The sequence below is a fragment of the Pseudomonas syringae group sp. J309-1 genome, from assembly GCF_032582135.1.
Taxonomy (GTDB): Bacteria; Pseudomonadota; Gammaproteobacteria; order Pseudomonadales; family Pseudomonadaceae; genus Aquipseudomonas; species Aquipseudomonas quasicaspiana.
In genome coordinates this window covers 1-115,343 of sequence record NZ_JAWHNU010000010.1, presented here as the reverse complement: position 1 = coordinate 115,343, position 115,343 = coordinate 1, and the positions used below count along the sequence as shown (strand labels likewise).

The window sequence follows — 115,343 nt, the reverse complement described above, 5'->3', positions numbered from 1 at the left end:
GTAGTCTGCACTTCACGACCTTACTGGAGGACGAAATGGTGGCAATTTTTGCCCCTGACCAGACTGGCCTGAAGCCGTCGATCAATGCCGACGCCCTGAGCAGTTTGCCGCTGGTGGTATTCGAAGCAGGCAGCAGCACGCGCCTGCTGATCAATCAATGGTTCCAGCAATCAGGTGTTCGACCCAGTCCGGTAATGGAACTGGGGAGCATCGAAGCCATCAAGGAAATGGTCTCTGCCGGGCTGGGTTACAGCATCGTCCCACGTATTGCGGTGGCCACTGCTCACCATCGGCGTAACCTGCAAATCCGCAGCCTGACGCCACCTTTGAGCCGCGACCTGAGCCTGGTGCTGCGCCAGGATAAGCCGGTCCATCGCGCGCTGCGTGAGGTGATTGGCGCGTTGCGGCGGCTAGAGATGTAAAGGTACGGCGCCCGGAAACCGAAAAGAACGGTTTGAAATCCGGCGCGGCGGGAAATGCTAAGTTCGCCAGCAATCTTATGTGGGAGCCGGGCTTGCCCGCGATGAAACGATAACGCGTTGAACCTGCTGAAGCGTGGTGGCCCTATCGCGGGCAAGCCTCGCTCCCACAGGATCTATGCAATCACGTAGAACCGGCTTCTGCCGGGAGGACGGTATTTCAGACGAAGAATGTTTGGTGGATGTCCAGACACCCTCCCGGCTGAAGCCGGTCCCACAGAAGAGCGCAATCTTATGTGGGAGCCGGGCTTGCCCGCGATGAACGATGACGCGTTGAACCTGCTGAATCGTGGTGGCCCTATCGCGGGCAAGCCTCGCTGCCACAGGATCTATGCAATCTTCCGGCTAAAGCCGGGTTAATGGCCAGCGGGGAAGATTGCAGGCCAGCATGGAATCTCCAAGGTTGCGCAGTCATACCCATAGTTGTACGATGACTGTTAACATGTTGAGCCGTGCAGTTGCTGGTAAGCTCACATTACCGTCATCGAACGGTTGGCAGATCTCTAAGACAGGCAGCAGCCTGATTAAACCCGCAAATAAAAACAGGAGACAAAGATGCCTAATGTTCTCGGCCACAACTTCATCGCAGGCGCACGCAGCGCCCTTGGCGAGCCGCAACACAAAAGTCTCGATGCTACTACCGGTGAAGCACTGCCCTACAGCTTCTATCAGGCTACTGATGCGGAAATCGACGCCGCAGCACTGGCAGCCAAAGGCGCCTTTCTTGAATATCGCCAGCTGAACCCGGCTCGCCGTGCAGAATTCCTTGATGCCATCGCCGACGAGCTGGATCAGCTCGGTGATGATTTCGTCGCTATCGTTTGTCAGGAAACCGCTCTGCCAGCCGCCCGTATTCAAGGTGAGCGCGGTCGTACCAGCGGCCAGATGCGTCTGTTCGCCAAAGTCCTGCGTCGCGGTGATTTCCTCGGTGCGCGCATCGATCTGGCACTGCCGGATCGCAAGCCATTGCCACGCGTCGACCTGCGCCAATACCGCATCGGGGTAGGCCCGGTTGCCGTGTTTGGTGCCAGCAACTTCCCGTTGGCCTTCTCTACCGCTGGCGGCGACACCGCTGCAGCACTGGCTGCAGGTTGCCCGGTGGTATTCAAGGCGCACAGCGGCCACATGGCGACGGCCGATCTGGTCGGTTCTGCGATCATCCGCGCAGCAGAAAAAACCAAAATGCCGAAAGGCGTGTTCAACATGATCTTCGGCAGCGGTGTTGGCGAAGGTCTGGTCAAGCATCCGGCTATTAAGGCCGTTGGCTTTACCGGCTCCCTGAGCGGTGGCGACGCACTGTGCAAAATGGCTGCCGAACGTCCTGAGCCAATCCCGGTGTTCGCAGAAATGTCGAGCATCAACCCGGTCGTCTTGCTGCCTGAAGCGCTGGCTTCTCGCGGCGATACCGTGGCCAAGGATCTCGCAGCATCCGTCGTCATGGGCGCAGGTCAGTTCTGCACCAACCCCGGCGTAGTGATCGGCATCAGCTCGCCAACCTTCACCCGCTTCCTTGAGCAACTTCAGGAACACATGGGCGGCCAGGCTCCTCAAACTATGCTGAACGCTGGCGGCCTGCGCAGCTACAGCAAAGGCGTAGAGCATCTGCTGTCGCATCCCGGTGTGACTCATCTGGCAGGCAAACCGCAGGAAGGCAAACAGGCTCAGGCGCAGCTGTTCAAAGCTGACGTCAGTCTGCTGCTCAACGGCGATCCACTGCTGCAGGAAGAAGTGTTCGGTCCAACGACTCTAGTGATCGAAGTCGCTGACGACGCGCAACTGAAAAGCGCGCTGCAAGCCCTTCGCGGTCAACTGACCGCTACCCTGATCGGCGAACAGAGCGATCTGCAGAAGTACCAATGGCTGGTGCCGGTACTGGAAGAGAAAGTCGGCCGCATTCTGGTCAACGGCTACCCAACCGGTGTTGAGGTCTGCGAAGCCATGGTTCACGGTGGTCCATACCCGGCGACTTCCGATGCTCGCGGCACCTCAGTGGGTACGCTGGCGATTGACCGCTTCCTGCGTCCGGTCTGCTACCAGAACTACCCTGACAGCCTGCTCCCGGAAGCGTTGCAGAACGCCAACCCGCTGGGTCTCAAGCGTCTTGTAAACAGCGAGTGGAGCGATCAGCCAATCGCCTGAGACTGACCTGTTCAGTGCTCCGTAAAAGAAACGGCGCGACCTGACAGTCGCGCCGTTTCTTTATGTGAAAGCTGTGAAGAGCTGACAGCGCGTCAATGGGCGCTGCTGGAAAGCGCATTTTTTCATCAGGTGGAACACCATGAATCCCACCCCGATTTTCGAACCGGCAGAGGGCGATTCGTCCATAAGACGTCCGCGCAATCTGACACTGGCGCTGGTCAATATCCTGACCGGCATGATTGAAGACGGCCAACTCAAGGTCGGTGACAAGCTACCCCCGGAAAAACACATTACCCAAGAGCACCGCGTGAGTCGCACGGTGGTGCGCGAAGCCATTTCGCACCTGCAATCCCACGGTCTGGTAGAAACGCGGCACGGTATCGGAACATTTGTGGTTCGGCAGCGAGTCGATCAAATCGATCCTCAGGCAGACCGCACGCTTGGCGACGTGATGGCGGTCATCGAGTTACGTATCGGTATCGAAGTCGATTCTGCCGGCCTCGCGGCCCTGCGCAGAACCGAGGATCAACTGGCGCGCATGCAACAGGCGCTGAGCATCATAGAAGACCCGACTGCCAGCCGGGCCGAAGCTGCAGCCGCTGATTTTGAGTTTCATCAGCAAATTGCTCTGGCCACCGACAATCGCTATTTCGCGGATATCACCGAACATCTCGGCCTGACGCTGATTCCGCGTAACCGTCTCAACTCGGCAGCGCTGGCCAATACGGCCATCGAGGATTACAGCACCAGGTTGCGCCAGGAACATCACGACATCTACGCCACTATCGCCAACCGGGACTCAGACGGCGCGAAGGCTGCCATGCGCCGGCATTTGAGTAACATCCGTGAACGCTTGCGTGTGGCCTATGAAAGACAGGGGTCATAAACGCGGATCAAAAAACTGTAGCGACTGTCACGTCGCTACAGTTTTACGAGCCTGAAATTTACAGGGCGAATCGTCCCACCAGCCTGTTCATGTCAGCCGCCAGACGCGACAACTCGGAACTGGCCGCTGCGGTCTGATGGGCTCCTGTTGCACTCTGAATTGACAGATCACGAATACTCATCAGGTTGCCGTCCACCGAACGAGCCACTTGGGCTTGCTGCTCGGAAGCGGTGGCGATCATCAGGTTCATTTCGTTGATTTCATTGATGGCCTTGGCAATCAAGGTCAACGCCGCGCCCGCTTCATGGGCCACACCCAACGTGCCTTGCGCCTGCTCGCAGCTCTCGCTCATGGCTTTGGTGGCCTGTTCGGTGCCCTTGAGGATGTCACCGATCATTTGCTCGATTTCCTGAGTGGAAGTCTGAGTACGATGCGCCAGCGCCCTCACCTCATCGGCGACAACGGCAAACCCTCTGCCCTGCTCCCCGGCTCGTGCCGCTTCAATGGCTGCGTTCAAGGCCAGCAGGTTCGTCTGCTCGGCAATGGTACGGATCACGTCCAGCACCTTGCTGATGTCCTTGGACTGTACAGCCAGACGCTGAACATCACCGCTGGTGTTCTGCACGGTCTGACTGAGTCGCTCGATGGCAGTGACGGTGCTGGTGACGCGCGAAGCGCCAGTGCGGGTTGCCTGATCAGAAGCCTTGGCAGCGTCAGACGCCGAAGCGGCATTACGGGCGACTTCATCAACAGCCGCAGTCATTTCATTGACCGCCGTCGCCGCCTGGTCGATTTCGGTGTTTTGACGCATCAACCCTTTGCTGGATTCTTCAGTCACAGCGTTCATCTCCTCGGATGCCGAGGCCAGTTGAGTGGCTGAATCACCAATCAGCTTGATGGTGTCGCGCAGGTTGTTCTGCATCTGCTGGGTGGAGCGAAGAAGGTCGGCAAACTCGTCCTTGCCATTGATCGTAATAACGGTACGCAGATCACCTTTGGCGATCATGTCATTGACCCGCAACATGTCCCGCAAAGGCACAACAATGCTTTTAGTAAATAAAACCGCCAACACAATAGTCGCCAGCGCAGCGGCAACAATAATAAAAATGACAAACATCAAGCCACTTTGATAAGACGCCTCGGACGCTTTACCCGCATTGCCCGCCTCGTCAATATTCATCTGGACAAGCCCGGCCACTGCTTCTTCCAGAGGTCGCGTAACCGGCGTCACATTACTGGATATATAAGCCAATGCCTCGGCAGCTGCACCTCGACTTGCAAGGGCTGAAACGCCATCAAAAGCGGTCAACATTTTTTCAGAGTTTTCAGAAACGGCTTTGAATAACTGGCCTTCCCTGTCGCTCGCAACAAAAGGGGCGTAAGTCTGAATCTGCTTTCTCAACTCATCACGCACGCTGTTGATCGTCTTGACAGTTGCGGCGATAGCCTCGGGATCGGTCTGGGAGACCAGTCGACGGTTCTCAAGGCGCAAGCGCAGCATGGCTGCGTTGATCCGGTCAGCGACCACGATACTGGCCAGCGCGTCATTCTCCAGATCCTCAGCCGACGCGCGGATTTCTCCCATTTTCCATACGGACAACCCGCCCAGCGCAACCAACAGAAAAGCGATAAACATGAAGCTGAGTGTCGCGCGCACCGATACCTTGAGGTTTCTCATTAACAGGCTTCCGTTTCAGATTTATTAGCATTCAATATGAAACTATCGGCCATTGAAAATTAAGCTTGAGGGCATCTTAAAAATTGCAGTAGCACACTGTTTACTGGCATTAATTAAAACACCTTACCCTATTAAATTATTCGGCACACTGAAAGCTGGTTGAAAGAAACAAGTCATTTGAACGGAAAAAGTCTTTGAAACGGCGTGTACGTAAACCGTTAAAAAATAACAGTAATAAACACTTTAACTGATCATGCAGTCAGCTTTTTGATCTTTCAGCCCCTGTCATGCTATCAACTGACGACCACTAATCGGCAAGGTCGAACTTGACTCGCGCCCCTGTCTCAAAGGTAAGCAGGCAGGCAATCGTCCGCCGATGTCCAAGAGGTAGTGTCATGGAACTGAGCAAATTGGCTGATCAGGTGAAGAAAGGCGAAATTGAAGCGGTGCATCTGGTCACGATGGAGGGAGGGTCCTACGTGATGCACGCGATGAAGGGCGGCAAATCCCAGCCCATCATCGATGCAAAGGGTGGCACGCTGCATATCGCGTCATTGGAAGAAGCACGCAAGAATCTGAAGGGCGTGCCTGAGGTGCCGCTGTTCCTCGTTCAGCCCGCTGTCTACGACGAGATGGTCGGTCTAGGTGATACCGACCGACAACCTCATCGTGAGCCGATTCCCTGGCACTCAAGCTTGTGAAGAGGGGGCAACATCAAGCGGGTTCATGCCAATGCTGTTCAGCTCATCGCGTAACTCGCTGATAAGCGACAACACGTCGTGCTGGGTTTTAACCTGATCCAGCGCAATGCCGATGACCATCAGGTCGACGCGCCCTGACTCTCGATCATAGATACGAACGCTGAGGGATGCGTCTGCGCTGATGACGCATTCGCACGCCAGCGGCTCAAAGCTGCCTTCGATTTCCTGGCGGACCTGCGACAGCCAGCTCAACGCCGATCACCTTGTACTTGCGAGCTCTTAAAAGTCTGCAACTGCTGCCCCTGACGAGGTCCGGAAATGGACCGTCAGGGTAAAGAAAACAGCGCTGGGATAAACAGACGAATTTGTACTGGTAGCACTAGTGCATTCGCACCATCAGCTTAGTGCAGTGGCTTGCGGCCATCACTGGTAAACAGTGCCCGCTCCCTTGCCCAGACAATGGCTTCGGCCCGGCTGTGAACGCCAAGTTTGGAATACATGGTCGCTACGTGATTGCGCACCGTGTTGGGCGCAAGCTTGAGGCGTGCTGCGATTTCCTTGTCGGCCAGTCCCTCGCAAATCAAGCCCAGTACATCCTTTTCCCGAGCCGTCAGGTCTGTCAGCGAACTGCCTGGTAATTGCGGCGCCTTGCCTTTCTTCACGTTGGCGAGTTTTTCAATCAACGAACGGGCAAACCAGGAGGCGTCCTGCATGACCTCTTCGATGGCCGCAATCAGTTCCAGATCGGATCGCTTGCGCTCGGAAATGTCCATCAGCACCAGTAAATAGCAGGGCGTATCCTGAATAACGACCGTATCGGCGGACAACATACAGTCGATGATCTCGTCGCCACGCTTGCGTACTTTGACCTCCATTCCCTCGATACTGCCGGTTTTCTTCAAGACCTCGAAAATCTGCTGGCGACTGCTTTGATCGTCGATGAAGCCAAGTTCATCAACGGATCGTCCGGTCAGCTCCTGAGCTGTAAAGCCGGTGGTGCTGATAAACGCATCATTGACCTCAACCACAAACTGCGACTCGGCGTTACACACCAGAGTCGGGACAGGGGTCAGACGAAACGCTTTGGCAAAGCGCTCTTCGCTTTGTCGCAGCGCGGTCTCAACCTTGCGGCGGGGTTCCATGTCCATGAAGGAAAACAGCATGCAGTCGTCTTCGCTGATGTCCAGCGGCTGTCCGGCAACGATCACCATCTTGCTGCCGCCGTCGGGCAGCTTCAACTCGGCCTGCATTTGCGGGATGGTGCCGCCGTCGTTGAGCCGCTCGATGGCGAGGTCTTTGCGCTCTGCATTCTCGAGCACATCAAGTTCATAGACTGAACGGCCAATGACTTGCTCGCGGCTGTAGCCGGTCATCTCCAGAAAGCCCTGATTGACTTTGATGTAGCGCAAGTCGCTGAGCCTGCAGATAACAGCGGGTGCAGGGTTGGCCGCGAAGGTACGCTCGAAACGCTGCTCGGCGCTGGCCAGTTCGGTGGCGTCGGTGATGATCAGGGCCATCAGTTCCGGCTCGCCGGAACGCCCCTCCAGCACCATGCTGCGCACCCGGTGCACCCAGCATTTTTCGTCGTTGCCCGCTGGCCTGACTTCCACCACAACGTCGCTGAAGGATTCCCCCTGAGCGATCCGGCTGATCGGGTAGTGATCCAGCGCAAGCGGATGATTATTGCGGTAGCGCAGGTGAAACCGCGATGCATATTCCCGGACATTACGACCCAGTTCCTTGACGTGCTTGACGCCGTGCATCTCCAACGCGGACTCATTGGCCCACAGAATGCTCTGATCCAGCTCGATCAAAAGCACGCCGTCCGACAGGCCTCCAATGATGCTCTGCAGTTGTCGACGATCGGTTTCTCTCTCAAGGACTGCCTGACTCATGGTTCCTCCGTTCCATGCCAACGAGCGCCCGGCACGCCGCTGAAGCTTGCTGTTCAGCCGCGGCGGATCATTGCCCAACGTCGGTATGACAGTGGACCTTTGTCGGGAATTCCAAAGAATTCAAGGCGGTCCGGCTGGAATGCAATCTTTTGTGGGAGCCGGGCTTGCCCGAGATAAACGATAACGCGACATGCCTTCTGGCTGCGTCTCATGTATCGCGTGCAAGCAACGCTCCCACATAGACCGCGCAATTCCGTAGGACCGGCTTTAGCCGGGAGGACGTCGGGACATTCGCTAAATATCCTTCGGCAGTAATACCGCCCTCCCGGCTAAAGCCGGTCCTACGGGATTGCAGATGAACATAGAATCTCCCACAGGCGATCGCCAAATCCGTAGGAGCGCGCTTGCCCGCGATTCGGGCACTGCGGTGTATCAGGCATACCGCGTTCGTTCTTCGCGGGCAAGCCACGCTCCCACAGGTGATCGCGCTATCCGTAGGGCCGGCTTTAGCCGGGAGGGCGTCGGGACATTCACTACATACTCTTCGTCAGAAATACCGCTCTCCCGGCTAAAGCCGGTCCTACGGGATTGCAAGCAAACATAGAATCTCCCACAGGTTCTGCGTACTCCCAATTAGTCGCATCCAGATGAAAATTTCCGCCGCCGCAAACCTTTTCCATAACGGCAGCTCAAAGCTCCATCATCGACTGACCGAGACATCCCGTGGACGCCCATACCCAACGCCGCAACAACCGCTCACTGGATGCCCTGAATTTCTTTCTTGCTGATGTTCGCGACGGGCTCGGGCCGTATCTGGCTATTTATCTTTTGGCAGTCCACCACTGGGATCCGGCAAGCATTGGCATTGTCATGACGGTGGCGGCGATCGCGGGTCTGGTGACCCAGGGACCGGCAGGCGCATTGATCGACAGCACTCATTACAAACGAGCCGTGGTCGCAATCGCTGCGCTGCTGGTAACGGCCAGCTGTCTGGTGCTGCCCTTCACCTCCTCAGTCAGCCTGATTGCGATAACCCAAGCGGTCAGCGGGATCGCCGCGTCAGTATTTGTTCCGGCAGTTGCTGCCATCTCCCTGGGTATCACCGGCCCCAAAGCGTTTACCCGGCGTACCGGACGCAACGAGACCTTCAACCATGCAGGTAACGCCTGCGCAGCGATGCTGGCTGGCGGCTTTGCTTACCTGTTTGGTCCTATCGCGGTGTTTTATCTGATGGCGGCGATGGCCGTCGCCAGCGTCATTGCAATCAGTTGCGTGTCGGCCAAGGCGATCGATCATGATGTAGCCCGCGAACTGAGTCATGGAGATGCACAGCACGGCGCTCAGCCTTCCGGCTTCAAAGCATTGGCAAGTAATAAAACACTGCTGTTGTTTGCCGCCTGCTGCGCCCTCTTCCACCTGGCAAACGCGGCGATGCTGCCGTTAGTGAGCCAGAAGCTGGCACAGGTGAACCTGCATTTGGCCACACCGTTGACCTCGGCCTGCATCGTCGCTGCCCAGTGGGTCATGGTGCCTGTCGCGCTGCTGGTGGGTGCAAAGGCTGACGTGTGGGGACGCAAGCCACTGCTGCTGGCAGGCTTTCTGATCCTGCCCATTCGCGGCGTTCTTTATGTGCTGTCCGATAACCCTTTCTGGCTGGTCGCCGTGCAACTGCTCGACGGTATTGGCGCGGGATTGTTCGGCGCGTTGTTCCCTCTGGTGGTCAAGGACCTGACGCAAGGGACCGGGCGGTTCAGCGTCAGCCTCGGGATCATCTCGACAATATTCGGGCTGGGCGCGGCGTTGAGCAACGGACTGGCCGGGATCATCGTCCAGAACGCGGGCTATAACGCCGCTTTTCTGACCCTGGCGGCCATTGCTACAGCCGCACTGCTGTTGCTGCTGGCGATGCCGGAAACGCTGACCGCCAAGGAGCATCCGGGAGAAGCGACAGACTCCGCCCTCCCGGCTGCCTGAGGCTGCATCGCATCAGGTCCTGGCTGGGCGCTCGCTGCGTGCCCAGTCAGTCACCAGGCTGTAACCCACAGCCAACAGCGTCGGTCCGATAAACAGGCCTATGAAGCCGAAAGCCAACAAGCCACCAAATACACCCAGCAACACGATCACCAGCGGCAGGTTACCGCCGCGACTGATCAGGTAAGGCTTGAGCACGTTGTCGACGCCACTGATGATGAACGTACCCCAGATGGCGAGGAAAACGGCCATGCCGTAGTTGCCATTCCACGCCAGCCACGCGGTCGCAGGAATCCATACCAGCGGCGGGCCCATCGGAATCAGACTGAACATGAAGGTCATGATGCCAAGCACCAAGGCACCCGGCACCCCGGCAATCAGAAAACCGATCAACGCCAGCACAGCTTGTGCGGCGGCGGTGCCGATCACGCCGTTGACCACTCGCTGGACGGTGCCTGCCACCAGATCCAGATAATATTGCGCCCGGTCACCGATCAAGCGCTCCAGCAAGCGCAGCACAAAAGCCGCCAGTCGCGGGCCATCCCGGTAGAAGAAGAACACGAACACCAGGCTCAGGGTCAGCTCAAGAATCCCGCCGCCGATCTGCGCACTGCGCGCCAACAGCCAGTTACCCACCTGGCCGAAATACGGCTTGAGGGTGGTCATCATCGCCGCGCCCTGCTCGTCGATGCTATTCCAGAACGCGACCAGTCGCTCGCCAACCAATGGAACGCTGCCCAGCCAGCCGGGAGGATCGGGCAAACCGTCGACCTGGATATCCTTGACCAGTGCTGTCGCGTCACGCACATGATCAGCCAGATTGAAGCCGAGCCAGACCAGCGGCGCAGCGACCAGAACCATCCAGCCCAGACTCAGGATCAAGGCCGCGAGGGACTCGCGGCCGTTGAGCCAGCGTGTCAGCAGGCGCATCAGTGGCCAGCTGGCAAATGCCAGCACCGCGCCCCAGAACAGCGCCGACCAGAATGGCGCCATCACCCAGACACAGGCACCGAGCAGCGCAAGGAGCAGAATCTGCACCAACAGGCGATCGTTATTGAACATGAGCGTTTTCCAAAAGAAGGGTCAGGACATCAGAAGTGAAGCATAACGGCGAACAATGACGACGTCAGTGTTCACCGTGGACCAGCCTATGAGCTGCGTTCAGCGAATGAGTTCGATAAGCAGGCCAGGTGTATCGCCGCTCCCCGCTTCCAGACGGGCCGCTCGCACGCCCTTGCTGACCAGCGCCTCACGCCAGGCTTCGGCTTGCGGGCCGGATACCGTGGCACGCAGGCTGCTGTCGAGATTAAGGCCGCGGGACAGTAGCGTCAGCCATGCGTCCTGAGGGGCACCCACCAGTTTGGGTAGCGCCAGTTTGCCGGTACTTTTCAGTTGCCGAAGCAGCGTACCTGAAGTGGGCATCAGCTCGCCCAGTGGCGCGGCGGAGTCGAATTGTTCCACATGCAGATAGGCTCGGCGATTACCCCGGGTGATGCTGTAGAGGGCCACCAACGTGTCGGCTTTTGGCTCGGCCAGACGCAGCAAAAGATAAGCCTGTTGCTCGTCAGCGCCATACAATTTGGAGTTGCCGAATACCTCGTTGGCCCACAGGCTGCTTTCACCGCAGTCCCGGGCCTGACACCAGAACAACAACTCCGCATTTTGCGCCTGCAAGGCTTCACGTGCAGCCGTGAAGGCCTCATAAGAGGTACGTTCAGCAGGCAACTGATAAGTCACGCCAGTGACGTTGCCCCTCGCGCTGACCTGACCGTCAAAACGCAACTGGCCGCTGATCTTGCGGATCGAGCCCATGGGATAGATGCGTTCCAGCTCGGAAGCCGGACGATAATCGACAATTTCGGCGTCGGTGAGCCTTGGCACTACCTGCAAATCACTGCTGCCGGGGACGTCCGCCGCCCATAACGACGTGCTGAGTACAGATGCACACAACGTCACTCCGAGCGTACGGGTAAAACCAATACGCGCGCTCATCGCGGCACGTTCGGGAAAATAGCGTTAACGGGCAGTTCAAAAAGTGCAGCGATACATAGATCCATCATGATTGATTCCTGTTTCAACTCGCCCAGCCTCGGCAGTTGCCCCTCGCAAGTCAAGGCGTAGCGAAGAAGCGATTGAAACAGTCTGCAACAGCGCCTGCCCCGGCTTCGTCGTTCAAATGCAGATGATGGCCTCCTGACAGGCTCGCCACCTCAAAAGGCAGCCTTGAAAGCAGCGATTCGTTCTGTGCCAGCAACCCTTGAGAAGCTACTACCAAATGTGTCGGACAGCGGATTGCCTCGACGAATGCCGTGGCTTGCTCACGGGTTATGCGAATCGCAGACGGCAGAGTCAGCCGTCCGTCACTGCGCCAGGTGTAACCGCCCGGAACCGGCATCAGGCCGCGCTGGGCCAGCAATTCGGCGGCTTCACGGCTAACGGCGACTGCACCTTTCATTCGCGCGCAAATAGCTTGCTCCTGATCGGGGTAAACCGGTTTGCGCTTGTTGACCAGACGCAGTTGCGCCTGCAATGACTTGCCCAGTTGCCCGGGCGCATTATCAGCATCGCCCGTCGGGGGAATCAGCCCGTCAATCAAGGCCAGTCGCGAAACACGCTCTGGCACCGCTGCGGCGAGGAACACGGATATGATTGCACCCAGAGAATGACCGAGTAGCGAAAACTGCTGCCAGCCCAGTTGCTCGGCGACTTGCAGCACATCGTGAACGTAGTCCGCCAGCGCATAACCTGCACCCGGCGGCCGGTGACTGGAATGACCATGCCCCGCCAGGTCCAGCGCAACGATGCGCAAGCCGTCAAGCCGTGGCGCCAGACGCGCAAAGCTATTGGCATTGTCGAGCCAGCCATGCAGCGCAATCACCGGCTGGCCGTCTTCGGGACCATACAAGTGGGCAGCCAGTTCGATATGCGGCAAGCTCAGGCGGACTTCCTCCACAGAATGGCTCATACCCCAGCGCCTGCGGTCCAGCGGCTGAACAGCGATTTGAGCAACTGTGCCGTCGCCTCCGGTTGCTCGAGTGGAAACATATGGCCACCGGGCATCGACAGATATTCCCCCAGCGGCATGCGCCTGACAGAACGTGCATGATGGCGCATCACAACGCGACTGTGCTCACCACGGACCATTGCCAGCGGGAGTTTGAGCTGGCGGGAAAGACCGGGGCTGGTGTGCGGCACACTGCGGTAAATACTGATTTCCGTGGCAGCGTCGAAACGTAGCCGTAGCTGTTCGCCGTCGCTCTGCAAACCATGCTGCAGATAGGCGTCGAAACACTCGGGATCGAAGCGGCGGAACAGGGTTTTGCCGGAGAAGTAACGACGCGCCGACTCAAGATCTGCAAACGCCTCGCGACGTCCCAGCGTGCGTCCGGCCGGGGTAATGCGGTCAATGAAACCAAATCGTTTGGCGGCGCGGATCATCCATTGATCAGCCAGAGTCAGCACTGGCGAATCGAGCATGACGACGCCGCGATAAAGCTCAGGACAGCGCATCGCGGCGTGCAAGTGCAATACGCCACCCAGAGAATGACCCACTCCCCATACGGGTTCGGGCTGCTCGCGCAAATGGTGAATCAGCTCGTCCACCAGATTCAGCCAGTTATCATCCACCGGAAAACGCGGGTCGTGGGCATGTTGCTCCAGGTGGCTCACGATGTAGTCCGGCGCCAGCGCGGAAAACAGTTTGCCGTAGGTGCCTGACGGAAAACCGTTGGCGTGAGCGAAGAACACCTGTTGCGACATGCCGGAGCACTCATTGAACCAGATCAGTGGTGATTGTGCGCAATGAGCCGATCACTCGGCAATGATCGTAACGGCCATCGAACATGACGATCCGGCCACCGCCCGGCACAACAGGCATCTAGCGTGCGGGAGGTTCCTGCCCCAGCGGTACAACCGCAACAGTCAGCCGGGAGATGCAACTGGCCTTGCCCTCCTCGCTGGTCAAACGGATATCCCAGACATGGGTGGTGCGACCGATGTGTACCGGGTGCGCCACGGCCGTCACCCGACCACTGCGCACGCCACGCAGGTGATTGGCGTTGACCTCGATGCCGACACAGAAATACTTGCTGGTATCGATGCACAGATAGCTGGCCGAAGAACCCAGCGATTCTGCGAGCACCACCGACGCACCGCCATGCAGCAGGCCGTAAGGCTGATGAGTCCGCTGGTCGACCACCATGCTGGCGGTCAGGGAGTTCTCGGTGAATGATTCGAAACGAATATCGAGCAGTTCAAGAATGGTGTTTTTACTCTTGGCATTGAGTTGCTCAAGGTCCGGAGTTTCGTGCCACAGGCTCATAGTCAATCCTTGTCATGAAGCGCTCGAACGCTGAGCGCCGGGAGTTCATCTGCCTTGCTGTTATCACACAAAATGCAATCGAATGTTTTGTGTAGGAGATTGCTCTGTGCCCTGACACAGCGCTGTCGCGAAGCAAACACGGCCCCTGTAGGAGTGAGCTTGCTCGCGATTCGATTTCAGGGTTAACGAATTTATCGCATTAACTGAAGCTATCGCGAGCAAGCTCACTCCTACATAGCCCTGAGTTTGCAGATAGACAGCGCGGTGTCAGGGCAAAGGGCAATCTCTTATCAAGATAGCAATAATCAAACGTGCCGAACGCTCAACAACTCCATCGTTCCGGCCAGTGCAAAGTCACCTTTCAATTCCGCCAGACTGGCCGTACTCATTGGCTGAGATTGTTGATGACTGCCGTGCACCGCAAGACCGATAAGGGCCCCCACCAACGGTTGATGGCTGACCAGCAACACATCCTCGGCGGCATAAGCGTCCAGTTGAGCAAGCACCTTGCCTGGATCACTTTCCGGAACAAGCCACGGCACTGTGACCACGGGCTCACTGAAACCCAATGCCTTATGTACCAACTCGGCGGTCTGCTGCGCCCGCACATAGGGACTGGCGAAGATTCGCGTCAGAGGCTTACCCAACAGGTGAGCTGCACTTTGCAGCACCTCCTCACGACCATGGCCTGTCAGCTCGCGTTGCGCGTCACTGCGCGCATGCGCCTGCGCTTCACCGTGACGCAGCACCCATACCTTCACAGCTTGGGCTCCTCATCACGCACCGGGTGCGCGGCAGGAGGAACACTGTGTGGCGTTTCGCCTTCCGGCGCACGAGGGGTCGGCCAGTCAGCAAACGGCCAGGGTTTCTGATCACTGTGGAACGTGCCGAAACGGCCGATCTGCGCAAGAAACTGGCTCAGGCTGTCACCGAAATTCATCAGGCTGCCACTCGGTGCCCCGTAGATCAGGCGATAACCCAGCTGGACCAGCACCACGCCTGCCAGCAGCAGTTCAGCCAATTGCCAGATCACCACGAACAGCACCATCCAGAGGATGCGCAATAAAATGGACTCATCTTGCTTGATTTTGGACTCGTTCAAGATCTTCTCCCTGTATGAGTGTTTCAGTTGAAACCGGTGATGGAGATGAAGTCCACATCCGTTTTCGGCTCGGCACGCATCAACTGCTCTATGACCTGACTCAGCGTACGGCCCTCGAAAAGAATTGCATGCAGGCCCGCGACCAGTGGCATATATACCTGCAGCTCATCAGCCTTGACCTTGAGTACTTTGAGGGTATTGACCCCTTCGGCGACTTCACCGAGCCGATTGACCGCCTCTTCAAGACTCAGGCCCTGCCCCAGCGCAAAACCCACCTGATAATTGCGACTCTTCGGAGAAGAGCAGGTCACGATCAGGTCACCGACGCCCGCCAGCCCAAGAAAGGTCATGGGGTTGGCACCCTGGCTGACCGCAAAACGGGTCATTTCCGCCAGCGCGCGGGTGATCAGCATGCTCTTGGTGTTTTCGCCCATGTCCAGCGCTACTGCCATACCGGCGATGATCGCGTAGACGTTTTTCAGCGCCCCGCCCAGCTCTACACCAAAGCGGTCGTTGCTGGCGTAAACCCTGAACGTCCTGCCGTGCAGCACCTCCTGAACCTGCATACAGAGGTCTTCGTCTTCGCTGGCGACCACAGTTGCAGTCAGTGCATGCTCGGCAATTTCTCGCGCAAGATTGGGGCCGGACAGCACGCCAATACGGGCTTGAGGCGCAATGTCTTCGATGATCTGGCTCATCAGTTTGAAGCTCTGCGCTTCGATGCCTTTGGTCAGGCTGACCAGCATCTTGCCGGTCAGACGCTCTACATGCGGCGCAAGTACGCTGCGCAGCGCGCTCGATGGCAGGGCGACAAAAACCAGTTCGCATTCATCCAGCGTCGCCGCCAGGTCTGTGACTGGTTCAACCAGAGGCAGGATTTTAATGCCTTTGAGGTAGCGAGGGTTCTCGCGATTGACACGAATGGCCTCGGCCTGCTCGGGGTCGCGCATCCATTGACGGACGGGACGGCCATTCTCCGCCAGCAAGTTGGCCACTGCGGTACCGAAGCTGCCGCCACCTAGAACCGCAACAGGTTGCTGTGTGGTCATAAATACATCCATTTAGAGCCATCTCATCTGGCGATGGCGGCATTATACGGAGCATGGCGATGGCGGCCAGTGACAACGTTCATTGCCAGGTGGTTCTTGGTTGTTGAGGCCAACATTTTTGATGCTGTTTACATATCCGTTATCGTGTTGATGGCTGATATTGGTTGCGCTTTTACAGCGCCTCACTTTTGATAGAGCGCAAAAGTAAGCAAAACGCTCTTGCCCCACCACTCGGCACCTCGCTGGTGCTCGGTGTACCCGCCCGCAGATCCTGAACCGTGGGCCGCCGCAACGGGCCATCCATGGCCCAATGCGGCTAACCCGGCGTCCTGCCGGGTTACCCACGGTTCAGAATCTGCGTTCGGCCAGCGTGGTTTAACGGGGCGCCTCAGATCAACATCAAAAGCGCGGCGGCCTGACAGCCGACCTGATTGTGTGGGTTTGCCGGGCATCTGTAGGAGCTGCCGAAGGCTGCGATGCGGTGTGTCAGACGATGTATTCATTGGCTGTGGTGACGTCTCGCGAACAAGTTCGCTCCTACCGGCCAGGGGTGCTATCGCTGTATTCGCTTTGCTTTTGATCTGCTTTTGATCTTAAGCGCCCCGTTAAACCACGCCGGCCGGAATTCGACATTGCTGCGTGGGGCAAACCGGCAGGGATGCCGGTTTAGCCGCCTCAGGCCATGGATGGCCGGTGGCGGCGGCCCCACGCAGCAATGTCGGATTACGGGCATGCCGAGCGACAGCGAGGCACCCAGTGGTGGGCAAGAGCGCTTTGGTTACTTTCGCGCTCTTCGAAAGTGACGCGCTGTAAAAGCGCAACCAATATCAGCCGTTACCGCAATAACGGATATACACACAAAAACTACTACACCAAAAACCACCCAACCACACCCCGCGTGGCAATAAGCCGTGTCTCGGTTAACATGCCGGGCATGAATAGAGCGGTAACCGGACGAACACGTATGGACACGCCTGTGGCTTTCTCGAGCAGACTTCTGCGCTGCACTGCAATCGCGGCACTCATGTGGGTGAACTGCGCCACGGCGTCCGCTGCCGATATTTTGCTGACCGCCGCCAGAACCAGCCCGGGCATCCAGAACTTTTTGACCGAGCTGAGCCAGCGCCGCCCGAACGACCAGATACGTTTTATCGAAACCGACAAAATGCCGTCCCCCGGCAAAGTCAGCGAACACACCCGACTGGTGCTGCTGGACACCGCAAGCCTGGACTGGCGACTAAGCGACAGCGAAGGCCCGAGGACGCTGGTACTGCGCGTCAGTCGAATCCAGGCCCATGAACGACTGGGTGAAAAGCGCCCTCCTACGTTAAGCCTGCTGTGGAGCGATCCGCCGGTGACACGCCAACTGCTGCTGATCCGGCACCTGCTGCCCGAAGCCAGACAGATCGGCGTACTGTTCAATAATCGAAGCCAGTTCCTGCTAAAAGAATTGCGTCATGCGGCACTGGCCATGGGATTACGGGTGATATCCCAGCCGTGGACACCCAGTGCAGAAAACCAGTCACTGCAGAACCTGCTGATCCGCAGCGACGTATTGCTGGGACTTGATGACCCGGACCTGTACAACGCCAAAACCGCCAAGAACCTGTTGCTCAGCAGCTATGCTCATCAACAGGCACTGCTTGGCCCCAATGCATCATTTGTCAAAGCGGGCAGCCTGGCGAGTACTTACAGCGATGAAATAGATTGGCTGGACACCCTTGACGCTCTGCTCGACAAAACGCCCGAGCAATGGCCCCGGGCGCAGTATCCGCGACACTTCAAAGTCATGAGTAATCCACGCGTGGCCCAGTCCCTTGGCATTATCGCCATCGACGATGCAGCAGTGACCATCAGCCTGAGTCAGGCGGAGCAGCGCCCATGAAGGTTCGTCGTCACTGGGACATCAACACCCGCACACAGATGATCAGTCTCGGTCCCGCGCTACTGCTGACGCTGTTGCTGATCTGCTTCTTTACCTTCGTGCGCATTCAGGATCTGCGCCAGGAACTCAATCACACGGGGCAGTTGATCGCCAACCAGTTGGCACCCGCATCGGAATATGGCGTGATTGTCGGTAACGATGAAGTCCTCAAAAGCCTGATGCGCGCGACGCTATCGACGCCTCACGTGCGCTTTATCGAAGTTCAGGACAGCCTTAACAAGGTATTGGTGTATGTCGAGCAACCCGGTGGCCCTGGAACGCACCCCAAGCAGGTAGAGATATTTCAGGCGCCGATTCGCTCGCAGCAGATCAGGCTGGGCAAGGATTTCCTCGGCAACCATGATGACACCGTCAGCGCGGCTCAGGATTATCTGGGTCGGGTGCTGGTCGGTATGTCCAACGAAGCTTTCAGCGAGCGTCAGCAGGAAATCCTGCTCAAGGCCGGCATTCTTGCGCTGTTCGCATTGCTGTTCACGTTCATTCTCGCAAGACGCCTCGCCTCAAGCCTTTCGCAACCCATCAGTGCAATGGGCGAGGCGGTAAAAGCGATCCAGCAAGGCGATTACCGGACACCGTTGCCCGTACCTGACGACGCGGAGCTGGGTGATCTGGCGCGCCACATCAACAATCTTGCGGCGAACCTGGACAAGGCCAGCCGTGAACAGCAGCGCTTCATTGATCAATTGATTCAGGCCCGCGAAGAAGCGGAACGCGCCAACGGCGCAAAGTCGGACTTTCTGGCGATGATGAGCCACGAACTGCGCACGCCCATGAACGGTGTACTGGGCATGTTGCAGTTGATGGAAACAACGCAGATGACTGAAGAGCAGACCGAATACGCGGCGCTCGCCACCGAATCCACAGAGCATCTGTTACGAGTGATCAACGACATCCTGGACTTTTCCCGTTTCGAGCGGCAATCGCTGGAAATGGAAAACATCGCTTTCAATGTCGCGGATCTGGTCAGCACCTCGAGTCAGGCCTTCAGTCACGACGCGCAGCAACGCAATCTGTTACTGCAATTGCATATCCAGCCCGGGCTTGATCAGTTGCGGGTGCAAGGCGACCCGACCCGTATCCGGCAGATTCTGGTCAATCTGATCGGCAACGCGCTTAAATTTACCGAGCGTGGCAGCGTTGATATTGAGGCTGAATACGAATCGCTGGATGAGGGGCGCATTTTGTTCGCATGCCACGTGCGTGACAGCGGGATCGGTATTCATCACGACCGTCTGGAATCGATGTTCGACGCTTTTCAGCAAGCTGACAGCTCGATCTCCAGACGTTACGGAGGCACGGGACTGGGCCTGCCCATCGCTCGCACATTGGCCGAACGTATGGGCGGAACGCTGCGCGCGCAAAGCACAGAGGGGTCAGGTTCGCTGTTCAGCCTGGAAATCCCGATGGCCCTCGTGCGCGAAACCGTCGACGCGCCAGACAGCACTGAATCCGCAGTGGACACCGATGGTGAGCAACGTAACGTGTTGCTGGTCGAAGACAACGAGGTCAACTGCGCGGTGATTCGCGCCATGCTGCACAACCTCGGTTATCAGGTGGCCGTCGCCAGAGACGGCGCACAAGCAGTCAGCATGGCTGGCAGCGGACAATATGCAGCGATTTTCATGGATTGCCGACTGCCGGTCATGGACGGCTACGAGGCCACGCGCCACATTCGACAATTACCCGGTCTGAGTCAGGTACCGATCATCGCTCTCACCGCCAATGCGTTGCAGGGTGACCGCGACGCCTGTTTACAGGCGGGGATGAGCGACTACCTGGCGAAACCCTTCAAACGTACTGATTTACAGCAGGTTTTGCATAAATGGATTTCCTTTCGGGCAACTGTGACTGGCGATAATTGTTAAATTGCGGCAGTCTTGTCCGCTAAATCGACCTTCGTGGTCGGCTGGATGGCAAATTTCAGTGCACAAGTGTACTTTCATTTCCCTTGTGCTGTGACTTTCACTACAACGCAATAGTCTATGAGTAGGCTGCCGGCAGACCCCTGGCGAGTCAGCCGGCCAGGACTGGCTTCCGGGTCACACGATACCCCGCCCTGCCGCACGAGATTATTGAGGAGCTCGCATGACCAAACAAAACGCCTTTACCCGGGAAGACTTGCTGCGCTGCAGTCGCGGTGAGCTATTCGGCCCAGGTAACGCGCAACTGCCCGCCCCTAACATGCTGATGGTCGATCGGATCACTCATATCAGCGAAGAGGGTGGCAAGTACGGCAAAGGTGAATTGGTCGCTGAGCTGGATATCAATCCGGACCTGTGGTTCTTCGCCTGTCACTTCGAAGGTGACCCGGTAATGCCGGGCTGCCTTGGCCTTGATGCCATGTGGCAGCTGGTTGGCTTTTTCCTCGGCTGGCAGGGTCTGCCAGGCCGTGGTCGCGCACTGGGTTCGGGGGAAGTAAAGTTCTTCGGCCAGGTTTTGCCGACCGCCAAAAAAGTCACCTATAACATCCAGATCAAACGCGTCCTCAAGGGCAAGCTGAACCTGGCCATCGCTGATGGTTCGGTCACTGTCGACGGGCGCGAAATCTACACCGCCGAAGGCCTTCGCGTCGGCGTATTCACCTCCACTGACAACTTCTAAGGGTTATCCGCATGCGCCGCGTCGTTATCACTGGTCTGGGCATCGTTTCGTGCCTGGGCAATGACAAAGAGACCGTCTCCGCCAACCTGCGTGCAAGCCGCCCTGGCATCCGTTTCAATCCGGAATATGCCGAAATGGGTCTGCGTAGCCAGGTTTCCGGCTCCATTGACCTCAACCTTGAAGAGCTGATCGATCGCAAGATCTTTCGCTTCGTGGGTCACGCGGCAGCTTATGCCTACCTGGCCATGAAAGACGCCATCACTGATTCGGGCCTCACCGAGGAGCAAGTCTCCAATCCGCGTACCGGCCTGATCGCTGGCAGCGGTGGTGCATCGACCCTGAACCAGATGGAAGCGCTGGATATCCTGCGCGAAAAAGGCGTCAAGCGCGTTGGCCCGTATCGCGTTACTCGGACCATGAGCAGCACGGTTTCCGCTTGTCTGGCTACGCCATTCAAGATCAAGGGCCTGAACTACTCCATCGCCTCTGCCTGCGCCACCAGTGCTCACTGCATTGGCACCGCCATGGAACAGATTCAGATGGGCAAGCAGGACATCGTGTTTGCCGGTGGTGGTGAAGAGGAGCACTGGAGCCAGTCGTTCCTGTTCGACGCCATGGGCGCACTGTCCAGCAAGCGCAATGACACCCCGGAACAGGCTTCCCGCGCTTACGACGCAGACCGTGATGGCTTCGTCATCGCTGGCGGTGGCGGCATGGTCGTTGTAGAAGAGCTGGAACATGCTCTGGCTCGCGGTGCCAAGATCTACGCTGAAATCGTGGGCTACGGCGCTACTTCCGACGGCTACGACATGGTCGCGCCGAGCGGCGAAGGTGCAATCCGCTGCATGCAGATGGCCCTGTCCACCGTTGAAGGCCCGATCGACTACCTGAACACTCACGGCACTTCGACTCCGGTCGGCGACGCCAAAGAGATGGAAGGCGTTCGTGAAGTGTTCGCTGGCAAGGCTCCGGCCATCAGCTCCACCAAGAGCTTGTCGGGTCACTCCCTGGGCGCCGCAGGCGTTCACGAAGCGATCTACTGCATGCTGATGATGGAAGGCAACTTCATCGCGGGTTCGGCCAACATCGACGAACTGGACCCGGTTGTCGCTGACATGCCGATCCTGCTCAAGACCCAGGAAGATGCAAAGATCGACCAGGTCATGAGCAACAGCTTCGGCTTCGGTGGCACCAACGCTACCCTGGTCATGAAGCGCTGGCAGGGCAAGTAACTCCGCCCATGCTGTAGATGCAGTGTCAGTTGTGTAAAAAGGCGCCTTTGGAGGCGCCTTTTTTTATGAGCACCGATTTTATAGGCCGAGTAAACACTATGCGGGTAGGATATTTTCCTTTACCTACAGCCGAGGCCGCCATGTCTATCATCGTCAGCACTGTTAGCCCTGCCGGGTTTCGCCACAAGATCGACATCAACCAGCAGCACGAAGTGTTCACTGACCTGCCTGTCGAGCTGGGTGGCGAAAACTCCGCGCCCTCCCCCCATGATTACTTCGATGCAGCCCTGGCCTCGTGCAAGACACTGACCGTAAAGTTGTACGCGAAGCAGCATGACATCCCGTTGACAGGCGTCACCGTCAAGGTCACTCACGACGACAGTGAGGAAAGACAGGCAAAGTACCGCCTGAACGTAGAACTCTCCCTGGAAGGGGCTCTCAGCGAACAACAGCGCACGGTATTGCACCGCATCGCGGATCGCTGCCCCGTCCATAAGCTGATGACCACCGCCGAGATCACTATCAACACCCAACTGGTCTGACTGCCGAGAACCGCCTGATGCTTACCATCAAACCCCGCACCGAAGACGTGGAAGGCCAGCCCATCCTGCGCCCCCTGCCCTCAGCCAGGTGCCGCAGTGTCGGCCCGTTTGTATTTTTCGATCACATGCTGGAAACGGAATATGCGCCGGGCAAAGGCATTGATATTCGCCAACACCCGCATATTGGCCTGTCGACGCTGACGTATCTGTTCGAGGGCCGGCTCCTGCACAAGGACAGCCTCGGCAGCGATCAGCAAGTGACGCCAGGCGACGTCAGCTGGATGACCTCCGGCGCAGCCATCGCACACATCGAGCGCACGCCTGCCGACCTCATGGCCAGCGGCTCGCGCATGCACGGTCTACAGGTGTGGCTGGCTTCGCCCAAGCCACATGAGCAGGGCGAAGGTCATTACAGCCTTCACCCGGCCATCAGTCTGCCGGTGACTGACAACCCTGGTATTCAGATAAGGATGATTGCGGGGACCGGTTTCTGCCTGACCTCCCCGGTGCCGGTGCTGTCGCCGACGCTCTATGCCGAGCTGCACATGCAAAACGCGACGACTTTGCTCATCCTTGATGAACATGAAGAACGTGCGCTGTATGTGCTCAGCGGTGAAGCGTCAGTGGACGGCGAAGCAGTGGAAGCCAGAACATTGGTGGTTCTGGAGCCAGGCAAAGAAGTGAATCTGTGTGCGGAGAGTGAGTGTCACGCGGTGCTGATTGGCGGCGCACCACTGGATGGGCCACGGCGCATGAACTGGAATTTCGTCGCCAGTGATCAGGAACTGATCGAACAGGCAAGAACCCGCTGGGCAGCCGGAGACTGGCCGACAGTGCCTGGGGAGATTGGCAGGATTGAGTTGCCGTAGAAAACCTGTGGGAGCTGAGCTTGCTCGCGATAAAGCTGGACGCGATTCACTTTAGATCGCGGAGTCCTTATCGCGAGCAAGCTCCGCTCCCACAGGGATCAATCAAGTCCGCAAGACCGTGTCAGCCTTTGAACACTTCATCCAGCAGGTTATGCATCGACACGAAGGCGCGCTTGGCGGTCTTTTCGTCGTACTGCATCATGCCCGGCGTTTGTGCGTGAGGGTCGGTGAACGAATGCACGGCCCCGCCGTAGCTCAGCAACTGCCAGTCCACACCCGCAGCATTCATTTCGGCTTCGAAAGCTGGCAATTGCTCTTTCGGCACCAATGGATCCGACGCACCGTGCAGTACCAGCACCGCACCCTTGATGTTTTTCGCATCAGCCGGGTTCGGCGTATCCAGCGTGCCGTGGAACGACACAGCTGCTTTCAGGTTAGCGCCGGTACGCGCCAGCTCAAGGGAGCAGCAACCGCCGAAACAGAAACCGAAAGTAGCGACTTTATCAGCGTCAACCGGTGCGTCCGTCTGGGCCAGCAATTGATCCAGTGCAGCCTGCATACGCTTGCGCAGCAGCGCACGGTCATCCTTGAGCGGCATCATCGCAGCGCCAGCCTCATCGTTGTTCTGCGGGCACGTACCTTGACCGTAAAGGTCGGCCAGGAACACTACATAACCCTGCTCTGCTACCGCCTGTGCAATTTTCTCGGCGCCTTCGGTGACACCCATCCAGTTTGGGGCCATCAACAGACCGGGACGTGACGAAGCGTCACCCGAGTCGAATACCAAACGGCTCTCGAAAGGTTGACCGTCGATCTGGTACACCACTGAACTCACGGAAACGTTGCTGCTCATCGTTGACTCCTCAAGTAATGAAAGACAAATGGGTGGAGCACAATCAGAAAACCCGCCGAAGCGGGTTTTCTTTGACTCGGAATATTAAACCGACAACTCGACCAATAACTTGTTCAGACGGCGCACGTAAGCCGCCGGGTCCTTCAAGCTATCACCGGCCGCAAGCGCAGCCTGATCGAACAGGATGTGCGACAGGTCACCAAAGCGCTCTTCACTCTGCTCGGCATCCAGCTTGCCGATCAGCGGATGCGCCGGGTTGAATTCGAAGATTGGCTTGGAGTCCGGAACCTTCTGCCCGCTGGCTTCGAGAATCTGACGCATCTGCAAGCCAAGGTCGGCCTCGCCAATGGCCAGGATCGCTGGAGAGTCAGTCAGACGATGAGAAACCCGGACTTCGCTGACAGATTCGCCCAGCGCCGCTTTCAAACGCTCGATCAGGCCTTCTTTATCCTTGGCGATTTCTTCCTGAGCTTTCTTGTCCTCTTCGGAATCAAGCTTGCCCAGATCCAGATCACCACGTGCCACATCAACAAAACCTTTGCCATCGAAATCGCTGAGGTAGCTCATCAGCCACTCATCGATACGGTCGGTGAGCAGCAACACTTCGATGCCTTTCTTGCGGAAGACTTCAAGGTGCGGGCTGTTCTTGACCTGTGCGTAGGTTTCACCGGTGAGGTAGTAAATCTTGTCCTGACCTTCCTTGGCGCGAGCCAGATATTCGGCCAGAGAAACGACTTGCTCGCCGCCCTCTTCGTGAGTCGAAGCGAAACGCAGCAGACCTGCAATTTTCTCTTTGTTGGCGAAGTCTTCTGCCGGGCCTTCTTTCATGACCTGACCGAAGTTTTTCCAGAAGCCTTTGTATTGCTCAGGCTCGTTTTTCGCCAGTTTTTCCAGCATGTCCAGGACACGCTTGGTCAACGCCGATTTCATTGAATCGATGATCGGGTCTTTCTGCAGAATTTCACGGGAAACGTTCAGGGACAGGTCATTGGAATCGACCACGCCTTTGACGAAGCGCATGTAAAGCGGCAGGAACGACTCAGCCTGATCCATGACGAACACGCGCTGAACGTACAGCTTCAGGCCACGCGGCGCTTCACGCTGATACAGGTCGAACGGCGCACGAGCAGGCACGTACAACAGCGAGGTGTATTCCAGCTTGCCTTCAACCTTGTTATGGCTCCAGCTCAGCGGGTTCTCGAAGTCGTGCGCGACGTGCTTGTAGAACTCCTGATACTCCTCGTCCTTCACCTCGGTGCGAGGACGGGTCCAGAGCGCGCTGGCGCGGTTGACGGTTTCCCACTCGAGAGCCGGAGCTTCTTCGCCTTCGGCAGCAGCGGATTCTTTCGGCAGCTCGATTGGCAACGCGATGTGGTCGGAGTATTTCTTGATGATGTTGCGCAGACGGTAGCCGTCCGCAAACTCGTCTTCACCGCTCTTCAGGTGCAGAACGATACGAGTACCGCGCTCGGCCTTCTCGACGTTGGCAACTTCAAACTCGCCTTCGCCTTTGGAAGACCAGTGCACGCCTTCGCTGGCAGGTGTGCCAGCGCGACGGCTGAATACTTCAACCTGATCGGCAACGATGAAGGCCGAATAGAAGCCCACACCGAACTGACCGATCAAGTGCGAATCTTTTTTCTGATCGCCAGACAGGTTTTTCATGAAATCGGCGGTGCCGGACTTGGCGATGGTCCCCAGGTGGGTGATCACATCGTCACGGTTCATACCGATACCGTTGTCTTCCAGCGTGACGGTTTTCGCTTCCTTGTCGAAGCTCACGCGAATTTTCAGCTCAGCGCCGCCTTCGAGCAGGTCCGGTTTGGACAGTGCTTCGAAGCGCAGTTTATCGACGGCGTCAGAGGCGTTAGAGATCAACTCGCGAAGGAAGATTTCCTTGTTGGAATACAGCGAGTGGATCATGAGGTGCAGCAGTTGCTTCACCTCGGTCTGGAAGCCCAGGGTTTCCTTTTGAGTTTCCACACTCATGGTCATCAAACTCCAATCAGATGGCATAAGCCGCCAGACACAAGCCGGAACCGGTGTCTGGCGGCGGGTTGTCATCAAAGTGGGGGCTGGGTCTCGGATTTCAAGGGCTTACCTGATTCGATCGACAAGTCGTCAATTTTCAAATGCACTCGCACCGTGGCAACCAGCTCTACAGCGAGGGCGCGCAGCGACCGCGACATTCATCATCCGGATCAATGGCGAGCGCGCTCACAGGGAAGACAATTGCACTTGAGACAGGCGCGCATAACCCCAGCATCGGCCCACCTATGATTTTCTCGGAATAAGCCAGCGCCCGCGTGATGCCATTTGTGTACACACCGATTAACAGCAATACAGACGCCTGACAGTGGCCAATCCAGAAAGAAAAAACGCTGACACGCTCAAACACGGGGCTTTCACCCGTCAGGCTCACAACCTCTTTCATATTTTCATCAAAGTTAATGTGATATCCCGCAGCCCGCGTGATTGTGCGCCTGGCATACACATCCAACTCGCGAAAAAAGAGTTGGAACTTAACTTAATCCGCAAGGCTCTTAGGCTCGTAGATATTCAATAAGGAGAAACACCCCATGCGCAATACTTTAGCTTATGCCTTGATGCTCTCTGCCACCTTGGGCCTTGCCGCTTGCGACAAGAAATCCGAGAACACTCAACAAGATGCGAACAAAGCCGCTCAAGAATCTCAGGAGTCGATGCAAAAGGCTCAGGACAAAGTGAACGACGCGGCTAAAGAAAGTCAGGAAGCCGCTCAGAAGAATGCCGAGGCGGACGCACAGCGCGCCCAGGAAGCTGGCAAGACGACTCAAGATCCAGCGACTACCAAGTAAGCCGAAAAGTTTCCCCGACTTTTCATATAATAAAGCCCGCCATGAGCGGGCTTTATTAGTTACGAGTTTAATACACTCGCCGGTCGATATTTTTCTGAACGTTTATCACACGCCATTAAACATCAGGCCAACGCCTCGTTGCGCTTGCCGATAATCCGGTCGCAGACAAATGCTACGCACAGAACAATGACGGCCGGGATCAGCCAGGCCAACCCCTGATCGCTAAGGGGCAAGTTGCTCAAGGCATGAGGCAGGTAATCTTTGAAACCGGCGCCTTTGATCGCATCAATCAGACCGAACACAAACGCCACCAACATCACCGGCGCAACGATACGAGCCTGGGAATACCAGAAGTTTTTGCAGAAACTCAGCGCGACCAGAACGATGCAGGGCGGATAGATCGCCGTCAGTACCGGAATCGAGAACAGAATCAGTTTGGTCAGACCCAGATTGGAAACCAGCAACGAGAACGCTGCCAGAATTATCACCAGGGTTTTGTACGACAATGGCAGTACCTTGGCGAAATACTCGGCACAGGCGCACGTCAGGCCCACGGCGGTGACCAGACAGGCCAGCGAGATAAGCACCGCAAGGAAACCGCTCCCCAGCGAACCGAAGGTATGCTGCACGTAGGCATGCAACACCGCCGCGCCGTTACTCGCTCCTGCTGCAACGGCATGGCTGCCAGAACCCAGACGGAACAGACTGATGTAAACCAGTGCCAGCCCTACCCCGGCAATCAAACCGGCAATGATCGCGTAACGGGTAATCAGACGTGGCGACTCGACGCCTCTTGAGCGAATGGCGTTGACGATGACAATGCCGAACACCAGTGCACCCAGGGTATCCATGGTCAGGTAGCCATTGATAAAGCCTTGGGAAAACGGTGCTGCGACATAGGCGGGCTCAGCGACACCGATGTCTCCTGCGGGCAGTGCGAAAGCTGCAATCCCAAGCACCGCCAACGCGATTATTTTGAGCGGTGCAAGGAAGCGCCCTACTGTGTCCAGCAATCGACCTGGGTAAAACGACACCCACAGCACAATCAGGAAATACACGAGGCTGTAGAGAAACAACGCTGTGGCACTGTCTCCAGTCAGCGACGCAAGCCCGACTTCGAACGATACAGTCGCCGTGCGCGGTGTGGCGAACAGTGGCCCTACAGACAGATAGCAAACTGCGGCGAGGATACTGCCAGCGACCTTGCCGATGGGGCTACTGAGCGCATCCATTGCGCCACCGACCTTGGCCAGCGCGATGACGGTGACGACGGGCAGACCGACTGCCGTGACCAGAAAGCCTAACGCGGCCATCCACACATTCGGCCCGGCCTGCAGGCCTACGATGGGTGGGAAGATGATGTTGCCAGCCCCTACGAACAGGGCAAACGTCATGAAACCCAGTGCCAGGATGTCCTGACCTTTCAACACTTTCATTGAGAAAACCACACTTCAGAATCGGAATTGGAGGGCGACTTCCCGTTGAGTGGGGGAAATTCATGCCGGTCCTTTTAGGACGAGCCGCTGTGCGGCGGCTCCTTGTGAGACCCGCGATGCACAAAATGGCGGCTAGCCTAACCAATTTGCGTGTTTATTGCACTAATAGAGGGCGAAGCGGCCGATGAACGCACGGTTGGGGGTCGAAGTGTCGACATCAATTTCCATGTCGGGATTTTGTGTACATATCCGTTGCAGCGTTATGGCTGATATTGGTTGCGCCCTTACGGCGCCTCACTTTTGATAGAGCGCAAAAGTAAGCAAAACGCTCTTGCCCCACCACTGGGTCCCTCGCTGGCGCTCGGCATACCCGTAATCCGACATTGCTGCGTGGGGCCGCCGCCACCGGCCATCCATGGCCTGAGGCGGCTAAACCGGCATCCCTGCCGGTTTACCCCACACAGCAATGTCGAATTCCGGCCGGCGTGGTTTAACGGGGCGCTTAAGATCAAAATCAAAAGCAGAGCAGATCAAAAGCAGAGCGAAACGAAAACAGAGGGATCGCCTCGGACCGGTAGGAGCGAGTTCGCGAGACGTCACCACAACCAACGCATTCGACGTCTGGCAAACCGCTTCGCAGCCTTCGGCAGCTCCTACAGAAAATCGGTAAGTTCACAAATCAGGTCGGCTGTCAGGCCGCCGCGCTTTTGATTTTGATCTTGGGCGCCCCGTTAAACCACGCTGGCCGAACGCAGATTCTGAACCGTGGGCAACCCGGCAGGACGCCGGGTTAGCCGCATTGGGCCATGGATGGCCCGTTGCGGCGGCCCACGGTTCAGGATCTGCGGGCGGGTACACCGAGCACCAGCGAGGTGCCAAGTGGTGGGGCAAGAGCCTTTTGCTTACTTTTGGGCTCCTTTCAAAAGTGAGGCGCTGTAAAAGCGCAACCAATACAAGCAGTTACCGAATACCAGATATGCCCACAATCCAAATACGAGAAGATATATCACCCACTCCACAACGCACAAAGGCCACCCGAAGGTGGCCTTTGTGTAGTCGGTCAATCAAATAAGCAGATGCTTATTTTTTGACTTCCCAACCAGTCAGCTCAGCCAAAGCCTTGCCGATATCTGCCAGCGAACGCACGGTTTTAACACCTGCGTCTTGCAGCGCAGCGAATTTCTCGTCTGCAGTGCCTTTGCCGCCAGAAATGATTGCGCCAGCATGGCCCATGCGCTTGCCCGGAGGAGCAGTCACACCAGCGATGTAGGAAACAACCGGCTTGGTCACGTGTGCCTTGATGTAGGCAGCCGCTTCTTCTTCAGCCGAACCGCCGATCTCACCGATCATCACGATCGCTTCGGTCTTCGGGTCTTCCTGGAACAGCTTCAGGATGTCGATGAAGTTGGAGCCAGGGATCGGGTCACCACCGATACCAACACAGGTCGACTGACCGAAACCGGCGTCAGTGGTCTGCTTAACAGCTTCGTAAGTCAGGGTGCCGGAACGCGACACGATGCCTACTTTGCCTGGCAAGTGAATGTGACCTGGCATGATGCCGATCTTACACTCGCCCGGAGTGATAACGCCTGGGCAGTTTGGACCGATCAGGACCACACCCAGCTCGTCACACTTGACCTTGGCTTCCAGCATGTCGATGGTCGGAATGCCTTCGGTGATGCAGACGATCAGCTTGATGCCGCCGAACGCTGCTTCAAGGATGGAGTCCTTGCAGAACGGTGCTGGAACGTAGATAACCGAAGCAGTTGCGCCGGTTTTGTCTACTGCTTCTTGCACAGTGTTGAACACTGGCAGGTTCAGGTGAGTAGTGCCACCTTTGCCTGGAGTCACGCCGCCAACCATTTTGGTGCCGTAGGCAATGGCTTGCTCGGAGTGGAAAGTACCCTGCGAACCAGTGAAGCCCTGGCAGATTACTTTGGTGTCTTTATTGATCAGGACGCTCATTACTTGCCCTCCGCAGCTTTGACAACTTGTTGAGCAGCGTCGGTCAGGCTGGTAGCCGCGATGATGTTCAAACCGCTTTCTGCCAGTACTTTAGCGCCCAGTTCAGCGTTGTTACCTTCAAGGCGAACAACAACCGGGATTTTCACGCCGACTTCTTTCACTGCACCGATGATGCCTTCGGCAATCATGTCGCAACGAACGATGCCGCCGAAGATGTTGACCAGAACTGCAGCGACGTTGGTGTCGGACAGAATGATCTTGAACGCTTCGGTAACGCGTTCCTTGGTTGCACCACCGCCTACGTCGAGGAAGTTGGCTGGCTTGCCGCCATGCAGGTTGACGATGTCCATGGTACCCATGGCCAGGCCAGCACCGTTGACCATGCAGCCGATGTTACCTTCCAGTGCCACGTAGTTCAGTTCGAACTTGGCAGCGTGGGCTTCGCGCGGATCATCTTGCGATGGATCGTGGAAAGCCTTCAGCTTTGGCTGACGGTACATGGCGTTGGCGTCGATGTTGATCTTGGCGTCGAGGCAGTGCAGATCGCCGTCAGCCTTGATGACCAGCGGGTTCACTTCCAGCAGGGCCAGATCGTGGTCCTGGAACAGCTTGGCCAGACCGGTGAAGATCTTGGCGAACTGGGAAACCTGCTTGCCTTCCAGACCCAGCTGGAATGCCAGATCGCGACCCTGGAATGGCTGAGCGCCAACCAGTGGATCGATCGTGGCCTTGAGGATTTTCTCAGGAGTGTCGTGAGCGATCTTCTCGATGTCCACGCCACCTTCGGTGGAAGCCATGAACACGATACGACGGCTGGAACGATCCACTACAGCGCCGAGATACAGCTCTTTAGCGATGTCGGTGCAGGATTCAACCAGGATCTTGGTCACTGGCTGACCGTTGGCGTCAGTCTGGTAAGTTACCAGACGCTTGCCCAACCATTGCTGGGCGAACGCTGCAGCGTCTTCTTTGCTGCGAACCAGCTTTACGCCGCCCGCTTTACCGCGACCACCCGCGTGAACCTGGGCTTTGACAACCCACTCGGTCCCGCCAATTTTATCGCAAGCTTCTGCTGCTGCTTCCGGGGTGTCTACTGCGTAGCCTTTGGATACTGGCAGACCGTACTCAGCGAACAGCTGCTTACCCTGATACTCGTGAAGATTCATGCTTATTACCGTCTTCGTTAGGTACTGCGCATTCGGTGCTGCACGTCTGGCGTGCCGCACCACCTGTGACCGATACCCCGGGCAATCCCTTCAGGGAGAGTCCGGAGGTCGAGTCCGGCGGACATTCCGCGGTGAGTCTTGCTCGCAAGGCTCACGACGGGCAGTCCGTCGTGGTTTCTCTTGTTGTCTTAACGCTTCTTGCGGTTCTGGATGTGGATGGCACCGCCATTCACGGCCAGAGCAGCTTCATGCAATGCTTCGGAAAGCGTCGGATGGGAGAAGACCATCATGCCGATGTCTTCGGCACTGCTGCCGAATTCCATCGCGATCGCGCCCTGCTGTACCAGCTCGGCAGCGCTAGGACCAATAACGTGAACGCCCAGAACACGGTCAGTCTTGGCGTCGGCAATGATCTTGACGAAGCCGCCCGTGTCGTTGGCTGCCATGGCACGGCCGCTGGCTGCGAACGGGAAGGTGCCGACGTTAACTTCAACGCCTTCGCTCTTCAAGGTCTGTTCGGTTTTACCCACCCATGCGATTTCCGGGTGCGTATAGATGACCGAAGGAATCAGATTGTAGTTCATCTGAGCCTTATGGCCCTTGATGCGCTCGACAACCATGATGCCCTCTTCAGAAGCCTTGTGGGCCAGCATCAGACCACGAACCACGTCGCCGATGGCGTAAACGCCAGGAACGCTGGTGGTGCAGTAGTCATCAACGTAGATGAAACCACGCTCATCCAGGTCCACGCCGCTGTCGGAAGCGAGCAGATCAGTCGTCACAGGACGACGACCAACGGCCACGATCAGGCGGTCGAAAGTGATCGACTGCTCGCCCGCTGCGTCGGTGTAGCTGACCACAACTTCTTCGCCTTCGACTTTCGAACCGGTGACGCGAGCGCCCAGCTTGATGTCCAGGCCTTGCTTGGTGAAGGTCTTCAGGGCTTCTTTGGAAACAGCTTCGTCAGCGGCAGGGATGAATTTCTCCAGCGCTTCCAGAACAGTAACCTGAGCCCCCAGACGAGCCCATACGGAACCCAGTTCCAGGCCGATAACGCCAGCGCCGATCACGCCCAGACGTTGTGGAACCTGTTGGAATTCCAGAGCGCCAGTCGAATCAACGATGACTTTCTGATCGACCGGAGCCGGTGGAATGTCAATCGGACGCGAACCGGAAGCCAGGATCACGTGATCCGCTTCGATGATTTCAACAGTGCCATCAGCAGCGGTCAGCTCGACTTTCTTGCCGGCCAGCAGTTTGCCGTGGCCTTGCAGAGTGGTCACGCCATTGGCTTTGAACAGGCTGGCAACGCCGCCGGTCAGGCCTTTGACGATGTTGGCTTTGCGGCCAACCATGGCCGGCACGTCCATGCTGACTTCGGAAGTCGAAATACCATGGATCGAGAAGCCATTTTTGGCTTCATAGAACTTCCAGGAGCTGTCCAGCAGCGCCTTGGACGGAATGCAACCCACGTTCAGGCAAGTACCGCCAAGGGCCAGCTTGCCCTCCTTGTCCTGATACTTCTCGATGCAGGCAGTCTTGAGACCAAGTTGCGCAGCCTTGATGGCGGCAACATAACCGCCAGGGCCTGCGCCAATCACTACCACGTCGAATTTCTGGGACATAACAAAGAGTTCCTCTTTAGCTGCGAGCTTTAAGCTACAGGCTGCAAGCTGGCCTGTGATGTATTACAGACGAGCGTTGCAACCTGTTCATTAGGATGTAGCGACGGCCAAAGCTTCAGCGCCAAACTGCTTTTACTTGCAGCTTGACGCTTGCGGCTTGCAGCTGTCGTGAATCAGATATCCAGCAGCAGACGAGCTGGATCTTCCAGCAGGTTCTTGATGGTCACCAGGAACGTCACAGCTTCTTTACCATCGATCAAACGGTGATCGTAGGACAGAGCCAGGTACATCATTGGACGAATCACAACCTGACCATTGACCGCCATCGGGCGCTGAATGATGTTGTGCATGCCCAGAATGGCCGCTTGTGGCGGGTTGACGATCGGCGTCGACATCATCGAACCAAAAGTACCACCGTTAGTGATGGTGAAGGTACCACCGGTCATTTCGTCGATGGACAGCTTACCGTCACGGGCTTTCTTGCCGAAGGTAGCGATGCCGCCTTCGATTTCAGCCAGGCTCATCTGCTCTGCGTTACGCAGAACCGGAACCACCAGACCACGGTCGCTGGAAACCGCAACACCGACGTCGGCATAGCCGTGATAAACGATGTCGGAACCGTCGATCGATGCGTTGACTGCCGGGAAGCGTTTCAGCGCTTCGGTAGTAGCCTTGACGAAGAACGACATGAAGCCCAGGCGTACGCCATTGTTGGACTTCTCGAACAGGTCCTTGTACTTCGAGCGCAGCGCCATGACTTCAGTCATGTCGACTTCGTTGAAAGTGGTCAGCATCGCCATGTTCGATTGAGCTTCAACCAGACGCTTGGCAACGGTGGCACGTACGCGAGTCATCGGTACGCGCTTCTCGGTGCGGTCGCCAGCAGCGACGACTGGAGCAGCGGCAGCGGCTGGCTTGGCGGCAGGTGCAGCAGCAGGCGCGGACTTCTTGGCTTCAACAGCAGCAACCACGTCTTCCTTGGTCACACGGCCGTCTTTACCAGTGCCTTTGACGCTGGCGAGGTTGATGCCGTTTTCTTCAGCCAGTTTGCGAGCAGCAGGAGCAGCAACCGAATCTTCGTCGCCAGCAGCTGGAGCAGCGGCCGGGGCAGCTGCTTGAGCCGGAGCAGCAGCAGGTGCAGCAGCGGCAGCCGGAGCAGCAGATGCAGTAGCGCCACCGTCCAGAGTTGCGATCAGCTCGTTGGAGAGGACGATTTCGCCCTCGCCTTTCACGATCGATGCCAGCACGCCGTCAGCTTCAGCCAGTACTTCGAGGACAACTTTGTCAGTCTCGATGTCAACCAGCAGCTCGTCACGTTTTACCGCTTCGCCCGGCTGTTTGTGCCACTTGGAAATGGTGCCGTCGGCAACTGATTCCGGGAAAGAGGGGGCTTTGATCTCGATAGCCATTATCTGTAATTCCTTAATTCGGTTTCTAATGCGCGAAGGCGTTAAACAGTGAAGGCATCTTGCAGCAGTTTTTCCTGCTGCTCGGCGTGCATCGAAGCGTAACCACATGCAGGCGCTGCAGAGGCGTCACGACCGGCATACTCGAGGACGAGGTTGCGGTTGTGATTGCCAACGCTGCGACGCAAGTGGTGCTGGCTGCTATACCACGCACCCTGGTTCATCGGTTCTTCCTGGCACCACACTACATTCTGCAGGTTGGTGTAAGGCGCAATCGCCTCCATCAGGTCGTCTTCCGGGAACGGGTACAGCTGCTCGATACGCACGATGGCGATATCTTCGCGGCCTTCGGCACGGCGTTTTTCCAGCAGGTCGTAGTAAACCTTACCGCCGCACAGCACCAGACGGGTCACCTTGGCGGCATCGAGGGTGTCGATTTCCGGGATCACGGTCTGGAACGAACCTTCGGCGAGATCTTCCAGGGTAGAAACGGCCAGCTTGTGACGCAGCAACGACTTTGGCGTCAGGACGATCAGCGGCTTACGCAGCGGACGGATGACCTGACGGCGCAGCAAGTGGTAGATCTGCGCCGGTGTAGTCGGTACGCACACCTGAATGTTGTGCTCGGCACAACCCTGCAGGTAACGCTCAAGACGTGCCGACGAGTGCTCTGGCCCCTGCCCTTCATAACCGTGAGGCAGCAACATGGTCAGACCGCACAGACGGCCCCACTTGTGCTCGCCGCTGGTGATGAACTGGTCGATAACCACTTGCGCACCGTTGGCGAAATCGCCGAACTGGGCTTCCCAGATAACCAGCGCATCTGGCTGAGTCGTCGAGTAGCCGTATTCGAATGCCAGCACGGCTTCTTCCGAGAGGAAGGAGTCATACAGATCGAAACGTGGCTGACCGGCATACAGATTCTGCAGCGGGATGTAAGTCCCGGCGTCTTTCTGATTGTGCAACACAGCGTGACGGTGCGAGAACGTACCGCGGCCGATGTCCTGACCCGTCATGCGGATCGGGTGACCTTCGAACGCCAGGGTTGCGTACGCCATGGTTTCGGCGTAACCCCAGTTGATCGGCAGGCCGCCAGCTTGCATCTTCTGACGGTCTTCGTAGATTTTCTGAACCTGACGCTGAACCACAAAACCTTCTGGCAGCTCCATCAGCTTGGCTGACAGTTCCTGCAGGGTCTTGAGGTCAAAGCGGGTGTCGTGACGTGCAGTCCAGGCGTGACCCAGATACGGACGCCAGTCCACGAACAGCTCTTTGTTTGGCTCTTTGACCAGACTTTTCACAACATGCAGACCGTTGTCCAGCGCGTTGCGGTAGTCGTCGATCTTGGCCTGTACGCGAGCCTCGTCCAGAACGCCGGCCTTGATCAGGCTTTCGGCATACAGCTCACGCGTGGTGCGCTGCTTGGTGATTTGCTGGTACATCAGAGGCTGAGTGCCGCTCGGCTCATCCGCTTCGTTGTGACCGCGACGACGGTAGCAGACCAGATCGATAACCACGTCACGCTTGAACTGCATGCGGTAGTCGATAGCCAGTTGGGTCACGAAAACGACGGCTTCAGGGTCATCACCATTCACATGGAGAATCGGCGCCTGAATCATCTTGGCAACGTCGGTGGCGTACTCGGTGGAACGCGAGTCCAGCGGGTTGCTGATGGTGAAACCCACCTGGTTGTTGATGACAATGTGGATCGTGCCGCCCGTCTTGAAGCCGCGAGTCTGCGACATCTGGAAGGTTTCCATGACCACGCCCTGCCCTGCAAAAGCAGCATCACCGTGGAGGGAAATTGGCAGAACCTTGTCACCGTTCGGATCGTTACGACGATCCTGACGGGCGCGAACCGAACCTTCAACCACCGGAGAGACGATCTCCAGGTGAGACGGGTTGAACGCCATGGCGAGGTGAACTTCGCCGCCAGTGGTCATTACGTTTGAGGAGAAGCCCTGGTGGTATTTAACGTCACCGGAACCCAGCTCGACTTTCTTCTTGCCTTCGAACTCGTCGAACAACTCGCGCGGGTTTTTGCCGAAGGTATTGACCAGCACGTTCAGACGGCCACGGTGGGCCATACCGATAACGATTTCCTTGGTGCCATAAGAACCAGAACGCTGGATCAACTCGTCCAGCATCGGGATCAGGCTCTCGCCACCTTCCAGACCGAAGCGCTTGGTGCCCGGATACTTGGTGCCCAGATACTTCTCAAGACCCTCTGCCGCGGTAACGCGCTCGAGCAGATGGCTCTGAATTTCGGCAGAGAAAGCAGGACGGCCACGGACACTCTCAAGACGCTGCATGAACCAGTTGCGCTGCTCGGAATCCACGATGTGAGTGAATTCGGCGCCGATGGTGCGGCAATATGTCTTATGTAGGGCGTCCTGGATTTCACGTAGGCTCGCTTCCTCTTTGCCAATGAACAAGTCACCGGCACGGAAAGTGGTATCCAGGTCAGCGTTGGTCAATCCATAGTGATTGATCGACAGGTCAGCTGGCGCCGTACGCTGCCACAGCCCCAGCGGGTCGAGCTGGGCAGCCTGATGGCCACGCATACGGTAAGCCTGGATGAGCCGCAATACTTCGACCTGCTTCTTTTCATGCTCGCTGCTCACGCTACCGGCGGATACCGGTTGGGCGCGGCGCTGGTTTTTCGCCAGCAACACGAAATGATCGCGAATCGTCGAGTGCGATACATCGGTGGCAGAGTTGCCGTCAGCGGGCAACTTCTGAAAGTAGGTGCGCCATTCCTCTGGCACAGCGTTAGGGTCGTGCAGGTAGAGCTCATAGAGCTCTTCCACATAGGCAGCGTTACCACCGGAAAGGTGGGCACTGTTCCACATGCGCTGCATCACGCTTTCTTGCATGCTTGGTCACCCTCGGTAAGGGGACACCACCGGCGAAGACACCACAGCAAACCTGAGATAGTCATGTGCAGCGACTGTATCAAGCCACTTAGGATCACGCAGATAGTCCGGGTACCAGCCCGGATGCCCCTGCTGGTCTTATTTCTTCAAAATAAGAGCCGCAGCGTTACTCGCTGCTGCTCAGGTTAAAACTACGGCGCCGGTTGAAGCCTGCGCCGCAGCGGTTACGGGTATTACGGCATTACGATGTAACAGTCAAATCAGACGCCGTTTTGCAGAAGCATGTTGCGCACGTGACCGATAGCCTTGGTTGGGTTAAGACCCTTCGGACAAACGTTGACGCAATTCATGATCCCGCGGCAGCGGAATACGCTGAACGGGTCATCCAGCGAAGCCAGACGCTCGGCGGTCTTGTTGTCACGGCTGTCAGCCAGGAAACGATAGGCTTGCAGCAGTGCAGCTGGACCGAGGAACTTGTCCGGGTTCCACCAGAAGGACGGGCAGGAAGTCGAGCAGCAAGCGCACAGAATGCACTCGTACAGACCATCCAGCTTCTCACGCTCTTCAGGAGTCTGAAGACGTTCGATGGCCGGAGCCGGGGTATCGTTCAACAGATATGGCTTAACCTTCTCGTACTGCTTGTAGAAGATGCTCATATCAACAACCAGGTCACGTATCACAGGCAAACCAGGCAGTGGACGCACCACCAGCTTGTTGCCCTTGACCACGGCGGACAGCGGCGTGATGCACGCCAGGCCGTTCTTGCCGTTGATATTCATACCGTCGGAGCCGCAAACACCTTCACGGCACGAACGACGGTAAGAGAACCCTTCGTCCTGTTCCTTGATCAGGGCCAATACATCCAGCACCATCAAGTCTTTACCACCGGTATCAACGTCGAACACCTGGGTTTTAGGCGCAGAGTCGCTGTCGGGGTTATAGCGATAAACTTCGACTTTCAACATAGCGGCCACCTTTAGTAAGTCCGAATTTTCGGTTCAAACGCCGGTACTGTCTTCGGCGCAAAGTTGACTGCACGTTTGGCAACCCGCTTCTCGCCAGGGAAGTACAGGGTGTGGCACAGCCAGTTTTCATCGTCACGATCTTCATAGTCTTCGCGAGCATGAGCACCGCGGGACTCTTTACGCACTTCTGCAGCAACTGCAGTAGCTTCAGCAACTTCCAGCAGGTTCTGCAACTCGAGCGCTTCGATACGCGCCGTGTTGAAGCCCTGGGACTTGTCGTTGATCTTGACATTGCCAATACGAACGCGCAGATCCGCCAGCTGAGCGATACCTTTCTGCATGTATTCGCCGGTACGGAACACGCCGAAGTAGTTCTGCATGCAGCTTTGCAGCTCGCGACGCAGAGTAGCGACGTCTTCGCCTTCGGTACGCTCGTTGAGGCCATTGAGACGGCTCAGCGCGGCATCGATATCGGTTTCGCTAGCGTCAGCATATTCAATGCCTTCGGTCAGCACTTTCTCAAGGTGCAGGCCGGCAGCACGACCAAATACCACGAGGTCGAGCAGCGAGTTACCACCCAGACGGTTGGCACCGTGCACAGATACGCACGCCACTTCACCTACAGCGAACAGCCCGGGAAGAATCTGATCGTTGCCGTCAGCATCCTGGGTCATGGCCTGACCATGAATGTTGGTGGCAACACCACCCATCATGTAGTGGCAGGTAGGCACAACAGGTACAGGAGCAACGACCGGATCCACGTGCGCAAATGTCTTCGACAGCTCACAGATACCTGGCAGACGGCTGTGCAGCACTTCTTCGCCCAGGTGATCAAGCTTCAACATCACGTGATCGCCATCAGGACCACAGCCATTACCCGCGATGATTTCCTTGACCATTGAGCGCGCAACAACGTCACGACCAGCAAGGTCTTTCGCGTTCGGCGCATAGCGCTCCATGAAACGCTCACCGTGCTTGTTGATCAGGTATCCGCCTTCACCGCGGCAACCTTCTGTGACCAGTACACCTGCGCCAGCAATGCCGGTTGGGTGGAACTGCCACATTTCGATGTCCTGAACAGGAACACCGGCACGCAGTGCCATGCCGACGCCGTCACCGGTATTGATGAGGGCATTGGTGGTAGAGGAATAGATACGGCCAGCGCCGCCGGTGGCCAATACAGTCGCCTTGGCGCGGATGTACATGGTTTCGCCGGTTTCGATGCAGATCGCAATCACACCCACGAACGCGCCGTCCTGATTCTTCACCAGATCAACTGCGTAATACTCGTTCAGAAAGGTGGTGCCTGCTTTCAGGTTGCCCTGATAGAGGGTGTGCAGCAGGGCGTGACCCGTACGGTCGGACGCCGCGCACGTACGCGCAGCCTGACCGCCCTTGCCGAAATCCTTCGACTGACCACCAAACGGACGCTGGTAGATACGGCCCTGCTCGGTGCGCGAGAACGGCATGCCCATGTGGTCCAGCTCATAAACTGCAGCCGGGCCTTCCTGACACATGTATTCGATAGCGTCCTGGTCACCGATGTAGTCGGAACCCTTGACGGTATCGTACATGTGCCAGCGCCAGTCATCGTTTGGATCGGCAGAGGCGATTGCGCAGGTGATACCACCCTGAGCAGAAACAGTATGCGAACGAGTCGGGAAAACCTTGGTGACTACGGCGGTCTTGTGGCCGCCCTGAGCCAGCTGCAAGGCAGCGCGCATGCCTGCACCGCCGCCACCAATAATGATGGCGTCGAATGAAAGTGTATTTATGTTAGCCATGGATCAGATACCCCAAAGAATCTGCACACCCCAGACGAAGTAAGCGAACATCGCAACGCCGCAGACTGCCTGGAAAAGGAAACGCACAACCGTCGCCGACTTGCCCAGCGCCATCGGCGTCAGGTAGTCAGTTGCGATGGTCCACATGCCGACCCAGGCGTGAGCGCCCAGAGCAACGAGGGCCAACAGGCTGAAGATGCGCATTGCAGTGTGGGAGAACAGACCGTGCCACTGGGCATAATCGATGCCCGGATGCGCGACCAGATATCCGATCAGGAATATGAAATAAGCCGCGAGCACGACCGCAGATACGCGCTGCGCCATCCAGTCATAGAGGCCCGAACGCGACAGGTTAGTGACGTTGGTTACCATATCCATACTCCCGCCAGAACGATTACCACCACGGATACGGCGATAACGATTTTGGAGCCCAGCTTGCCGCCTTCCAGCGTCTCGCCAATGCCCGCATCCATGATCAGGTGGCGGATGCCCGCTACCAGGTGATAAAGCAGGGCGGACAGCAGAGCCCAGATCACAAGCTTGGCCAGCGGACTGGTCAGATACGCTTTAACTTCACCGAAACCTTCTTCGGAACTCAGCGACTTGTCCAATGCATACAGCATGATGACGAGGCCGACAAAGAGAATGACTCCGGAGACACGGTGAAGAATGGACGTGTAAGCAGTGACTGGGAGTTTGATGGTCCTTAGGTCTAGGTTTACAGGTCGTTGGCTTTTCACGGCTTTATTTCACACTTGAAGAGCCCCTAACTATCAGGGCAAATTATTGGGAAGTGCACTGGTCAGGTACCCACCACCCAGGGAGTGACGACCTCCGGTATACAGGCCCTAAAGCCCCTGGCGGTCGGACGCCGAGTATAGACAGTTAGGTTACTAATGACAACGCAGAGAGGGCCCTCAAATAGGTGATTGCGCTGGCCGGATAAAAAGCGTAAGTGACAGAATGTCGCAGGGTAAATCAAGCCTGAAAGCCTTCTGGAACACGACTTTAGGCAAATTGACTTTAGATTTTATCTAACTATAGTGGTGCGGGCCCTGCGTGGGGGGCCGTCTGATGATTTGAAGCATAAACAGGAGGCCACATGGCTGATAATAAAGCGCAGTTGATCATCGAGGGCGCAGCCCCCGTCGAGCTGCCCATTCTCACCGGCACCGTAGGCCCCGACGTTATCGACGTACGTGGTCTCACAGCCACCGGCCGCTTCACATTCGACCCAGGCTTCATGTCGACCGCCTCTTGCGAGTCGAAGATCACCTACATTGATGGTGACAACGGGATCCTGCTGCACCGCGGCTATCCGATCGAACAACTGGCCGAGCAATCGGACTACCTGGAAACGTGCTATCTGCTACTGAACGGCGAGCTGCCAACCGCCGAGCAGAAAGCCCAGTTCGTTGTTGTCGTGAAAAACCACACCATGGTTCACGAACAGCTCAAGACCTTTTTCAACGGCTTCCGCCGCGACGCTCACCCGATGGCGGTGATGTGTGGTGTGGTGGGTGCCCTCTCGGCGTTCTATCACGACTCTCTGGACATCAATAATCCACAGCACCGTGAAATCTCGGCCATCCGTCTGGTCGCCAAGATGCCGACGCTGGCAGCAATGGTTTACAAGTACTCCATGGGCCAACCCATGATGTACCCACGCAACGACCTGAGCTACGCCGAGAACTTCCTGCACATGATGTTCAACACACCGTGCGAGATCAAACCGATCAGCCCGGTGCTGGCCAAGGCCATGGACAAGATTTTCATCCTGCACGCCGACCACGAACAGAACGCCTCGACGTCCACAGTACGTATGGCGGGCTCTTCGGGCGCCAACCCGTTCGCTTGCATAGCAGCCGGCATTGCCGCGCTCTGGGGCCCGGCACATGGCGGCGCAAACGAAGCCGTGTTGTCCATGCTCGATGAAATTGGTGATGTGTCGAACATCGACAAGTTCATCGCCAAGGCCAAGGACAAGAACGATCCGTTCAAGCTGATGGGCTTCGGTCACCGGGTTTACAAGAACCGTGACCCGCGCGCGACCGTGATGAAGCAGACCTGCGACGAAGTTCTCAAGGAGCTGGGCATTACCAATGATCCGCAACTTGAGCTCGCCATGCGCCTGGAAGAGATCGCCCTGACCGATCCTTACTTCATCGAGCGCTCGCTATACCCGAACGTCGACTTCTATTCGGGCATCATCCTCAAGGCAATTGGCATTCCGACCAGTATGTTCACCGTAATCTTCGCTCTGGCGCGGACTGTCGGCTGGATCTCCCACTGGAAGGAAATGCTCTCCAGCCCGTACAAGATTGGCCGTCCACGCCAGCTGTACACCGGCTACGTGTCTCGCGATATCGTGCCACTGGAAGATCGCAAGTAAGCTTCATGCTGCAACTGAAAAGGGCTGCCAATGGCAGCCCTTTTTTGTTCCGCCGTCCCAGCAGGAGTTGACCCGGTGTCCTTGACACCACGCTGTCGCGTAGAAAACGGAGACCTGTAGGAGCGCGCTTGCCCGCGATTCAGTCTGTCTGTCGATGCATATATTGCCTGTACTAACGCGATCGCGGGCAAGCGCGCTCCTACAGGGAAAAAGCATTTCAATTCAGTAAGTTATGTTTTTTGATGAGAGCGCACGAGCACCGCGAGGCCGCTTTAGCGTTAGCCCCGCGATGCTCGTGCGCTCCTACAAAAAAGGGAGGGAAGCCTACTTCTCAGCCCTTTCCCGCAACGCCTTCAACGTATTGAACGGCGCCTCCACCACGAACTTGTTGGCCAGCCATGAAGGCACGCTGCCGCCCGGCTCGGTGTGCACCTGATAGGTCACCTGCGTCTTGTTCGGTCCTTGCGGCACGAACTTCCAGAAGCCGTCGACTTGCGACACCCGTACAAAGCCTTTTTCTTCGGGAATGTAGGTGGGTACTTCCTGAAGTTTACGGGTCAGACTGCCGTCAGCGCCCCCTTCCGTCGTCACCAGCAATACAGAATCACGAGGCGTCACCGGCCAGGGTGTATTGATCTGAGTGTATGTCCAGGCCTGATTACCCTCATGCTTGAGTACCTTCTGCGACTTGCATTCGTGAATCCAGGCGCAGGCACCTGCAACATCTTCCTGCAGACTGCGCAACTTCGCGACGCTCGCGTTGATGACCGTCTCACCGCGATAAGCCTTGTACTGAGAACCAGGCACTTCGCTCAGCGAAACCTTGATACCGGCCTCGTCCTTCGCAACTTTCCAGTCATCAGCCTGAGCACCAGCGGCCACGAGAACAGTCAACCCACAGACAACAGCCATTCGATGCAGCGAACTCATTGTTGTATTCCTTATTGTTGAAGTTCCAGCGAATCAATTCTGTTTTACGGCACAGATCAATCAACTCAAGCAACTGCTGTGGCTTCCTCCCACCAGGTAATCAGACGGATCGCATCAGCCTGGTCAACGCCACAGACATCCTGAGCCGCCTTGAACTGGCTACACACCGCAGGGCGGTCCGGCTGACCAAAGATAGCGCACAGCATGTCGAGCGAGAGATGCAGGCAGCGTTCGCCTGCAGGCTTGCCGTCCGGCATGCCTGGAATGGGAGATGTGATAGAAGGCGCGATGCAGCAAGCACCACAGCCTGAGCGGCAGTCCATGACCAGCACCCTGACAGAAAAAATTGAAGTGAGGATAGTAACCGCTGAAACGCGCGTTTGAAATGCCCGGTACTACTGCAAGGTGCTACTGCCTGAATTTGAAATCCAGAGCAGCACCCTCCACATCCCGGCGACTGTCGTTACGCATTTGCAAATCCATTTCATTGCTCAAGATGCGCCCATTGAGCTCGAAAGGATCATTACCAGACGCACGCTTATCACCGAACATCGGCGGCAATATGGGCTTGCGTGGCTTGGCTTTGGCCGTTCCGACAGGTTGCAGCTCTTCAGCCAGCTCAGGAGGCAGACTCAAATCAAGCTTTGCGTTATTCAGACTGGTGTCCTTAAGTGTTTTCTTACTTTCTGCCACCGACTTGCGTTTCGCCGCATCGCTCTTTTTTTCCTTCGCAGTTTTTGCAGCAGGCGCTTTGGCTACTTCAGTCTTGTTCTGCTTACTGGCAGGCGCAGCATCACCGCTGGTCGCAACCGGAACCACCGGCACATTCGGCGCCAACTCATGCAATTGTGATTTGGCGGGCTCGGAGGCTGACTTTGGGGCCTCAACCACTGGCGGGCTGACAGCGGGTTTCGCTGGCGCCTGAACCTCGGCGGTCACCTTGGGCTTGGGTGCAGCGTCCTTCTGAGCATCACAGGCACTCAGAAGAACGACAACCGACAATGCAACGCAACGAAAAACATTCATAGGGCAGAAATGGCAAAGGCAGAAAACAACATGCTGGCCTGTTGCACGTCCAATAACAAGACGGAGATTCAACCCACAGACGACAACACTATGTCTGCAGGACCTATATAGCTGACCTCAGTAGAGCTCAACCGTTTCCTGGCATAACTGTTTGGCCAGCATTCCGAGCGTCATGAGCGCTCTTTCTGCTTCACGATTCCACGGAATGCCACAGTTCAATCGAATGCAATGGTTGAACTGTTCTGTATTGCTGAAGATAAGGCCCGGCGCAATGCTGATCCCTTGCTCAAGCGCCCGGATGTGCAATTCCTGAGTGTTGACTCGCCCTGGCAAGCTGACCCACAGGATAAATCCGCCCAGCGGTCGGCTCATCTGCGTGCCCTCGGGAAAGTACTGCTGCACCGCGAGCTGAAAAGCGCTTAGGTTCTTCCGGTATTCCACGCGAATGAAACGCAAATGCCGGTCATAGCCGCCATTTTCCAGATAGGCGGCAACGCCCATTTGCGTGACGCTACACGCCGAATGAGTACTGAATATCTGCAAGCGCTGAATTTCAGCCTGATATTTGCCCGCAATCATCCAGCCGATACGCACGCCGGGGGATAGGGTTTTGGAGAAGCTGGAACAATAGATAACGCGCCCCAGACGATCAAAAGCCTTCAACGCCTTGGCTCGCCCCTGCTCAAACATCAACTCGCCATAAATATCGTCTTCAACTACTTGAATATCGAAGTCCGAGGCCAGCCGCAGCAAGTGCTTCTGACGCTCTTCGGGCATAGTACTGCCCAAAGGATTACTCAGGCGCGAAGTCAGTACCAATGCCTTGATCGACCACTGATTGGCGGCCAGTTGCAGCGCTTCAAGACTAATGCCCGTTTGGGGGTCACTGGGAATCTCAATAACCTTGAGCCCCAGAAGATCAGCCAGTTGCAGAAGCCCGTAATAACTTGGCGATTCCGCTGCGATGAGATCACCAGGCCGAGTTACCACCCTTAAGGCCATCTGCAAGGCATCCACACAGCCATGGGTGATCACCACATCAGCCGGATCAACCACTACGCCTGCATCACGCATACGAATGGCAACCTGACGACGCAGGGGTTCGAAACCCGGGCTGAACATGTAGCTGAAGGCTCGCGGACTTTGAAAACGAGTCACTTTTGCTATCTGCTGATGCAGGGCCCGCACCGGCAGATAATCGACGTGAGGCACCGCAGCGCCCAGAGGAAATACCCCTTCCCGGCGCGACTCCATCAAAACCTGCTGAATGATGCTGCTGCGCGTCACCAATCCCGGCCTTTCAACACGGGCGATATCGGGTGTCGGCGCGGTCAATGCCGGAGTCTGGTGCACGTAATAGCCAGACTGTGGCCGGGCGCGAATCAACCCCTGATCCTCCAGATTCGCATAGGCCTGCAAGACGGTCGCGTGACTCACATTCAATTGCGAACTCATCTTGCGCACTGATGGCACACGCTCGCCGGGCTGATAAACGCCACGACGAATGTCTTCAGCCAGTTGCTGAGCGATTTTCTGGTAGAGCAGAAGGTTGGTCATGACGCAGCCTCGGTACCGCTGGCGACTTGCTTTTGTAGGAAGATAGTCGATTTGTCACCAGAACAGTTGTGAAGTGTACTGGGACAGTTTCCCGCAGGGCTAGCCCCGGTGCGCGCTGATTAAAAAACTTATCAGGCAAAAACGCCAAATCATCAGGTTTTCAGGCCAAAAAAAATCGACACCCGAAAACAGGCGTCGATTTTTTTCAAATTTTCTCAGCGATTAGGGCCGAGCAGCCCTTTCGAATCAGAAAAAACGATCTCGACCCGGCGGTTTTTCGCGCGCCCACGTTCAGACGCGTTGGCTTCCACAGGATATTCATCACCGTAGCCCTGAACATGGATGCGTTTCTCATCAATGCCCAGATCCGTTAGCACGTCGGCCACTGCCTGCGCACGCTCCTGAGACAAACGCAGGTTTTCCTGCTTGTCGCCGACGTTGTCGGTGTAGCCTTCAATCCGAACCACGCGCTTGGGGTTGAGCTGCAAAAATTGCACGACCTTGAGCACCGTCCGGTTAGCCGAGCTTTTGAGTTCAGCATGACCGGTATCGAACAATACGTCGCCCAATGTCATGACCAGACCACGCTCGGTCTGTGTGGTAGCAAGGCTGACAATCTGGTCTTCCAGCCACTGACCGTGTTGCTGGGCACTGGCCAGCTTGGCTTCACGCAGCGCCAATTGAAGACGCTGGCGCTCCATCTCCTGCTTTTCCAGACGCTCGGTGTTGAGCAGCAAATTGGCGTGCTCCCGGGCGATTTCACTGTATCGGCTGCTGAGATAAGCGTAATGGGCCACATCACTGCCGCTGCCCAGATAACTCGACAGGCGCTCTGCCTTGCCCAGCAATTCACCCGCCCGCACTACGTCCTTCGGGGCACTGCGCAGAACATCGCTGTCTTCCTTGACCTTCTGAAAGTCAGCATTGGCCTGTTGCAAAGCCTGTTCGCTGCCCTGATGACCTGCGCAGCCGTAGAGTCCGGCCGAGCCCAGCAGCAGGCAAACGCTCAATGCACGGGGAACAAGGTTCATTGGCCCTCCCCCAACTGCTTGCGCAGACGATTGAGGCGGGTATTAAGTTGGGTGACCTGCGCCTCGCTCTTTTCAGTCAGAACCCGTGCTTCCGCCAGACGCGCATCCAGCTCAGCCTGCTCGGCCTGCATGCGTGCAGCCTTGTACGACTCGTTGGTCATGTCGGATCTAGCCTGAGCCAGTTTCGATTCCGCCATTTGCATCTCTGGCTCATCGTCGACAGCACCGACGGCCTTGGCCTGGGCCACGGCCTTTTCGGTCAGTTTCATCTGCTCGATGGGGGCTGGATCATTGGCGCAGCCAGCCAGGGTAACGAGTGCCATGGCGGCCAATAAGGGGCGTCTTTTTACAAAAGAAGTCGCTAGACAGGTCAAAAAAGAAATCACAAAAAAACATTCCTACTTGTTTGGGGCGCTGGCCGGCTGCAGTAGTTGAGCCTTCCAGGTTTCCAGATTGCGTTTGATTGCTTCGCCCGACAGGCCTGAGGCGGCCGATTCTGTCATCTTTTTCGCCAGTTGTCCGCGAAGCCAGGGATCGTTGCAGGCCGAGTTGAATGACAAGGCGAGATACAGACCCGGCTGGTCAACCGGTTGTGGATGCGCCACCAGATCCTTGGTCAGGCCCAACGTCTGCACCATCGCCATCCCCGGATAGCGACTGGCGAGAACGTAGTCCACCTGCCCCAGCATCAATTTTTGAAAGGCTTCAGTCAGATTAGGGAGGCGCTCAAGGGTCAGTTGCGCCTTGACGGCTGCATCGAACGCCTGGGTCATCCGGATTCGTTCGGATGCCGCACCTGTGTGCCCATGCAGATCAGCCAGCGTATCCAGTGGCAGCGTTTGATCATGACGCGTCCAGACCATGATCTCATTCTGGATCAGCGGCGGATGGATGTAGTCCAGCGCTTCCAGTTCGGCCTGACTCAGTGGCGCGTCCACCAACATGTCCATGCGTCCGCTACGCACTTCTTCAAGCGCCTGACTGCGTTTCCCGGCGTACAGCACTTCGACCTTGATCCCAAGCTCATGCGCCGCCTGCTTGAACAGATCAGCACTGGCGCCCATCAAGTGTTTGGGGTCTTGAGGATCACGCCACAGGTAAGGCGGCGCATCCGGGCTGCCGGTCACGATCAGGCGTTCACACTTACCCGCCGCCATTGCGACGCCGGGCCCTGCAAGCAAACCGATGACAAGCGCAGCAAGCAGCCTGTTTGACTGAACCATGGGAAAACCTTTTTTGCTTCAGGACTTTTTCAAGGCTTTAAAACAGCCAATAAAAAACCCGTTCGCCCGGCCCTATGAACTCGCACTGACTGCGATGCTCACCGGCCGAAACGAACGGGGCTTTATAGAAGCACTTATAAGCGAAGCATCTGGATTAGACCAGCTTCTCCAGCTCAGGAATGGCTTCGAACAAGTCAGCTACGAGGCCGTAATCAGCGACCTGGAAAATAGGCGCCTCTTCGTCCTTGTTGATCGCCACGATGACTTTCGAGTCTTTCATGCCCGCCAGATGCTGGATCGCGCCGGAGATACCCACCGCGATGTAAAGCTGAGGCGCTACGATCTTGCCGGTCTGACCGACCTGCATATCGTTCGGCACAAAGCCTGCGTCCACTGCAGCACGGGAAGCACCAACAGCGGCGCCCAGCTTGTCAGCCAGCGTGTACAAGTGCTTGAAGTTGTCGCCATTCTGCATGCCACGACCGCCAGAAACGACGATCTTGGCAGCGGTCAGTTCCGGACGATCAGACTGGGCCAGCTCTTCGCCGACAAAGCTCGATTTACCCGCGTCGTGAGCTGCAGAAACCGCTTCAACCGCAGCCGAGCCGCCTTCAGCAGCAACAGGATCGAAACCGGTAGCGCGTACGGTGATCACTTTGATCGAAGCCGAAGACTGCACGGTAGCGATGGCGTTACCGGCGTAGATTGGACGCTTGAAGGTGTCCGCCGACTCAACCGAAATGATCTCGGAGATCTGGTCGACGTCCAGCAAGGCAGCAACGCGCGGCAGGATGTTTTTACCATTGGAAGTAGCAGCGGCCAGAATGTGGCTGTAGCTACCGGCCAGCTCAACGACCAGCGGAGCGATGTTTTCCGGCAACTGATGGGCGTAGGCGGCGTTATCAGCGACCAGGACCTTGGATACGCCCGATACCTTGCCAGCGGCGTCGGCAACACCCGAAGCGCCAGCACCGGCAACGAGTACGTGAATGTCGCCGCCAATTTTGACAGCAGCCGCCACAGTATTAAGCGTGGCTGGAGCCAGTGTCGCGTTGTCGTGTTCAGCGATTACCAGGATAGTCATGGTCAGATCACCTTCGCTTCGTTTTTCAGTTTCTCGACCAGTTCAGCCACCGACTTGACCTTGATACCTGCGCTACGTGCAGCAGGCGCTTCGACTTTGATGGTCTTGGTGGTCGATGCAGTGGAAACACCCAGAGCATCCGGGGTCAGCACTTCAAGTGGCTTCTTCTTGGCTTTCATGATGTTTGGCAGCGACGCGTAGCGTGGCTCATTCAGACGCAGGTCAGTGGTCACCACGGCTGGAAGGCTCAACGAAACGGTCTGCAGGCCACCGTCGATTTCGCGGGTCACGGCAACCTTGTCGCCGCTGACTTCAACTTTCGACGCGAAAGTGCCCTGAGCAAAACCGCTCAAAGCGGCCAGCATCTGACCAGTCTGATTGTTGTCGCTGTCGATCGCCTGCTTGCCGAGGATGACCAACTGTGGCTGCTCCTTGGCAACGACCGCGTTGAGCAGCTTGGCAACGGCCAGAGAATTCAGCTCATCGGCGCACTCAACGAGGATGGCACGGTCGGCACCCAGAGCCAGCGCGGTACGCAATTGCTCCTGAGCGTTGGTCGGACCAATGGAAACAACGACGATTTCAGTCGCAACGCCTTTCTCTTTAAGGCGTACGGCTTCTTCCACAGCGATTTCGCAGAAGGGATTCATCGACATCTTGACGTTAGCGAGATCGACGCCGGAGTTGTCCGCTTTGACGCGAACCTTGACGTTATAGTCGACCACTCGTTTGACAGCTACTAGAACCTTCATGGATTCCTCGTTTCTCTCCGGTGAAAAGAAAGTCGCCCGGTGCAGCACCCGGCGATGCATATGTACCCGTGAAGCAACCTCTGGAAACAGCCGTATTCGTACAGAACGAACGGTGACCTTAATAAACAAGCCACCTAAACAGGGATAAACGCCAGATGCCGCACATCTGGGTAATGCAGGCGTGTAAACTTTGCACCCGCAATAATCGTGACCTGGATTGTCTGCAACGCGCTCGTGACGCCTCAGAGGTGCAGTTCAGGCGATGTTCAGCCTACGGCGAGCGCAAAACCGTCCGTATCTTGACCGCAAGCCGTTATGCGGTCAATACGACAAAACCGCCAGTCATGAGCCGCGCGTCTACGTTTTATCTGGCCTGCGGCCATTTCAAACAAACGTTTGTATTGGCCCTGCCGGGTGGTGTAGATATACTGCGCAGCATTAAAAGATGTGGGTTACTGATGCCCCGCACCGCTGCATATAAAAAATACTGTGAGCCTTGAGTAGGAGATAGCCTGTGGAACGCGAATTTATGGAATTCGACGTCGTCATCGTCGGTGCCGGCCCCGCCGGGCTTTCTGCCGCGTGCCGTCTAAAACAAAAGGCTGCTGAAGCCGGTCAGGAAATCAGCGTCTGCGTGGTGGAAAAAGGCTCAGAAGTTGGCGCACACATCCTCTCTGGCGCAGTGTTCGAACCCCGCGCGCTAAACGAATTGTTCCCGGACTGGAAAGACCTCGGCGCGCCGCTGAACACTCCAGTCAAGCGTGACGACATCTACGTCCTGCGCAGTGCCGAAAAATCAGTGAAAGTCCCGGACCTCTTTGTGCCCAAGACCATGCACAACGAGGGCAACTATATTATCTCTCTGGGCAATCTGTGCCGCTGGCTGGCCCAGCAGGCCGAGAACCTGGGCGTTGAAATCTACCCGGGCTTTGCTGCCCAGGAAGCGCTGATCGATGAAAGCGGCGTAGTACGCGGCATCATCACCGGTGATCTGGGTGTCGACCGCGAAGGTCAGCCAAAAGACGGCCTGTACACCCCTGGCATGGAATTGCGCGGCAAGTACACGCTGTTCGCCGAAGGCTGCCGTGGTCACATCGGCAAGCAACTGATCAAACGCTTCAACCTTGATACCGACGCTGACGCCCAGCACTACGGCATCGGCCTGAAAGAAATCTGGGAAGTCGACCCGGCCAAACATGAACAAGGTCTGGTGGTGCATACCGCTGGCTGGCCGCTGGACGACGAAAACATGGGCGGTTCTTTCCTTTATCACCTGGAAAACAATCAGGTGGTCGTGGGCCTGATCGTCGACCTGTCGTACAGCAACCCTTACCTGTCTCCGTTCGACGAATTCCAGCGCTACAAGCACCACCCGGTAGTTTCGCAGTATCTCGAAGGTGGCAAGCGCATCAGCTACGGCGCACGAGCCATCTGCAAAGGCGGTCTCAATTCGCTGCCGAAGATGGTCTTCCCGGGCGGCGCACTGATCGGTTGCGATCTGGGCACACTGAACTTTGCCAAGATCAAAGGCAGCCACACAGCCATGAAGTCCGGCATGCTGGCCGCTGAATCGGTAGCAGAAGCCTTGTTGGCGGGCAAGGAAGGCGGTGATGAGCTGAACACTTATGTCTCAGCCTTCAAAAACAGCTGGCTGCACGAAGAGCTGTTCGCCAGTCGCAACTTCGGCCCGGCCCTGCATAAGTACGGCTCAATCATGGGCGGCGCGTTCAACTTCGTTGATCAGAACATCTTCGGTGGCAAGCTGCCGTTCACGCTGCACGACACCAAGCCGGATTATGCCTGCATGAAGCTTGCAGCAGACTCGGCGAAGATCGACTACCCGAAACCCGACGGCAAACTCAGCTTTGACAAGCTCAGCTCGGTATTCATCTCCGGTACCAACCACGAAGAAGAACAGCCGTGCCACCTGAAGCTGACCGACCCAAGCATCCCGATTGGCAAAAACCTGCCGCTGTATGACGAGCCCGCTCAACGTTACTGCCCGGCTGGCGTCTATGAAGTGGTGACACAGGAAGACGGCGAGAAGCGCTTCCAGATCAATGCCCAGAACTGCGTGCACTGCAAGACCTGTGACATCAAGGACCCTTCGCAGAACATCACGTGGGTGACACCGGAAGGCAGCGGCGGCCCGACGTATCCTAATATGTAACAGAGCAGCTGCAGGTTTTTAGCTGCAAGCTAAAAGAGAAAAGCCCCCTTACGGGGCTTTTTTGTATCGCAAATCAAGCCGGAATTCGCAGCTGCAGCCCCTCTTCGCCCGGGTTCCGGTCAAAGTAGCGTTTGTACTCACGACTGAACTGCGACGTGCTTTGATACCCGACGCAATGCGCAACCTGCGCCACTCCCATCCCTTCGGCAATCAGCATTTGCTGGGCCTTGAGCAGACGCAGACGTTTCAGATACTGCACCGGCGACAGCAAGGTGCTGCGCTTGAAATGCTCATGGAAGGTTGAGGCACTCATGTTGGCCTGCCGTGCCAGGGTTTCCACATTCAACGGCTCGGCGTAATGGCTATGCAGATACGCCAGCGATGCTGCAACACGCGAGAAATGGCTCTGCTGGGCGACCAGCGCACGTAACACCCCGGCTTGAGGACCGCGCAACGCGGCATACAGCACCTCGCGCAACCGCGACGGACCCAGTACCTGACAATCCAGCGGATCGTGCAGGCAGCGCAACAATCGCTCGACACTTTCCCGCATCGGCGCATCCAGCAACACCGACGTCATGGACTCCGGAGTCTGCGCTTCCACAATCTGATCCGGCATTGGCCCCATGGCCTGCACCAGCTCACCCAGCATCACCCGGTCAATCGCCACAGAAACGCCAAACAATGGCGCCTCAGGCGTGGCAAAGGTTTCGCACATGAACGGCACCGAAAGCGCCTGAACCAGATAATGCCCGGCACCATAATCGAAGGTTCGTGTACCCAGGCTCGCCAGCTTGCCGCCCTGGGCGATGATCATAAGGCTCGGCTCGTAGATCTGCGGGCTGCTTGCAACATAGGTAGAGAGCGACACTACGTTGACTTCGGGCAGCAACGTCGGCACGAAACCTGGACGCGTCGCCAGTGGCTTGATAAGAGAAACAAGGGTGGCATTGGCATCGGTTTGATGAGGCAACGACATGGGGCACCGGGCGGAGGATTAGACAGCTGCATGATCGCAGAAATGCCACATGTAGCAACATCAAACCCAAAACCTCCGGAGGATCAGGCATGAGTCGCGGAGGAATGGTCATGGCCCTGAACCCTGCCTTCCCGCAAACTGGTCAGCCTCAATTATTCATTGCCTTGCGAGGTTCACCATGTACACAGCTATCGGTTATGCCGCTCAATCATCGACCGCGCCCCTCGCCCCCATGTCCTTCGAACGCCGCAGCCCGCGCCCGGATGATGTGGCCATCGAAATCATGTTCTGCGGCGTCTGCCACTCCGACATCCACCAGGCCCGCGACGAGTGGGGCTTCGCTGCTTACCCACTGATGCCCGGCCACGAGATTGTCGGCAAGGTGACGGCAGTCGGTGCAGATGTCAGCAAGTACAAAGTCGGCGATCTCGTGGGTGTTGGCTGCATGGTTGACTCCTGCCGTACCTGCGACGCCTGTAAAGCGGATCTGGAAAACTACTGCCAGAACGGCATGACCCCAACCTATGCCGGGCAGGACCGCATTGACGGCAGCCTGACCATGGGCGGCTACTCCGACAGCATCGTGGTCAGCGAGCGTTTCGTGGTGAGCATCCCTGAAAAACTGAACCTCGCCAGTGCAGCACCGATTCTGTGCGCAGGTATTACCACCTACTCGCCGCTCAAGCACTACGGTGTGAAAGCTGGTGACAAGGTTGGCGTATTGGGCATGGGTGGTCTGGGCCACATGGGCATCAAATTCGCCAAGGCGATGGGCGCTGAAGTCACCCTGTTTACTCGCTCCGCCAGCAAGGCAGAAGAAGGTCGTCGCCAGGGTGCTGATCACGTGGTTATCTCAACCGACGAAGCCCAGATGCAAGCGGTTGCAGGGACATTCAACTTCCTGCTGGACACCATCCCGGTGCAGCACGATCTCAATCCCTACCTGCAGACACTACGCTTCGATGGCGTGCACATTCTGGTCGGGCTGATCGAGCCTGTAGATCCGCCGGTGAACGCAGTGAACCTGGTCATGTCCCGCAAGGTACTGGCTGGCTCGATGATTGGTGGCATGGCCGAAACCCAGGAAGTGCTGGATTTCTGTGCCGAACACGACATCACCTGCGACATCGAAATGCTCGACATCCGCAACATCAACGAAGCGTTCGAGCGTGTCGTAAAAGGCGATGTGAAGTATCGCTTTGTGATTGATATGGCGACGTTGAAAGCCTGATCGATTGATCGCTCTTCCTGTAGGAGCTGCCGAAGGCTGCGAAGACGCTATGTCTGACGCACCGTCATTCGCAGCCTTCGGCAGCTCCTACAGGGGCCCGGCTCATCCGCCCAACTCCGCCGACAACCTGGCCGCGGTCTCCTTGATCAACGGCACCAGCTCGGCCATTTTCTCCAGCGGCATGTAAGGCACGGTACTGGCGATGCTGATACCGGCAACAATGTGCTTGCCCGCATCACGAATCGGCGCCGCCACGCAGCGGATCGACGGTTCGTTATCCTCAAGATCAAACGCGTAACCGCCTTCCACGTACTCATGCATACGCTGACGCACCTGCTCCCAGGACTGCTCCTCGTGAGCGGGCCACAACGGGTTGCGCGCGACGTCTGGCAAACTGACCTGGTACAGCCGCAGCCACTCGCTTTCCACGCTGTCCAGCAGCAGCGCCTTGCCGATCCCGGTACGCGCCAGCGGCATACGATGGCCAACTCGTGAACGCATTTCCGGACCGTTACGCCCAGGATTCTTGTGCAGATAAAGCACCTCGTCGCCGTCACGAATCGCGAGGTGGACAGTGTCGCCGGTCAACTGTGAAAGCTCATCCAGATAAGGCCGGGCCAATATCGCCAATGGCACCTCTTCCCGCGCCTGAAAACCCAGCTCGATCAACTTGGGCCCCAGCAGGTAGCCGACCTGAGGCAATACCCGCAGATAACGCTCCTCCACCAGGCAACTGACCAACCGGTGCGTAGTGCTGCGCGTGGTGCCAATGCGCCGGGCAATTTCCTTGAGGTCCCGTGCACCGTCGGCGACGGCCTGAACCACGCCCAGCCCGCGCAACAGGGTCTGCGTACCCGTCGGCGCCGAATCTTTGGAAGTGCTGCTTGCTGTGTCGTCGAGCGCTTGCGACATATCAGGCTTATCCCCTCAAAAAACTGGCGGCATTATCGCCGCCAGCTCATCTCCATGCTACTTCCGATATCCGCGGTTAAAGCTCGATACGCTCGACCTTGCCCACCAGCAGGATGTAGGACAGCGCGCCCAGCAGCGCCAGCACTGAGATGTAGGTAATAGCAGGCGCAAAGGAATCGCCGGACACCAAGAAGCCAATCACGATAGGCGTGGCAATGGCCGACAGGTTGCCGATGAAGTTGAAGGTCCCGCCCGTCAGGCCCAGCAGACGCGCCGGGGCCAGGGTCGATACCAGCGACCAGGTGATGGACGCCAGACCATTGCCGAAGAACGCCAGCGCCAGAAATGCGATGACCAACGGCGTCGAATCAACGAAGTTGGCGCCAATGATCGAGGTGGAAATCAGTAGACCGGCAATGATCGGCAATTTGCGCGCAAAACCTACGGTATGACCGCGACGGATCAGCCAGTCAGAGAAAAATCCCGAACACAGCACACCGATGAATGCCGCGAGAAATGGCAGCGACGCCAACAGGCCAGACTTGATGAAATCCATGCCGCGATATTTCACGAGATAGGTCGGGAACCAGGTCAGGAAGAACCACAGCGTCGAGTTCAGGCAGAACTGACCGAGGTAGATCCCCCAAAGCTTGCGTTTGGTGAGCACGATGCCCAGATCCGCCCAACTGAACGGACGTTTTTCCTTTGCCGTGTCAGCCTGGATATCCACCAGCCCGCCGCCCTCGCGAATCAACTCGATTTCTGCCTCGTTGACGCCTTTGAAATCACGAGGCTCGCGATACACCATGTACCAGATAACCGCCCAGAGCACGCCCACCGCACCAGTGCTGACGAACACCATGTGCCAGCCGTAGTGCGCTTGCAGCCAGGCCAGCACCGGTGTCAGAAATGCCAGACCGACAAACTGCCCTGAGGTATAGAAGCCAATGGCCGTGGCCCGCTCACGCTCGGGAAACCAGGTGGTGACCACACGACTGTTGATGGGATACGCCGGTGCTTCCAGGGCGCCCACTGCCATGCGCAAAACGAACAGCGCGATGAAGCTGGCAGCGAAGCCGAGCATGATGGTCGCGATGGACCACAGCGCCAATGCGACGGTGTACAGGATTCGTGGCGGTACACGGTCGACGAGCCAGCCACCAGGTAATTGCATGGCCGCGTAAGTCCAGCCGAATGCCGAGAAAATCAATCCGACATGCACCGGATCGATACCCAGTTCGCTGGTCAGCGCAGGCGCGGCGATGGACAGGTTGCTGCGGTCCAGATAGTTGATCACGACGGTGATGAACAACAGGACCATGATGAAATAACGCTTGCGGGTAGGCGTGACTAAAGACGCCGCCCCTTCGAGAGTGCGGGTTTGCATGTGAGGTGCCTCTTTTTGTCTTTATTGAGGTCGCTATGAACTGGTGACCCCCTGTAGGAGCTGCCAAAGGCTGCGAATCGCGGTGATTCAGGCAGATCGCTTTCGCAGCCTTCGGCAGCTCCTACAAGGGTCAGGCGTCAGCCTGAGAAATCACCACTCCGCAAAGCTGCCATCGGCATGGCGCCAGATCGGGTTGCGCCAGCGATGGCCGATAGCCGCGCGCTCCTTGACGTACTCTTCGTTGATCTCGATGCCCAGGCCGGGTCCGTTGGGAATTTTCACCATGCCTTTGTCGTAATCGAACACCTCGGGATTCTTGATGTAATCCAGCAGGTCATTACTCTCGTTGTAGTGAATACCCAGGCTCTGCTCTTGAATGAAGGCGTTGTAGCAGACCGCATCCAGTTGCAGGCACGCAGCCAGGGCTATCGGACCGAGCGGGCAATGTAACGCAAGGGCGACGTCGTAGGCTTCAGCCATGTTGGCGATCTTGCGAGTCTCAGTGATACCACCGGCATGGGACGCATCAGGCTGGATAATGTCGACGTAGCCTTCGCTCAACACGCGCTTGAAATCCCAGCGCGAGAACAGCCTTTCGCCCAGGGCAATCGGCGTACTGGTCAAGGGCGCCAGCTCTTTCAACGCCTCGTAGTTCTCGCTGAGCACTGGCTCTTCGATGAACATCAGTTTGTACGGGTCCAGTTCTTTCATCAGTACCTTGGCCATGGGTTTGTGCACCCGGCCATGGAAATCGACGCCGATGCCCACGTTTGGCCCGACTGCGTCACGCACTGCGGCAACGTTGGCCAGCGCGAGGTCGACCTTGTCGAAGGTATCGAGGAACTGCAACTCTTCGGTGCCGTTCATCTTCACCGCAGTGAAGCCCCGCTCCACCGCTTCTTTGGCCGCACGGGCGGTATCAGCCGGGCGGTCGCCGCCGATCCACGAGTAAACACGGATCTTGTCGCGCACCTGGCCGCCGAGCAAATCGCTGACCGATACCCCCAGATGCTTGCCCTTGATATCCCACAACGCCTGATCGATACCGGCCAGTGCGCTCATGTGCACCGCGCCGCCGCGATAAAAACCGCCACGATAGAGCACGGTCCAGATGTCTTCGATATTGCGCGGGTCTTTGCCGATCAGGTAGTCAGACAACTCTTCGACAGCCGCTGCAACCGTGTGAGCACGGCCTTCAACCACCGGTTCGCCCCAACCCGTAATGCCTTGGTCGGTTTCGACCTTGAGGAAGCACCAGCGTGGCGGAACGATAAAAGTCGTAAGTTTGGTAATTTTCATGTGTGCGATTCTCTTATTTGAAGTGGCGCCTGAAGCGCTCTGGTTGACTCAAAAACGTTCGGTCAATTGCTTCCAGGCCGCGACATAGGCATGAGCGCGCTCGCCCACTTCGGCTGCGCTCATGCCCGGTTTGAACAAACCCGAGCCGAGACCGAAACCTTTGACGCCTGCCTCCAGAAAGACCTTCATGTTGTCCGGCGTAATACCCCCCACCGGAACCAGTGCTGTCCCTATCGGCAACACCGCAAGCCAGGCTTTCACCACGGCAGGGCTCATTTGCTCAGCCGGAAAAAGCTTCAGCACATCAGCACCTTCGGCCAACGCAGCGAAGGCTTCTGTCGGTGTCGCCACTCCAGGTGACAGAAACAACCCCGCCTCTTTGGCGGCGCGCAACACCTTGGCATCACTGTGCGGCATGACGATGACCTGCCCGCCCGCCTCCTTGACCAGGTTGACCTGTTCAGGAGTCATCACGGTGCCTGCACCGATCAGGCAATCGGCAGGCAGACTCTGGCGCAACAGACGAATGCTGTCATAGGGCTGCGGCGAATTAAGGGGCACTTCAATGACCCGGAAGCCCGCCTCATACAACACATCACCAATGGCAGGCGCTTCTGCCGGACGCAGACCACGCAGAATGGCGATCAAACCGTTTTCGAGCAGTGCTTGCTTGAGCATGTCAGACCTCTAATGGAATGTTGGCGAGCAAGCCGGCTTTGAGTGCCACTTGCCAAAGACCGCGCTCAGTGGCCTGTTCTGCCACCGTCACGTGAAGAAAACCGCAGGCGTGCAAGGCTCGCCCGTAACGCAGACACAGCTGCTCGCCACCCAGAAGAATGACGGGAGGCAATTCGGAATGATGGGCACGCTGCAGAGTGGCGAGGGTTGCCAGCTCATGCCCGATCAACAGACCGGACAAGTAATCAGGTTGGGCATCAGCACTGAGTTGGCCGGTCAGGCCCAAGGTGCGGCAACTGAAAATCGTTGATAGCGGCCCTGCTGCGCCGTCAGCCGACAACGCCACCGCGACCCCCAGATCAAACGCCGCCTGATCGAAGACATCGCTGCGCTGCATGGTGCGGCCGAGAATCGTGTGGTTGCTCAGCGCAGCAAAGACTTCGCCGGTCATGAAGGTATCGAAATGCAGGATGCAGCCGTCGGCGGCCTGAACCCATTTGGAATGGCTGCCGGGTAGACCGATCAATAAGGGTTTAAGCACTTCGGTTGCAGAAAGTCCTGCCAAAACACCCAGCACCTGGGTTTCTTCGCCACGCATGACGTTGGGCAGGACCGAACGCTGGAGTACACCGGGGATGATGTGGACATCGACGCCACGCAGGCTGCGCACGGTTTGCAAGGCAGAGCTGAGGCCGGACACGCTGGCCGGGGTTTCCCGATAGACCGCTTCACGCCAGCCTTGGGCGCTGCCGACCATGCCACAGGCAATGACCGGCAGGGTGGGTTCGGCATCGAGCCAGTCGCCACACGCCTCGTCAAACGCCAGTTCGAAGCCGTCGCTGCAGAGTTCACCGGCAATGAGTCGCGGCGTACTCGGCAATTGCATGATGCCTGCGCTCAGAGAACGCTGTTCCAGAACCCGGCCATGATCGCCGAGTCGATAAGCACGAAGAGAGGTTGTCCCCCAATCGAGCGCGATCAAATGCGCTTGCATCGCTTCACCTATTATTTTTTGAGCAGTGAGTGCGAGGAGGACTATAAACCTGAAACGGGAAATATCTCAATATGTAAATTTGAATCCCATATTATGGGATTTTTTTGACTCCTGCGAAATCCTGTGGGAGCGGAGCTTGCTCGCGATAAGCCTGGACGAGCTCGAACTGCAATGCGCGGTGTCCTTATCGCGAGCAAGCTCAGCTCCCACAAGGGAATGCATTCCAACCAAAAATCTTCATCCATAAAAAAACCGCCCCGAAAGGCGGTTTTTCATGTCAGCTACAACCGGACGATCAACGCTCCAGCAGGATCCGCAGCATGCGACGCAGCGGTTCGGCCGCGCCCCACAGCAACTGATCGCCAACAGTGAACGCGCCCAGATACTGCGAGCCCATGTTCAGCTTGCGCAGGCGGCCCACCGGAATGCTCATGGTGCCAGTCACGGAAGTCGGGCTCAGCTCCTGAATGCTCGCTTCGCGATGGTTTGGCACCAGCTTCACCCAAGGGTTGTGCTGGCTGATCAAACCTTCGATGTCGGCGATTGGCACGTCCTTATTGAGCTTGATGGTCAATGCCTGGCTGTGGCAACGCATCGAGCCGATCCGCACGCAGATACCATCGACAGGAATCGGGCTCTTGAAGCGACCGAGAATCTTGTTGGTCTCGGCCTGCCCTTTCCACTCTTCACGGCTCTGACCGTTCGGCAGTTCCTTGTCGATCCAAGGGATCAGGCTGCCGGCCAACGGCACACCGAAGTTTTCGGTCGGGTAGGCATCGCTGCGCATGGCTTCAGCGACCTTGCGGTCGATGTCCAGAATCGCGCTGGCAGGATTGGCCAGGTCGTCAGCAACAGCCGCGTGAGTCGCGCCCATCTGCTTGATCAGCTCACGCATGTTCTGCGCGCCCGCACCAGAAGCTGCCTGATAGGTCATGGCATTCATCCACTCTACCAAGCCGGCTTCGAACAGACCACCCAGGCCCATCAGCATCAAGCTGACCGTGCAGTTACCGCCAATGTAGTTTTTGGTACCGGCATCGAGCTGCTGGTCGATGACCTTGCGGTTAACCGGATCCAGAACGATGACCGCATCATCCTGCATACGCAGGCTGGAAGCGGCGTCGATCCAGTAACCCTGCCAACCGGCTTCGCGCAGCTTCGGAAACACCTCATTGGTGTAGTCGCCGCCCTGGCAGGTCAGAATCACGTCGAGGGTTTTCAGCTCGTCAATGCTGTAAGCATCTTTGAGCGGAGCCACGTCCTTGCCGACGGAGGGGCCTTGGCCGCCTACGTTGGAGGTGGTGAAAAACACCGGCTCGATCAGATCAAAATCCTGCTCTTCCAGCATCCGCTGCATGAGCACGGAACCGACCATTCCACGCCAACCGATCAGACCTACACGTTTCATCGCAACTACACCCTTTACAAAAAGTGGGCCGCCACACTCGCCGGCCAAAGTAAAAACTACTGCGCTCGACAATACTGCGTTAAAAACAGGCTCGGACTGCTCATTTAAGAAGCACTAAACTCCGCGTCCTCGCCTGTTTTTGCCTTGTCTTGCCTTCGCTCGCTACGTTTTTACTATGGCCGATAATGAAGCGGGCCGAAGATATTACAGATTGCGCAGCGCGGCGACTACAGCGTCGCCCATTTCCTGCGTGCCGACCTTCGCATTGCCCGCCGACCAGATGTCGCCAGTGCGCAAGCCTTGATCCAGAACCAGGCTTACGGCCTTTTCAATGGCGTCGGCAGCGTCGGTCAGATTGAAGCTGTAACGCAGCATCATCGACACGGAAAGGATGGTCGCCAGCGGGTTGGCAATGCCTTTGCCCGCGATGTCAGGTGCCGAGCCATGGCAAGGCTCATACATGCCCTTGTTATTGGCGTCCAGCGAGGCCGACGGCAGCATGCCGATGGAGCCGGTGAGCATCGACGCTTCGTCGGACAGAATGTCGCCGAACATATTATCGGTGACGATCACATCAAACTGCTTCGGCGCACGCACCAGTTGCATGGCGGCGTTGTCGACGTACATGTGACTTAGCTCGACATCCGGATAGTCCTTGGCGACTTCCTCGACCACTTCACGCCACAGCTGGCTGGATGCCAAAACGTTGGCCTTGTCCACCGAGCACAGCTTCTTGCCACGTACACGTGCCATGTCGAAACCGACGCGAGCAATGCGGCGAATCTCACTCTCGCTATACGGCAGCGTGTCGTAGGCCTGACGCTCGCCGTTTTCCAGGGTCTGGCTGCCACGCGGCGCGCCAAAATAAATACCGCCCGTCAGTTCGCGGACGATGAGAATGTCCAGACCGGCAACGATTTCAGGCTTGAGGCTGGAGGCATCAGCCAGTTGCGGATACAGGATGGCTGGACGCAGGTTGCCGAACAGGCCCAGTTGCGCACGGATTTTCAGCAGGCCGCGCTCTGGGCGGATATCACGCTCGATGGCGTCCCATTTCGGGCCGCCCACAGCCCCCAGCAATACTGCGTCAGCAGCGCGGGCACGCTCGAGCGTTTCGTCGGCAAGTGGCACGCCATGCTTGTCGATGGCCGCGCCGCCGATCACATCGTGGCTGAGTTCGAAGCCCAGTTGATACTTTTCGTTGGCCAGCTCAAGAACCTTTACCGCTTCGGTCATGATTTCCGGACCAATACCGTCGCCTGGGAGAATCAGAATCTGCTTGCTCATAACATCCTCAAATTTTTGTAACGGCACTGTTGATCAGCGCCTCTTCGTCTACTGAACGGAAAAAAGTTAGCGTTCGGCCCATAACACCAGCACATCGGTGCTGAACGAGCCGTCAGCGGTAATCTCGAAATATTCGCGCACTTCTGCGCCCATAGCCTGCTGCAACTCCCGGATCGCGACCCGAAAGGCTTGCGGAGTGCGCATGCGTTCTACCCAGGAGTTGTACTCGAGGTGCAGACGCTGACGGCTGTGACTGCGGGTGAACAGGCCCGCCTCGCTGACCTGCCGCAGCCACTCGGCGGCGGAGTAGTCGCGCACGTGGCTGGTGTCACGCAGCACTTCCACACTTTGCAGGTAGGTATCCAGTAACGGGCTGCCTGGAGACATAACGTCGATAAAAGCGGCAACGCCTCCCGGTTTCAGTACTCTGCGCACTTCACGCAGGGCTGGCGCCAGATCACTCCAGTGGTGAGCCGAATAGCGACTGAACACGAAATCGAACTCGCCATCCTCAAAAGGCAGACTTTCCGCAGCGCCGCACACAGTACTGACATTCGTCAGCCCACGTTCCTGCGCTGCAGCGGCCACGACATCGAGCATTTGCTGCGAAAGGTCATACGCCACCACTTCGCTGACTGCCGACGCGACATTGAAGCTCACATGCCCCGCGCCACACCCCAGATCCAGTACCCGCGCACTGCTGCGCCCCGCCACCTCGGCCTGTAGCAGCGCAAATTCGGTGCCTTGGGCGTGCACGGCACTGCTCAGATAGGCGGAGGCCTGCTCACCGAATTGACGTTTTACGACTTGAGTGTGGGCTGTGGTCATGGAGGTTGTCCTTTTGGGTAATCGCAAATAATCCTGGTAGCGCTGAACCTGTGGGAGCTGGGCTTGCCCGCGATACGGCTGGACGCGTTTCAGGATAGACCGCGGTGTTCTTATCGCGGGCAAGCCCAGCTCCCACATGGGAATGCATTCCAAGCCTTCAATCTCAACCGCGGAACAACCACGGCTGGCTGGCGCGGTGCTTCGCTTCGAAACTGGCAATCGCTTCGCCATCTACCAGGGTCAGACCGATGTCATCCAGGCCTTCAAGCAGGCAGTGCTTGCGAAACGCATCGACTTCAAAGCTGTATACCTTGCCATCTGGACGAGTGACCGTCTGGGCCGCCAGGTCGACGGTCAACTGGTAACCTTCGTTGGCTTCAACCTGCTTGAACAGTTCATCAACTTCAGCCTCGTCGAGAATGATCGGCAGCAAGCCGTTCTTGAAGCTGTTGTTGAAGAAGATATCGGCATAACTGGGGGCGATGATCGCGCAGAAACCGTACTCGTCCAGTGCCCACGGCGCGTGCTCACGGCTTGAGCCGCAGCCGAAGTTTTCCCGGGCCAGCAACACGCTGGCACCCTGATAGCGAGCATCGTTGAGCACGAAATCAGGGTTCAAAGGCCGCTTGGAGTTGTCCTGATACGGTTGCCCGACATCCAGGTAACGCCATTCGTCGAACAGGTTTGGACCGAAGCCGGTGCGCTTGATCGACTTGAGAAACTGCTTGGGAATGATCTGGTCGGTATCGACGTTGGCACGATCCAGAGGAGCGACAAGGCCGGTGTGCTGAGTAAAGGCTTTCATGCTGGGCTCCTTAGTGCTGAATCAGTTCGCGAACATCAATGAAACGACCGTTGACCGCTGCGGCTGCAGCCATCGCCGGGCTGACCAGGTGAGTACGACCACCGGCACCCTGACGACCTTCGAAGTTGCGGTTGGAGGTGGACGCGCAATGCTCGCCACTTTCCAGCCGGTCCGGGTTCATCGCCAGACACATCGAGCAACCTGGCTCACGCCATTCGAAACCGGCCTCGAGAAAGATCTTGTCCAGACCTTCGCTTTCCGCCTGCGCCTTGACCAGCCCGGAGCCCGGCACAACGATCGCCTGCTTGATAGTCGAAGCCACCTTGCGACCTTTGGCGATTTCAGCCGCAGCACGCAAATCCTCGATACGCGAGTTGGTGCAGGAACCAATAAATACGCGATCCAGCTGAATGTCAGTGATGGCCTGATTGGCTTTGAGGCCCATATACTTCAATGCACGCTCAATGGAACCACGCTTGACCAGATCAGTTTCGTGAGCCGGATCCGGAACGTTCTGATCAACGGCCAGCACCATCTCAGGAGAAGTACCCCAGCTGACTTGCGGTTTGATCTGCGCGGCGTCGAGTTTGACCACGGTATCAAAGTGCGCGTCGGCATCGGAAACCAGGTCTTTCCAGGCTTCTACTGCCAACTCCCACTGCTCGCCTTTAGGTGCGAAAGGACGCCCCTTCACGTAGGCAATGGTCTTTTCATCGGTAGCCACCAGACCGACGCGAGCGCCCGCCTCGATGGACATGTTGCAGATGGTCATACGGCCTTCAACCGACAGATCGCGGATCGCGCTGCCCGCAAACTCCATCGCATGGCCGTTGCCGCCTGCGGTGCCGATCTTGCCGATCACCGCCAGCACAATGTCTTTAGCTGTCACGCCGACGGGCAATTTGCCCTCGACGGAAACCAGCATGTTTTTCATTTTCTTGGCCACCAGGCACTGAGTGGCGAGCACATGCTCAACCTCTGAAGTGCCGATACCGTGAGCCAGCGCCCCAAATGCGCCGTGAGTAGAAGTGTGGGAGTCACCACACACCACCGTCATGCCCGGCAAGGTCGCGCCCTGCTCCGGGCTGATCACGTGAACGATGCCCTGACGCACGTCGTTCATTTTGAATTCGGTAATGCCGTACTCGTCGCAGTTGTCGTCGAGGGTCTGCACCTGAAGACGCGACACCTGGTCGGCAATGGCTTCGATACCGCCTTTACGTTCCGGAGTGGTCGGTACGTTGTGGTCCGGGGTCGCAATGTTGGCGTCGATGCGCCATGGCTTGCGGCCCGCCAGACGCAGACCTTCAAAGGCCTGTGGCGAAGTCACTTCATGGATGATGTGACGATCGATGTAAATGAGCGACGAGCCATCGTCACGTTTTTTTACTTCGTGCGAATCCCAGAGCTTGTCGTACAACGTTTTGCCGGCCATCAGGCGAATCCTCATCAGCTTGTTATTTCTATGCCTTCCAGGTCGTCGTGAAATCAGTTTTCACGCTCGCCTGCCGGGCGATCTTAAACAACCGGATGACCCTTTGGCTTGTACGGACATGCTACGAAATATGCTTAAATAACTCAAATTCATAATTTTTATACTTTGGATAACCAACTGGAATCTGAGATGGATCTGGCTAACCTCAATGCTTTTATCGCCATCGCCGAAACCGGCAGCTTTTCTGGAGCAGGTGAACACCTGCACTTGACCCAGCCCGCTATCAGCAAGCGTATAGCGGGGCTGGAACAGCAGTTGAACGTGCGGCTGTTTGACCGGCTGGGCCGGGAAGTCAGCCTGACCGAGGCTGGTAGAGCCTTGCTGCCCAGGGCTTATCAGATTCTGAATGTGCTGGACGATACCCGGCGTGCACTGACCAATCTGACGGGTGAAGTGACCGGCCGTCTGACATTGGCAACCAGTCATCACATCGGCCTGCACCGTCTGCCCCCGCTGCTCCGGGAGTTCACCCGACGTTATCCTGAAGTCGCGCTGGACATTCAGTTCCTGGATTCAGAGGTCGCCTATGAGGAAATCCTTCATGGCCGCGCCGAGCTGGCAGTCATCACTCTGGCCCCGGATCCTCACACGCTGATCAAGGCCGTGTCAGTCTGGGACGACCCGCTGGACTTCGTTGCCGCTCCTGAACACCCACTGGCCAACAGCGGCCCGGTGAGTTTGCAGGACGTCGTCGGCTATCCGGCGGTATTTCCCGGCAACAACACGTTTACCCATCACATCGTCAGCGGACTGTGCGAAGCACAAGGGCTGAAGCCGGATATCGCCATGAGCACCAACTATCTGGAAACCATCAAAATGATGGTGTCCATCGGCCTCGCATGGAGCGTGCTGCCACGGACTATGCTCGATGAACAGGTGGCGCGTATTCCATTACCGGGCATACAGCTCAGTCGTCAGCTAGGCTACATACTTCACACGGAGCGTACGTTGTCCAATGCGGCCCGGGCATTCATGGCGCTGCTAGATGCCCAGGCTGGCCAATGCTGAAAGCTCCTGATGCTAAAGATCGTATTACTGCCTTTATTACTTACAGGCGCGTGATCCCATGCCAGAACTTGCAGATAGCAACACCTTTCAGCCCTCCGGCCATGCCGCGGCGCTGAGCGAATCCGAAAAGCGTTTTGCAACGCTCTACAATCTCAGCCCCAACGTGGTGATCCTGTCCGCCATCGACAGCGGAGTAATCTGCGAGGTCAATCGCCAGTTCGAAACAATGCTCGGCTGGCCCGCAGCCGAAAGCATTGGTCGGACAGGTGTAGACCTGGGATTATGGGACGATTCCGAACACCGCAACAGCCTGGTCAGACGAGTCATGGCCCAGGACGAGCCCGTGAGGCTGGATGTGCGATTGCGCGCACGCGACGGCCGACTGATTGAAGGCACCTTCAGCGCATTGAAAGTCGAACTGGAGCGTCAGCTTTATTTGCTCAGCACCTTCATGGACAACAGCGCGCACCTGCGCGCCGAACGCGCCTTGAAGGCCAGCGAAGAGAAGTTCGCCAAAGCATTCCACTCCAGTCCTGACGCAATCACCATCACCGAGCGCATCAGTGGCCGTTACCTGGAGGTCAACGGAGGCTTTTGCCGATTGATGGGGTTTACCCCTGACGAAGTGCTCGGCCGTACTGTCGCCGAGCTGGGCATCTGGGCTCACATTGAACAACGTGAGCAGTTGATTCGCGATCTGCAAGAAAATGGCCGGGTTCATCACCGGGAAATGACCGGCTGTCACAAGAACGGCTCCCACGTCACCGCTGAAGTGTCGGTCGAAACCATTACCCTCAACGATGTCGAATGCCTGCTGATGAATGCGCGGGATATCAGCGAGCTGAAGAGCGCCCAGGAGCAGGTTCAGCACCTGGCCTATCATGACTCCCTGACCAACCTGCCCAACCGGGCATTGCTCATGGATCGTCTCAGCCAGCAAATAATCCTGCTGCAACGCCACAATCTGCGTGGCGCTCTTCTTTTCATGGACCTGGATCACTTCAAGCACATCAATGACTCGCTGGGCCATCCAGTGGGTGACAGCGTGCTGAAGATTGTAACCGCCCGGCTTGAAGCGAGCGTGCGCATGGAAGACACCGTGGCGCGACTGGGCGGCGATGAGTTCGTGGTACTGATCAGCGGACTGGAAGGTAGTCGCGACGATGTGACCGACCAGGTACTGGAACTGGCCGACATGCTTCGCGCCCTGCTCGCCCAGCCGATGTTTCTGGACAATCAACGCCTGCAAATCACGCCAAGTATCGGTATCGCACTGATCCCCGACCATGGCCTGACCAGCGCCGACCTGCTCAAACGCGCCGATATCGCGCTGTACCGGGCGAAGGATTCGGGCCGCAATGCCACACAGCTGTTTCATGATTCGATGCAAAAAGCGGCCAGTGAACGCCTGCGCATGGAGAATGATCTGCGCATGGCGTTGCCACGCGGGGAGTTCAGCCTGTGTTATCAACCGCAAGTGGACACTCGCCTCAACCGCATCATTGGCGCGGAGGCCCTGTTGCGCTGGGAGCACCCCGAAACCGGGAACCTGCCTCCTAACCAGTTCATCCAGATACTGGAAGAGAGCGGAATGATTCTGGAGGTAGGCGCCTGGATTCTTGAGGAAGCCTGCCGGACGGCAAGCAAACTGCTGCGTGACAAACTGGTCGACATCCGGCACTTCAGTCTGTGCGTCAACATCAGCCCCCGCCAGTTCCGGCAGACCGACTTCGTTGATCGCGTCAAACGCTGTCTTCGCATCAACAGCCTGCCGAGCAACTTGCTCAAGCTGGAGATCACTGAAGGCATCGTCATTCAGAATCTGGACGAAACCATTGCCAAGATGCATGAGCTGAAAAAGCTCGGTGTCAGCTTTGCCATGGATGATTTCGGCACCGGCTACTCATCCCTTACCTACCTCAAACGCTTGCCCGTGGATGCGCTGAAAATTGACCAGTCGTTCATCCGCGACGCGACCACTGACCCCAATGACGCGGAAATCATCCGAGCAATCGTGGCAATGGCCCAGAGCCTGAACCTGACGGTGATTGCCGAAGGTGTTGAGCAATCCCTGCAACTGGAGTTTCTTGAGCAGTTGGGATGTCGTTTATATCAGGGCTATCTGTTCAGCGAACCGCTGACCTTGAGCGCATTCGAAAAACGCTTGAAGCAGCCCGAGATGTTATTTAAAGAAAGTCAGTTGAATCCTTAGAAACGAAAGAAGGCGCCATAAAGGCGCCTTCTTTTGCTGGCAACTGAACAATCAGCTGTTCAGGACTTTCTGCGCGTTGATCGGAATGCGTTTGGCTTTGGCCTCTTCAGGCACCAGACGCAGCAAATCAATGTTCAGCAAGCCGTTGGACAAACCAGCGTTCTGCACTTCGATGTGATCAGCCAGCCGGAACGACAATTTGAAAGCCCGCTGAGCAATACCCTGATGCAGGTAAGTCACGCCCTCAGCAGTATTTTCACGCTTGCCGCCCGAAACAGTCAGCACGCCCTTCTCGACCTGAAGCTCAAGGTCTTCTTCAACGAAACCTGCGGCCGCGATCACGATGCGATATTGGTCATTCGCATGCTTCTCGACGTTGTAAGGAGGATAGCCGCCAGCGGACTCATTGCGGGCAGCAGCCTCGAACAGGTCATTGAAACGATCAAAGCCCACAGAGCTACGGAACAGAGGGGCCAGAGAAAATGCAGTAGTCATGATAAATCTCCTGTAAACAGCGAGTGGTTTAATCCGCGACCCGAATTCGGCATCGCGTAATCCCCAAACTAGGGTCGCCCAAAAGCTTTTCAAGAGTATATTTTCAAATTTTTTATGACCGTTCGTCGGCACTGACACCGAGCAAAACACTGATCCGCTGACAGTCGGTTTCACGGCGTAATGCATCAAACATCTGCGTCGCTTCAGGGTAGCTTTTGGTCAATAGCACCAGCCACTGCTTGAGTCGGCCAGGCGCTTGAATCAGGGTCATCTTGTCCAGACACTGCAACCAGAAGGTCCGCAGCATGGGCTGCAACTCAGCCCAGGTCATCGGCACAACCTCTTCACCTTTCTGCGCGGCGGCAATCTGTCGGGCCAGATCAGGCCGCGCTACCAGCCCGCGACCGATCATGATGTCCCGAGCGCCGCAGATTTCCCGGCAGCGACGCCAGTCATCCACGGTCCAGATTTCCCCGTTGGCGACCACCGGCACCTTGACCACCTCCTGAATCCGGGCAATCCATTCCCAGTGGGCCGGCGGCTTGTAGCCGTCGACCTTGGTACGGGCATGCACGACAATCTGCTCCGCTCCGCCGTCAGCCAGCGCCCGGGCGCAATCCAGCGCACCATCAGTGTTTTCGTAGCCCAGGCGCATTTTCGCAGTGACCGGAATGTGCTTCGGCACAGCGCTGCGCACCTGACTCAGTATGGAATGCAGCAGCTCAGGCTCTTTGAGCAGAATCGCGCCGCCACGGGAACGGTTGACGGTCTTGGCCGGGCAACCGAAGTTCAGGTCCAGTACCGGCGCGCCCAACTCACAGGCAAACGCGGCGTTTTCCGCCAGACAAACCGGATCAGAGCCCAGCAGTTGCAAGCGCAGCGGCGTACCCGCGTCGGTCTTGGCGCCTTTGTGAAACTCGGAAGCGTACTTGTAGAAGTAATGAGCCGGCATCAAGCGCTCGGACACCCGGATGAATTCGGTCACGCACCAGTCGATCCCGCCGACTTTTGTCAGCGCATCGCGCAGGATGTCGTCAACCAGTCCCTCCATGGGCGCCAGAGCAATTTGCATGGGTCACACTCGAAAAAAAGTCCGGCAGTTTACGGCGCGCTGGCGGGATTGGAAACCAGGGGATCTGCAATGGCGACGCCATACCCCTCGATAAACTCTAAAGGCATGCGTTTAGGCTTGCCGCTGGACAGTTCGATGCAGACAAAAGTGGTCTGAGCGCGCAACAACGTCATGCCATCACGGGGGCGGCGTAGCTGAAAACGTCGAGTCATTTTCAAGCGTTTGTCCCAATCGACAATCCAGGTTGCCAACTCCAGTTCATCGTCCTGATAGGCGCTGGCCAAGTAATCGATCTCATGCCGAACCACCGCCATGGCCCGATCCAGACGACGATACTCACTCAGGTCCAGCCCTAACTGCTGCGAATGACGCCAGGCGCAGCGCTCCAGCCAGGTGACGTACACCGCGTTATTGGCGTGCCCCAGCCCGTCTATATCGTCTGCTGCCACATTGAGGTCGATCACAAAAGGCGTTGTCAAATCCCAGACCATGCTTGCTCCTGCGTTGCTGGTTGTAGGTGCGAGTGAGTGTAACCAAAGCGACGAAGAGAAGTGGTCGAATGCTAGTGATATGAACTGCACAACACTGAATTGAAATGCATTTTCTGTAGGAGGTAGCGCTGCGCCCCTGACACCGCGCTGTCGAGCAGCAAACATGGGACCCGTAGGAGTGAGCTTGCTCGCGATTCGGTCTGTCAGTCGGTGCATATAATGCCTGTGCTGACGTAATCGCGAGCAAGCTCACTCCTACAGAAAAAGCATTTAAATTCAGCTAGTTATTTTATGTTTGATGAAGGCCAACTTGTTGGCTAGGCGCAATTGCTGACCATGCAGGACCGACGTCTCGCCAACAAGTTGGCTCCTACAGGTGCGCGGCTTGCGCGAGAGCGCCGTATCAGGGACGCCGGAGCCCTTCCTGCGGGGGAACGGGGATATTGGGAAGAGTCGTTTTATCAAACGCCAGAAAAACAAAAGGGCCATTCAATAATCGAATGACCCTTGGTCTCGCAGAGCGAGAAATCGTGGCGTCCCCTAGGGGACTCGAACCCCTGTTACCGCCGTGAAAGGGCGGTGTCCTAGGCCACTAGACGAAGGGGACGCAAAACCTTCGAGCAGATTCGCTTGTTAGCAAACCCTGGCAAAATTGGTGGAGCTTAGCGGGATCGAACCGCTGACCTCCTGCATGCCATGCAGGCGCTCTCCCAGCTGAGCTAAAGCCCCGGATTTATCGCCTCGCGGCTCACATCACTTTCAAATGATGCACTTTAAAATGGCGTCCCCTAGGGGACTCGAACCCCTGTTACCGCCGTGAAAGGGCGGTGTCCTAGGCCACTAGACGAAGGGGACTAAACCTTCTGGATGCTGATGATCGGCGCTGGATCCGGTCATTTTTGCATCGTTTCAAAGCAGTGTAGCCGAGCTTTGAAACTCTAAATTTGGTGGAGCTTAGCGGGATCGAACCGCTGACCTCCTGCATGCCATGCAGGCGCTCTCCCAGCTGAGCTAAAGCCCCACATCAGTGGACGGGGCGCATGTTAAGCGTGAGTCGCAGAGCTGTCAAATTTATTTTTTACAATTTCGAAAGTTTTTTGTCGGTAATACAACCACTTACCATTCAGCCCCCGGAAAACCGGGGGACTGACAGGCACGGGCATTGCTTCAGGCAATAGCGCCCAGAAGCTTTTCCCATTCCTTGTTTTCTTTCTTCGAGACGCCACCCAGCAGATCAAGCGCCTGACGCAAGCGGAAGCGGGTCAGATCCGGGCCCAGGATTTCCATCGCGTCAGTCACCGAGACGGAATTGGCCTGCCCGGTGATCGCGGCAAACATCAACGGCATGGCATCACGCAGCTTGAGCTCCAGATGCTCGACGACAGCCTGGATGCAGCCCATGATCCGGTCTTTTTCCCACTGACGCAGGGACTCCAGTTTCCACAGAATCAACTGCATGACCTGACGCACCTGATCTGCAGACAGTTTCTTGTGCTCGAACAGTTTGGCGTCCGGCGTCACGCCACCGGCGAAGAAGAAACTGGCAAGTGGTGCGACCTGACTGAAGGTCTCCACCCTGCCCTGCACGTGCGGTGCGATCTTCATCATGTATTCAGGGTTCAGCGCCCAGTGCTGCAGGCGCGACGCGAACTCTTCCACCGGAAGTTCACGCAGCCACTGGCCGTTGAGCCATGACAGCTTCTCGATGTCGAAAATCGGACCGCCCAGAGAAACCCGCGACAGATCAAAGTGCTCAACCATTTCTTCCAGAGAGAACTTCTCGCGCTCGTCAGGCATCGACCAGCCCATGCGCCCCAGGTAGTTGAGCATCGCCTCAGGCATGAAACCCATGCGCTCGTAGAACGTGACCGAGGTCGGGTTCTTGCGCTTGGACAGTTTGCTCTTGTCCGGGTTACGGAGCAGCGGCATGTAGCACAGCTGGGGCTTGTCCCAGCCGAAGTATTCGTAAAGCAGGATCAGCTTGGGCGCCGATGGCAGCCACTCTTCGCCGCGCAGTACGTGGGTGATGCCCATCAGGTGATCGTCGACGACGTTGGCCAGAAAGTAAGTCGGCAGGCCGTCGGTCTTCATCAGGACTTGCATGTCCATGCGGTCCCACGGGATTTCGACTTCACCGCGCAGCATGTCCGGCACGACGCAAACGCCCTCGGTCGGCACTTTCATGCGGATCACATGAGGCTCGCCCGCCGCCAGACGACGCGCGACTTCTTCTTTGGAGAGCAACAAGGCACGGCCGTCATAGCGCGGCGTTTCGCCACGAGCGGTTTGCTCGGCACGCATCTGATCCAGCTCTTCAGCGGTGCAGAAACACGGGAAAGCATGACCCAGTTCAACCAGTTGCTGAGCGTACTTCTGATAAATATCGCCCCGCTCGCTCTGCCGATACGGACCGTGCGGACCGCCGACATCCGGACCTTCGCTCCACTCGATACCCAACCAGCGCAACGCGTCGAAAATCTGCTGCTCCGACTCGCGGGTCGAACGCAGTTGATCGGTATCTTCGATGCGCAGGATGAACTCACCGCCGTGCTGCCTGGCGAAGCAGTAGTTGAAAAGCGCTATGTAGGCCGTGCCAACGTGAGGGTCGCCGGTAGGCGAAGGCGCGATGCGGGTACGAACGGTGGTCATGAAAAATCCCGAAATAGGTCAAACAAGCCGTGAATATTAACAGGGGCCAGTGATCATGTGGGAGCTGAGCTTGCTCTGGGCGGCATTCCGACGATAAACGATAACGCGGAATGTCTTCTAGCACCGTCTCATGTATCGCGGGCAAGCCCGGCTCCCACAGGATAGGCTCCAGCCCCCAAACCGCTATACGGTCAACAACCGCTCACGCAGCTTGCCGATTTCGTCGCGCATCTGCGCCGCAGCTTCGAACTCCAGGTCGCGGGCCAACTGGTACATCTTTTCTTCCAGTTGACGAATACGCTTGGTGATCTCGCTGGGTGAGCGCAATTCGTTTTCGTACTTGGCGCTTTCTTCCGCTGCCTTGGCCATGCCTTTGCGCTTCTTGCTGCGCGAGCCCGGCACGGTGGCGCCTTCCATGATGTCGGCAACATCCTTGAACACGCCTTTTGGCGTAATGCCATTGGCCAGGTTGAAGGCGATCTGCTTGTCACGACGGCGCTCGGTTTCGCCAATCGCACGCTCCATGGAGCCGGTGATGCGGTCCGCATAGAGAATCGCCCGCCCATTGAGGTTACGGGCCGCACGACCAATGGTCTGGATCAGCGAGCGCTCGGAGCGCAGAAAACCTTCCTTATCAGCGTCAAGAATTGCCACCAGCGACACTTCCGGCATATCCAGACCTTCGCGCAACAGGTTGATCCCCACCAGCACGTCGAAAGTCCCTAGCCGCAGGTCGCGAATAATCTCCACGCGCTCCACCGTATCGATGTCCGAGTGCAGATAGCGAACCCGCACGCCGTGGTCGGCCAGGTAATCGGTCAGGTCCTCGGACATGCGCTTGGTCAGCGTGGTGACCAGCACACGCTCTTCCAGCGCCACACGCTTGGTGATTTCCGAGAGCAAGTCATCCACCTGAGTCAACGCCGGACGAATCTCGATTTGTGGGTCTACCAGACCGGTTGGCCGTACAACCTGCTCGACGATACGACCCGCGTGTTCAGCCTCGTAGTTACCCGGTGTCGCCGAAACAAAGATGGTCTGCGGGCTGACCGCTTCCCACTCGTCAAACCGCATCGGCCGGTTATCCAGTGCCGACGGCAGACGGAAGCCATACTCCACCAGGGTTTCCTTACGGGAGCGGTCGCCTTTGTACATGGCACCGACCTGCGGCACGCTGACGTGGGATTCATCAATGACCAGCAGCGCATCCGCTGGCAGGTAGTCGTATAACGTCGGCGGCGGCGCGCCCGAAGGGCGTCCTGACAGGTAGCGCGAGTAGTTTTCAATGCCGTTGCAGTAACCCAGTTCCAGGATCATTTCCAGGTCGAAACGGGTCCGCTGCTCAAGGCGCTGAGCTTCAACCAGCTTGTTGTTGGTCCGCAGGTACTCAAGACGCTCCTGCAACTCAACCTTGATGCCCTCCATCGCTTCGACCAGGGTTTCCCGAGGTGTGACGTAGTGGCTCTTGGGGTAGAAGGTAAAGCGTGGCAGCTTGCGGATCACCTCGCCAGTCAGCGGATCGAACGAGGAAATGCTTTCTACCTCGTCGTCGAACAGCTCGATGCGAATCGCCTCCAGATCCGACTCGGCCGGGTAGATATCGATCACATCACCGCGCACCCGGAACGTGGCCCGGGCGAAATCCATGTCATTGCGGGTGTATTGCAGGTCAGCCAGACGACGCAACAAGGCGCGCTGATCGAGTTTGTCGCCCCGATCGACGTGCAAGACCATGCGCAGATAGGTTTCCGGGCTGCCCAGACCATAAATGCACGACACCGTGGTGACGATGATGGCGTCCTTGCGCTCCAGCAGCGCCTTGGTTGCAGACAGACGCATCTGTTCAATGTGGTCGTTGATCGACGCATCCTTCTCGATGAAGGTGTCCGACGACGGCACATAGGCCTCAGGCTGGTAGTAATCGTAATAAGAGACGAAATACTCAACGGCGTTGTTCGGGAAAAATGCCTTGAACTCACCGTACAACTGCGCGGCCAGGGTCTTGTTCGGCGCGAGCACCAACGTGGGGCGCTGCACCTGCGAGATGACATTGGCGATGCTGAATGTCTTGCCTGAGCCGGTCACCCCCAGCAGGGTCTGGTGCGCCAGGCCGGCATCGATCCCTTCGACCAGTTGGCGAATAGCCTCTGGCTGATCACCAGCAGGCTCAAAACGGGTTACGAGCTGAAACTCGGACATGACGTACCTCTTTGGTGGTTTACGCGCATACAGGCTCACGCAAGCCACAGCGCGAAAACCAAAGAACGGCGTGCGTCTGACCCGCTAGCGGATCAGTCGTACAGAATATGAAGTGATGAGACTACAGATGGAGTCGCCATCACCAGCTTTCAACCCACGACTTTAAACCTGCTGAATCGACATCTATTGCTGCGCCCCGTTACAGGATGCCGGTTGCCATATGACCAGAGGCCGACAAACAACTGCAAAAAACCCGGAAAAACCCGTCACCGACTGTCGCCCCGGTCGGCGATGGTCTCTATACTGACTCCCCGATTGTGCACCGCTCTGGCGCATTCGGTTCAGAGCGGGTTTCCCCTCACCCCTCACACAGAGCCGCCACAACAATGAGCCTGTTCTCCGCTGTCGAAATGGCACCACGCGATCCAATCCTGGGCCTCAACGAAGCATTCAACGCCGATACCCGCACCACCAAGGTCAACCTTGGCGTGGGCGTCTATTGCAACGAAGAAGGCCGCATTCCCCTTCTGCGCGCCGTTGCCGAAGCAGAGAATATTCGCGTGGCTCAACACGCTCCTCGTGGCTACCTGCCGATCGACGGCATCGCGGCGTACGACCTGGCCGTACAAAAACTGCTGCTGGGTGCCGATTCGCCGCTGATCGCTTCGGGCCGCGTCCTGACCACTCAGGCCGTGGGTGGTACCGGTGCACTGAAAATCGGTGCTGACTTCCTCAAGCAACTGCGTCCTGATGCCGTCGTGGCCATTAGCGATCCAAGCTGGGAAAACCACCGCGCCCTGTTTGAAACTGCCGGTTTCCCGGTGCAGAACTATCGCTACTATGATGCGACCAGCCATGACGTGAACCGTTCCGGCATGCTTGAAGACCTGCAGAATCTGCCCTCCGGCTCGATCGTCGTGCTGCACGCTTGCTGCCACAACCCGACCGGCGTAGACCTGACGCTGGACGACTGGAAAAAAGTCCTGGAAGTGGTCAAGAGCAAAGGCCACGTGCCGTTCCTGGACATGGCGTATCAGGGCTTCGGTACCGGCATTGACGAAGATGCGGTTGCAGTTCGCCTGTTCGCGGAATCCGGCCTGACCTTCTTCGCTTCCAGCTCGTTCTCCAAATCCTTCTCGCTGTACGGCGAACGTGTCGGCGCGCTGTCGATCATCACCGACTCCAAAGAAGAGACCGCTCGCGTCCTGTCCCAGGTCAAGCGCGTGATCCGTACCAACTACTCCAACCCGCCAACGCATGGTGCGACCATCGTTGCTGCGGTGCTCAACAGTCCGGAACTGCGGGCCAAGTGGGAAGAAGAACTGGGTGAGATGCGCGTGCGCATCAAAGGCATGCGCCAGGCCATGGTGGAGCGTCTGGCCAACAACCCTGCGGGCCAGGATTTCAGCTTCGTGGGTCGTCAGAGCGGCATGTTCTCCTACTCGGGCCTGACCACTGAACAGGTGCATCGCCTGCGTAACGAGTTCGGCATCTACGCCCTAGACACCGGTCGCATCTGCGTCGCAGCGCTGAACCAGAGCAACATCGACACCGTCTGCAAGGCGATTATCCAGGTGATCTAAAGCTTCACCGTGGTGAAAAAAGGGAAGCAGACGAGGGTCTGGCTTCCCTTTTTATTTGTATCGCGTTTTATTTGTATCCCTTAGGACCGCCTTGAGCCGGGAGGGCTGAGGCATATCCTGTGTGCGAATTCATTCGCGAAGGGGCCGGGATATTCACAGCATCTTTATCGCCAGGAACACCGCCTTCCCGGATGAATCCGGTCCCACTGGATCGCGATACACTCAAGGCTGGCGTAAAACCCATGGGAGCGAATTCATTCGCGAAGGGGCCGGGACATTCACAGCATCTTTATCCCCAGGAACACCGCCTTCCCGGATGAATCCGGTCCCACTGGATCGCGATACACTCAAGACTGGCGTAAAACCCGTGGGAGCGAATTCATTCGCGAAGGGGCCGGGATATTCACAGCATCTTTATCCCCAGGAACACCGCCTTCCCGGATGAATCCGGTCCCACTGGATCGCGATACACTCAAGACTGGCGTAAAACCCGTGGGAGCGAATTCATTCGCGAAGGGGCCGGGATATTCACAGCATCTTTATCCCCAGGAACACCGCCTTCCCGGATGAATCCGGTCCCACTGGATCGCGATACACTCGAGGCTGGCGTAAAACCCGTGGGAGCGAATTCATTCGCGAAGGGGCCGGGATATTCACAGCATCTTTATCCCCAGGAATACCGCCTTCCCGGATGAATCCGGTCCCACTGGATCGCGGCAGACTTGAGGCTGGCGTAAACCCGTGGGAGCGAATTCATTCGCGAAGGGGCCGGGACATTCACAGCCTCTTTATCGCCAGGAACACCGCTTTCCCGGATGAATCCGGTCCCACAGGCTTTACAATTCGCGAGCAGACCTTGAGTCCTCCTTTGAGAAAAGACATCCAGCAAGGTTAACTGGCAACCTTTGTATCACCCCCGATACATTCCAGACACGCCCCCGACACCACCTCACGCCACCCTTTCGCCGCGCCCGTCGGCGAAGTAGCATGGCGGGCAGCGTTGATCTTCAATAGCGGCCAGTGATGGCGGCATCACCAGGCAGTGGTCGCATCATGCAATCAACCGAAACTTCAGCTGAAACCCCACAAAGCAGCGATCCGCGCTGGAACACCCGCGCCCTGATCGTCGATGACGACGTACCGATTCGCGAACTGCTTTGCGACTACCTTGCGCGCTTCAACATCCAGTGCCGGGGCGTGACCGACGGCACTGAAATGCGTAAGGCGCTGGAAGAAGAGAACTTCGACGTCATCGTCCTCGACCTCATGCTGCCCGGCGAAGACGGCCTTTCTCTGTGCCGCTGGCTGCGCAGCACCTCGGACATCCCGATTCTGATGCTCACCGCCCGCTGCGAACCCACTGACCGGATCATTGGTCTGGAACTGGGTGCCGACGATTACATGGCCAAACCTTTCGAACCTCGCGAACTGGTCGCCCGCATCCAGACCGTGTTGCGCCGCGTACGCGACGACCGCAACGATGAGCGCTCCACGGTACGTTTCGATGCCTGGCGCCTCAACAGCGTGCTGCGCCAGTTGATCGCCGCCGATGGTCTGGTGGTGCCACTGTCCAACGCGGAATTCCGCCTGTTGCGGGTGTTCCTCGAACGCCCGCGTCGAGTGTTGAGCCGCGAGCAACTGCTTGATGCCGCTCGCGGACGCTCCATAGAGGCCTTTGATCGCAGCATTGACCTGCTGGTCTCGCGTCTGCGGCAGAAGCTCGGGGATGACCCGAAAAACCCACAGTTGATCAAGACCGTTCGCGGTGAGGGTTACCTGTTTGACGCAAGGGATATTGGTTGATCCGCTCCGCTGACACCCTCTTCGCCCGCCTGTTCGGGGGGGCGTTGATTGCTATTTTGCTCGCGCATCTGCTGGCGTTCATGTGGTTCAGGTTTTACGGGTTTCCACCACCACCGCCTCCACCCATGTCCGAGTCAGGGCAGCAGATCGAGGGGCGTGCTTTTCAGCGTCCGGAGGACGGTCCGCCGCCTGGCCACAGACCACCGTTTTTCCGTGGCCCTGTCGTGCCGCTGATCTTCCAGCTGATGACCCTGGTGATCGCTGCCTGGTACGGCGCCAAGGCGTTGAGCAGACCGATCCAGCACTTGAGCAACGCCGCCGAACGGCTCAGCGAAAACCTCGACAGCCCGCCCATGGAAGTCAAAGGTCCGCTGGAAGCGCGGCAGGCCGCGCAGACATTCAATCTGATGCAGCAACGCATCCGCGAGCAGGTGCAACAGCGCGGGCGCATGCTTGCGGCAGTCTCCCATGACCTGCGCACGCCGCTCTCGCGCCTGAAATTGCGGGTCGAGCAAATCGACGAACCCAGACTGCACGGGCAGATGACTCAGGATCTGAACGACATGATTGGCATGCTCGATGCCACGCTGACCTATCTGAATGAGCAACGCACCAGTGAAATCGTGCAGTTGTTCGATCTGCAGGCCTTGATCGAATCCCTCGCTGAAAACGCTCAGGACAATGGCGATGATGTGCAATCCAGCGGGCAATGCCTGCCGTTGAAGACTCAGCCCATGGCGCTGCGTTCGTGCATCAATAACCTGATCGACAACGCTCTGCGCTATGCCGGTCAGGCGCGGGTCGAGATTATTGATGACCCGCAACACGTACGCGTCAGGGTGATTGATCACGGCCCCGGGATCAGCGCCGACCACCATGAAGCCGTGTTTGAACCCTTCTATCGTCTGGAGGGTTCGCGCAATCGCAACTCCGGTGGCGTCGGCATGGGCATGACCATCGCCCGCGACGCCGCCCGGCGCATGGGCGGCGATCTGTCACTGGCCGAAACGCCCGGTGGCGGTCTGACAGCAGTGCTGTTCTTGCCGCGCTTCTGAACGGACACGTAACGACGCCGATACACAACCCACATACCCTCGACACCTGCCATCTAGAGGCTTGACAAGCCGGTGCACCGTCACCGGATCAATCAACCTGAGGGAGTCAGCCTGATGATCAGTGGCGTTAGTAATAACAGCTATTCGAGCTACACCAGCTCCAGCGCGAGTACCGCTGCGAGCAAGAAATTCCAGGAGCAATTGCTGGCTAAACTGGACACCGATGGCGACGGCAGTGTCAGCAAAGACGAGCTGAGCGCTGCAAACTCGTCTTCTGACAGCAAGGACGGCATTACCGTCACGCTGAGTGAAGCGTTCAGCAGCCTGGACGCCAACGAGTATGACAGCCTCGACGCCGACGAACTGGCAGCCCTCACCCCGCCGCTTCCACCAAGCGGCCAGCCTGCGACCGATGTTGCCGAAGACCTGCTCAGCGCGCTGGACACCGACGGCGACGGCGCAATCAACAGTGACGAGTTGACCGCAGGCTTGAGCAGCGCGGGCAGCACCGCCGACAGTGCTCAGGTGTTTGATGCACTGGACACCAACAAGGATGGCACGGTCAGCCTTGACGAATTGACCGCAAGCCTGCAACCGCAGCAGCCACCCGCTCCACCGGCTTCGTCACTGGAAGCCAGCGAGCAGTTGTTCAGCTCACTGGACGCTGATGGCGACGGCAGTATCAGCGCCGATGAGCTGACCAGCGCTCTTACCGCCACGTCAAACGGCAGCACCAACGCCGAAAACAAAGCTTCCGAGGCTTTGGGCCGGATGGTTGCAGCACTGACCGAACGTTACGACACCAGTGGCATCAAGCCGGTCGGCAAGTATCTCGATACGGCTGCTTGATGTGAAAGATTTGCCTGATAGGCCTCTGTCAGGCAAAGCACAAAACCTGTAGCGCCTCCGTCGTCCAGACAGCCGCGCTGTCGCGAAGAAAACAAAGGCCTGTAGGAGTGAGCTTGCTCGCGATAGCGGTCGATCTGTTAAGAAGATGTCGGCTGACCTGACGTGATCGCGAGCAAGCTCACTCCTACAAGTCCGGCGTTTGCCACACGAGATCAGCGTTCCTGCCACATCAAAACGCATCCCGATTCTGCGCCACTGGACGAACTTGTCCCCGTCGTCACCGGTCTGACATTTGCCTGCCTATTGAGTACCGCAAATGCCCGCATTCGACCCCGCAACGGTTATCTGGATTGTCGCCGCTTTAGCCACCTGTGGCGTCATCATGCGACCTTGGCGGGTGCCGGAGTTTGTCTGGGCGTTGGGGGCCGCGGTGCTGCTCACAGCGCTGGGGTTTATCCCGCTGCACAAGGCGCTTGGAGCGGTGGCGGAAGGTGGCGATGTCTACCTGTTTCTGATCGGCATGATGGTCCTGGCCGAACTGGCCCGACAACAAGGGCTGTTCGACTGGCTGGCCATGCTTGCCGCAAAACATGCAAAAGGCTCAGGGCAACGCCTGTTTGATCTGGTGTTTCTGGTCGGTACCCTGGTCACGGTGTTCCTGTCCAACGACGCAACTGCGGTTGTCCTGACGCCCGCCGTTTACGCGGCAGCCCGCGCTGCCAAGGCCGAGCCACTGCCCTATCTGTTTATCTGCGCCTTTATCGCCAACGCGGCCAGTTTTGTCCTGCCGATTTCAAACCCGGCCAACCTGGTGATATTCGGCAACAACATGCCACCACTAGGAACCTGGCTCTGGCATTTCAGCCTGCCTTCGATTGCCGCCATCGGCATGACCTATCTCGTGCTGCGCCTCACGCAACGCAGCCATCTGCGCAAACCTCTGGAAACAGACATCACGCTGCAACCGCTGTCCAGCGGTGCACGTCTGACAGCGTTCGGGATCTTGCTGACGGGGATCGTATTGCTGAGTGCATCGGCGCTCGATATGCAACTTGGGCTACCGACGTTCTGTGCAGGTATCGCTACCGCTGCATTGATCCACCTGCGTCAGCGGCTTAACCCGCTGCCGGTGCTCAAGGCGGTTTCCTGGAGTGTATTGCCACTGGTGGCGGGTTTGTTCGTCCTGGTAGAGGGCTTGGCACTGACCGGGGTTATCGATCATCTGGCCCACGCGCTGAAATCACTGGCCGACGATTCGGCCACTCAGGCGACGTGGACAGCTGGCGTGATCGTGGCGATTGCCAGCAACCTGATCAACAATCTGCCGGCCGGTTTGATTGCGGGTTCGGTCGGACATATCGCTCATCTACCCACCGAAACCACCAGTGCGCTGGTCATCGGCGTGGACCTGGGTCCCAACCTGTCGATCACCGGATCGCTGGCAACCCTGCTCTGGCTGATCGCCATCCGCCGCGAAGGCGAAAACGTCACGGCGATGGGCTTTCTGCGGCTGGGAATTCTGGTCATGCCACCGGCATTGATCGGTGCATTGGCAGCGTTGTCGATCACCACCGGCGGATAAACAGCGTGTCAGGCAACGGCACTGGCAGGTTGCAGTAACCTTGCCTCCAGTTGCCGGGCGATGCCCTGCAGGTCCATTAGCGTGGCGCGCCAACTGTTTGCACCACTGCCAATGCTCACCAACGAACGTGCCCGGTCATTGACCGACACCACCTTGCCCGCATTGGTCTGCCAGCCCTGAGCGAGCATCGTCGGGTCAAACTGGTTGAACGAGTCAATGGCTTCAACCTGAGACACTGCGAAGCCAAACGTCAACGTCTCTCCCCTGACCACCAACACCCGCGACAGCGGCGTGTGGGGTTGTGGCGACGATTCGATCAAGCTGCTCAGGCACACCAGTGGAAGCTGCTCGCCCCGCAGATTGAACTGCCCCAACAAGTGATTTTCCGGCTGGGCAAGGCCAATCATTTGCGTGGGTATCGAGAGGATTTCCAACACCTGACTGAGTGGCGCGACGAACTGGGTCGGCGACTTGAACAACAGGCAGGCCTGACGCATGACCGCTTTCGCCTTGCTGGCACGACTCTCTGATGACTGCGGCTGGGTCTGGTAAAGCTCGGCGTAGTTCTTGACTCCGGATCGCTCCAGCAGAGACTGATGATTGATCAGGACAGCCTGCAATCCGTCACCGAGGTTCATCACACCGGCCAACAACTCTGGCTCCCGCAAGCCATAGACGGGCATCGGCAGCAGGCTTTGCGGGTCCCGACGTTCAATGGCGACCATACGATCGTAGCCAAACCCAGACACCCTGCCGTCGGTGGCCGTCAGCAACAGAAGCTGGCTCTTGACCTGCACGTTACTGCAGTCAAAACCCAATACCTGAGACAAACTCAGGACCGGAATTTTAGTATCACGAATCACGGTGACGCCCAGGCAATAGCCATTCCCGAAATCGGTCGGCGCGACCTGCGGCTTGTCCACCAACTCAGTGACCACGCTGGCATCAATGCTGAAATGCTGCCCGTCACACTCAAACACCAGGTAATGCCGCAACTGGCTTTTCGCTTGCAACGTATCGCGACTGATCGGCCCTGCCGCCGTATCTGCGGCAAACAGCACGCCGGGCAAGCTGGCGAGAAACGCCAGGTCCAGCATGTAGATCAAGCGACTGTCATCACCAGCCATGATCAGCGTGGGTATCAGCCCGCTGCCCTGGCCGCCCGGCCCCAACGGACAGAGCTGAGAGTCGGCGGCCTTGACGATGTCGCAGACGGCATCAATGGCGACGCCCAACAAGCCGCCGTTGTACTTGAGGATGGCGACCAGCGGAGTTGGCGTTTGCTCTGCCCTGTCGTCGCTGAGCAAAGATCGCAGATCCACAAGCGGAACCGGTCTGCCACGCAAGGTAAAAACCCCAGCCAACACACCGCGCGTCACCGGATGGCGCTGCAGATTGGTCGGCCAGTGAACGGCTTCCATCAACGAGGTGGCTTCGATGCCCAGAAACGCACCGTTTATCTGCACCACGCCGTAGGCGCGCAGCGTGTTCATGCAGGCAGCCCGGAAGGTTTGCTGGCTCGGGCACTGACATTCACAGCACCTTGCTCATTGCCAACCTTGGTCTGGTGCAGTTCGAAAATCAGCGTTTCTACCTGGCCTGCTGAATCCATTTGCTTGGCGGTTGCGGCATTGATGCTGTCGATGGCCACGGTGGTCTCGTTGACGCCTTTGACGATCTGCTCGAACGCACTGCCTGCACTCAGGGAAATCTCGCTGCCGGATTTTATCCGGCTGACGGTTTCTAGAATCAGTTTGTTGATTTCCTTGGTGGCCTGGGAGGACTTCTCGGCCAGCTTGCGCACCTCATCAGCCACCACCGAGAAGCCCAAGCCATGCTCACCGGCCCTTGCGGCTTCGATGGCTGCGTTGAACGCGAGCATGTTGGTCTGGCTGGCGATTTCACTGATGACCTGAATGATGTCCTGAATGTCTTCAGCAGACTTGCCAATCATGGTCATGGCTTCGGCTGCCCGGACCAGCGTTTCCGAGCCCTGACTGGCCTGTTCACGGGTCAGTCTGGCCAGGTCAGTGGCCTGATCAGTGCTCTGCGCCACATAGGAAATGGCGCTCATCAGGTTTTGCACTGAAGCGTCCATGGCTCGGGTTTTAGCTTCGATGGCTTCTTCCAGTTCGACCTGTTGAGTGATGTCCGTGGCGAACTTCACCACTTTATAAGGCTTGCCATCGCTGTCGAACACCGGGTTGTAAGTCGCCTGAATCCAGATGTGCTGGCCGAACTTGCTCAAGCGCATGAAACGTCCGGAGAAAAACTGCCCTTGAGACAAGTCATGCCAGAACTCGCGATAGGCCGTGCTGCGCACATACTCTTCCTCGCAGAAAATCCGGTGGTGCTGACCACGCAGCTCTTGCAGGCTGTAACCCAGCGACTTGAGGAAGTTGGCGTTAGCATCAAGGATATTGCCCGCCATATCGAACTCGATAACTGCTTGCGCGCGATCAATCGCATTGACCTTGCCCTGGCGCTCAGCGCTGCTTTCTTTTATTTCGGTGACATCCAGCGCGAACTTGACCACTTTGTAAGGCTGGCCATGGGAGTTGAGAATCGGGTTGTAAGTGGCCTGAATCCAGATCTCCTTGCCGTCTTTGCGCTTGCGTCGATATTCATTGGTGTCGTATTCGCCGCGACCAAGTTTTTCCCAGAACTCGCGATAGCCCATGCTGGAACCAAACTCTTCGGTGCAGAACATCCGGTGCGGCTGGCCGATCACTTCGTCCAGCTCATAACCAAACACGGCGAGGAAGTTAGGGTTCGCAGACAGGACTTTGCCAGTCAGGTCAAATTCGATAACTGCCTGAGAACGCTCGATGGCAGTGACCTTGCCGACGAACTCAGCATTGCGGGCCCGCACTTCAGTCACATCGTTGGCAAACTTCACGACCTTGTAAGGACGACCATCGGGGTCAAAAATAGGGTTGTAGGTGGCACTGATCCAGACTTCACGCCCGCCCTTGCCCAGCCGCATGTACTCGCCTGAATCGTATTCACCGCGCTCAAGCTTGGCCCAGAAGGCCCGATAGGCCGGGCTGTTGAGGTATTGGTCATCGCAGAACATGCGATGGTGCTGGCCCAGCACTTCGTCCAGACGGTAGCCGAGCACCTTCAGGAAGTTCTCATTGGCTGCAAGCACCCGACCATTCAGATCAAACTCGATCACGCCTTGAGAACGCTGAATAGCTTCGACTTTGCCTTCGTATTCCGCGTTGCGCATGCGCTGATCGGTAATATCCGTGGCAAACTTCACCACTTTGAATGGCTCGCCAGCCTGATTGAGAATCGGGTTATAAGTCGCCTGAAGCCAGATTTCCTTGCCGCCCTTACCCAGCCTTTTGTATTGCCCCTGATCAAATTTCCCGGTCGCCAGCGATCGCCAGAACTCGGCATATTCGGGGCTGGAAGCGTATTCCGGAGTACAGAACATACGGTGATGGCGGCCCTGCACTTCTTCGAGACGATAGCCCACCCTGTCGAGAAAATTGGCGTTGGCCTGCAGGATGTTGCCTTCCAGATCAAACTCGATCATTGCCTGGGAATGATTGATGGCATTCATCAAAGAGTTCAGATCGATGGCAGAGTCGACAGACGAGTTTGCGGAAGGAGTGGACATGGGCGGGTCTCGAAAAGGGAGCGATCATCGGGTTCTTATTGTTTCGTTGTCGGCCCTGACTGAAACTTCCTTAATAAAACATCACCATCATCCGATCAGCGGGGTGGCTATGTGCCATTAATGATGAATTGAGCGTAACTTACGTCATTCCGCGGCGCTTGATAATCGTTATTTTCAATGGACACGATAATATTTTTTGGAACTTTTCCATTAACGTCACGGTCAGGCCCGCCGAGGCATACACGCGGCGCCACTGTCCAATCGCCCGCCTTGGGTTCAAACATGGATCCAATAAGCATGAGATTAAAAGTGAACCTCAGGACAACGGAGGTTAATAAACCGTTACAGCACTCATACTGAAAAGGCATAACAAACTTGAGTGATATCGCAAAAAAAAGCCGCCCGACTCATCAGTCATTAAGCGGCCTTAACTTCCTTACCTACGTTATTTACTGCTGACTCAATGCACTACCTGCGAATTGCAGCTTGCAGCATTGAGCGACCATCCTTACTTTTCCAGCGACTCGACACCCATTTCGTCCCAGACCTCTTCCGCCAGATGGAACGTAGCGTTGGCCGCCGGAATACCGCAGTAGATTGCGCTCTGCATCAGCACTTCCTTGATCTCTTCTCGAGTCACACCATTGTGCTTCGCAGCCTTCAGGTGCAGGCGCAGTTCGCCTTCGCGGTTCATGCCGATCAGCATGGCGATCGTCACCAGGCTTCGGGTGTGACGCGGCAGACCGGGGCGAGTCCAGATGTCGCCCCAGGCGTGGCGGGTGATCATCTCCTGAAACTCTTCATTGAACGGCGTGAGTTTCTTCAGGCTGTTGTCCACGTGGGCATCGCCCAACACAGCACGGCGCACTTGCATGCCGGCTTCGTAACGTTGTTTTTCGTCCATTGGAAACTCCGGGTTCAGGCTTTCAAGAAGGTCACGACGCGCTCACCAAATTCACTTCCCGCTTCGATGCTGGAAAGATGCGCAGCATGAAATTCGGCGTATTCGGCACCGGCGATGTGCTCGGTCAGAAAACGTCCGTCGGCAGGTGTGGTGACCGCGTCCTGGGTGCCGCAGACCACCAGCACCGGCAGCGTGATTGCGCTGATCTGTTCACGGAAGTCCGCGTCGCGTAACGCTGCGCAGTTGGCGGCATAGCCCTGAGGTGAGGTCTGGGCCAGCATGTCCACCACCGGCTCCACCCGCTGCGGCTCGGCTTTGGCAAACCCCGGGGTGAACCAGCGCGCAATTGACGCTTCGCGCAGGGCTTGCATGGCGGCTTTGCCGTCACGAAGAACGGTCTCGATACGAGGGTTCCAGACATCAGGGGTGCCGATTTTCGCGGCGGTGTTACACACCACCAGCCGTTGCACACGCTGCGGGGCATTGATCGCCAGCCACTGGCCAATCAGACCGCCCATGGACAGCCCGCAGAACAAAACGCTCGGCAGTTGCAAGGCGTCCAGCAGAGCCAATACATCGCGACCATTCTGCTCGATGCTGTAAGGCCCTTCGGTCACCAATGATTGACCATGCCCGCGCGTGTCATAGCGCAGCACCTGGAAATGCTCGGTGAACACCGGCATTTGCGAATCCCACATGCTCAGATTAGTGCCCAGCGAGTTGGACAACAGCAAAACCGGCGCGCCTTGCGGGCCATCGAGTTGGTAATGCAGATCGCCGTCGGGGAGTTGGATGAAGGGCATAGAGGGCTCCTGAAAATTGAAGATTGAATCTGGTTCCTGTGGGAGCAGAGCTTGCTCGCGATAAGGCTGACGCGATTCTGCTTGAGAGTTGTGTTGCTCTTATCGTCGGAATGCCGCCCAGAGCAAGCTCTGCTCCCACAGTTCGAGTTAAATGTTCGCCAAAGCCACCGCCCTCTCCACCCACTGCTGCGCAAGGCCCAGGTAGTTGGCGGGATCAAGCAGATGGTCCAGCTCTGCGGCTGACAGCTCGGCACTGACCTGTGGATCTGCGCCAAGCACTTCGCGCAGATGCAGCCCCTGCTGCACGGCCTGGCGGCAGCTTTGTTCAATCAGATGATGCGCAGCATCGCGACCGATGCGCTGGGCCAAGGCAATGCTGACCGCCTCGGCAAGCACCAGGCCTCGGGTGGAATCAAGATTAGTGAGCATCTGCTCCGCGTTGACTTCCAGCGCTGGAATTACCTGCAAAGCCTGTTGCAACGATCCCGACACCAGGCAACACAGTTCAGGCAGGGTTTCCCACTCGGCGTGCCACAGACCGAGGCTGCGCTCGTGCTCCTGAGGCATGGCCGCGAACATCGTTGCGACCAGCCCCGGCGCACGCACTGAAGCGCTGATCATCACCGCCGCACCGACCGGATTACGCTTGTGGGGCATGGTCGATGAACCGCCCTTGCCCGCTGCCGCCGGTTCGAAGACTTCGCCCACTTCGGTCTGCATCAACAGACTGATATCCCGGCCCATCTTGCCCAGGCTACCGGCGATCAGACCCAGCCAACTGGCGAACTCCACCAGCCGGTCGCGCTGGGTGTGCCACGGCTGCTCCGGCAAAGTCAGTTGCAGTTCACGGGCCAGTGCTTCAGCGACGGGCAATGCTTGCGCGCCCAGTGCCGCCAAGGTGCCGGACGCGCCACCAAACTGCAGGCTTAACAGCCGTGGTTTGAGCTCCTGCAAGCGCTGACGATGACGGGTTATCGCACCCAGCCAACCGGCGATTTTCATGCCGAGAGTGACCGGAGTCGCCTGCTGTAACCAGGTGCGTCCGGCCAGTGGCGTCACAGCGTAGCGCTGGGCCTGTCGGGCCAGAGATTCAGCCAGCTCGGCCAGATCCCGTTCCAGCAACACAATGGCTGCGCGCAGTTGCAGCACCAGTCCGCTGTCCATCACATCCTGGCTGGTAGCGCCCATGTGGACATAGCGTTCAGCCGTAGGATTACGTGCCGCGATCTTCTTGCCCAGCGCCTTGACCAGCGGGATTGCCGAATTACCGGCATTGCCAATCGCAATCGCCATCTCGGCAAAGTCGAACAGCTCGGCGTTGCAACTGGCCTGAATGTCTTCGACCACTTCAGCGGGAATCAACCCCGTGCTCGCCTCGGCGCGGGCCAGCGCCGCTTCGAAGTCGAGCATGCCTTGCAGCCGACCATGGTCAGAGAAGATTTCACTCATCTGCGGCTGTTTGAAGTACGCGTCGAAAAGTTGCTGACTCGATCTGTTCAAAACATGACTCCAGAATTCATGTGGCATCCGAATGGCTGACCCAGCCCTTGATCAGCACCGCAATGGCCGCCAGTGCCGCAGGCACCACCAGCGCGGTCAGTACCTGCTCGAAATTCCAGCCCAGGCCCAACAACGTGGCACCCGCCCATGCGCCGAGAATCGCGCCAAAACGGCCGATGCCCAGCATCCACGAAACGCCCGTGGCACGCCCTTGGGTAGGATAGAACCGTGCGGCCAGCGAAGGCATCGCCGATTGCGCGCCGTTGATACACATACCGGCCAGCAGCACCAGGGTCGCCAACACTGCAACGTTACCCAGGCTCTGCCCCACCAGCCAGGCGAACACGCCCGCCAGAAAATAGGCACAGCCAATCACTTTGTGCGGGTTGTACTTGTCCATGGCCCAACCCACGCCGACCGCGCTTAACACGCCGCCAAATTGAAACAGAGCCCCGATGAAGGCGGATTGTTCCATGCTCGCGCCGCTGTCGCGCATCAGGGTTGGCAACCAACTGGTCAGCAGATAAACGATGACCAGCCCCATGAAATAGGTCAGCCACAGCAATAAGGTCCCAGCGCTGTAGGTGCCGGAGAATATGACCTTCAAGACGTTACGACTGCGCACGGTTTTCTGTTCCGGCACGCTGAAGTCTTTGGCGGCGTTGACTTCCTGGCGGGAGATCGGTGCCAGCACCTTGCGAATGCGGTCCACGCCGAGATTGCGCACCACCAGAAAACGCGCCGACTCCGGCAGCCAGATCATCAGCACGACCGTGAGGATCAGCGGCAGAATCCCGCCAAGCATCAACAGGCTGTGCCAACCCATGGCGGGGATCAGTTTGGCGGAAACAAATCCGCCGCAGGCCATGCCGAGGTTGAAGCCGCAGAACATGCTGGTCACCAGCAATGATTTGAGACGCTCCGGGGTGTATTCCGAGAGCAGTGTCGTGGCGTTGGGCATCGCAGCGCCAAGGCCAAGACCGGTGAGCAGACGCAAGATCAGCAGTTGATCGATGTTGCTGCTGTAGGCCGACAGCAGGCTGAACAGACCGAACAGAAACACGGCCACGACCAGCACGACCTTACGCCCGAAACGGTCAGCCAGCGGACCGGACCCCAGCGCGCCGAAGACCATACCGATCAGCGCGGCACTCATCACCGGGCCAAGGCTGGCGCGATCAATGCCCCACTCCACACTCAACGCCGGAGCAATAAAGCCCATGGCGGCCGTGTCGAGACCATCAAGGAACACAATCAGGAAACACAGAATCACCACTCGCCACTGATAACGGGACAAGGGTTGGGCATTGATAAAGGCCTGCACATCCAGTGTGCCGGCCTCGGGCACGCGAGCCGAAAGCGTCATGGTGGTTCCTTTTATTATTATTTGGGTCGCTCGCCGCTGCGAGCGCCCTGTTTCTGATCAAACTAAATACAACTTTCTGGTCGCCCCTTTCCTGCGAGAGCGGCCTGGTATCTATGACACCGCGCTGTCGCGAAGCAGACGCGGTTTATGTGGGAGCGGTGCTTGCCCGCGATAAGGACGACGCGGTCTTGAGCATACACCGCGGTGTTCTTATCGCGGGCAAGCACCGCTCCCACATAAAAATCGCATCTATTCAGTAACTTATCATTGGCCCCTATAGGTCATGCGTCGGCTGGACGGACGATCAAAAATCGAAAAACACCGTCTCGTCTTCACCCTGCACGCGGATGTCAAAACGGTACGCCAGCTTGCCGTCGACCGTACAGCGTTTGGCGATCAGGGTTTCGCGGCGGATCGGTTGTTCGATCAGGTTCAGCACCGGATCCTTGGCGTTGGCTTCAGCTTCGTCGTCGAAATACAGCCGCGTCTGCAGATGGATATTGATGCCACGGGCAAACAGCGACACGTTGATGTGCGCTGCCATGGGCACGCCAGCCGCGTTACGCACGATGCCTGGCTTGATGGTGTTCAACAGCCACTGACCATCTTCCCCCGTGGCAGTACGACCGAAGCCGTTGAAGGGTTTTTCCGGGTCGTAAATCGGGTCGTAATGACCTTTGTGGTCGGCTTGCCAGAATTCCAGAAAGGCGTCACGAATCAGGTGGCCGTTACCATCGAAAACATTACCCAGCAGCACGATATGTTCACCCGGCGCATTGGGCAGGACCATTTCGTGAGTGATTTCCAGATCCCGGGGCGGATTGCCCGCAGCCTCCAGCGCCAGGCCGATATGCACGTACGGGCCAGCAGTTTGTGAAGGAGTTTCAGGCAGCAATTGAACCGGCATGTCATTAGCTCCTTAGCGATTTTCGAAGTGCGTCGCGCGCTGACCGCGCAGGACGATATCAAAGCGATAAGCCAGGCTGTCCATCGGATTGGCCATACCCATGTCCAGCCGGGCAATCAGACTTTGCACCGCATCCGGGTTGGCAATCGACTTGACGATCGGGCACAGCGGGATCAGCGGATCGCCTTCGAAATACAACTGGGTGATCAAGCGTGTCGCAATCGACGGACCGCTGATTGACACATGAATATGCGCCGGACGCCAGTCATTGGGACCGTTGCGCCACGGGTAAGGACCGGGTTTTACCGTGCGGAAACTGTAGTTGCCATCGCGATCGGTCAAAGCCCGACCCACGCCGCCGAAGTTCGGATCGATGGGCGCCAGATAAGCATCGCGTTTGTGGCGATAACGGCCACCCGCGTTGGCCTGCCAGATCTCGACCAGTGTGTGTGGAATCGGCTTGCCGTATTGGTCGCACACCCGCCCGGCCAGAATAATACGCTCGCCAATCGGCAGACCACCGTTGTTGAAGTTCAGCAACAGGTCGTTGTCGTGCTCGCCAAATTTGAGGTGGGAAAAGTCCGGGCCAGTGGCTTCGGAGACCGATTGCGGAATACTCACAAGGGCCTGTCGCGGGGAGCGCAGGATCGAGGTCTTGTAATCGGGGGTCAACGCTTTGGGGTGCCAGTTTCGGTCACGGACGACGAAACGACTGCTGCTCGCATCAGACATGCGGTTCTCCCTGGTTTTTATAATGAGGAGTGTTTATTGATGTCGCGCAGTTTCTCTCGACTTACCCCAAACCTGAACTGAATAAATCAAACACATCCATAACCAAATGGTTATGGATGCTCGGATTGACCATACGCCTTGCCCACTTCCTGCAAAACATCGACGCACCACTGCGCCGCTCTTGACAAAGGCAGGGCCGGATTACTGCAGATACCTACCGAGCCACCGGGCTCGCGAATGCCCAGCTCCAGCTCGTGCAGCTCACCGGTGTGCAAATCCTGCTGAACGGCGTCGAATGGCGCGATCCAGATCGCGTCGCTGCATTGCACGTAACGGCGGCTCAAGGTCAGCGACAGGGTTTCCAGCCGCTGGCGTGGCGGGCTGATTCCGCATTGCACGAACAGGCTGTCGGCAAATTTTCGAATAGTTGTGCCTGCCAAGGGCAGAACCATGGGGTAATTTTCCAGGCTTTCACGGCGCAACTTGCCCTCCAGCAACGGGTGATCGCGCCGGACGACGAGGGTCATGGATTCGCTGTAGAGGTGCTCGAAGGTCAGGCCCTGAATCTGCGGACTGTCGGTCATGCGCCCGACCACCAGATCCAGTTCACCGACCCGCAACTGCGAGAGCAGATAGGCGCTGGGGCCCGTCATGACACTGACGATCAGCGCTGGATGACGCTCATGCAGCCGACGCACCACTTCCGGGACCAGCAGGCTTTCCACCGTCGATAAAACGCCGAGCCGCGCGGTCACCGGTTCATGCTCGCCGGAACGCAGGCTGTTCACCCCTTCGCGCAGCGACTGCACACTGGGCCCGGCGAATCGCAGAAATGCCACACCCGCCTCGGTCAGCGCTGCGCCGCTTTTACTGCGCACAAACAACTGGGTTTCGAGCAGGGTTTCCAGCTCCTTGAGGGTTTTGGAAAGCGCTGGCTGGCTGATCGCCAACTGATCCGAAGCCCGCGCCAGACTGCCCTGCCGGGCAACTTCGAGGAAACACACCAGATGACGGAATTTGATTCGGGTATCGATGTTCAATTCGGTGGTCGCCTTACATTTGAATCCATTAATGGTGATACCAACGAGCGGCCTGAGTGTCCATTGGTGCGGCCAACATTGCCCCTGTAGGAGCTGCCGAAGGCTGCGATGGCGCTGGCTCAGGATAAAGGCTTAGCAGCCTTCGGCAGCTCCTACAGAAAACGCATTTCCAGTTCAAATGATTGCAGTGTGCTTGATAAGACTGCCGACTATTATCGCTGCCCCCGAAACAGCCTGGGCGACTGGCCCGTGCAGCGTTTGAAGAATCGGGAAAAGTACGCGGGCTCGGAAAACCCCAACCGGTCCGAAATCTGATTGATAGTCAGGGTGGTGTAAACCAGATCGCGTTTGGCTTCCAGCAGCAGACGTTGATTGATGATCTGCAAAGCTGACTGTTCGGTCAGCCGTCGACACAGACTGTTCAGCCAGGCTGCGCTGATATTCAGTTGTTCAGCGTAGTGTTCGATTGACCAGTGTTGGCGGAACTGCTCACCCACCAACCGGGTAAATGCCTGCAAATGCTCACGGCCTTTTTCATGGGAAGCCATCACGGATGAAGACAGTGCGCTGCTGCGCCGATCCAGCCAGATCGACAGTATGGTAATCAGCGCATGGAGCATGGAGTCCCGTCCGGATCTATGCTGCGCGTACTCTTCACTGATCGCAGTAAACAACGGATCCAGCTGCATGCGCTCCTCACTGTTCACGCCATAACAGTGGGCAACGTTCAGCGGTAAAGACGCCAGCGACGCATTCAATTGTTCCGCCAACGGCTGCGCCAGGCTGAGGATGAAACCCTGAATGTCCGGGGCAAAACTGAAGCGATGCACGCTCAACGCCGGAATCACCTGCAACGTAGCGCTTTCCACCTGACGGGTGACACCTTCGACATGCAGGGTGGCCTGGCCGGATTGCACATAAAGCAACTGCACGAGATCGCTGTGGGAGTGGGTTTGTATTTCCCAACCGTGCAGCTGACTGCGCTCTGGTATCGATTCGCAATGCAACAGGTCGGGAGTCGGCCAGAGTGTGGTTTCGCCGTAGAGCTTGAAGACCGGGACACCTTCAACCGCTGGACCACGCATGTCTGCCCTCCTCGACGAGTTATGAAAAGTCCAGAAAATGCAGCGGATAATGTCTTCTTCTCTGGATAACGGCCACTAAAAATACAGGACAGATAAAAACAACATATAAAAAAGGTTCTGCCATGAAAACCCAGATCGCCATTATTGGCTGCGGGCCGTCCGGCCTTTTACTCGGTCAATTGCTCCAGCAGGCCGGTATCGACAACGTCATCGTCGAACGCAAAAATCCCGAGCACATCCTCTCCCGAATCCGCGCTGGCGTGCTTGAACAAGGCACCGTCGACCTCCTGCGCGAGGCTGGCGTCAGCGAGCGTCTGGACAGCGAAGGCCTGCCCCACGACGGTTTCCAGCTGGCTTTCGACGGGCGCACCGAACGTATCGACCTGCATGGCCTGACCGGTGGCAAGCACGTCACGGTCTACGGCCAGACTGAGGTCACCCGAGACCTGCTGAGAGCGCGGGACGCAGCGGGCGCAGTCAGTTTCTTCGATGCCAGCAACGTTGTGCCTCATGATATGAAAACCGATGCCCCTTATCTGACCTTCGAGCACGAGGGACAGAGCACCCGTCTGGATTGTGAATACATCGCCGGGTGCGACGGATTTCATGGCGTCTCGCGGCAATCGATCCCTGCTGAAGCAGTCGAGGTATTCGAACGGGTTTATCCGTTTGGGTGGCTTGGCGTACTGGCGGACACCCCGCCCGTCAGCGAAGAGCTGATCTACGCTCGCCACGAACGCGGTTTTGCCCTGTGCAGCATGCGCTCGCCCACACGTACCCGGTATTACGTCCAGGTGGACGCAGGGGAGAAGATCGAGGATTGGCCGGATGAGCGGTTCTGGGATGAACTCAGGCACCGACTGCCCGCGGATATCGCCAATCGCCTGGTCACTGGCCCATCAATTGAAAAGAGCATCGCCCCGCTGCGTAGCTTCGTGGTCGAACCGATGCAGTATGGCCGAATGTTTTTGCTGGGTGACGCCGCGCATATCGTACCGCCCACCGGGGCCAAGGGTCTGAACCTGGCGGCCAGCGACGTCAATACGCTGTATCGCATCCTGCTCAAGGTGTATCGCGAGGGCCGCACCGATCTGTTGCAACGTTATTCGGAAATTTGTCTGCGTCGGGTGTGGAAAGCTGAGCGGTTTTCCTGGTGGATGACCTCGATGCTGCATCGCTTTCCCGAGAACGACTCATTCAGCCAGCGCCTGCAACAAACCGAGCTGGATTACTTCGTTGGCTCCGAAGCTGGCCGCCGCAGCATTGCGGAAAATTATGTGGGCCTGCCATTCGAGGATATCCACTGAATCGGGACGCTTTGAACGGCCCGATTTAGCGCGCTGCACCGCAAAGCAACTGAAAATCAAGGGAAAATCAGTATTTTTGTGGCTGTTCATTTCGTGATCATTGGCCAAAAACCGCAGCCCATATGGCTTTGGCAATGTTATCCACAGACATACCCCCACTTTTCGTGGACAACTTTTGTCTGGTTTTGTGAAGTGGATTCAGGGAGGCATAAGCGCCTCTGATTGGCAATGCAAAATCTGTACGGAGTCCTCAGGCAAAGCTGACACTGCACTGTCGCTCAGCAAACCGGGTTCTGTAGGAGCGCGGTCTGGGCCGCATCCGGACGATCCGGTACGTCAGCGAAAGTTATATCGCCTGACCAGACGCAATCGCGGGCAAGCGCGCTCCTACAGCGGAAAGCATTCCAGTTCGAATCGCGAGCAAGGTTTCGCGCCACACCGATCAGTGTTACAGGATCGGTGTGGCTGCGAGGCAGAGCCACTTTAAGCCTGCGTCTTGTACCGCAACCAGACCCCGCCCTCGTCCTGAACCTCGGCCGACACCAGTTTCAGATAAGCCGGCTGCTTCCAGGCCTCGGTCGATACCTCAAAGGAGGCTGGATGCTCGCCTCTGCCGTCGATCAAAGGCAGCAGCAAAACGCTGACTTCGTCCACCAGCCCGGCATTCAGGAACGAACCGCTGACATGGGGTCCACCTTCGACAATCAGACGCTTGCGACCCAGTTCGCTGGCGAGAATGTCGACGACTTTTTTCAGGTCGATGTCAGTCTTGCCGCCAAAAATGTAGGACACATTGATGGATTGCAGATACGCAAGGTAATCGTCTTCCACGGACTCGCAGACCACTTCGACCACATGGGAGCCCAGCGCCTGGTTGCTCTTCCAGGCTACTTTGCCGTGTGGATCGATGGAGATGGCGTAAGTTTCTGCATTGCGGTCAGCGAAATGATGGGTACGTGGCACCGGGGATTTGGCCAGCCCACGAGGGTAATCGTCGCCGTGAGAGATTTCCTGCATGGTCACGCGGCCGCAGATCCAGGCATCGAAATTGAACGTCTTTGCCAGCTCCTCATAGAGATCGCCAGCGGCATTCTTGAAAGGCCGCTCCCAGCCATCAGTCAGCGCGTGGCCGTCCAGGGAGGACATCATGTGGCAGATAACATAAGGCTTCATGGTAGTGCTCCGGGCAGGTGACTTCGCCAGACAATGGCGTTGTATTACCGACCCGTAGCGTTTGGGGATAGTTCGATTGACGACGGTGCCAACGTCATCGGAGCCTTCGGCATCTCTTATCCAACAACGCACAACCCGATGAATTCAAGAGCAACTTTCTGTAGGAGCGCGCTTGGTCTGGGCCGCATCCGGACGATTCGGTCTTTCATTCGATAAATATATTGCCTGTGCTGACGCAATCGTCCGGATGCGGCCCAGACCAAGCGCGCTCCTACAGGTCTCCGGTCGCTGCGCGACAGCGTGGTGTCAGGGACATTGGTGTATTCCTACAAGTCAGTTCGCGGTGCCTTGGACACCGCGAGTGGCCCATCAAAGCTTGAACTTGCCCACCATGCTTTGCAGGTGCACACCCAACCGCGCCAGCTCAACGCTGGACGCTGCGGTCTCTTCACTGGCGGCGGAGGTCTGCTCGGAAATATCCCGGACATTGAGCACGCTGCGGTTGATTTCGTCGGCCACGGCCGTTTGCTGTTCGGCTGCTGCGGCGATCTGCTGATTCATCAGCTCGATGGATGAAACCGAACGTGTGATGCTCACCAGAGAGGTAGCGGCACGTTGAGTCAGCTCTACGCTGCTGTCGGTCAGCGAGCGGCTGTTTTCCAGAATCGTCGCAACACGCTGAGTACCAGTGTGCAACCCGGTGATCAGGCCTTCGATCTCTTCGGTGGAGGTTTGGGTACGTTGCGCCAGGCTGCGGACTTCGTCGGCTACCACCGCAAAACCACGACCGGCTTCACCGGCACGTGCCGCTTCAATGGCAGCGTTGAGAGCCAGCAGGTTGGTTTGCTGCGCCACCGACTTGATCACGTCCAGCACGCTACCGATCTTGTCGCTTTCGCTTTTCAGATCGTTCATGGCGACGGTGGAGTGGCTCACTTCTTCAGCCAGTCGACCAATCTGTTGCATGGCCTGGGTCACCACTTCATCGCCCTGCTTCGCTTCGCGGCTGGCGTTGATGGCGGCTTCGGAAGCTTCTTCGGCGTTGCGGGCGACTTCCTGCACCGTAGCGGTCATTTCGTTCATGGCCGTGGCGACCTGATCGGTTTCCACCTTCTGGCTATTAACGCCCGCGCTGGTTTGCTCAGTCACCGCCGACAGTTGCTCGGCAGCACTGGCGATCTGCACTACGCCATCACTGATACCGCCAATCAGATCACGCAGCCCCACAGTCATGCGCTGCATGCTGGTTTGCAACTGGCCCAGCTCGTCTTTGCGAGTCACCGCCATGTTGTGGCTGAGGTCACCGCTGGCGACGAACTCGGCGTTGCGCAGGGTTTCCATCAGCGGGCCGACGATCAGACGAGTGATAACCCAGGCAGCCAGAATACCGAACAACAACGCGGCGATGGTTGCGCCTGCCAGAAACATATTGGCGTCATTCACGTCGTTGGTGCGCAGCACGATCTGGTTGGCAGTCATTTTCTTGCTGGCTTCCAGCAAGCGGGTCACGTCGTCCGTCAAGGCAATCTGCGCCTGCTGGGCCTTGGTCACGCTTTCGCTGAACTGCCCGATCGCAGCCCGAAAGGCGACCAACGCCTGATCAATGCCTTGAATGGCTTGAGGTGAAGCCTGATTGAGGTTTTTCAGGTTGTTCCGTGCGGCATCCACAGCGGCGAGTGCTGGTTGCAGGTATTCAGGCTTGGTGCTGTAGGTGTAAGTCTGGGCGTGAGAGCGTGCCTGTTGAATGAGGCGATTCTGCGCGGTCATGGCCCGGGCCTGAGGGTCCGCCTCACCCGCCTGATCCTGAATTTTTTCCAGCTCAGAGATCATCGTATCAACCTGAGCGCTGATCGAGCCGCGCGCCGCTTCACGACTTTGGGTTGCCTGAACGAAATCGTTGAAATGGGTTTTGTAAACCGTCACAGAGTCACTGACTTCGCCAATCAGGCCAAGGCTGGCACCGGTGACAAAAAAGGTTTTCATCTCGCGGGTCTGGTTTTCCAGCTTGGTGATGTAACTGGTGACCGCAGCGGCACGTTCGGCATCCGGGTTGAGCATGTAGCTCAGTCGGGCGATGCGCAGGTCGCGCGCCTGCTCATTGAGCGTGGCGATAGATGCCACCTTGTTGCCACGCTCGGTCAACGACTGTAGACCGGACCAGCCGGTAAAGGCGATTAAACACGTGAGGATCAGCACCAGAGCGAAGCCTAGTGAAAGTTTTGCTTTGACACTGATATTCGCCAGTGTTGTGTTAATCGCTGTGAGCATAGAACCGTCCGGGAATGATGAGGTTGATGAGGGCGGCCCTGCTCTCTTGGATGCGCATCCATTTGCGCGACATCAAAATGACATCACGCCATCATAAACGTTTCAGCACTGGAGAAAATAAGCTTCAAATGACAGACGGCCGGTTAGCAGGTGCTACCGGCACAAGATCGTGTTTTGCGGGGGGTATAGCGGGGATAGACGGGTTTACGGGTATTGATTACGAAATATTTCTACGCTGCCGCAGCAACTCGCGTCTGCAGGTCGAGCGTCACGCCGATCAAGCGGGCGAAGATTTCCAGCGTCTGAATCAAATCCGGATCATCCAGCCTGGCAGGCAACGGATCAAGGGCACACAGTGTGCCGAAAAATGCCCCGTCAGCCAGGATGATCGGCAACGACACATAGCTTTCGAAACCATACTGTTTGGGCACAGGATGGTTCACGAAGCGCGGGTCCTCACTAACTTTTGAAATCACCACGGCGGCGTGATGCTGACGAATTTCCTTGCAGATGGTCGCTTCGACGTCCAGCTCATCGCCAGGGGTGACGCCAAACTGAATTTCATCGTGGACAGCGCAGGCAATCCAGCGCTGATCGGTGACCCGGGCAATGGCCGCAAAACGCAGCGACGTCAGTCGCGTCATCAGGCGCAGAATATTGGAAGTCGCTTCGACCTCGGCGATCGCTGCGACTTCAGCATCAGTCAATTGGATGGCTGTCACGTATGTGTACTCGTATGGTTCGGAGTCCGGACGTAAAAGTGAGCTCCTTCACAAAACGCCAGGCGGTTGCGCATCCTACGTTGGCAGTCCCCTGCCCGGCAACTGCCTGTGATGCCGCACCCTGCCCGCCTCAGCGTCGCTCCTCACGAATGAACGCTTCGCCCAACGCTCCCGGCTGATTGCCTGAACCCGCTGCCTTTGCGTTTTTATCCATTGCCACCCAGATCATGACCATCAGCGTGACGGCATAAGGCGTCATCAGCACGAAGTATTGCGGCAGGCGAATGCCGGTGGACGCCAACTGTGGGATCAGCGCCTCGATGCAGCCGAAAAGAATGGCACCGGCAAGGGCGCGCCAAGGCGACCAGCGGGCAAAAATCACCAGCGACACCGCAATCCAGCCACGTCCGCCGGTCATGGCGGCGATCCACATCTTGGTGCTGAGCACCGAAATATAGCCGCCTGCCAGGCCGATCAACGCTGCGCCCGCCAGAATTGCAGCCAGTCGATAACCCAAAACAGAGATACCTGCCGCGTCCGCCGCCTGAGGATTTTCACCAACGGCTCGCAAGCGCAGACCGGCATTACTGCGATAAAGAAACCAGACGACACCCAGAAAAATAAGCGGTGTCAGGTAAACCAGTGGGTTTTGTACAAAAATCTTTCCGATAAGCGGCAACCCGGAAAGTGGCCAAAGTGCCACTGCGGCCAGCCCGGTTACAGGTTGGTTGGTCCATTCAAGCAAGGTGCCCAGCAATCCGGTCAGTCCCTGACAGAAAAACACCAGTGCAAGCCCGGCGATGACCTGGTTGATACGCATCACCAACACCATCAGCGCGAACAACAGCGACACCACACTGGCAGCGAGCATGGCCATGATCAGCGAGATCATCGGCGTGCTGAAGCTTAGTTGGGCGCCGATCGCCGCCAGTGCGCCAACCAGCATCAAGCCTTCGGCCCCCAGCGCTAGAACCCCGGCACGCTCGGTCAGAATCAGGCCCAAGGCCGCCAGTGCGAATGGCACAGCAAAGTCAGGGGAATTGCCCAGCCAGTTGGCAATCATGTCCATCACTGCTCTCCCGTTTGAATCAGTCGCATGCGATGACGAATGAAAAAGTCTGACGAGGCCACACAGATCACCAGAATGGCCTGGATCAACTGCACCATGGAAAACGGGATCTGGTAGAACACCTGCAAACTGCGTCCGGCCACGAATAGCAGCGCGACCAATAAAGCGACGATGGTCGCCGCCACAGGGTTATTGCGCGCCAGGAAGGCAATCAGAATTCCGGAGAACCCATAGCCCTGATAGAACGACTGAGTCAGGCGGCCTTCCTGCCCGGCGGTGACGATAAATCCGGCAATCCCGGCCAGTGCCCCGGAAAGCAGCACCGTGCCGATGATCATTTTGCGCACCGGCACGCCGACGGCATCAGCGACGCGCGGATTGGCATCAACGAAACGCAGGTAAAGGCCCGCCCGGGAAATACCGATAAACCACAGCGCGAAAACAGTGACGATGATTGCCAGCACAATCGCCGCGTTGTAGCCATCGAGCAGATCAGGCAAGCGCTCAAAGCTTCGGAATGCCGGGGAGTATGGAAAGTTGTCACGAGGATCTTTCCAGTTGCCGTAAAGCAGATGCAGAAGGAAATTGGCGGCGATGTAGTTGAGCATCAGGGTCGAGATGATTTCGTTGACCTTGAGACGCAGCTTGAGCAGCACGGGCGCGAGGGTCCAGAGCACGCCGCAGATCATTGCCGCCGCCAGCATCAACGGTAGCCGAATCGACGGCGGGCCGACTTCGAACAACGAAATCGCAGTAGCGCCAATGCCGCCCCAGATCATCTGACCTTCGAGGCCCAGGTTCCAGAACCGCGCACGAAACGCCATGCACCCGGCCAGCCCCACCAGGATCATCGGCGCGGCCTGAAACAACACCGCTTTGAAATTCTGCGGGTCCAGCACGGTCAGCACGACAAACTCATTGAGCAGTTCTTCTGCCGGAACACCCGCGCCCACCAGAATTGCCGCCGAGATGGCCAGGCCAACCACCAATGCCAGGGCAATCACCAACGCTTGCCAGTACCAGGCCAACTGTTGACGAATTTCCAGCGCATAGCGGCGCGAAAGCAGTGGCTGACGTCGTGCAGGCTTTTGAGTCGAGGATTGCAGTGTCACGTCAGTCATGACTCACCATGGCCTTGCCTATCGCCTGGCGATCCGCCGGGCGTTCGAATTCTGCGACGATCCGGCCGCTGTTCATGACCCCGATACGGTCGGCCAGCATCAGCACCTCATCGAGGTCTTCACTGATCACCAACACCGCCGCTCCGGCATCCCGGGCGGCCCGCAAACGACCGTGCACCGCAGCGGTCGCCTTGGCATCCAGCCCTCGACTGGGACTGTGTACCAGCACCAGTTGCGGGTCGCGGCTGAACTCCCGGGCGATTACCAGTTTTTGCGCATTACCACCGGACAGCAGCGCGGCTTTCTGCTGCAGGGAGCGAACACCCTGCACGTCGAAAGCGCTTATAGCGGCGGTGGCATCTTCATCCATACGCTTGCTGCGCAGGCGAAAAAACGAGCCGTAACGACCGCTGTGGATCTGCCCGATAGCAAAGTTCTCGGCCACCGACAGCGAGCCTGCCAACGCTGCGCCGTAGCGGTCGGCGGGAATCGAAGCGATGCGCAAGTCCCGACGTTGCTCGGCGGATGCGCCGCACAAATCGCCAAAACCCTGCAGCAGCATTTCGCCCTCTACCGCTTGAGGCAGGCCCATCAAGGCGTTGGCCAACTCACTCTGGCCGTTACCACCCACCCCGGCGATGCCATAAATTTGCCCGGCATGCAGGGTCATATCGACGCCAGCCAACGGTCCCTGACCCGCTACAGAGCGCAGATTGCGCACCACCAGTTTTGCCTCGCCCGCCGGGGCTTGGGGATGCTCGGCAAGGGTCTGCGATTCACCCACCGTCAAGCGCACCAGTTGCTCGACCGATACGCTTTGCGGATCAAGGGTTTCCACGGTTCGACCACCGCGCATCACCGTCACCCGGTCGGCGTAGCGTTTGACGTCGGACATTTTGTGCGTCACTAGAATCACCGCCGCGCCCTGCCGTGCAAAGGACTGCACGGTCGCCAGCAAGCGCTCGGCTTCCTGATCGGTCAGCACAGCGGTGGGCTCGTCGAGAATCAGGATCCGCGCACCGGCCAACAGCACTTTGAGAATCTCCACCCGTTGCTGCTCGGCAATCGAAAGGTTTTCGATGGTCTGACGCGGATCAATGGCAAAGCCCAGCTCCTGAGCCTTGGCGCTGATCTGCTTTTCGAGTGCTTGCAGACGTTTGCTGTAGGTGCCCTGCCCCACGGCATCGGGCAGGCCGAGCAGAATGTTCTGGGCAACAGTGAAAGGTCGCACCAGCTTGAAATGCTGGTGGACCATACCGATGTGGTAACGGCTCGCGTCCTTGGGGCCGCTGAGCCGCACCGGGTTGTCATCTATCAACAGCGACCCGCTCTCCGGCGCATACAAACCGGCGGCAATGTTCATCAGCGATGATTTGCCCGCGCCGTTTTCGCCAAGCAGCGCATGCACTTCACCCCATTTGCCGGTGAAGTGCGCGTCAGTCAAAGCCTTGAAACCGTCGAAGGATTTACTGATGCCGGTGAGCTGGATCGCGTTCGCCTGACTCATTGCTGAGAAGCCACGCCTTTGACGAACCAGTCCATCTTCCACAAGTCGGCATCAGGCATGCTTTTGCCCGCCGCGATTCGCTCCTTGCCATCGCGATCACTCATCGGGCCGCTGTAAATGATCTTCTGCCCTTTCATCAACTCCTCGCGAGCGGCCTCGATCTTTTGCTTGTTCTCGGCAGAAATATGCTCGCCCGCTGTCAGCGTAATGTCTGTGCCGCCTTGCTCCATGGACAGCAGCGCGCCTTTTGGATCGGGCACCCAGTTACCAGCAATAATTTTCTTCAGCTCAGGAGCCAGAAAGCGATCCCAGACCCAGGCCGAAGAACAAACGGTGGCCTTGGGGGCGAACTCACTCAAGTCACGGTGGTGGCCGGTGCCCAGCACGCCGCGCTCCTGGGCGACGATTTGCGGTGTTGGGCTGTCCACGTGCTGGCCGATCACGTCGGCACCGTTATCGATCAGAGCCATGGCAGCCGCGCGCTCTTTGACAGGGTCATTCCAGGCGCCGGTGTAAATCACGTTGACCGTGGCATTCGGGTTGATCTGCTGCGCGCCCAATGCAAAGGCGTTGACGGTCCAGTTGACCTGACCGAACGGGTTAGCGGCGACAAAGCCCAGCTTGCCAGTCTTCGAGGCTGCGCCCGCCGCCATGCCGCACAGGTACTGACTTTCGTAAGTACGGCCGTAGAAGGATTCCAGATTTGGCGCATTGGTCGTGCCGGAGCCGTTGAGGAAAGCGATCTTCGGGTATTTCTTCGCCAGATCGAGGAAAGTATCGGAGTAGCCAAACGCGGTGCCGATGATGACGTTCGCTCCCCGGGCAATCAGTCGATCAACCACGGGCGTAATTGCAGCGGCGTTTTCCGGCACGCTTTCCACGTACTGGATTTTGGTACCCAGCTCTTTCTCCAGCTTGACCCGCGACTCATCGAACGCCTGAGTCCAGCCACCATCATTGCGTGGGCTGATATAGACCATGGCGATCTTCGCCGGCTTCTCCAGGGTCAAGCCCTCTGCCGATGCGCCGTGTGCCAGACCCAGCAATATTGCAGCACCCAAGGTTCGCTTAAGAAATCTGTTGAGCATTGTTGATCATCCTGATGAATGGCTGAAGGGACAGGGTTGGGAGGGTCAGAGCATGAAGTTGATACGGAACACGTTCTGCTCAGGGTCGAGTAGCACCGCCTGGTACCAGTTGTAGTAAGTCAGATAAGGCGCCTTGATCAGGGTTGCGCCCTTGGCCAGCGCCAAGGGCACCAGCCGATCTACATCGGCCTGCCCGGTGACATCAATGTTCAGTAAAAACTTCACACCGCTGGCCGAACAGTAATCGCCAAGACCCAATAGCTCGTAGGCTTCAGGAGCATTGAAGCCAATGCACGATTTGCCGGTATCGAGACCACGAAAGATCGGCGAGCGAATCGCCTCCACTTCCTTGAAGTCGAACAGGTCGGCGTAGAAGCAGCTCAGGGCGACAATGTCTTTGGCAAACACATTCACATAAGAAAGTGTGTTCATCAGGCCACCTTGCTGCCGCCGAAAGTGGTCTGCTTGACGAACTTCGACAGCAGATGATCGCCCGACGTAACAGCGGCGTGCAGTGGGGTTTCGCCTTCAGCCAGGCAACCCGGCAGGCACTCGATCACTGCGTCGTAATTAGGCTGATGAAAAAACACCAGCGACTGGCGCCGGTTGTCTGAAACGCTGTCCTGGGGGGGATTGACCACTCGATGCAAGGTAGAAATCCAGCGATCGTTGGTCCACAGCATCATCAAGTCGCCGATATTGACCACGAAACTGTCCTCGACATAGGGCACATCGACCCACTCGCCTCGCTGATTACGCACCTGCAAGCCGCCAAGTGCGCTGTCCGGACGAACGATGGTCATGCTGCCGTAATCGGTGTGCGCACTGGCGCGCATTTGTCCGGCTTCAACCTCGCCCTTGATGTCCGGATAACTCAGGCTGCGAAACATACTGATGTGGCGGTCAATGGTGCTGTCGAAATAGTGCTCATCCAGCTCCAGCGCCAGTGCGAAAATACGCATCATTGCCGCAGCGAGCTCACTCATTGCGGCGAAGTACTCGCAATAAGCTTCCTGAAAACCAGGCAACAGATGTTCTGCAGGCCAGACATTGGGCGCGAAGTGCGAACCGGCGACGGCATTGTGGTAGTAGTCATCACCAGGCACGTGGGTGGGGCCAATGGAAAACGATTCCTTGAGATCGCCGGGTGCACTTTCTTCCAGCGAATAAGACAGGCTTTCCTCGGCGATTGCGCTGTAACCGCGCACCATCTCCGGGCTCGGCCGATCGACTTTGCGCTTTTGCTCAAGGGGCAGATCAAAAAACTCACGGGTCAGTCGAGACACGCGCTCAAGCAGTTCAGGTGAAATCTGATGGTGTGTGATGACCAGAAAACCAATGTCCCGACAAGCCTGATTGACCTGACGAGCCACAGCAGCCTTGCCCTCGGGGTGGCCGGAAAAGAACGGTGCAAGATCGATGATGGGGACGGATTGCAGGGTCATACGAGTAACACCTCTCTCGACACAGCATTGAACACGCACCGGTTACCCGGCCCTGATATGCAGGAGAGAAAAGCAGTAACTGTGCCAGTCTTTGAATAGCTATAACTTTCAGGTGTTTAGCGTTTTAAGCAGATAAAAACAGATCAAATGGTCCGAAGCAGAGCACTTGGTTTGGGCGGGACGAGCACGAAAAGCGGGCATGGGGGCTGAAGACGGATCAAGGGTTGAACGGGCTGAAGTCGATTGATCGCAGATCATGTCGATCGCAAATCGGAACCTGATCACGCAGTGAAGAACAGCTATCAAAATCTTTTTGCATCAAATACGATGCGAATCACGCTATAAATTATTTATGCACCGTATAGGATGCAATTTTAAGTGAATGAATTAGCTACATTGATCAGAAATCTGCGCAAGAGCGCTGGCCTTTCGCAAAGCCAACTCGCAGACCGGCATGGCATGAGTCGAGCGACCATTTCCGGCATTGAGAACAACACTATCCCCGAGGTCGGCATTCGCAAGGTTGCGGCAGTCCTTGAAGGCTTGGGCTATGAATTGACTGCGACCCCCAAACGTCGACGCAAGACCCTTGATGAACTGAAAGCGGGAAACGTCCATGAATAGCTCAGCAAGTGAAAGGCTGCACATCGGCGCAGGGGGAGTCGCTGCCGGAACTCTGGGGCGTGGTGGAAAAAACAATCGCGACTCGATTTTCTCCTATAACCAGCCACTGACCGAAAAGGACGCCGTGTCCTTGACCATGCCAGTGCGCCTGGAGAGCTACAACTGGGAGTACGGAATCCATCCGCTATTCGAGATGCACCTACCCGAGGGGCATCTCAAAAATGAACTCACGCGGCGCTTCAGCAAGTCGGTGCGCGGCTTTGACGACTTCGCATTGCTGGGCATCGTCGGCCCACATCAGCTCGGGCGCATCAGCATCGCCCATGCCGCCAGCGACGAGCCGCTTCCCGAGATCAATCTTTCCGAACTGTTGATCTACGACGGGGCGGAAGACTTGTTCGATAGCCTCATGAAAACTTACGCCGCCTACTCAGGGGTTTCAGGCGTTCAGCCAAAAGTACTGATCCGCGAAGCTGACGAGAAGGAAGGCGAAACTGGACGAATTACCCATCGGGGTGCCACGCACATCGTTAAAACATTCCACGACCCGGAATTCCCCCAACTGGCCGCCAATGAGTTTTTCTGCATGCGGGCAGCATTCCATTCCGGTCTTCAAGTACCTGAAATCCAGCTTGGCCGCCAAGGAAGATTACTGGTCGTGAAACGCTTCGACGTCGCTGACAGCGGCTACCTCGGATTTGAAGACATGTGCGTGCTGTCAGGCTGGGGGACAGTCAAGAAGTATGACGGCAGCTATCAAGGGTGCGCCAGGCTGATCCAGTCTTATGTCACGCCGTCCCGTGTTACTAAAGCACTGGAGGACTTCTTCATGATGGTCGCGCTTTCTGCCGGTATCCAGAATGGTGACGGGCATTTGAAAAATTTCGGGTTGCTCTATGAAAACTGTGCCGAGGACGCAGACATCTGGCTCGCGCCAGCTTACGACCTTGTGACCACCACGGTATATGCAGGAAACGACATCATGGGTCTGTTGCTGGGCGGTTCAAAAGCCTGGCCAAAACGCAAGATGCTGGTCCAGTTCGGGCGCACGTCGTGCAGCTTGACCGAAGCCCGCTGCGCCGAACTGCTTGGCAGAGTAAGCACTGGCATGAGCCGGGCGATGGCCGAGCTTTCGGAGTACCGCAAGACCCATCCGGAATTCGAGCCGGTGGGAGAAAAAATGGCCACGGCATGGGCGAAAGGCTTGGCCAGGAGCATTGAGCCAGAATAACCCTGCGATTTTTTTAATCAGGATTTAACGCGGGCAAATCCCATTGAGAATCAGCGCCCGGAGATTCTCCAGCGTCTGCGCAAAGAACACCGGATCATCAAGCGTCTTGCCGGTCACCGCGTTGATCTGGCTGGCGAAGTCCGCATAGTGCTGGGTGGTGGCCCACAGCGAGAAGATCAGGTGATGCGGTTCAACCGGTGCCAGTTTGCCCGCCTCTATCCAGCCCTGAATCACCGAGACCTTGGCCTCAACGATATCGCGCAGTGGCTGCTCCAGTTCAGCCAGCATCAACGGCGCACCCTGAATGATCTCCAGACAGAACAGCCGCGACTCGGCGGGATGGTCACGGGACAATTCCAGCTTGACCCGGATGTATTCGCTGATTGCCTCGACCGGATCCTGCTCTGCACTGAAGCCGCGCAACGGTTTCAACCATACATCCAGCAACTGGCGCAGCACACTGGTGTAGAGCTCCTCTTTGCTGGCGAAGTAATAAAGCAGATTGGTCTTGGACACATCGGCCATGCTCGCCACCTGATCCAGGCTGGTGCCATGCAGGCCGAAGCGCGAGAAGATTTCCAGCGCAGCGTCCAGAATCGCCGCACGCTTGCCTTCTATCAAACGCATCCGCCGCTTGACCGTCGACGCACTGGCCTCGCGCGTGCCCTTGCCTTTAACCACAGGCTTGGCTTTAGCCTTGAGCGCAGGCGCCTTGGGTTTCACCACACGGCTGCGTTTGACGGATTTGGGAGGCGCCACTGGAGGTTCGTTGTTCACATTTACGACCGCATCAACATTGAATACCGGGGCACTTTACCTTGGTGGATGGGGGATAGACCACAAACCGAAGCACGCAATGTCCATGGCACCTCGCTGTCGTGCAACCAACACTGGACCTGTAGGAGCTGCCGAAGGCTGCGATCGCGGCATATCTGGATGAATGCTTCGCAGCCTTCGGCAGCTCCTACTAAAACCGGACTTCGGTATTCCTGCCCCGTCTGCGTGCACCGCGCACAAACCAAGTGCTCTAATCCAGACCAAATGGTCTGAAACCCATACCATTATTCAATCAACTCTTTGTTTTAAAACAACAATCAAAAGCTGGCCTGCTTCATGCAAAACGTCCTGTGTAGCGTGCTGCCGGACTTCGCCGGGCGCACCGTTCATTGCCACCGCATGCAAGAGGCCTTCACATGGATATTGGAATCTTCATCCCTATCGGTAACAACGGCTGGCTGATTTCCAGCAACGCGCCGCAGTACATGCCGACTTTCGAATTGAACAAGACAATCGTGCAGAAGGCCGAGCATTACGGCTTCGAATTTGCCCTGTCGATGATCAAATTGCGCGGGTTCGGTGGCAAGACCGAGTTCTGGGAACACAACATGGAGTCCTTCACGCTGATGGCGGGACTCGCCGCTGTCACCAGCCGCATCCACCTGTTCGCCACCGTTGCGACCCTGACTATTCCCCCGGCCATCGTGGCGCGTATGGCCTCGACCATCGACTCGATTTCCGGCGGCCGCTTCGGGGTGAACCTGGTAACAGGCTGGCAAAAACCGGAATACGAACAGATGGGCATGTGGCCGGGAGATGAGTTCTTCTCGACCCGCTATGAATACCTGGCCGAATACGCCCAAGTGTTACGAGACCTGTGGAGCACCGGGCACAGCGATCTCAAAGGCAAGTACTTCACCATGAACGACTGCCGCGTCAGCCCTAAACCTCAAGCTGACATGAAAATCATCTGCGCAGGCCAAAGCGAAGCGGGCATGGCGTTTTCTTCGCAATACGCCGACTACAACTTCTGCTTCGGCAAGGGTGTGAACACCCCGATGGCTTACGCGCCAACCGCTGCCAAGCTGATCGAGGCCAACGAAAAAACCGGCCGCAACGTCACTTCCTGCCCGCTGTTCATGATCATCGCCGACGATACCGATGAAGCCGCCCGCGCCCGCTGGGAGCACATCAAGGCCGGGGCTGACGAGGAAGCTATCGCCTGGCTCAGCGAAAAAGGCTCAGCCGACAAGAGCCCCGGCTCGAACATGCGGCAGATGGCCGATCCAACTTCCGCCGTGAATATCAATATGGGCACGCTGGTGGGTTCATGGGCGTCGGTGGCACGCATGCTCGATGAAGTGGCCAGCGTACCTGGCACCCAGGGCGTGATGCTGACCTTCGATGACTTCGTTAAAGGCGTGGAAGATTTCGGGCAGAAGATTCAACCGCTGATGACCAGTCGCCAACACATCAATCTGCTCAAGGAATCTGCCTGATGAATGCAACTGCCCCTGTATCAGGCTATGCACCACCGCAGTCCGCAGAAGCTGCTCGGCAACTTCCTGCAAGCCCGGAACCGCTGAGCATGAAAGCCTGCGAGACGGCCTTGATCGTGATCGATATGCAGAACGCCTATTCGACGCCGGGCGGCTATCTGGACCTCGCGGGTTTTGATGTGAGCAGCACCGGGCCGGTGATCGCCAGCATTCAGAAGGCAGTGGTCGCAGCGCGCGCCGCAAGCATGCCGGTGATTTTCTTCCAGAACGGCTGGGACCCGGATTACGTCGAAGCCGGCGGCCCGGGTTCGCCCAACTGGCATAAATCCAATGCCCTGAAAACCATGCGCAAACGCCCCGAGCTGCAAGGCCAACTACTGGCCAAAGGCGGCTGGGACTATGAGTTGGTGGACGAACTGAAGCCACAGCCGGGCGACATCGTATTGCCGAAAACCCGCTACAGCGGCTTCTTCAATACCAACTTCGACAGCGTGCTGCGCAGCCGTGGCATTCGTAACCTGGTGTTCACGGGTATCGCCACCAACGTATGTGTTGAGTCGACCCTGCGCGATGGCTTCTTCCTCGAGTATTTCGGCGTGGTGCTGGCCGACGCCACGCATCAGGCGGGTCCGGCGTTCGCGCAGCAGGCGGCCCTGTTCAACATCGAAACGTTTTTCGGCTGGGTTTCCAGCGTTGAAGATTTCTGCAGCACGTTCACTCCCAAAACTTCCACTCTCTGAGGAAAGCCCATGACCAAGAAAGCGATCATCCCAGCCGGCACCACCAAGCCTATCGCCCCGTTTGTGCCGGGTTCAATGGCTGACGGCGTGCTGTATGTATCCGGCACCCTGCCCTTCGACAAAGACAACAACGTCGTGCATGTGGGCGACGCGACCGCTCAGACCCGCCATGTGCTAGAGACCATCAAGAGCGTGATTGAAACCGCAGGCGGCACCATGGACGACGTTACGTTCAACATGATCATGATCAAGGACTGGGCCGACTACGCGAAGGTGAATGAGGTCTACGCCGAATACTTCGCCGGGGAAAAACCTGCGCGCTACTGCATCCAGTGCGGTCTGGTAAAACCCGAAGCACTGATCGAAATCGCCAGCATCGCCCACATCGGCTGATTTCACAGGACGCCTGTCGCTGGATCCGTAACAAGGTTGAACCCGTAGGAGCTGACGAGCACCGCGAGGCTGCGATGGCGGTCTGTCTGATACACCGCCATCGCAGCCCCGCGGCGCTCGTCAGCTCCTACCGGTCCAGCGCTTGATAGCGGCAGCGCGCGGTGAGAATCCCCCCCTTTAAACAAGCAGGCGCTTGAGCGCCTGTAATGGAGTCTTGCATGCACTACGAAATCCTCGGCAACCAGGCCGCCGATGCGCCGACCCTGGTATTGAGTTCAGGCCTGGGCGGCTCGGCCCGGTTCTGGGCACCGCAACTGCCAGTGTTGACCGAACGCTATCGGGTGGTGGTTTACGATCAGGCTGGAACTGGCCGCAGCCCGGCGACCCTTGCCGAGGATTATTCGATTGCGACCATGGCCGCCGAGTTACTCGCACTGCTCGACAGCATTGACGTACAGCACTGTCACTTCATCGGCCATGCGCTGGGTGGACTGGTCGGACTCGAACTGGCTTTGCAGCGCCCGCAACTGTTGCAAAGCATGGTGCTGATCAACGCCTGGAGCAGCCCGAACCCGCACAGCGAACGCTGCTTCGCGGTGCGCAAGAATCTATTGCGCGACAGCGGTCCGGCGGCTTACGTCCAGGCCCAGGCACTGTTTCTTTATCCTGCCGACTGGATCGCCGAACACAGCGCGCAACTGGCCGAAGATGAAGCCCATGCGCTGGCGCACTTTCCCGAGACCAACAACCTGCTGCGCCGGATTGCCGCATTGCAGGCGTTCGATGTCGAAGATCAGTTGCACAAGATCACCACGCCGACCCTGCTGCTCGCCAACCGCGATGACATGCTGGTGCCGTGGCAGCGCTCGCAACATCTCGCGAGCAAGCTTTCAAACGGTGAACTGGCTCTGCTCGAATATGGCGGCCACGCGTCCAGCGTCAGCGACGTCGAGCCTTTCAATCGTGTACTTCTCGATTATCTGACCAGCCAGGCCTGAACGGAGAAACCCCATGCAAGCATCCGAACTTCTTGCTGTCGCCCAGACGTTGCTGCCGATCCCGCAACAGGATTACCGCAATGCCATGGCCGGACTGGCCGCGGCGGTCAACGTAATCACCACCGACGGCCCGCACGGTCGTTGCGGATTCACAGCGACCGCGGTGTGCAGCGTTACCGATACGCCGCCGACCTTGCTGGTCTGTCTGAATCGTTCGGCGTCGGTGCACGCAGCGCTGACCGCCAATGCGACGCTATGCGTCAACACCCTGACCTGTGAACAGCGTGATCTGTCCAGTTTGTTTGGCGGCAAGACACCCATGGTTGAGCGTTTCGCCGCCGCGCAATGGGAAACCTGGGTGACCGGCTCGCCGGTGCTGGAAGGTGCCGCGGCCTCGTTTGATTGCCGGGTCAGCCAGACTGTCAGCGTGGGTACGCATGACATTCTGTTCTGCGAGGTACTGGCGCTGAGTCGACAGCAGGATGCTGCGGCGCTGGTCTATTTTGATCGTGGGTATCACGGGTTGAGTGCGGTGGGTGTGCTGTAGCAACCGAGCATATCGAACTGAAACCAATTTACTGTGGGAGCGAATTTATTCGCGAAGGCGTCAGGTCGACCGACAGACAGGTCTCGGATGTACCGGCCTCTTCGCGAATCTCCCACAGGGTCAGCGCTTGCAAATCGGCAACGCGGTGTCAGGGCGTTTGGTCACTCAACCCGCTTGATCGACACCACTTCAAAATACTTGTACTTCTCTTTCGCAGCCGCCTTGCGGGCTTCCTGTTCAGCGTCGAAGGTGCTCAGGGTTTTGGCTTCGTGGACGAACAGTGTTTCTTCGCCTTCAAACTCTTTGGTCACCCGCAATGTCACCAGCAGCGCCGGTGACAGACGCTTGGCTTTCGGGCGCGGTGCCGGTGGTGGAGCCTTGGCAACGGGAGCAGGCGCTGGCGTCGGAGTCGGCTCGGGCTTGAGCTCAGGCTCCACAGGCGCGGGTGCTGCCGGTGAAGGCACATCCAGGCCCAGCGCTCTGCGCATATCGTCTTCGGTCAAACCTGTGCTCATGTGCCGCTTTCTCTGTTTGTCAGTGGTTCAAGGGCGAGATGATCAACAGACACAAGACAAAAAACAAGTACGGGATTGTACCGTTTTGCTATCAAGCGCCCGTAAGGCTTGAAATAGAGGGCTGCGGGATTGGTCCGTGACAACGTCGTCCGCGTCCACTAGATTATGCGCCCCGAAAGGCCAGTGACTTTTCGCGCCTCAAACCTGAAATAGTGAAATTCAATGCTTGATTCCCAGACAAATGAATCCGTGACCTCCGCCAAGCTCGAGTACGAAAACTCTATCGGTCTTTCACAGCACGCACCTCAGGCCAAGACCATCAGCGAGATGGTGCTTGATGCGTTCCAGACCGCCAAGGAAAGCGACGAGATTCGTCAGCTGCGCGCCGCGATCCGTGCTGCGCAGGACAGTTATGACGATGACAAGGCCTACGAACTGATGGGCGAACTCAAGCGTCTCAAGGACGCCGAAGCAGCCGACAGCCTGGCACTGGCCGATTTGAGCACGCAGTTCCCGATCAGCCGGATCCTGTCCAGCTACAAAGACGATCCTGCCTTTCAGGAGCTGGTCTACAGCCTGGCCCTCAAAGTGCTGAACCAGACTCATCAGGCGATCAGCAACCCAAGCACAGGCAAAAGCAAAGCTGCCCGCGCCAAGAAAGAAGCCGAGGTCTACACCATCAGCAAGGACGGCCAAAGCGTCAGCCTGCCTTTGCGTACTCCGCGCTCCAGCCTGAATGTCGACCGTGAAGCCTTCGAGTTCCTCGGTTTCACTTTTGTAGGCGAAGGCGACGAAGCCACCCTGCAGGACGAAACATTCACCGATAACGAAGGCAACGAGTTGCCGGTCAATCGCAAGAATGTTGTGACTGCGCTGCAGCAGGGCAAGGCGTTTGAGGGTTACAGCATCGCCTGAGATTTGAAACGCTCTCCCTGTAGGAGTGAGCTTGTAATGGTCCAGTTTTTTTGGACCGTTCCGTAGGAGTGTTAGGCCGCCAGTTTTTCGAAAACAGCTGGCGGCAGGTTATTCGAGGCAGAGTGGCAACGTCGATGGTTGTAGTGAGCAATAAAATCCATCACGTCTCGTTCTGCCTCGAAGTGATTCGAGTAACCGTTCTCAGGTGACCAATCGTGTTTCTGTGATCGGAAGTAGCGTTCCACAACCGCATTGTCCCAAAAGTTTCCGCGCCGACTCATGCTCTGCACGATTTGCTTCTCGGCCAGATAGCTAACGAAGCGGTCAGCGGTGTATTGGCATCCCTGATCCGAGTGAAACACCAGCTCGGAAGAAGGTCGGCGCAGCCCCACCGCAAGTCGTAAAGCCTGCAATGAAAGCTCGGTATCGGCCGTCCTTGAAAACGCCCAGCCAACGATCCTGCGCGAGAAAAGATCCATCACAATTGCCAGGTACAGCCAACTACCACCGACACGGATATAGGTAATGTCTCCCGCCCAGAACGTGTTGGGATGTTCAGGGTTAAAGCGTCGTGCCAGCACATTGGGCGCAATGTTGGACGGTTTGGTAGCCCGTCGATAGTGCGCATGCTGTGCCCGACGCCTCACCAA

General features: G+C 57.4%; 101 protein-coding genes, 4 tRNA genes and 3 pseudogenes (1 of these 108 running past the window's edge). 32 read left to right on the top strand and 76 right to left on the bottom strand.

Annotated features, from left to right (window positions below):
- From RX972_RS08500 to RX972_RS08490, 3 genes are all read left to right on the top strand, one after another.
- Window positions 1-422, top strand: the end of a protein-coding gene (locus tag RX972_RS08500; RefSeq protein WP_316874011.1) for a LysR family transcriptional regulator. Its footprint begins 466 nt before the window's first position; the window shows 422 of its 888 coding nt (coding positions 467-888); its start codon lies beyond the left edge, outside the window; its stop codon occupies window positions 420-422.
- Between the two features lie 612 nt (window positions 423-1,034).
- A complete protein-coding gene (locus RX972_RS08495) occupies window positions 1,035-2,618 on the top strand; it encodes an aldehyde dehydrogenase (NADP(+)) (protein ID WP_316874010.1) in 1,584 nt (527 codons plus the stop codon).
- A gap of 139 nt (window positions 2,619-2,757) precedes the next feature.
- Window positions 2,758-3,504 (top strand): FadR/GntR family transcriptional regulator, encoded by a 747-nt coding sequence (locus tag RX972_RS08490; RefSeq protein WP_263267389.1) that lies wholly within the window; start codon window positions 2,758-2,760, stop codon window positions 3,502-3,504.
- Window positions 3,505-3,562: 58 nt separating this feature from the next.
- On the opposite strand, the gene RX972_RS08485 is transcribed toward RX972_RS08490, so the two are convergent.
- Entirely contained in the window at window positions 3,563-5,182 is a 1,620-nt protein-coding gene (locus RX972_RS08485; protein ID WP_099270827.1) for a methyl-accepting chemotaxis protein, read from the bottom strand.
- Between the two features lie 395 nt (window positions 5,183-5,577).
- On the opposite strand from RX972_RS08485, the gene RX972_RS08480 reads away from it, so the two are divergent.
- A complete protein-coding gene (locus RX972_RS08480; RefSeq protein ID WP_099270826.1) occupies window positions 5,578-5,883 on the top strand; it encodes a DUF6482 family protein in 306 nt (101 codons plus the stop codon).
- Here RX972_RS08480 and RX972_RS08475 read toward each other — a convergent pair.
- Together RX972_RS08475 and RX972_RS08470 are read right to left on the bottom strand one after the other, a co-directional pair.
- Entirely contained in the window at window positions 5,872-6,135 is a 264-nt protein-coding gene (locus RX972_RS08475; RefSeq protein WP_316874006.1) for a DUF1652 domain-containing protein, read from the bottom strand. The two genes, RX972_RS08480 and RX972_RS08475, sit on opposite strands and share 12 nt — an antisense overlap.
- A gap of 149 nt (window positions 6,136-6,284) precedes the next feature.
- On the bottom strand, window positions 6,285-7,778 hold the full coding sequence (locus tag RX972_RS08470; protein WP_263267390.1) for a helix-turn-helix transcriptional regulator: 1,494 nt from the start codon (window positions 7,776-7,778) through the stop codon (window positions 6,285-6,287).
- A 723-nt stretch (window positions 7,779-8,501) separates the two neighbouring features.
- Between RX972_RS08470 and RX972_RS08465 the strand changes: the two genes are divergently transcribed.
- Window positions 8,502-9,752, top strand: coding sequence for an MFS transporter (locus tag RX972_RS08465; protein WP_027897943.1), 1,251 nt, complete (start codon window positions 8,502-8,504; stop codon window positions 9,750-9,752).
- A gap of 12 nt (window positions 9,753-9,764) precedes the next feature.
- On the opposite strand, the gene RX972_RS08460 is transcribed toward RX972_RS08465, so the two are convergent.
- The 8 genes from RX972_RS08460 to RX972_RS08425 form a co-directional block, all read right to left on the bottom strand.
- Window positions 9,765-10,811 carry an AI-2E family transporter gene (locus RX972_RS08460; protein ID WP_316874004.1) on the bottom strand — a complete coding sequence of 349 codons (1,047 nt, stop codon included), beginning with the start codon at window positions 10,809-10,811 and terminating at the stop codon, window positions 9,765-9,767.
- A 99-nt stretch (window positions 10,812-10,910) separates the two neighbouring features.
- Entirely contained in the window at window positions 10,911-11,741 is an 831-nt protein-coding gene (locus RX972_RS08455) for a DUF4892 domain-containing protein (protein WP_027897941.1), read from the bottom strand.
- 118 nt (window positions 11,742-11,859) lie between these two features.
- On the bottom strand, window positions 11,860-12,714 hold the full coding sequence (locus RX972_RS08450) for an alpha/beta hydrolase (RefSeq protein WP_099270821.1): 855 nt from the start codon (window positions 12,712-12,714) through the stop codon (window positions 11,860-11,862).
- Complete coding sequence (locus tag RX972_RS08445; RefSeq protein WP_099270820.1) at window positions 12,711-13,508, bottom strand: alpha/beta fold hydrolase; 798 nt, start codon at window positions 13,506-13,508, stop codon at window positions 12,711-12,713. The genes RX972_RS08450 and RX972_RS08445 overlap by 4 nt, the downstream gene beginning before the upstream one ends.
- Window positions 13,509-13,626: 118 nt before the next feature.
- Window positions 13,627-14,070: a hotdog fold thioesterase gene (locus tag RX972_RS08440; protein WP_027897938.1), complete on the bottom strand. Its 444-nt coding sequence runs from the start codon at window positions 14,068-14,070 to the stop codon at window positions 13,627-13,629.
- 305 nt (window positions 14,071-14,375) lie between these two features.
- Window positions 14,376-14,831 (bottom strand): phosphohistidine phosphatase SixA, encoded by a 456-nt coding sequence (gene sixA, locus RX972_RS08435; RefSeq protein WP_099270819.1) that lies wholly within the window; start codon window positions 14,829-14,831, stop codon window positions 14,376-14,378.
- Entirely contained in the window at window positions 14,828-15,172 is a 345-nt protein-coding gene (locus RX972_RS08430; protein WP_027897936.1) for a DUF4389 domain-containing protein, read from the bottom strand. The genes sixA and RX972_RS08430 overlap by 4 nt, the downstream gene beginning before the upstream one ends.
- A gap of 23 nt (window positions 15,173-15,195) precedes the next feature.
- Window positions 15,196-16,221: an NAD(P)H-dependent glycerol-3-phosphate dehydrogenase gene (locus tag RX972_RS08425; RefSeq protein WP_122708780.1), complete on the bottom strand. Its 1,026-nt coding sequence runs from the start codon at window positions 16,219-16,221 to the stop codon at window positions 15,196-15,198.
- A 1,024-nt stretch (window positions 16,222-17,245) separates the two neighbouring features.
- On the opposite strand from RX972_RS08425, the gene RX972_RS08420 reads away from it, so the two are divergent.
- The 6 genes from RX972_RS08420 to RX972_RS08395 all read left to right on the top strand — a co-directional run bounded on the left by RX972_RS08420 (window position 17,246) and on the right by RX972_RS08395 (window position 23,410).
- Window positions 17,246-18,106: an ABC transporter substrate-binding protein gene (locus RX972_RS08420; RefSeq protein ID WP_316873995.1), complete on the top strand. Its 861-nt coding sequence runs from the start codon at window positions 17,246-17,248 to the stop codon at window positions 18,104-18,106.
- Window positions 18,103-20,031: a response regulator gene (locus RX972_RS08415; protein ID WP_316873994.1), complete on the top strand. Its 1,929-nt coding sequence runs from the start codon at window positions 18,103-18,105 to the stop codon at window positions 20,029-20,031. The genes RX972_RS08420 and RX972_RS08415 overlap by 4 nt, the downstream gene beginning before the upstream one ends.
- Window positions 20,032-20,251: 220 nt before the next feature.
- Window positions 20,252-20,767, top strand: a complete 516-nt coding sequence (gene fabA / locus RX972_RS08410; RefSeq protein WP_027898655.1) for a 3-hydroxyacyl-[acyl-carrier-protein] dehydratase FabA — start codon at window positions 20,252-20,254, stop codon at window positions 20,765-20,767.
- An 11-nt stretch (window positions 20,768-20,778) separates the two neighbouring features.
- Entirely contained in the window at window positions 20,779-21,999 is a 1,221-nt protein-coding gene (fabB, locus tag RX972_RS08405; protein ID WP_027898654.1) for a beta-ketoacyl-ACP synthase I, read from the top strand.
- 140 nt (window positions 22,000-22,139) lie between these two features.
- Entirely contained in the window at window positions 22,140-22,541 is a 402-nt protein-coding gene (locus RX972_RS08400; protein ID WP_316873992.1) for an OsmC family protein, read from the top strand.
- A gap of 17 nt (window positions 22,542-22,558) precedes the next feature.
- Window positions 22,559-23,410: a pirin family protein gene (locus tag RX972_RS08395; protein WP_316873990.1), complete on the top strand. Its 852-nt coding sequence runs from the start codon at window positions 22,559-22,561 to the stop codon at window positions 23,408-23,410.
- Window positions 23,411-23,531: 121 nt separating this feature from the next.
- Here the strand turns inward: RX972_RS08395 and RX972_RS08390 are convergent, their stop codons facing one another.
- The 3 genes from RX972_RS08390 to RX972_RS08380 form a co-directional block, all read right to left on the bottom strand.
- Complete coding sequence (locus RX972_RS08390) at window positions 23,532-24,263, bottom strand: dienelactone hydrolase family protein (protein WP_316873988.1); 732 nt, start codon at window positions 24,261-24,263, stop codon at window positions 23,532-23,534.
- Window positions 24,264-24,347: 84 nt separating this feature from the next.
- Window positions 24,348-26,252, bottom strand: a complete 1,905-nt coding sequence (gene htpG, locus RX972_RS08385) for a molecular chaperone HtpG (RefSeq protein WP_027898650.1) — start codon at window positions 26,250-26,252, stop codon at window positions 24,348-24,350.
- A gap of 169 nt (window positions 26,253-26,421) precedes the next feature.
- A complete protein-coding gene (locus RX972_RS08380; RefSeq protein ID WP_316873985.1) occupies window positions 26,422-26,697 on the bottom strand; it encodes a hypothetical protein in 276 nt (91 codons plus the stop codon).
- A gap of 145 nt (window positions 26,698-26,842) precedes the next feature.
- Here RX972_RS08380 and RX972_RS08375 point away from each other — a divergent pair, with 145 nt between their 5' ends.
- Complete coding sequence (locus RX972_RS08375; RefSeq protein ID WP_087267897.1) at window positions 26,843-27,100, top strand: hypothetical protein; 258 nt, start codon at window positions 26,843-26,845, stop codon at window positions 27,098-27,100.
- A gap of 122 nt (window positions 27,101-27,222) precedes the next feature.
- Here the strand turns inward: RX972_RS08375 and brnQ are convergent, their stop codons facing one another.
- The 10 genes from brnQ to sdhC all read right to left on the bottom strand — a co-directional run bounded on the left by brnQ (window position 27,223) and on the right by sdhC (window position 41,063).
- A complete protein-coding gene (brnQ, locus tag RX972_RS08370; protein ID WP_316873984.1) occupies window positions 27,223-28,536 on the bottom strand; it encodes a branched-chain amino acid transport system II carrier protein in 1,314 nt (437 codons plus the stop codon).
- Between the two features lie 1,080 nt (window positions 28,537-29,616).
- On the bottom strand, window positions 29,617-30,501 hold the full coding sequence (gene sucD / locus RX972_RS08365; protein WP_027900900.1) for a succinate--CoA ligase subunit alpha: 885 nt from the start codon (window positions 30,499-30,501) through the stop codon (window positions 29,617-29,619).
- Window positions 30,501-31,667: an ADP-forming succinate--CoA ligase subunit beta gene (gene sucC, locus RX972_RS08360; RefSeq protein ID WP_032629164.1), complete on the bottom strand. Its 1,167-nt coding sequence runs from the start codon at window positions 31,665-31,667 to the stop codon at window positions 30,501-30,503. Before sucC ends, sucD begins: the two co-directional genes overlap by 1 nt.
- Before the next feature lie 188 nt (window positions 31,668-31,855).
- Complete coding sequence (lpdA, locus tag RX972_RS08355; RefSeq protein WP_027900898.1) at window positions 31,856-33,292, bottom strand: dihydrolipoyl dehydrogenase; 1,437 nt, start codon at window positions 33,290-33,292, stop codon at window positions 31,856-31,858.
- 173 nt (window positions 33,293-33,465) lie between these two features.
- Entirely contained in the window at window positions 33,466-34,701 is a 1,236-nt protein-coding gene (gene odhB, locus RX972_RS08350) for a 2-oxoglutarate dehydrogenase complex dihydrolipoyllysine-residue succinyltransferase (RefSeq protein ID WP_027900897.1), read from the bottom strand.
- Between the two features lie 41 nt (window positions 34,702-34,742).
- A complete protein-coding gene (locus RX972_RS08345; protein WP_095096968.1) occupies window positions 34,743-37,574 on the bottom strand; it encodes a 2-oxoglutarate dehydrogenase E1 component in 2,832 nt (943 codons plus the stop codon).
- A 260-nt stretch (window positions 37,575-37,834) separates the two neighbouring features.
- On the bottom strand, window positions 37,835-38,539 hold the full coding sequence (locus RX972_RS08340; RefSeq protein WP_027900895.1) for a succinate dehydrogenase iron-sulfur subunit: 705 nt from the start codon (window positions 38,537-38,539) through the stop codon (window positions 37,835-37,837).
- 11 nt (window positions 38,540-38,550) lie between these two features.
- Window positions 38,551-40,323 (bottom strand): succinate dehydrogenase flavoprotein subunit, encoded by a 1,773-nt coding sequence (gene sdhA / locus RX972_RS08335; RefSeq protein WP_027900894.1) that lies wholly within the window; start codon window positions 40,321-40,323, stop codon window positions 38,551-38,553.
- A gap of 3 nt (window positions 40,324-40,326) precedes the next feature.
- Window positions 40,327-40,695 (bottom strand): succinate dehydrogenase, hydrophobic membrane anchor protein, encoded by a 369-nt coding sequence (sdhD, locus tag RX972_RS08330; RefSeq protein ID WP_027900893.1) that lies wholly within the window; start codon window positions 40,693-40,695, stop codon window positions 40,327-40,329.
- Window positions 40,689-41,063: a succinate dehydrogenase, cytochrome b556 subunit gene (sdhC, locus tag RX972_RS08325; protein ID WP_080238188.1), complete on the bottom strand. Its 375-nt coding sequence runs from the start codon at window positions 41,061-41,063 to the stop codon at window positions 40,689-40,691. Before sdhC ends, sdhD begins: the two co-directional genes overlap by 7 nt.
- A 362-nt stretch (window positions 41,064-41,425) precedes the next feature.
- Between sdhC and gltA the strand changes: the two genes are divergently transcribed.
- On the top strand, window positions 41,426-42,715 hold the full coding sequence (gene gltA / locus RX972_RS08320; RefSeq protein WP_027900891.1) for a citrate synthase: 1,290 nt from the start codon (window positions 41,426-41,428) through the stop codon (window positions 42,713-42,715).
- A 324-nt stretch (window positions 42,716-43,039) separates the two neighbouring features.
- Here gltA and RX972_RS08315 read toward each other — a convergent pair whose 3' ends face one another.
- The 9 genes from RX972_RS08315 to RX972_RS08275 form a co-directional block, all read right to left on the bottom strand.
- Complete coding sequence (locus tag RX972_RS08315; RefSeq protein WP_099270811.1) at window positions 43,040-43,645, bottom strand: START domain-containing protein; 606 nt, start codon at window positions 43,643-43,645, stop codon at window positions 43,040-43,042.
- A gap of 65 nt (window positions 43,646-43,710) precedes the next feature.
- Window positions 43,711-43,968: a YkgJ family cysteine cluster protein gene (locus tag RX972_RS08310; protein WP_122708787.1), complete on the bottom strand. Its 258-nt coding sequence runs from the start codon at window positions 43,966-43,968 to the stop codon at window positions 43,711-43,713.
- 85 nt (window positions 43,969-44,053) lie between these two features.
- Window positions 44,054-44,671 (bottom strand): translation initiation factor 2, encoded by a 618-nt coding sequence (locus RX972_RS08305; protein WP_316873973.1) that lies wholly within the window; start codon window positions 44,669-44,671, stop codon window positions 44,054-44,056.
- A gap of 117 nt (window positions 44,672-44,788) precedes the next feature.
- Window positions 44,789-46,228, bottom strand: a complete 1,440-nt coding sequence (locus tag RX972_RS08300; RefSeq protein ID WP_122397135.1) for a PLP-dependent aminotransferase family protein — start codon at window positions 46,226-46,228, stop codon at window positions 44,789-44,791.
- A gap of 215 nt (window positions 46,229-46,443) precedes the next feature.
- Entirely contained in the window at window positions 46,444-47,259 is an 816-nt protein-coding gene (locus RX972_RS08295; protein WP_122708789.1) for an OmpA family protein, read from the bottom strand.
- A complete protein-coding gene (locus tag RX972_RS08290) occupies window positions 47,256-47,582 on the bottom strand; it encodes a DUF4398 domain-containing protein (RefSeq protein WP_049827005.1) in 327 nt (108 codons plus the stop codon). Before RX972_RS08290 ends, RX972_RS08295 begins: the two co-directional genes overlap by 4 nt.
- Window positions 47,583-47,657: 75 nt before the next feature.
- On the bottom strand, window positions 47,658-48,482 hold the full coding sequence (locus RX972_RS08285) for a substrate-binding periplasmic protein (RefSeq protein ID WP_231671567.1): 825 nt from the start codon (window positions 48,480-48,482) through the stop codon (window positions 47,658-47,660).
- A gap of 154 nt (window positions 48,483-48,636) precedes the next feature.
- Window positions 48,637-49,566, bottom strand: a complete 930-nt coding sequence (locus tag RX972_RS08280) for an electron transfer flavoprotein subunit alpha/FixB family protein (RefSeq protein ID WP_027900883.1) — start codon at window positions 49,564-49,566, stop codon at window positions 48,637-48,639.
- 2 nt (window positions 49,567-49,568) lie between these two features.
- The gene (locus tag RX972_RS08275) at window positions 49,569-50,318 is read right to left on the bottom strand and encodes an electron transfer flavoprotein subunit beta/FixA family protein (protein ID WP_027900882.1); all 750 of its coding nucleotides are present in this window, start codon (window positions 50,316-50,318) and stop codon (window positions 49,569-49,571) included.
- A gap of 155 nt (window positions 50,319-50,473) precedes the next feature.
- Between RX972_RS08275 and RX972_RS08270 the strand changes: the two genes are divergently transcribed.
- Both RX972_RS08270 and RX972_RS08265 read left to right on the top strand, forming a co-directional pair.
- Entirely contained in the window at window positions 50,474-50,818 is a 345-nt protein-coding gene (locus tag RX972_RS08270; RefSeq protein WP_316873966.1) for a hypothetical protein, read from the top strand.
- A 14-nt stretch (window positions 50,819-50,832) separates the two neighbouring features.
- Window positions 50,833-52,488: an electron transfer flavoprotein-ubiquinone oxidoreductase gene (locus RX972_RS08265; protein ID WP_316873964.1), complete on the top strand. Its 1,656-nt coding sequence runs from the start codon at window positions 50,833-50,835 to the stop codon at window positions 52,486-52,488.
- Between the two features lie 73 nt (window positions 52,489-52,561).
- Here RX972_RS08265 and RX972_RS08260 read toward each other — a convergent pair whose 3' ends face one another.
- A complete protein-coding gene (locus tag RX972_RS08260) occupies window positions 52,562-53,467 on the bottom strand; it encodes an AraC family transcriptional regulator (RefSeq protein ID WP_027900879.1) in 906 nt (301 codons plus the stop codon).
- 178 nt (window positions 53,468-53,645) lie between these two features.
- Between RX972_RS08260 and RX972_RS08255 the strand changes: the two genes are divergently transcribed.
- Window positions 53,646-54,698 carry an NAD(P)-dependent alcohol dehydrogenase gene (locus tag RX972_RS08255; RefSeq protein WP_095097008.1) on the top strand — a complete coding sequence of 351 codons (1,053 nt, stop codon included), beginning with the start codon at window positions 53,646-53,648 and terminating at the stop codon, window positions 54,696-54,698.
- A gap of 102 nt (window positions 54,699-54,800) precedes the next feature.
- Here the strand turns inward: RX972_RS08255 and RX972_RS08250 are convergent, their stop codons facing one another.
- From RX972_RS08250 to leuC, 10 genes are all read right to left on the bottom strand, one after another.
- Window positions 54,801-55,610 (bottom strand): IclR family transcriptional regulator, encoded by an 810-nt coding sequence (locus RX972_RS08250; RefSeq protein ID WP_316873963.1) that lies wholly within the window; start codon window positions 55,608-55,610, stop codon window positions 54,801-54,803.
- Between the two features lie 76 nt (window positions 55,611-55,686).
- Window positions 55,687-56,997, bottom strand: a complete 1,311-nt coding sequence (locus RX972_RS08245; RefSeq protein ID WP_099270800.1) for an MFS transporter — start codon at window positions 56,995-56,997, stop codon at window positions 55,687-55,689.
- Window positions 56,998-57,147: 150 nt separating this feature from the next.
- Entirely contained in the window at window positions 57,148-58,296 is a 1,149-nt protein-coding gene (gene dgoD, locus RX972_RS08240) for a galactonate dehydratase (RefSeq protein WP_027900875.1), read from the bottom strand.
- Window positions 58,297-58,344: 48 nt separating this feature from the next.
- The gene (locus RX972_RS08235; RefSeq protein ID WP_231677253.1) at window positions 58,345-58,974 is read right to left on the bottom strand and encodes a 2-dehydro-3-deoxy-6-phosphogalactonate aldolase; all 630 of its coding nucleotides are present in this window, start codon (window positions 58,972-58,974) and stop codon (window positions 58,345-58,347) included.
- Between the two features lies 1 nt (window position 58,975).
- Window positions 58,976-59,968 (bottom strand): 2-dehydro-3-deoxygalactonokinase, encoded by a 993-nt coding sequence (locus RX972_RS08230; RefSeq protein WP_316873958.1) that lies wholly within the window; start codon window positions 59,966-59,968, stop codon window positions 58,976-58,978.
- A 295-nt stretch (window positions 59,969-60,263) separates the two neighbouring features.
- On the bottom strand, window positions 60,264-61,376 hold the full coding sequence (asd, locus tag RX972_RS08225) for an aspartate-semialdehyde dehydrogenase (RefSeq protein WP_027900872.1): 1,113 nt from the start codon (window positions 61,374-61,376) through the stop codon (window positions 60,264-60,266).
- Between the two features lie 204 nt (window positions 61,377-61,580).
- On the bottom strand, window positions 61,581-62,663 hold the full coding sequence (leuB, locus tag RX972_RS08220; protein WP_122396969.1) for a 3-isopropylmalate dehydrogenase: 1,083 nt from the start codon (window positions 62,661-62,663) through the stop codon (window positions 61,581-61,583).
- A 66-nt stretch (window positions 62,664-62,729) separates the two neighbouring features.
- Window positions 62,730-63,491, bottom strand: coding sequence for a class I SAM-dependent methyltransferase (locus RX972_RS08215; RefSeq protein WP_316873952.1), 762 nt, complete (start codon window positions 63,489-63,491; stop codon window positions 62,730-62,732).
- A gap of 163 nt (window positions 63,492-63,654) precedes the next feature.
- Window positions 63,655-64,296, bottom strand: a complete 642-nt coding sequence (gene leuD, locus RX972_RS08210; protein WP_027900869.1) for a 3-isopropylmalate dehydratase small subunit — start codon at window positions 64,294-64,296, stop codon at window positions 63,655-63,657.
- Between the two features lie 10 nt (window positions 64,297-64,306).
- Entirely contained in the window at window positions 64,307-65,731 is a 1,425-nt protein-coding gene (gene leuC / locus RX972_RS08205) for a 3-isopropylmalate dehydratase large subunit (protein WP_231677256.1), read from the bottom strand.
- Between the two features lie 189 nt (window positions 65,732-65,920).
- On the opposite strand from leuC, the gene RX972_RS08200 reads away from it, so the two are divergent.
- On the top strand, window positions 65,921-66,799 hold the full coding sequence (locus tag RX972_RS08200) for a LysR family transcriptional regulator (protein ID WP_122708798.1): 879 nt from the start codon (window positions 65,921-65,923) through the stop codon (window positions 66,797-66,799).
- 112 nt (window positions 66,800-66,911) lie between these two features.
- Window positions 66,912-69,011 (top strand): annotated as a pseudogene (locus tag RX972_RS08195) (putative bifunctional diguanylate cyclase/phosphodiesterase); the annotation flags it as partial.
- A gap of 51 nt (window positions 69,012-69,062) precedes the next feature.
- On the opposite strand, the gene RX972_RS08190 reads toward RX972_RS08195, so the two are convergent.
- From RX972_RS08190 to uvrB, 9 genes are all read right to left on the bottom strand, one after another.
- A complete protein-coding gene (locus RX972_RS08190; protein WP_316873949.1) occupies window positions 69,063-69,506 on the bottom strand; it encodes an Hsp20 family protein in 444 nt (147 codons plus the stop codon).
- A 112-nt stretch (window positions 69,507-69,618) separates the two neighbouring features.
- On the bottom strand, window positions 69,619-70,578 hold the full coding sequence (locus RX972_RS08185; protein WP_027900865.1) for a tRNA dihydrouridine synthase: 960 nt from the start codon (window positions 70,576-70,578) through the stop codon (window positions 69,619-69,621).
- Window positions 70,579-70,607: 29 nt separating this feature from the next.
- Window positions 70,608-71,069 (bottom strand): acyl-CoA thioesterase, encoded by a 462-nt coding sequence (locus RX972_RS08180; RefSeq protein ID WP_027900864.1) that lies wholly within the window; start codon window positions 71,067-71,069, stop codon window positions 70,608-70,610.
- 531 nt (window positions 71,070-71,600) lie between these two features.
- Window positions 71,601-71,676 (bottom strand) — tRNA-Glu (locus RX972_RS08175).
- A gap of 46 nt (window positions 71,677-71,722) precedes the next feature.
- Window positions 71,723-71,798, bottom strand: a tRNA-Ala gene (locus RX972_RS08170).
- A gap of 50 nt (window positions 71,799-71,848) precedes the next feature.
- Window positions 71,849-71,924 (bottom strand) — tRNA-Glu (locus tag RX972_RS08165).
- A 90-nt stretch (window positions 71,925-72,014) separates the two neighbouring features.
- Window positions 72,015-72,090: transfer RNA gene (locus RX972_RS08160), tRNA-Ala, on the bottom strand.
- Window positions 72,091-72,236: 146 nt separating this feature from the next.
- Window positions 72,237-73,718: a glutamate--tRNA ligase gene (gene gltX, locus RX972_RS08155; RefSeq protein WP_263267444.1), complete on the bottom strand. Its 1,482-nt coding sequence runs from the start codon at window positions 73,716-73,718 to the stop codon at window positions 72,237-72,239.
- A 183-nt stretch (window positions 73,719-73,901) separates the two neighbouring features.
- Window positions 73,902-75,917, bottom strand: coding sequence for an excinuclease ABC subunit UvrB (uvrB, locus tag RX972_RS08150; RefSeq protein WP_099270791.1), 2,016 nt, complete (start codon window positions 75,915-75,917; stop codon window positions 73,902-73,904).
- 386 nt (window positions 75,918-76,303) lie between these two features.
- On the opposite strand from uvrB, the gene RX972_RS08145 reads away from it, so the two are divergent.
- The 5 genes from RX972_RS08145 (at window position 76,304) to RX972_RS08125 (ending at window position 82,789) form a co-directional block, all read left to right on the top strand.
- Window positions 76,304-77,500 carry an amino acid aminotransferase gene (locus RX972_RS08145; RefSeq protein ID WP_122806012.1) on the top strand — a complete coding sequence of 399 codons (1,197 nt, stop codon included), beginning with the start codon at window positions 76,304-76,306 and terminating at the stop codon, window positions 77,498-77,500.
- 1,053 nt (window positions 77,501-78,553) lie between these two features.
- A complete protein-coding gene (locus RX972_RS08140) occupies window positions 78,554-79,303 on the top strand; it encodes a response regulator (protein WP_099270865.1) in 750 nt (249 codons plus the stop codon).
- The gene (locus RX972_RS08135) at window positions 79,300-80,358 is read left to right on the top strand and encodes a HAMP domain-containing sensor histidine kinase (protein WP_316873940.1); all 1,059 of its coding nucleotides are present in this window, start codon (window positions 79,300-79,302) and stop codon (window positions 80,356-80,358) included. Before RX972_RS08140 ends, RX972_RS08135 begins: the two co-directional genes overlap by 4 nt.
- Before the next feature lie 114 nt (window positions 80,359-80,472).
- Window positions 80,473-81,207: a XopAW family type III secretion system calcium-binding effector gene (gene xopAW, locus RX972_RS08130; protein WP_316873939.1), complete on the top strand. Its 735-nt coding sequence runs from the start codon at window positions 80,473-80,475 to the stop codon at window positions 81,205-81,207.
- A 316-nt stretch (window positions 81,208-81,523) separates the two neighbouring features.
- Window positions 81,524-82,789, top strand: coding sequence for an arsenic transporter (locus RX972_RS08125; RefSeq protein WP_122708804.1), 1,266 nt, complete (start codon window positions 81,524-81,526; stop codon window positions 82,787-82,789).
- Window positions 82,790-82,797: 8 nt separating this feature from the next.
- On the opposite strand, the gene RX972_RS08120 is transcribed toward RX972_RS08125, so the two are convergent.
- The 11 genes and pseudogenes from RX972_RS08120 to RX972_RS08075 all read right to left on the bottom strand — a co-directional run bounded on the left by RX972_RS08120 (window position 82,798) and on the right by RX972_RS08075 (window position 94,754).
- On the bottom strand, window positions 82,798-84,282 hold the full coding sequence (locus tag RX972_RS08120) for a chemotaxis protein CheW (protein WP_316873937.1): 1,485 nt from the start codon (window positions 84,280-84,282) through the stop codon (window positions 82,798-82,800).
- Window positions 84,279-84,761: pseudogene (locus tag RX972_RS29450) on the bottom strand (methyl-accepting chemotaxis protein); the annotation flags it as partial. The pseudogene RX972_RS29450 and the gene RX972_RS08120, both read right to left, overlap by 4 nt.
- A 159-nt stretch (window positions 84,762-84,920) precedes the next feature.
- A pseudogene (locus RX972_RS08115) lies at window positions 84,921-86,360 on the bottom strand (PAS domain-containing protein); the annotation flags it as partial.
- A gap of 565 nt (window positions 86,361-86,925) precedes the next feature.
- Window positions 86,926-87,321, bottom strand: a complete 396-nt coding sequence (pcaC, locus tag RX972_RS08110) for a 4-carboxymuconolactone decarboxylase (RefSeq protein ID WP_027900854.1) — start codon at window positions 87,319-87,321, stop codon at window positions 86,926-86,928.
- A gap of 14 nt (window positions 87,322-87,335) precedes the next feature.
- Complete coding sequence (gene pcaD / locus RX972_RS08105; protein ID WP_316873934.1) at window positions 87,336-88,124, bottom strand: 3-oxoadipate enol-lactonase; 789 nt, start codon at window positions 88,122-88,124, stop codon at window positions 87,336-87,338.
- Between the two features lie 147 nt (window positions 88,125-88,271).
- A complete protein-coding gene (locus tag RX972_RS08100) occupies window positions 88,272-89,624 on the bottom strand; it encodes a 3-carboxy-cis,cis-muconate cycloisomerase (RefSeq protein WP_316873932.1) in 1,353 nt (450 codons plus the stop codon).
- Window positions 89,625-89,640: 16 nt separating this feature from the next.
- The gene (locus RX972_RS08095) at window positions 89,641-90,990 is read right to left on the bottom strand and encodes an MFS transporter (protein ID WP_027900851.1); all 1,350 of its coding nucleotides are present in this window, start codon (window positions 90,988-90,990) and stop codon (window positions 89,641-89,643) included.
- A gap of 304 nt (window positions 90,991-91,294) precedes the next feature.
- A complete protein-coding gene (gene pcaG / locus RX972_RS08090) occupies window positions 91,295-91,897 on the bottom strand; it encodes a protocatechuate 3,4-dioxygenase subunit alpha (protein WP_316873929.1) in 603 nt (200 codons plus the stop codon).
- A 12-nt stretch (window positions 91,898-91,909) separates the two neighbouring features.
- The gene (gene pcaH, locus RX972_RS08085) at window positions 91,910-92,629 is read right to left on the bottom strand and encodes a protocatechuate 3,4-dioxygenase subunit beta (protein ID WP_027898127.1); all 720 of its coding nucleotides are present in this window, start codon (window positions 92,627-92,629) and stop codon (window positions 91,910-91,912) included.
- A gap of 110 nt (window positions 92,630-92,739) precedes the next feature.
- Window positions 92,740-93,669, bottom strand: coding sequence for a pca operon transcription factor PcaQ (gene pcaQ / locus RX972_RS08080; protein WP_316873925.1), 930 nt, complete (start codon window positions 93,667-93,669; stop codon window positions 92,740-92,742).
- Window positions 93,670-93,881: 212 nt separating this feature from the next.
- Entirely contained in the window at window positions 93,882-94,754 is an 873-nt protein-coding gene (locus RX972_RS08075; RefSeq protein ID WP_316873923.1) for a helix-turn-helix domain-containing protein, read from the bottom strand.
- A 122-nt stretch (window positions 94,755-94,876) separates the two neighbouring features.
- Between RX972_RS08075 and pobA the strand changes: the two genes are divergently transcribed.
- Window positions 94,877-96,061 (top strand): 4-hydroxybenzoate 3-monooxygenase, encoded by a 1,185-nt coding sequence (pobA, locus tag RX972_RS08070; RefSeq protein ID WP_316873921.1) that lies wholly within the window; start codon window positions 94,877-94,879, stop codon window positions 96,059-96,061.
- Between the two features lie 483 nt (window positions 96,062-96,544).
- On the opposite strand, the gene RX972_RS08065 is transcribed toward pobA, so the two are convergent.
- From RX972_RS08065 to RX972_RS08025, 9 genes are all read right to left on the bottom strand, one after another.
- The gene (locus tag RX972_RS08065; protein WP_316873919.1) at window positions 96,545-97,234 is read right to left on the bottom strand and encodes a dihydrofolate reductase family protein; all 690 of its coding nucleotides are present in this window, start codon (window positions 97,232-97,234) and stop codon (window positions 96,545-96,547) included.
- 369 nt (window positions 97,235-97,603) lie between these two features.
- A complete protein-coding gene (locus RX972_RS08060) occupies window positions 97,604-99,502 on the bottom strand; it encodes a methyl-accepting chemotaxis protein (RefSeq protein WP_122395303.1) in 1,899 nt (632 codons plus the stop codon).
- Window positions 99,503-99,732: 230 nt separating this feature from the next.
- Entirely contained in the window at window positions 99,733-100,224 is a 492-nt protein-coding gene (locus RX972_RS08055) for a GAF domain-containing protein (RefSeq protein ID WP_231667092.1), read from the bottom strand.
- Between the two features lie 130 nt (window positions 100,225-100,354).
- Complete coding sequence (locus RX972_RS08050) at window positions 100,355-101,293, bottom strand: ABC transporter permease (RefSeq protein WP_316873914.1); 939 nt, start codon at window positions 101,291-101,293, stop codon at window positions 100,355-100,357.
- Complete coding sequence (locus RX972_RS08045) at window positions 101,293-102,414, bottom strand: ABC transporter permease (RefSeq protein ID WP_122395302.1); 1,122 nt, start codon at window positions 102,412-102,414, stop codon at window positions 101,293-101,295. The genes RX972_RS08050 and RX972_RS08045 overlap by 1 nt, the downstream gene beginning before the upstream one ends.
- A complete protein-coding gene (locus RX972_RS08040) occupies window positions 102,407-103,921 on the bottom strand; it encodes an ABC transporter ATP-binding protein (protein WP_316873909.1) in 1,515 nt (504 codons plus the stop codon). Before RX972_RS08040 ends, RX972_RS08045 begins: the two co-directional genes overlap by 8 nt.
- On the bottom strand, window positions 103,918-105,009 hold the full coding sequence (locus RX972_RS08035; protein ID WP_316873907.1) for a BMP family ABC transporter substrate-binding protein: 1,092 nt from the start codon (window positions 105,007-105,009) through the stop codon (window positions 103,918-103,920). The genes RX972_RS08040 and RX972_RS08035 overlap by 4 nt, the downstream gene beginning before the upstream one ends.
- 45 nt (window positions 105,010-105,054) lie before the next feature.
- Entirely contained in the window at window positions 105,055-105,441 is a 387-nt protein-coding gene (locus RX972_RS08030) for a glyoxalase (RefSeq protein ID WP_316873905.1), read from the bottom strand.
- Window positions 105,441-106,454 carry an isopenicillin N synthase family dioxygenase gene (locus tag RX972_RS08025; RefSeq protein ID WP_122395299.1) on the bottom strand — a complete coding sequence of 338 codons (1,014 nt, stop codon included), beginning with the start codon at window positions 106,452-106,454 and terminating at the stop codon, window positions 105,441-105,443. The genes RX972_RS08030 and RX972_RS08025 overlap by 1 nt, the downstream gene beginning before the upstream one ends.
- 378 nt (window positions 106,455-106,832) lie before the next feature.
- Between RX972_RS08025 and RX972_RS08020 the strand changes: the two genes are divergently transcribed.
- Window positions 106,833-107,078 (top strand): helix-turn-helix transcriptional regulator, encoded by a 246-nt coding sequence (locus RX972_RS08020; protein ID WP_316873901.1) that lies wholly within the window; start codon window positions 106,833-106,835, stop codon window positions 107,076-107,078.
- Window positions 107,071-108,309, top strand: a complete 1,239-nt coding sequence (locus tag RX972_RS08015; RefSeq protein WP_099270770.1) for a type II toxin-antitoxin system HipA family toxin — start codon at window positions 107,071-107,073, stop codon at window positions 108,307-108,309. Before RX972_RS08020 ends, RX972_RS08015 begins: the two co-directional genes overlap by 8 nt.
- Window positions 108,310-108,333: 24 nt before the next feature.
- Here RX972_RS08015 and rutR read toward each other — a convergent pair whose 3' ends face one another.
- Window positions 108,334-109,086: an HTH-type transcriptional regulator RutR gene (gene rutR, locus RX972_RS08010; RefSeq protein ID WP_027898845.1), complete on the bottom strand. Its 753-nt coding sequence runs from the start codon at window positions 109,084-109,086 to the stop codon at window positions 108,334-108,336.
- A gap of 416 nt (window positions 109,087-109,502) precedes the next feature.
- Here rutR and rutA point away from each other — a divergent pair, with 416 nt between their 5' ends.
- The 5 genes from rutA (at window position 109,503) to rutF (ending at window position 113,263) form a co-directional block, all read left to right on the top strand.
- On the top strand, window positions 109,503-110,585 hold the full coding sequence (rutA, locus tag RX972_RS08005; RefSeq protein WP_027898844.1) for a pyrimidine utilization protein A: 1,083 nt from the start codon (window positions 109,503-109,505) through the stop codon (window positions 110,583-110,585).
- Entirely contained in the window at window positions 110,585-111,325 is a 741-nt protein-coding gene (rutB, locus tag RX972_RS08000) for a pyrimidine utilization protein B (RefSeq protein WP_264760377.1), read from the top strand. The genes rutA and rutB overlap by 1 nt, the downstream gene beginning before the upstream one ends.
- Window positions 111,326-111,334: 9 nt before the next feature.
- Entirely contained in the window at window positions 111,335-111,718 is a 384-nt protein-coding gene (gene rutC, locus RX972_RS07995; RefSeq protein WP_027898842.1) for a pyrimidine utilization protein C, read from the top strand.
- 218 nt (window positions 111,719-111,936) lie between these two features.
- The gene (gene rutD, locus RX972_RS07990; RefSeq protein ID WP_122708822.1) at window positions 111,937-112,716 is read left to right on the top strand and encodes a pyrimidine utilization protein D; all 780 of its coding nucleotides are present in this window, start codon (window positions 111,937-111,939) and stop codon (window positions 112,714-112,716) included.
- A gap of 13 nt (window positions 112,717-112,729) precedes the next feature.
- Window positions 112,730-113,263, top strand: coding sequence for an NADH-dependent FMN reductase RutF (rutF, locus tag RX972_RS07985; RefSeq protein WP_122708823.1), 534 nt, complete (start codon window positions 112,730-112,732; stop codon window positions 113,261-113,263).
- Window positions 113,264-113,424: 161 nt separating this feature from the next.
- Here the strand turns inward: rutF and RX972_RS07980 are convergent, their stop codons facing one another.
- A complete protein-coding gene (locus RX972_RS07980) occupies window positions 113,425-113,778 on the bottom strand; it encodes a hypothetical protein (protein WP_122395292.1) in 354 nt (117 codons plus the stop codon).
- Between the two features lie 222 nt (window positions 113,779-114,000).
- Here RX972_RS07980 and RX972_RS07975 point away from each other — a divergent pair, with 222 nt between their 5' ends.
- On the top strand, window positions 114,001-114,693 hold the full coding sequence (locus RX972_RS07975; RefSeq protein ID WP_122708824.1) for a hypothetical protein: 693 nt from the start codon (window positions 114,001-114,003) through the stop codon (window positions 114,691-114,693).
- 71 nt (window positions 114,694-114,764) lie between these two features.
- On the opposite strand, the gene RX972_RS07970 is transcribed toward RX972_RS07975, so the two are convergent.
- Window positions 114,765-115,343, bottom strand: a 579-nt coding sequence (locus RX972_RS07970; protein ID WP_316873886.1) for an IS3 family transposase, incomplete at its 5' end; no start/stop codon positions are given.

What these genes read in the sequence shown, in the direction of transcription:
- RX972_RS08495 (WP_316874010.1), top strand. Translation starts at nt 1,035, where the DNA reads ATGCCTAATGTTCTCGGCCACAACTTCATCGCAGGCGCACGCAGCGCC.
- RX972_RS08490 (WP_263267389.1), top strand. Translation starts at nt 2,758, where the DNA reads ATGAATCCCACCCCGATTTTCGAACCGGCAGAGGGCGATTCGTCCATA.
- RX972_RS08485 (WP_099270827.1), bottom strand. Translation starts at nt 5,182, where the DNA reads ATGAGAAACCTCAAGGTATCGGTGCGCGCGACACTCAGCTTCATGTTT.
- RX972_RS08480 (WP_099270826.1), top strand. Translation starts at nt 5,578, where the DNA reads ATGGAACTGAGCAAATTGGCTGATCAGGTGAAGAAAGGCGAAATTGAA.
- RX972_RS08470 (WP_263267390.1), bottom strand. Translation starts at nt 7,778, where the DNA reads ATGAGTCAGGCAGTCCTTGAGAGAGAAACCGATCGTCGACAACTGCAG.
- RX972_RS08460 (WP_316874004.1), bottom strand. Translation starts at nt 10,811, where the DNA reads ATGTTCAATAACGATCGCCTGTTGGTGCAGATTCTGCTCCTTGCGCTG.
- RX972_RS08455 (WP_027897941.1), bottom strand. Translation starts at nt 11,741, where the DNA reads ATGAGCGCGCGTATTGGTTTTACCCGTACGCTCGGAGTGACGTTGTGT.
- RX972_RS08450 (WP_099270821.1), bottom strand. Translation starts at nt 12,714, where the DNA reads ATGAGCCATTCTGTGGAGGAAGTCCGCCTGAGCTTGCCGCATATCGAA.
- RX972_RS08445 (WP_099270820.1), bottom strand. Translation starts at nt 13,508, where the DNA reads ATGTCGCAACAGGTGTTCTTCGCTCACGCCAACGGTTTTCCGTCAGGC.
- RX972_RS08440 (WP_027897938.1), bottom strand. Translation starts at nt 14,070, where the DNA reads ATGAGCCTGTGGCACGAAACTCCGGACCTTGAGCAACTCAATGCCAAG.
- RX972_RS08425 (WP_122708780.1), bottom strand. Translation starts at nt 16,221, where the DNA reads ATGACCACACAGCAACCTGTTGCGGTTCTAGGTGGCGGCAGCTTCGGT.
- RX972_RS08420 (WP_316873995.1), top strand. Translation starts at nt 17,246, where the DNA reads ATGTGGGTGAACTGCGCCACGGCGTCCGCTGCCGATATTTTGCTGACC.
- RX972_RS08415 (WP_316873994.1), top strand. Translation starts at nt 18,103, where the DNA reads ATGAAGGTTCGTCGTCACTGGGACATCAACACCCGCACACAGATGATC.
- fabA (WP_027898655.1), top strand. Translation starts at nt 20,252, where the DNA reads ATGACCAAACAAAACGCCTTTACCCGGGAAGACTTGCTGCGCTGCAGT.
- fabB (WP_027898654.1), top strand. Translation starts at nt 20,779, where the DNA reads ATGCGCCGCGTCGTTATCACTGGTCTGGGCATCGTTTCGTGCCTGGGC.
- RX972_RS08400 (WP_316873992.1), top strand. Translation starts at nt 22,140, where the DNA reads ATGTCTATCATCGTCAGCACTGTTAGCCCTGCCGGGTTTCGCCACAAG.
- RX972_RS08395 (WP_316873990.1), top strand. Translation starts at nt 22,559, where the DNA reads ATGCTTACCATCAAACCCCGCACCGAAGACGTGGAAGGCCAGCCCATC.
- RX972_RS08390 (WP_316873988.1), bottom strand. Translation starts at nt 24,263, where the DNA reads ATGAGCAGCAACGTTTCCGTGAGTTCAGTGGTGTACCAGATCGACGGT.
- htpG (WP_027898650.1), bottom strand. Translation starts at nt 26,252, where the DNA reads ATGAGTGTGGAAACTCAAAAGGAAACCCTGGGCTTCCAGACCGAGGTG.
- RX972_RS08380 (WP_316873985.1), bottom strand. Translation starts at nt 26,697, where the DNA reads ATGAAAGAGGTTGTGAGCCTGACGGGTGAAAGCCCCGTGTTTGAGCGT.
- RX972_RS08375 (WP_087267897.1), top strand. Translation starts at nt 26,843, where the DNA reads ATGCGCAATACTTTAGCTTATGCCTTGATGCTCTCTGCCACCTTGGGC.
- brnQ (WP_316873984.1), bottom strand. Translation starts at nt 28,536, where the DNA reads ATGAAAGTGTTGAAAGGTCAGGACATCCTGGCACTGGGTTTCATGACG.
- sucD (WP_027900900.1), bottom strand. Translation starts at nt 30,501, where the DNA reads ATGAGCGTCCTGATCAATAAAGACACCAAAGTAATCTGCCAGGGCTTC.
- sucC (WP_032629164.1), bottom strand. Translation starts at nt 31,667, where the DNA reads ATGAATCTTCACGAGTATCAGGGTAAGCAGCTGTTCGCTGAGTACGGT.
- lpdA (WP_027900898.1), bottom strand. Translation starts at nt 33,292, where the DNA reads ATGTCCCAGAAATTCGACGTGGTAGTGATTGGCGCAGGCCCTGGCGGT.
- odhB (WP_027900897.1), bottom strand. Translation starts at nt 34,701, where the DNA reads ATGGCTATCGAGATCAAAGCCCCCTCTTTCCCGGAATCAGTTGCCGAC.
- RX972_RS08345 (WP_095096968.1), bottom strand. Translation starts at nt 37,574, where the DNA reads ATGCAAGAAAGCGTGATGCAGCGCATGTGGAACAGTGCCCACCTTTCC.
- RX972_RS08340 (WP_027900895.1), bottom strand. Translation starts at nt 38,539, where the DNA reads ATGTTGAAAGTCGAAGTTTATCGCTATAACCCCGACAGCGACTCTGCG.
- sdhA (WP_027900894.1), bottom strand. Translation starts at nt 40,323, where the DNA reads ATGGCTAACATAAATACACTTTCATTCGACGCCATCATTATTGGTGGC.
- sdhD (WP_027900893.1), bottom strand. Translation starts at nt 40,695, where the DNA reads ATGGTAACCAACGTCACTAACCTGTCGCGTTCGGGCCTCTATGACTGG.
- gltA (WP_027900891.1), top strand. Translation starts at nt 41,426, where the DNA reads ATGGCTGATAATAAAGCGCAGTTGATCATCGAGGGCGCAGCCCCCGTC.
- RX972_RS08315 (WP_099270811.1), bottom strand. Translation starts at nt 43,645, where the DNA reads ATGAGTTCGCTGCATCGAATGGCTGTTGTCTGTGGGTTGACTGTTCTC.
- RX972_RS08310 (WP_122708787.1), bottom strand. Translation starts at nt 43,968, where the DNA reads ATGGACTGCCGCTCAGGCTGTGGTGCTTGCTGCATCGCGCCTTCTATC.
- RX972_RS08305 (WP_316873973.1), bottom strand. Translation starts at nt 44,671, where the DNA reads ATGAATGTTTTTCGTTGCGTTGCATTGTCGGTTGTCGTTCTTCTGAGT.
- RX972_RS08300 (WP_122397135.1), bottom strand. Translation starts at nt 46,228, where the DNA reads ATGACCAACCTTCTGCTCTACCAGAAAATCGCTCAGCAACTGGCTGAA.
- RX972_RS08295 (WP_122708789.1), bottom strand. Translation starts at nt 47,259, where the DNA reads ATGAACCTTGTTCCCCGTGCATTGAGCGTTTGCCTGCTGCTGGGCTCG.
- RX972_RS08290 (WP_049827005.1), bottom strand. Translation starts at nt 47,582, where the DNA reads ATGGCACTCGTTACCCTGGCTGGCTGCGCCAATGATCCAGCCCCCATC.
- RX972_RS08285 (WP_231671567.1), bottom strand. Translation starts at nt 48,482, where the DNA reads ATGGTTCAGTCAAACAGGCTGCTTGCTGCGCTTGTCATCGGTTTGCTT.
- RX972_RS08280 (WP_027900883.1), bottom strand. Translation starts at nt 49,566, where the DNA reads ATGACTATCCTGGTAATCGCTGAACACGACAACGCGACACTGGCTCCA.
- RX972_RS08275 (WP_027900882.1), bottom strand. Translation starts at nt 50,318, where the DNA reads ATGAAGGTTCTAGTAGCTGTCAAACGAGTGGTCGACTATAACGTCAAG.
- RX972_RS08270 (WP_316873966.1), top strand. Translation starts at nt 50,474, where the DNA reads ATGCCGCACATCTGGGTAATGCAGGCGTGTAAACTTTGCACCCGCAAT.
- RX972_RS08260 (WP_027900879.1), bottom strand. Translation starts at nt 53,467, where the DNA reads ATGTCGTTGCCTCATCAAACCGATGCCAATGCCACCCTTGTTTCTCTT.
- RX972_RS08255 (WP_095097008.1), top strand. Translation starts at nt 53,646, where the DNA reads ATGTACACAGCTATCGGTTATGCCGCTCAATCATCGACCGCGCCCCTC.
- RX972_RS08250 (WP_316873963.1), bottom strand. Translation starts at nt 55,610, where the DNA reads ATGTCGCAAGCGCTCGACGACACAGCAAGCAGCACTTCCAAAGATTCG.
- RX972_RS08245 (WP_099270800.1), bottom strand. Translation starts at nt 56,997, where the DNA reads ATGCAAACCCGCACTCTCGAAGGGGCGGCGTCTTTAGTCACGCCTACC.
- dgoD (WP_027900875.1), bottom strand. Translation starts at nt 58,296, where the DNA reads ATGAAAATTACCAAACTTACGACTTTTATCGTTCCGCCACGCTGGTGC.
- RX972_RS08235 (WP_231677253.1), bottom strand. Translation starts at nt 58,974, where the DNA reads ATGCTCAAGCAAGCACTGCTCGAAAACGGTTTGATCGCCATTCTGCGT.
- RX972_RS08230 (WP_316873958.1), bottom strand. Translation starts at nt 59,968, where the DNA reads ATGCAAGCGCATTTGATCGCGCTCGATTGGGGGACAACCTCTCTTCGT.
- asd (WP_027900872.1), bottom strand. Translation starts at nt 61,376, where the DNA reads ATGAAACGTGTAGGTCTGATCGGTTGGCGTGGAATGGTCGGTTCCGTG.
- leuB (WP_122396969.1), bottom strand. Translation starts at nt 62,663, where the DNA reads ATGAGCAAGCAGATTCTGATTCTCCCAGGCGACGGTATTGGTCCGGAA.
- RX972_RS08215 (WP_316873952.1), bottom strand. Translation starts at nt 63,491, where the DNA reads ATGACCACAGCCCACACTCAAGTCGTAAAACGTCAATTCGGTGAGCAG.
- leuD (WP_027900869.1), bottom strand. Translation starts at nt 64,296, where the DNA reads ATGAAAGCCTTTACTCAGCACACCGGCCTTGTCGCTCCTCTGGATCGT.
- leuC (WP_231677256.1), bottom strand. Translation starts at nt 65,731, where the DNA reads ATGGCCGGCAAAACGTTGTACGACAAGCTCTGGGATTCGCACGAAGTA.
- RX972_RS08200 (WP_122708798.1), top strand. Translation starts at nt 65,921, where the DNA reads ATGGATCTGGCTAACCTCAATGCTTTTATCGCCATCGCCGAAACCGGC.
- RX972_RS08190 (WP_316873949.1), bottom strand. Translation starts at nt 69,506, where the DNA reads ATGACTACTGCATTTTCTCTGGCCCCTCTGTTCCGTAGCTCTGTGGGC.
- RX972_RS08185 (WP_027900865.1), bottom strand. Translation starts at nt 70,578, where the DNA reads ATGCAAATTGCTCTGGCGCCCATGGAGGGACTGGTTGACGACATCCTG.
- RX972_RS08180 (WP_027900864.1), bottom strand. Translation starts at nt 71,069, where the DNA reads ATGGTCTGGGATTTGACAACGCCTTTTGTGATCGACCTCAATGTGGCA.
- gltX (WP_263267444.1), bottom strand. Translation starts at nt 73,718, where the DNA reads ATGACCACCGTTCGTACCCGCATCGCGCCTTCGCCTACCGGCGACCCT.
- uvrB (WP_099270791.1), bottom strand. Translation starts at nt 75,917, where the DNA reads ATGTCCGAGTTTCAGCTCGTAACCCGTTTTGAGCCTGCTGGTGATCAG.
- RX972_RS08145 (WP_122806012.1), top strand. Translation starts at nt 76,304, where the DNA reads ATGAGCCTGTTCTCCGCTGTCGAAATGGCACCACGCGATCCAATCCTG.
- RX972_RS08140 (WP_099270865.1), top strand. Translation starts at nt 78,554, where the DNA reads ATGCAATCAACCGAAACTTCAGCTGAAACCCCACAAAGCAGCGATCCG.
- xopAW (WP_316873939.1), top strand. Translation starts at nt 80,473, where the DNA reads ATGATCAGTGGCGTTAGTAATAACAGCTATTCGAGCTACACCAGCTCC.
- RX972_RS08125 (WP_122708804.1), top strand. Translation starts at nt 81,524, where the DNA reads ATGCCCGCATTCGACCCCGCAACGGTTATCTGGATTGTCGCCGCTTTA.
- RX972_RS08120 (WP_316873937.1), bottom strand. Translation starts at nt 84,282, where the DNA reads ATGAACACGCTGCGCGCCTACGGCGTGGTGCAGATAAACGGTGCGTTT.
- pcaC (WP_027900854.1), bottom strand. Translation starts at nt 87,321, where the DNA reads ATGGACGAAAAACAACGTTACGAAGCCGGCATGCAAGTGCGCCGTGCT.
- pcaD (WP_316873934.1), bottom strand. Translation starts at nt 88,124, where the DNA reads ATGCCCTTCATCCAACTCCCCGACGGCGATCTGCATTACCAACTCGAT.
- RX972_RS08095 (WP_027900851.1), bottom strand. Translation starts at nt 90,990, where the DNA reads ATGACGCTTTCGGCTCGCGTGCCCGAGGCCGGCACACTGGATGTGCAG.
- pcaG (WP_316873929.1), bottom strand. Translation starts at nt 91,897, where the DNA reads ATGCCGGTTCAATTGCTGCCTGAAACTCCTTCACAAACTGCTGGCCCG.
- pcaH (WP_027898127.1), bottom strand. Translation starts at nt 92,629, where the DNA reads ATGTCTGATGCGAGCAGCAGTCGTTTCGTCGTCCGTGACCGAAACTGG.
- RX972_RS08075 (WP_316873923.1), bottom strand. Translation starts at nt 94,754, where the DNA reads ATGCGTGGTCCAGCGGTTGAAGGTGTCCCGGTCTTCAAGCTCTACGGC.
- pobA (WP_316873921.1), top strand. Translation starts at nt 94,877, where the DNA reads ATGAAAACCCAGATCGCCATTATTGGCTGCGGGCCGTCCGGCCTTTTA.
- RX972_RS08065 (WP_316873919.1), bottom strand. Translation starts at nt 97,234, where the DNA reads ATGAAGCCTTATGTTATCTGCCACATGATGTCCTCCCTGGACGGCCAC.
- RX972_RS08060 (WP_122395303.1), bottom strand. Translation starts at nt 99,502, where the DNA reads ATGCTCACAGCGATTAACACAACACTGGCGAATATCAGTGTCAAAGCA.
- RX972_RS08050 (WP_316873914.1), bottom strand. Translation starts at nt 101,293, where the DNA reads ATGGACATGATTGCCAACTGGCTGGGCAATTCCCCTGACTTTGCTGTG.
- RX972_RS08045 (WP_122395302.1), bottom strand. Translation starts at nt 102,414, where the DNA reads ATGACTGACGTGACACTGCAATCCTCGACTCAAAAGCCTGCACGACGT.
- RX972_RS08040 (WP_316873909.1), bottom strand. Translation starts at nt 103,921, where the DNA reads ATGAGTCAGGCGAACGCGATCCAGCTCACCGGCATCAGTAAATCCTTC.
- RX972_RS08035 (WP_316873907.1), bottom strand. Translation starts at nt 105,009, where the DNA reads ATGCTCAACAGATTTCTTAAGCGAACCTTGGGTGCTGCAATATTGCTG.
- RX972_RS08030 (WP_316873905.1), bottom strand. Translation starts at nt 105,441, where the DNA reads ATGAACACACTTTCTTATGTGAATGTGTTTGCCAAAGACATTGTCGCC.
- RX972_RS08025 (WP_122395299.1), bottom strand. Translation starts at nt 106,454, where the DNA reads ATGACCCTGCAATCCGTCCCCATCATCGATCTTGCACCGTTCTTTTCC.
- RX972_RS08015 (WP_099270770.1), top strand. Translation starts at nt 107,071, where the DNA reads ATGAATAGCTCAGCAAGTGAAAGGCTGCACATCGGCGCAGGGGGAGTC.
- rutA (WP_027898844.1), top strand. Translation starts at nt 109,503, where the DNA reads ATGGATATTGGAATCTTCATCCCTATCGGTAACAACGGCTGGCTGATT.
- rutB (WP_264760377.1), top strand. Translation starts at nt 110,585, where the DNA reads ATGAATGCAACTGCCCCTGTATCAGGCTATGCACCACCGCAGTCCGCA.
- rutC (WP_027898842.1), top strand. Translation starts at nt 111,335, where the DNA reads ATGACCAAGAAAGCGATCATCCCAGCCGGCACCACCAAGCCTATCGCC.
- rutD (WP_122708822.1), top strand. Translation starts at nt 111,937, where the DNA reads ATGCACTACGAAATCCTCGGCAACCAGGCCGCCGATGCGCCGACCCTG.
- rutF (WP_122708823.1), top strand. Translation starts at nt 112,730, where the DNA reads ATGCAAGCATCCGAACTTCTTGCTGTCGCCCAGACGTTGCTGCCGATC.
- RX972_RS07980 (WP_122395292.1), bottom strand. Translation starts at nt 113,778, where the DNA reads ATGAGCACAGGTTTGACCGAAGACGATATGCGCAGAGCGCTGGGCCTG.
- RX972_RS07975 (WP_122708824.1), top strand. Translation starts at nt 114,001, where the DNA reads ATGCTTGATTCCCAGACAAATGAATCCGTGACCTCCGCCAAGCTCGAG.